This is a genomic window from Gordonia sp. WA4-43 (genome assembly GCF_020520305.1).
Classification (GTDB): domain Bacteria; phylum Actinomycetota; class Actinomycetes; order Mycobacteriales; family Mycobacteriaceae; genus Gordonia; species Gordonia hongkongensis.
The window spans coordinates 1,666,360-1,778,415 of the sequence record NZ_CP084736.1 but is presented as its reverse complement, the minus strand read 5'-3'; the positions used below and the strand labels follow the sequence as shown (position 1 = coordinate 1,778,415).

Genomic DNA, 112,056 nt, shown 5'->3' with positions numbered 1-112,056 from the left:
GCTTCTGGATCAGCATCATGTAGCCGATCAGCCAACCGCACGCGACGCCGAGCGCGTAGATGGCCGGTGACTCGAGACCGCCGACGGCGCCGAACCACACGATGACGGCGAAGCAGGCCGCCGTCACGATCAGTCCGCCGAGAAGGGGATACATCGCGGCGGCGATCGCCGCCACCAGGACGAGTTGGAGTGGGGCGGCGTCGGTGGGCGTCGGGACCATGAGGAAGCAGACCGTACTGATGATCACCGCAGAGCACGGGTACGAGGTCGGCGGCAGGGTCAGGTCGAGCACCAGCGAGAGCACGGCGAGGACGAGAGCCGCGATCACCCACCCGATCTGATCGAACGGGAAACGTTGTGCCGTCGACACCAGCGTGACCACGACGCTCGACGACAGGATCACCGCGGGGTACAGCGGTGGGTAGTCGCCGCCCGCCCGTTCGATCCGCCGGCGCAGCCCCGCGCCCATCTCCACTGTGAAGCCCGTCACCGTTCCAGGATAGTTCCGCAGAACTGCCGAACGTCCGCCTCACGGTGGATTCCGCCGTCCACCCTGGGGTGGAGAACCGGTCAACCCGCGGGATGGCGACTCGGGACGATGGCCTCCATAACGTTGTGAGCAGCGAAATCGCCGACCGAGGAGGACATCATGAGCACGCTGCGGACGCGACCCCGGCGCTGGGAGCGCCTCGAGACCCGACCAATGCCGACAGATCCCGGCCTGGCCCCGCCGATCGACGCGCGCGGCGTACCGGTGAAGAGCCACGCGGGGTTCGGCCGTCCGGTCGTCGTCGGAGTCGACGGGAGTGACGCCTCGCTGCGTGCGGTGAAGGTCGCCGTTCGACTGCTCGGCGATTCCGGCGACCTGATCCTGATCTGCGCCACGCGACGTCGTCGGAAAGAAGCGAGCACCACGCTCCACGACGTCCTCAAGGACGAGTCCTACCTGCTCTCCGGTCAGGCGGGAGTCGACGAGACCCTGCGGACCGCCGCCGAACTCGCGAGGTGGCATGGTGCACGGACGGTGTCGACCATGAGCGAGGTCGGCGACCCGACGACGGTCCTGCACCGGGCGGCCGGACGGGTGGGGGCCGGTGCCGTCGTCATCGGTACCGGTGGGACACGACCGGGCTGGACCGCCCGACGTCTCGCCGGACGACTCGACGCCGACGTCACTCTGATTGTCACCGACGGGTCGGTCCATCTGCGCCGACGGGCGGCGCGGCTCGACGATGTCCGCGACACCACCTGGACCTTCCCCTGGCCGGCGCCCGCACCGCGACCCGCGTAGCAACGGCCGCGTGACACGATGTGCAGATGCACATCACCGACGAGTCGAGGCTGCGGGAGATCGTCGGCCATCCGATGGAGATCATCCGCGACAAGGCGCGGAACTCACTCGCCGACGTCGACCGGGAATGGCTCGCGGAGTCGCCGATGGTGTTCCTGGCGACCGCCGACGAACTCGGACGGATCGACGTGTCGCCCAAGGGCGACCCGGCCGGCAAGGTCGTCCACGTCATCGACGACCGGCACATCGCGATACCCGAGCGGCCGGGCAACCGTCGTGTCGACGGCTACGTGAACATACTCCGGAACCCCAACGCGGGCACCATCTTCGTCGTACCCGGTCGCGGGGACACGCTGCGGATCAACGGCCGCGCCCGCATCGTCGACGACGCCGACTACTTCGACGACCTCACGGTCAGCGGTAAGCGACCGATCCTCGCGGTGGAGATCACCGTCGACGAGGTGTTCTACCACTGTCCCAAGGCGTTCCTCCGGTCCGATCTGTGGAAGCCGGACTCATGGCGACCCGACGCGCTGCCCTCGGTCGCGGAGATCACCCGACGCGTGATGCCCGAAGCGGGCAATGAACGGTTCACCGAGGACAGCTTCCGTCCCTACCTCTACTGACCCGCCGACGGTGCGGGCGCGGGATCGAACACGGTGTCCCGGTCACCCCGATACCCTCGAAGGGCGATGCGGCACCGACGACACCGGTGCCCTCACCGACGACGGCGAAGGGATGGCCATGGGCCGGTACATCGAAGCGTTCACACGAGCAGCCGACGATCGGGAGGCGTTCTGGCTCGACGCCGCCACCGGCGTCGAATGGATCACCCCACCCACCTCCGCACTCGACGACTCGGCCGCCCCGCTCTACCGCTGGTTCCCGGACGCGACGCTGAACACCTGCGCCAACGCCCTTGATCGCCATGTGTCGGCGGGACACGGCGACCGGACCGCGCTGATCTGGGACTCGGCGATGGTGGGCGAGGTCCGTCGGTACTCCTACGCCGAACTGCTCGACGAGGTCTCACGATTCGCCGGTGTCCTCACCGAGCAGGGGATCGGTTACGGCGATCGCGTGGTGATCTACATGCCGATGATCCCCGAGGCGGCCGTCGCGATGCTGGCGTGCGCGCGGATCGGCGCGGTGCACTCGGTGGTCTTCGGCGGTTTCGCCGCTCGTGAGCTCGCGACCCGTATCGACGACGCCGAGCCCGTCGCCGTCCTCACCGCCTCAGGCGGTCTGGAACCGGGCCGGGTCGTCGAGTATCTGCCGATGGTGGCCAAGGCCATCGAGTTGTCGGCGACGCCCCCGCGCGTCGTCATCGTCAAGGACCGTCCCGAGATCGGCGGTGCTGCAGCGGATCACGAGGGTTGGCTCGACTGGGACGACGTGCTCGCCGGGGCCGATCCGGTCGAGCCGGTTCCGGTGAAGGCCACCGATCCGCTGTACATCCTCTACACCTCGGGGACCACCGGGAAGCCCAAGGGCGTCGTCCGCGACAACGGCGGGCATGCGGTGGCCCTGACATGGTCGATGGCGAACATCTACGACATCTCCGCCGGCGACGTGTGGTGGACCGCCTCCGATGTCGGGTGGGTCGTCGGACACTCCTACATCGTGTACGGGCCCCTGCTCGTCGGAGCGACGTCGGTGATGTACGAGGGCAAGCCGGTCGGTACCCCGGACGCGGGCGCGTTCTGGCGTGTCATCGGCGAACACGGGGTGAAGGCGTTGTTCACCGCACCCACCGCGATCCGCGCCATCCGCAAGGCCGACCCGGACGCGGCCGAATTGCGCACACACGATGTGTCCTCGCTCGAGACGTTGTTCGCCGCGGGCGAGCGACTCGACCCGGACACGTTCACGTGGGCCTCGGAGGTGCTCGGTGTCCCGGTCGTGGACCACTGGTGGCAGACCGAGACCGGTTGGGCGATCGCGGCGAATCTCCGTGGGCTGGAACCGATGCCGATCAAGGCGGGCTCGCCGACGGTCCCCGTTCCCGGCTACCGCGTGGGCGTCGTCGACGCCGAGGGCAATTCGCTGCGCCCGGGCGAGGAGGGCAACATAGTCATCGGTCTGCCGCTGCCGCCCGGAACCCTCGCCGGGTTGTGGCGTGACGAGGAGCGGTACCGCAAGTCGTATCTGTCGGCGTTCGACGGCTTCTACCTGACCGGCGACTCCGGTTACGTCGACGCCGACGGTTACGTGTTCGTTCTCGGCCGGTCCGACGACGTGATCAACGTTGCCGGACACCGTCTCTCGACGGGCAGTATCGAGGCGGTGGTGGCGTCGCACCCGGCGGTGGCCGAGTGCGCGGTCATCGGCATCCACGACGAACTGAAGGGCCAGCGTCCCAGCGGGTACGTGGTGCTCAAGTCCGGCGTCGACATCGACGCCGAGACTCTGCGCACCGAACTCGTGGCCATGGTGCGCGACGAGATCGGGGCCGTCGCGACGTTCCGCGACGTGACGGTGGTGCCGGCGCTGCCGAAGACACGGTCGGGCAAGATCCTCCGGAAGACCATGCGACAGATCGCCGACCACGAGGAGTACACCGTGCCCTCCACCATCGAGGACCCCGACGTCCTGACCGCGCTGGCCGCACAACTCGAGGGCTGAGTCGATGCTCGATGGTGTGCTTCGCACCGCGATCCGGCTGGTGCCGTTCGTCGGGCTGGTCGGCACGATCATCACCACGATCGTCGACGCGTCGACCCCGGGTGGTGACCTGGGCCGGGATCTGCTCGAGAACTCCGTGCTGTGGATGATCGGTGTCCAGGGATGGATGACCGGGTGCGGCCACATGTTCTTCGGCGAGCCGATCGCCGAGTCGATCGGGTGGCCCCCGAAGACGCCGTGGCAATGGGAGGTCGGGCTCGCCAGCCTGGCGACGGGTGTCTTGGGCGTGATCGCATCGGGTTTCGGTGACGAGTTCACTCTCGCCACCATCATCGCGTTCTCGGTGTTCTACCTGGGCGCCGCGGTCGGGCACGCACGGGAGATGGTGACCCGGCGGAACTTCAAGGCGGGCAACGCCGGTCCCATCTTCTTCTTCGACGTGCTGGTACCGATCTACCTGATCGTGTTGTACGTGTCGGTCACGTAGCGGAGACTTGGCGCGTGCACCGAGACGAGCACCGCGAACTCCCGGTCGATCCGGACGAACGCCCTGTGCACCTGCGTGTGCAGGCCGTCGCCTGGGTGTTCGCCGGCGGGATTCTCGGCACCGGGCTCCGGCTGTGGGCCGAGAACTCGTTCCCGGTCGTCGAAGGGCAGTGGCCCTGGGCGACGTTCGGGGTGAACGTCGCCGGCGCGTTCGTGCTGGGAGCGTTGCTCGAGTTGCTAGTGCGTTCGGGACCCGACGACGGATGGCGCCAGCGCATCCGTCTCTTCGGCGGCACCGGCATCTGTGGGGCGCTGACCACCTACAGCACCTTCGCGCTGGAGATCACCGAACTGACACGGGCTTCGGCGGTCGTGACCGCAACCATGTATGCGGTGCTGAGCGTGGTGCTGGGGGTTCTCGCGGCGGGTTGCGGGATCGGAGTCGCATCGACGATCGCCGGGCGGAGGGAACGATCGTGATCGCGTTCGCCGTGATGGTGGCGGGAGCGCTCGGAGCCGTCACCCGGTTCGTCGTCGACGGAGCGATTCGACACCGATGGCCGTCGACGACGCCCTGGGGCACCCTCGCGATCAACGTCAGCGGGTCGGCACTGTTGGGTGTGCTCGCCGGTCTCGTCGTCTTCCACGGGGCGCCGCACGACTGGCAGCTGGTCCTCGGGACCGGATTCTGCGGTGGCTACACGACTTTCAGCACGGCTGCGTTCGAGACGGTGCGGCTGGGGCAGCAGGAGGACAGGTGGCGGTCCGCCGCGTACGCCGTCGGAACGCTGGTCGCGTCGGTGTTCGCGTGCGCGGCCGCCGTGTGGGTGGTGCGGCTCGTCTGATCGCCGGCCCACGAACGACTCGGCCCCGCGACGGAAGCTCCGTCGCGGGGCCGAGAGGCGTTGTGTCAGATGATCACTTGAGTTCGGCGCTGCTCTTGTTCAGCACCCGCCGGGCGATGATCAGATTCTGGATCTGCTGGGTGCCCTCGAAGATGTCGAGGATCTTGGAGTCGCGTGCCCATTTCTCCACCAGCAACCGCTCCGAGTAGCCGAGGGTGCCGGTGAGTTCGACGACCTTGTTGGTGACGTCGGTGGCGGTGCGGCCCGCCTTCGCCTTCGACATCGACGCCTCGGTCGAGTTCGGCTGCTTGTTGTCGGCCATCCAGGCGGCCCGCATGGTGTGCAGGTACGCGGCCTCGAAATCCGCCTCCATGCGCAGGAACTCGGCAGCGGCGGCGTGCTGGTCGGCGGCAGGCCGATCGTAGTCGACCTCGATGCCGGCCTCGTCGAGGATCGCGCGCAGTTCCTCGAGCGCGGCACGGGTCACGCCGACGGCCATGCCGGCCACCAGCGGACGGGTGTTGTCGAAGGTCTGCATGACCCCGCCGAAGCCCTTCTTGGTGTCGACCTCGGGTGAGCCGAGCAGGTTCTCCTTCGGGATCCGGCAGTTCTCGAAGCGGATCGCCGCGGTGTCGGAAACCTTGATACCGAGCTTGTGCTCGAGGCGTTCGACGGTGACACCCGGATGGGTACGCGGCACCACGAAGCTCTTGATGGCGGCGCGGCCGGCGCTCTTGTCGACGGTCGCCCAGACGACGATGTGGGTGGCGCGGGATCCCGCTGTCACGTAGATCTTCTCGCCGTTGATGACGTATTCGTCGCCGTCGAGGGTGGCGGTGGTCGAGACGGCGGCCGAGTCGGAGCCGAAGCCGGGCTCGGTGATGGCCATGGCGGCCCACACCTTGCCGAAGCGCTCGAGCTGCTCGTCGGTCGCGACGGCGGCGATCGCCGAGTTCCCCAGTCCCTGATAGGGAATCGAGAGCATGAGGCCGACATCGCCCCAGGAGGTCTCCATCACGTTGACGACGGACTGCATGTTGCCGCCGTTGACCACGGCGCCCTCGGCCTTGGGCTTGTCCTTCTTCTGTTGGCTACGTCCGCCGTCGGCGCCCGCACCGGCCTGTCCGGTCTCGGACAGACCGTCGTAAAGACTTGCCAGCGTGTCGAGTTCGACGGGGTAGTCGTGCTCGCGCAGGTCGTACTTGCGCGAGATGGGCCGGAAGATCTCCGCGGCCGCCTGATGGGCCTGGTCGACGGTGACGCGCAGCTTCTTCGGGAGTTCGAGATTGATGCTCATGAAAGGTTCTTTCGCTACGTTCGCAAAACGCGGTCAGAGGACGACGATGCCTTCGCCGATGCCGGCACCGCGGAGATCGCGGTACCACCGCTCGACGGGGTGTTCCTTGGTGAAGCCGTGGCCGCCGAGTAGCTGGACGCCGTCGAGGCCGATCTGCAGCCCCTTGTCGATGGTCAGCTTGCGCGCCAGTGCGGCTTCGCGGGCGAAGGACAGACCCTGCTCGGCGCGCGCGGCACCGCGCAGCGTGACGAGGCGGATCGAGTCGACCTCGGTCGCCATCGTGGCGACCATGAAGGCCACCGCCTGACGGTTGGAGATCGGCTCGCCGAACGCCTCGCGCTCGTTCACGTAGGGGATGACGTAGTCGAGGACGGCGCGCGCGGTGCCCGCGGCCAGCGCCGACCAGCCCAGCCGGGACAGGCGAACGACGTCGCGGTACGCCGACGTCGCGGCGTCGGCCTCGCCGCCGATGATGGCGGTCGCCGGTACGGCGACGTCCTGCAGCAGCAGACGACCCATGCCCGCGGCGCGCACACCCATGCCCGGGTCGGCCTCGACGATCAGACCCTTCGTGTCGGATTCGACGATGAAGAGGGCCGGCTTGCCGTCGAGCTGGGCGCCGACGATGAACAGTTCCGACGAGCCGGCAGCCGGGACGAAGGACTTGACACCGTTGAGACGGAACCCGCTCGGCACGCGAGTTGCCTTGGTGCTCAACGAGAAGGCGTCGAACAGCGGACGCGGCTCGGCGATGACGACCGCGGACTGGGGCACGTTCTCCCCGGCGAAGTCGGGCAGGTAGGTGCGCTGCTGCTCGTCGGTACCGAAGTTGGTCAGGGTGGTGGCCACGCCACTCGGCGCGAGGAGCGGAAGCGCCAGGCCCATGTCGCCGTAGGCCATCGCCTCGGCGACGAGCGCGTTGGTCACGACCCCGCGCTCGGAGGCGGCGCCCTCGAACTCCTCGGGGACGTTGATCATGGTGATGCCGAGCTCGGCAGACCGCTTGACCAGGTCTTCGGGGGCCGCCGCGGCGGCGTCGGCATCGTGTGCCGCCGGACGCAGGAGCTCGGTGGCGAACTCCTTCACCGTCTCGGCGATCATCTGCTGTTCGTCGTCGGGGGTGAGGTTGAAGTAGTCCTTGGGCGTGCTGGTGAGACGCTTGGCCAGGCCCGAGCCGCCGCCCTGAGCGGCCTTGAACGCTCGGTTCGCCGCCCCGAGGGTCTGGAATCCGGTCTTGGTGCCCTGGTAGGCGATGCGGTTGATCGGTTCGCGGATCTTGTACTTCTCGGCGAACTCGGAGCCCGTCACCGTGGTCAGGACGCGCATCGCGGTGCCGATGAAGTTGCGCGGGTGCGGGTTGCGGCCGACTGCGGAGGTGTCGCGCGGTTCGGTGTGGGTTGTCATGATCACCAGCCGTTTCTTTCCAGTCGCCCCGGTGGGGGTCTGTGCGTGGATCCACGTGTGGGTGGAGGGTCGATGCGACCTATCTTACCCGGTAGTAAGTCCATACCTTACTTCGGAGTAAGAAGTTTGTCACGCACTTGCCCGACACCACCGTTCCGCACACCCGCTACGCTGGCCGCATGACCCTCGATCACCGCCGCGAACAGGGCTTATCAGGCACTCAGGTGGTGGGCGCGACGACCGTCGCGGTGGTCGGTGCCGCCGCGCTCGGCGCCGCGTGTGTGTTCAGTCCGAGTGGTGTGGAGAGCGGACCGCCGCTGTGTCCGTTCGCGGTGATGACCGGCCTTCCGTGTCCCGGCTGCGGACTCACCCGGAGCTGGGTTGCCTTCATGCACGGCGACGTCGGGTCCGCGTTCACCTTCAATGCCTTCGGTCCGGTGTTCCTGGTGCTGACCGCGGTGACCGTCGTCGCGGCGACGGTCACCCTGGTGCGCCGTCGCGGGGCGCCGCTCGCCGGTTGGCGCGACCGCGTGCTCGGACCCGTCGGTGCCGTCCTGCTGGGGGTGTGGCTGACCTACGGTTTCGTGCGGATCCTCGACGCCGCGTTCGGGTGGGGGTTCTTCCCGGTCGTCGTGTGAACGGGCAGAGTGGAGTCATGCAGATCACCCACTTCGGCCATTCCTGTCTGCTCGTCGAGATCGACGGGACCAAGGTGCTGTTCGACCCGGGAAACTTCTCCCACGGGTTCGACGACATCGACGATCTCGACGCGATCCTGATCACCCACCAGCATCCCGACCACTGCGACGTCGCGAAGCTGCCCGACCTCGTCGCCGCGAACCCCGACGCGATCCTCTACGCCGATCCCCAGACGACCAAGCAGCTCAACGACGACGACGTGGCCGGCGCGTGGACGGCCGCCCGCAGCGGCGACCAGATCGAGATCGGTTCACTCACCGCGCGTTTCACCGGCGGCCGGCATGCCGTCATCCATCCCGAGATCCCGGTCATCGACAACGTCGCCTATGTCCTCGGGACCGCCGACCAGCCGGGCCAATTCATGCATCCGGGGGACTCGTTCTACATTCCGTTCGAGCATGTCGATGTTCTCGCGCTGCCGTCGGCCGCGCCGTGGATGAAACTCAGCGAATCGGTCGACTACCTCCGGGCGATGGCGCCGCGCGTCGCCGTCCCCATCCATCAGGCGGTCCTGTCCGACGCCGGCAGCGGCATCCACTACGGGCGACTCGCGGACATGAAGGACGACGCGACCGAGTTCACGGTGCTGGAGAAGGAGAGCGCCACGCAGGTGTGAGGGGCCGGGAGGTGGCTTCGACTCGGTTCGTCGCTGCGCTCCTCACCGGCTCAACCAGCGAGGGGGGCCTGCGAGCGGGCTCCCTCCGGTCCCTGAGGAGCGAGCTTGCGAGCGTCACGAAGGGTCGACGCGCAGCGCTCCCAGCACCTCGTCGTGCAGCAGTCCGTTGCTGGCGATCGCACTGCCGCCGGCGGGTCCGGGCGTGCCGTCGAGGGCGGTGAAGCGTCCGCCTGCCTCGCGTACCAGGATGTCGAGCGGCGCCAGGTCCCACAGCGAGACCTCGGGTTCGGCGGTCACGTCGACCGCGCCCTCGGCGACGAGGCAGTAGTTGAAGAAGTCGCCGTAGCCGCGCACGCGCCACACCCGGTCGGTGAGGTCGATGAACTTCCCGCGGATGCCGCGATCGGCCCAGCCCGACAGGCTCGAGAACGCGAGGCTCGCCGACCCTAGATCGGCCACCCCGGACACCGACAGGCGTCGGACATCCTCGTCGAAACGCACGTGCGCACCGAGACCTGTTGCCGCCCACCAGCGTCGGCGAAGTGCCGGTGCCGAGACAACCCCGACCGTGGGTACGCCGTCGATGAGGAGCGCGATCAGCGTGGCCCATACCGGGACGCCGCGGACGAAGTTTTTGGTCCCGTCGATGGGATCGACGACCCACTGCCGCCCGGAGAACACGGCGTCGCCGCCGAACTCCTCACCGAGCACGGTGTCGGCGGGACGACGGGCCGAAAGGCGTTCGCGGATCAGGGTTTCGCACGCCAGGTCGGCATCGGACACCGGTGTGAGATCCGGCTTGTCGTCCACCTTCAGGTCCACGGCGCCGAAGCGGTCCATGGTGAGCGCGTCGGCGGAGTCGGCGAGGGAGAGCGCGAGCTCGAGGTCATCGCTGAACGTCGTCGGACCGGGAGGGACGGACATGCCCGGTAGGGTAGCTGTCATGTTGCTGACCGTGACGTTCACCCTGTTGATCGCGGCTCTCGTGGTGGTGCTGGTGGTGCAGTGGCAGCGCGGCCGCAACCCGCAGCCGATGTCGGCGGCCAAGGCCTCTCAGTTCGTGCAGGGCACGTTCACGGTCGTCGGGGTCTCCGACCGCGACGACGAGCCGACCAAGAGCGCGGCCGACAAGGACGGAAACCGGTTCTGCACCATCTCCGGGACGATCGTCGGTCCCGAGACCAGTCCCACCGAAGTGTACGGAACGCTCGTGCTCGGCGCGGGCGACCCCTGGCCCCAGATCGGTGACGATCTCCCGGTCCTGTACAAACCGCAGAAGGCGGCGACGTCGTGGCGGTTCGGGGTCATGCCCGAACCCGGCCCCGACCCAGTCTGATCCTCCCGGGCGCTCGCGTGCCCGTCTGTCGGTACTCTGGATCACCGTGCATCCCGACGTGACCGCAGACCTCGAATCCCTCGACGCCACCTTGACCACCGTGGAGAAGGTGCTCGACCTCGAGGAGCTCCGTCGTCGCATCGACGAGCTGGAGATGCAGGCCTCGGATCCCGACCTGTGGAACGACCAGGACCACGCCCAGAAGGTGACCAGCGAGCTCTCGCACGCGCAGTCCGAGTTCCGGAAGGTCTCGGAGTTGCGGCAGCGCCTCGAGGATCTACCCGTGCTCTACGAGCTCGCCGAGGCCGAAGAGGGTGACGACAAGACGGCTGCGCTGGCCGACGCCGATGCCGAACGTGAGAGCCTGCGGACCGACATCGAGGCGATGGAGGTCAAGACAATGCTCGCCGGCGAGTACGACTCGCGCGACGCGGTCGTCAACATCCGCTCCGGTGCGGGCGGCGTCGACGCGGCGGACTGGGCGCAGATGCTCATGCGCATGTACATCCGGTGGGCCGAGCAGAAGGGGTACGGGGTCGAGGTCTACGACACCTCCTACGCCGAAGAAGCGGGCCTCAAGAGCGCGACGTTCGCGGTGAAGGCCCCGTACATGTACGGCACGCTCTCGGTCGAGCAGGGTACGCACCGACTCGTGCGGATCAGCCCGTTCGACAACCAGAGCCGACGACAGACGTCCTTCGCCGAGGTCGAGGTGTTGCCGGTGGTCGAGACCACCGACCACATCGACGTCGACGAGAACGACATCAAGGTCGACGTCTACCGGTCCTCGGGTCCTGGCGGGCAGTCGGTCAACACGACCGATTCCGCGGTTCGCCTCACCCACATTCCCACCGGCATCGTCGTGACCTGTCAGAACGAGAAGAGCCAGTTGCAGAACAAGGCGTCGGCGATGCGCGTCCTGCAGGCCAAACTGCTCGACCGCAAACGGCAGGAGGAACGCGCCGAACTCGACGCGCTGAAGGGTGACGGCGGTTCGAGCTGGGGCAACCAGATGCGGTCGTACGTGCTGCACCCGTACCAGATGGTGAAGGACCTGCGGACCGGCGTCGAGGACAACAACCCGACGTCGGTGCTCGACGGCGAGCTGGACAAGTTCATCGAAGCCGGGATTCGCTGGCGGATGGCGACCGCCGAAGCGTGATGCCCGACCCCGCAGTCCTGCTGCTCGCCGCGCCGCCGAGCCCGACCGAGGTCCTGATCGGTCGGGTCTACGTGTGGATGGCCACCAACGGCTTGGAGATCCTCATCTGGATCCTGGGCGCGGTGCTACTCGCCCGATTGATCCGGTGGGGCGCCGACAAGTACGCCTCCCGGGTGGACTCGCGGTTCTCCACCAGCGACCTCATCGTGCAGACCGAGGACGCCAAACACCGTCGCGCACTGGTCGACGTGGTGGCGTGGACGCTGATCGTGGTGATCGGGATCATCGTCATCGTGCACACCCTGTCGGTGTTCGGCATTCCGCTGAGCGGGTTGACCGGACCCACCGCGGTGATCGGTGCCGCCCTCGGCTTCGGTGCGCAGCGCATCGTGCAGGACATCCTCGCCGGTTTCTTCGTCGTCGCGGAGAAGCAGTACGGCTACGGCGACGTCGTCAACCTGACGGTGACGGGCAACGCGCCGGCCGAGGGAACCGTCGAGGACGTGACGCTGCGGGTGACCAAACTGCGCACCGCCGAGGGCGAGGTCATCACCGTCCCCAACGGCCAGATCGTCAAGGCCACCAACCTGTCCAAGGACTGGGCACGCGCCGTCGTCGATGTCCCGGTCCCGTCCGAAGCCGACATCGGGCTCGTCAACGACACGCTCGACCGGGTCGGCCGCGAGTTCTATGCCCTGCCCCGGTGGCACGACCTCCTTCTCGACGCACCGTCGTCCCTCGGTGTCATCAGCCTCGAGCTCGACGCCATCACGGTGCGCATGGTCACCCGTACGCTTCCGGGCAAGCAGTTCGAGGTCGGGCGCGCGCTGCGCGTCCACATCATCCGAGCGCTCGCGCGTGAGGGCATCAATGTGCCCGCCCGCGATGTCCGATCCGCGGGTGGGCCGCCGGCGACACACGCCGATCAGGGCATTCGGGACGGGGGAGACTGATGGCTGAGACACCGAATTCCCCGCGCCGGAACGGGCCGGCTGGGGACAGGGCTGACGAGAGCCTGCCCCACGACGAGCAGCCCGGCGAGGGTGGGCCTGGTAGAGACATCCCCGCCGACGACGCCCCGACACAGATCATCCCGACGCAGGGCATCCCCCCCGAGGCCCGACCGCCGCAGCAGTCGCCGGACGAGTCCGACGGCAAGCGAGGGCACGACTGGCGGCACATCGCCCGCACCCGGATGCGGACCAGCACCGCGATCTTGGTTACGGTCTTCCTCGCCTGTTGCGTGCTGTACGGATACACCTCGCAGCGCTACGGTGTGGTGTACTCACCGGCACGGCCCGCGCCGACGACATCGCAGACGGTCGAACCGACGTACGAGCCGCCACCGTCGACGTCGTCATCCACGACCACCACCTCGACGGAACCGTCGACGACCGACTCGACCAGTGGCGTCGAGGGTACGGACGGCTCGTCGACGGACGGGGCCCCGGCGCCCGCGCCCGGTACGAGCCGCGAGACCATCCCGGGTCTGCCCAACATCCCGCTCCCGAATTTCGGCGGACAGACGCCGACCACCACGGTCCCGACACGCTGAACCGGCGGGGAATTCGCTGGTCAGGCGGGTGGCTGAGCTGGGGCGTCGTGCCTGAACGCGCTCTCAGGAGTCGTCGTTACACTGGCACATCGTGATCAAGCTGGAGAACGTCACGATGCAGTACAAGGCGTCCAGTCGACCCGCTCTGCGAGATCTGAGCTTCGAGGTCGACAAGGGGGAGTTCGCGTTCCTGATCGGTCCGTCGGGATCAGGTAAGTCGACGTTCTTCCGTCTGCTCCTCAAGGAGGACCGCCCGACGAGCGGCGAGGTGTACCTCGGGGAGTTCCACGTCAACCGACTGAAGGCGCGCAGCGTGCCGAAGCTGCGGCAGTCGATCGGGTGTGTGTTCCAGGACTTCCGTCTGCTCCAGAAGAAGACGGTGGCCGAGAACGTCGCGTTCGCGCTCGAGGTGATCGGTCGGCCTCGCTCCACCATCCAGCGGGTGGTGCCGGAGGTGCTCGAGTACGTCGGCCTGGAAGGGAAGCACGATCGCATGCCGAACGAGTTGTCGGGCGGCGAGATGCAGCGCGTGGCCATCGCCCGCGCCATCGTGAACCGTCCGCTGGTGCTCCTGGCCGACGAGCCCACCGGCAACCTCGATCCCGAGACCAGCGAGGAGATCGTCGACGTCCTCGACCGGGTCAACCGCCGCGGCACCACGGTGGTGATGGCCACCCACGACCGGCACATCGTCGACGCGATGCGACGACGGGTTCTCGAGTTCGACAGCGGCCAACTCGTCCGCAACGACCCGCAGGGCGTGTACGGAATCGGCTGACGCGCAGTCGACCCGACACACTTCCCCGAGACCCAAGGACTGTCTGAGCAGACATGCGAGCGAATTTCATCATCAGCGAGGTTCTCCACGGACTCCGCCGCAACGCGACCATGACCATCGCGATGATCATCACCACCGCGATCACGCTGGGAATGTTCGGCGGTGGGCTCCTGGTGATCCAGATGGCGGACAAGAGTCAGCAGATCTTCCTCGACCGGGTGGAGATGGAGTTCTATCTCAATCCCGAGGTGACCGAACGCGATCCGCAGTGCGAGTCCGACCCGTGCGCCCAGCTTCGCCGCGGGCTCGAGAACGAACCCGGCGTCACCTCGGTGACCTACCTCGACAAGGACGAGGCCTTCAAACGCGCGAAGGAGATCTTCGCGAACAACCCCGATCTCGCCGAGAACATCGTCGAGGGCACGCTACCGGCCTCGCTGCGCGTGCGGGTGTCCGATCCCGGCCAGTTCGACGCGGTGCTCACCAAGTACGCGACGCGGAAAGACCTGGGGGTGGACGCCTTCAAGGACGACCGCAAGCTCGTGCAGCGGATCTTCAGCGTCCTCGACGGCGTCCGCAACGCGACCTTCGCCATCGCCTCGGTCCTGGCGATCGCCGCCATCCTGTTGATCATCAACACGGTTCAGGTCGCGGCGTTCACCAGACGGACCGAGGTGTCGATCATGCGCCTCGTCGGCGCGACCCGCTGGTACACACAGTTGCCGTTCCTACTCGAGGCGGTGGTGTCGGCCTTTGTCGGCTCGATGCTGGCCATCGGCGGTCTGCTGTTGGCCAAGAAGTTCTTCTTCGACAATGCGTTACGCGAGCTGTACGGGGTCAGCTTCTTCGCCCGGATCGAGCTGACCGACGTACTGTTCGTCGCACCGTGGCTGGTGCTCGGCGGAATTGTGTTGGCGGGTGCGACCGCGTATGTCACGCTTCGTGTCTATGTCCGGGAATGATCGGTCCGTCCGGGCGGTTCGGATTGTCGGCGATCAGCAACCGGTCGGTCACCAACAGGGCGATCGACCACACTACGAGGAGGTGAGTGTATGCCGCAGGAAAAAGGACGCAATGTGATCGCGTCCAACCGCAAGGCGCGGCACAACTACGCCATCCTCGACGTCTACGAGGCCGGCGTCGTCCTGGTCGGCACCGAGGTGAAAAGCCTGCGGGCGGGCAAGGCCTCGCTGGTCGACGCGTTCGCGACGATCGACGACGGCGAGGTGTGGCTTCATGCCCTGCACATCGCCGAGTACGGCAACGGCTCCTGGACCAACCACTCGGTCCGCCGCAAGCGCAAACTGCTGATGCACCGACGCGAGATCGACAACCTCGTCGGCAAGATCCGCGACGGCAACCTCACGCTGGTGCCGCTGTCGATGTATTTCAACGACGGCAAGGTGAAGGTCGAGCTCGCGCTGGCCCGTGGCAAGCAGGCGCACGACAAGCGCCAGGACATCGCCAAGCGGACCGCTCAACGCGAGGTCGAACGTGAGGTCGGCCGCCGCGTGAAGGGCATGGGCTGACTCAGGCGCCGGTGTCGGCCTGGCCCGGTTGCTCTGTCGGCGTTCCCGGCGGTGTGTTCGGTCCGTTCTGGTCGTCGGATTCGGAGCCGCTCTCACCCTCCTGGTTCTGTCGGCCCGGCAGGCCGCCCATCCCGGGGCCACGCATCTGCGGTTCACCCATCTGTGGTCCACCCATCTGGGGACCGCCGCCCATTCCGGGCCCGTTGCCGCCCTGCTGCCAGACGGCGGCCGGCGACGGCCGCTCGGGCGTCGTGTTGTCCCCGGTGATGTAGCCGGCGCCGAAGCCGAGTGCGCCCGCGACGATGGCCAGCCCGGCTGCGCCAGCGAGCAGGGCCGACCGGGCCGGTGCGGTCTTCGGTGCCACCGGGCTCGGTTCGATGACCGGGCCGCGTGAATCGGGTGAGTCGCCTGCGCCGATGGACTCGTGGGAGTTCGCTCCCGGGGTCGGCGCCGGGCTTGTCGGCGTGGTCGCGGCGTCGTCAGATGTCGCGGGTGCCGGCGGGGCCGGGGAGCTGCTGTCGGGGTCGTGTCCGCCAGAGGTCGGGGAGGTCATGCGATCTCGCTCTCGTCGGTCGGCCGAGTCCGTCCTCGGCTCACGAGGTCTCCACAATCCCGGCGGTGTCTTGGTCGACGCTGTCGGTCAGCTGTGAAAGCGCTGGTGATCGCGGCGAGCGGTAGGCGACCGGTAATGGGAATGAACTCTGAGTGACGAGTTGTTAGACTGAAGTGCCCGCTGACTCCGGTCGGCGGGTCCTACTCGGGGCTGATCGGTTTCGACTTCGTGCGTCGAGATAGGGGAAGCGTGTCGGTGCAGGCTGGAGACCACCGTGAGCGTCGCAGCAACCAATTAAGCGCCGATTCCAATCAGCGCGACTACGCCCTCGCTGCCTGAGTAGCGCCGGCTAGTCTGTCGGCCCGGGTTATGCTCCCAGACCCGGTTGCCGGCATCATCCATGGGAGCTCACCGTCCTCGCCGGTCGCGGGTGAGGTCGGAACATCAAACAGCGACTGGGATCGTCATCTCGGCTTGTTCGCGTGACCGAGAGATCCGAGTAGAGACATAGCGGACTGCACACGGAGAAGCCCTAACAACACGACGGAGGACCCGGGTTCAATTCCCGGCAGCTCCACGAGAAGGCGCCCCACCGGATTCGGTGGGGCGCCTTTCGTTTCGCGCCGGCCGGTTCGCTAACCGGTACTCAGCGCATCGAGCGTCGCGCTCTCGCGATGCTTGCGTCGTTTGGTGACGACGCCGTGGGTCGGGCTGAACAGGTAGACACCGAAGAACGCGATGCCCTGGACGAGGACGACCATCCCGCCGGGGGAGGTGTCCTGGTAGTAGGAGACGTAGAGGCCGATGACCCCGCAGATCGCCGAGATCGCGGGCGCGATGACGAGCATCCGGCCGAAGCGATCGGTGAGCAGTCGGGCCGTCGCGCCGGGGATGATGAGCATCGCGACCACGAGCACGATGCCGACCACCTGCAGCGCGGTCACCGCGGTGAGGGCGAGCAGCGCGAGAAGGGCCGCGCCGAGGAGTTTCGGGCTGAGTCCGATCGCGAAGGCGTGCGTGCGGTCGAAGGCGTAGAGGGTGAAGTCGCGTCTCTTGAGCAGCAGCAAGGTCGCCACGATCGCACCCAGGATCGCGATCTGCACGAGATCCGACGTCGAGACGCCCAGGAGGTTGCCGAAGATGATGTGGTTCAGGTCGGTCTGGCTCGGCGTCACCGAGATCAGCACCAGGCCGAAGGCGAAGAGGGTGGTGAAGACGATGCCGATGGCGGCGTCCTCCTTGACCCGGCCGCCGTCGCGGACAGCGCCGATCAGTGCCACCGCCAGGAAGCCGAAGATCACCGCGCCGATGGCGAACGGCACGCCGACGATGTAGGCGAGGACCACGCCCGGCAGCACCGCGTGCGAGACCGCGTCACCCATCAGCGACCAGCCGATCAGCACGAGCCAGCACGACAACAGCGCACACACGACCGAGGCGATCAGCGTCGCCCACAGGGCACGCGTCATGAACGCGTAGGCGAACGGGTCGAGAAGGATGTCGACGATGTTCACGAGACCTCCTCGTGGCGATCGGTGGCGAGGCGCCCGGACTCGAGGCGTTCGGACTCGAGGCGTTCGAACGTCGGTCGGGCGAGCGGATCGAGCCCGAACGCGCGGACGAGGTTGTCGGTGGTGATCACCTCGGCCGGCGCGCCCTGCGCGATCACGCGGCGCATCAGCAGGATCGCCTCGTCGGCCAGCTCGGGCAGGACCTGCAGATCGTGCGTGGACACCAGGATCGTCGTCCCGGCATCGGCGAGTTCGCGTAGCAGTGCGGTGATGGTCCCCTCGGTGCGTTTGTCGACGCCGGCGAACGGTTCGTCGAGCAGCAGGATCTCGGCTTCCTGTGCGATGCCGCGGGCCACGAAGGCCCGCTTGCGCTGCCCGCCGGACAACTGGCCGATCTGGCGGTCGGCGAAGTCGGTGAGCTCGACGCGTGCGAGGGCTTCGTCGACGGCGTCGTGGTCGGCCCGCTTGGGGCGGCGCGTGAATCCGAGATGGCCGTAGCGACCCGTCATCACGACGTCACGGACCGAGACCGGGAAGCTCCAGTCGATGTCCTCGGACTGCGGCACGTAACCGAGCGCGCCGGCCCGACGCGCCGCGGCGGGGGTCCGGCCGCCGAGCCGGACCGTGCCGGTCGTCGGGGTCACCGACCCCACGATCGTCTTGAACAGCGTCGACTTGCCCGATCCGTTCATCCCGACGAGGCCGCACACCTGGCCGGACGGTACTCGTACCGACGCGTGGTCGAGCGCGAGGATGTCGCCGTACCGTACGGTCACGTCCGTCACCTCGATGGCGGAACCGCTTGTCGCTGAGACGTTCACGTGTTGCTCCCGGTCAGGCCCGACACGATGGTCGCGACGTCGTGGCGGATGAGGTCGAGATAGGTGGGTACGGGGCCGTCGGCCTCGGAGAGCGAGTCGACGTACAGGGTGCCGCCGAACCGGGCGTCGGTCGCGTTCACGACTTGTCGCATCGGGGCGTCGGAGACCGTGGACTCGCAGAACACGCCGGGGACACGGTTCGCCCGGACGAAGTCGATCGTCTCGGCGACCTGTTGCGGCGTCGCCTGCTGTTCGGCGTTGACCGGCCAGATGTAGCGCTCGACGAGTCCGGCGTCGCGGGCGAGATACGAGAACGCGCCCTCGCAGGTGACGAGGGCCCGCTCGTTGGCGGGTAGTCCGGCGAGTGCGGAGGTGAGATCGGTCTGTACCTGCTGGAGCTGCCGCTTGTACGCGGTCGCGTTCGATTCGAAGGTGGCGGCGCCGTCGGGGTCGAGCTCGGTGAACGCGCGCACCATGTTGTCGACATAGATCTGCACATTCACCGGACTCATCCACGCATGCGGATTCGGCTTGCCCGCATAGGCATCCGACGCGATGTCGATCGGTTCGACACCCTCGCTGACGACGACGTGCCGGACGTCGAGGCCGTCGACGAACTGGGCGAACCAGGCTTCGAGGTTGAGACCGTTGTCGAGGACGAGCGACGCGGTCGCGGCCCGGCGGATGTCGCCGGGAGTCGGCTCGTAGCCGTGGATCTCGGCTCCCGGCTTGGTGATCGACTCCACCTGCAGACGGTCGCCGGCGACCTCCGAGGCGATGTCGGCGAGCACGGTGAACGTGGTGAGCACGACCTTCTCGTCGGGCAGCCGACTCGACAGCGTGCATCCTGCGAGGATCGTGCACACGGCAGCAAGCAGTGCCCCGACGGTGACGAACCGGCGACGCACGAGCTTGGGCATGCCGACACTATAGTTTCGGTTCGCCGAACTTTCTAGTTCGGGGGCTACGTGCCCGGGAGCAGCGTCATCGGCGTATCGCGAGGAGATGGAACTCGGCGAAGCGGTGGGTGTCGTCGGCACGCTTCACCGTGCGCCACTCCTCGTCGAAACCAGCGTCGGCCAGGGCCGCCGCCATCCGATCCGGGTGCCAACGCCAGGCGGGCGCCACCCGATGATCGAATTCGACGATCTCGTCGGTGTCGATCGTCTGCCCGGCGACCAGCACGCCGCCGCCGGTGGGCATCCGACCGGCCCAGCCGTCGAGAATGCCGGGAACGGACGCGGGTGGCACATGGATCAGGCTGAAGCGCGCCACGATTGCGGCGACGTCGATGTCGTCGAGCTCCGTCGAGGTCAAATGCGCGTCGTCGAGAACGAAGCGTAGGTCGGCATGCGACGATCTCGCGATCCGCAGCATCTCGGCGCTCGGATCGACGCCGATCACATCGAGACCGGCGGAAGCCAATTCCGCCGTCACACCGCCCGGTCCGCAACCCACGTCCAGCACGGTCCCGGGGATCCCGCTCCCGCGAACGTGGTCGACGAAGGACTCGATCACACGGCGCTGCAGCGCGTTCGAGAACGGCGAGGGGAATGTCTCGGCGTACAGGTCGGCGAGGGCGTCGTAACCGGGCTGATACCCGGCAGAGTCGTCGCCGGCACTCATGCGATCCGGACTCCGCGCGGCAGCTTGCCCGCAGGGATCCGCAGACGACGTGCCGCGGCACCGTATCCGAGTCCGCCGAGCGCCAGATAGATCCCCAGGCCGACGTACCACGAGTGGCCCATCTCGGACGTCTCATGTGCTGCTTCACGGGCGCGATGGCCGGTGGGGTCGCTCCCGTCGCTGTAACCGTAGGAGATGTCGGCACATGTCCGCGGGCCGATGTACGGACCCGCCCGGACTGCCGACAGAGTCCGTGCGATCTCCTGGGCTGCCGTGCTGTCGGAGGTCCTCATCGGGTTCTGCGGCGGCGAGGAGACGGCGTCGGCCACGATGAAGAACGGGTTCGGGGCGAGGAGCCACCAGATGCGTTCGTGGTGGTGGAATTCCTCTCCTCGGGTGACCTCGCGACACGTCCAGGTGGGCGTCGGGCTCGATGGATCGGTCACCGTCGTGTCGGTGCGGACCACCGAATGCGTCTGCGCGACTGTCGGATACAGCAGGCCGAACACCACCGGCAGGCCGAGCAGGAGGAAGAAGACGGCGGCTTGCGTCAGCACCGCGGACCCTGCCGGTCGCGCCGTCACCGCGGAGAACCCGAGTCCGATCCCCGCGTAGCAAGCGAAGACGAGCGCGAGGACGACCGCGCCGACCACCCCGCGCCAGATCGGTTGCGGCGCTTCGACCAAGCCCCAGATCACATACGGTGCGGCGACGGCGACCAAGGCCATCCCCGCCACCCAACTGCCGATGAGCTTGCCGAGTGCGAGTTGCCAATTGCTGATCGCGGTGTCCTGCACCACGGCCAGGGTCGCGTCCTTGCGGTCACCGTTGATCGTGGTCGCCGCCAGGGTTGGGGCCACGATGATCCCGAGTAGCACCAGGAATCCGATCAGGAGCCCGTACAGATTCGACGCCCACCCGGCGTAGGTGCCGCCGAATGCCCCGACGGCCAGGTACATCGATCCGAAGACGGCGAGGGAGGTCACGACGAAGGCGACGACGAGCGTGGCCTTCCATCTCGTCGTCCGTAGCCGTTGGCGGAGTTCGAGTTCGACGATGACCCCGACCATCCGCCACCACGACGAGAATCGGGCCCGCGGCGAGACATCTGCTTCGTGCGTCTCGGTGGTCATCGGCGCTCCGGGTCGAGTGCGAGGTAGGCATCTTCGATGCCGGAGGACACAGGAGCGAATTCGCTGACCGCCGCACCGGACGACACCACCTGCGCGAGGTGCCGCGCGGCAGCGGACTCGTCGTCGAAGCGAACTTCCCGCGCCTGCCCGGGCGGCTGCCCGACGAGCCGGATCCGCCACACCCCGCCGGCCGCACCGTGCGGTGTGCGGGTTCGGCCCCCGGTCATCAGCACGACGTCGTCGACCATCTCCTCCAGCTCGGAGAGGATGTGCGAGGACACCAGGATGGCGCACCCGTCGTCGGCGAGGCGGCGCAAGTGGCCGCGCAGCTCCATCCGTGACCGCGGGTCCATTCCGGATGCCGGCTCGTCGAGCAGCAGAATCCGGGGCCGGTGCACCAGGGCTCGGGCGAAGCCGAGGCGCTGTTTCTGGCCGCGCGACAGCTCGTGCGCCGGCCGTGTCGCGAAATCGGTGAGATGGACCGACTCGAGCAGTTCGGCGGCGCGTTGCCGCGCCTGGGTGGTGGGCATTCCGTACAGCTTGGCGAAGGTCGTCAGGATCTCGTGCGTCGTGAGGCTTTCCCAGGTGCCGAAGATGTCCGGCATCCACCCCGTCAGTCGACGCATGTCCGCCGGCTTCGCCGGCGCGTCGTCGACCACGATCGCACCGGTGTCGGGGGCGAGCAGGCCGGCGAGAAGCAGGAGCAGGGTGGTCTTGCCCGCCCCGTTGGGCCCCACGAGCCCGGTGATCCTGCCGGATCCGAGTTCGAGGCTCGCATCGGCGACGGCCGTGTGCCGGCCGAAGGTGCGCGAGAGCCCGGTCGCGACCAGTGACATGGCTCGACCGTAGCCGAGTGTCAGATGACCCCGGCCGTCCGCAACGCCGCGATCTCGTCTTCGGGCAGCCCGAGCAATCCGCCGTAGACGGCCTCGTTGTCGCAACCGGGGGCGGGGGGACCGGCGTTGCGGATGCCACCGGGGGTGTCGCTGAACTGTGGCACGACGCCGGGACCGAGGACGGTGCGGTGCGCACGCTCGTCGTAGTGTTCGGCGATCATCCCCCGTGCCTGTAGATGCGGGTCGGCGACCACCTCGGCGACGGAGTTCACCGGTCCGACAACGACTCCCGCGGCACCGAGTACTTCGGTCAGCTTCTCCGGTGTGTACTGCCGCGACCATTCGCCGATCAAATCGTCGAGCTCGTCCTGGTTGCGTCCGCGCGCGGCGTGATCGACGAAGCGGTCGTCGGTCGCGAGCTCGGGTTGTCCCATCGCCGCGCACAGCCGGGCGAACACCGAATCCTGGTTGGCGGCGATGATGACGTGCGTGCCCGCGCTGGTCGGGTAGAGGTTCGACGGTGCGATGCCGTCGAGCCGGGTGCCCGACGGGCCGCGGACGACGCCACCTGCGTCGTAGTCCGCGATGGCCGATTCCTGCACGGCGACACACGATTCGATGAGGGAGGTGTCGACGACCTGCCCCTCGCCGGTCACCGAACGCCGGTACAGTGCCGCGAGGGCGCCCTGCGCGGCGAACATACCGGCCAGGGTGTCGCCGAGTGACAGCGCCAGCCGGGGCGGGAGCTGTCCGGGGTAGCCGTTGAGATACCGCAGACCGCTGGCGGCCTCGGCGACGGAGGCGTACCCGGCTCGTGTCGAATCCGGGCCGGTCTGGCCGTAGCCCGAGACCCGCACCACGACGATGCCCGGGTTGCGAGCGGACAGTACATCCGGGCCGATGCCGAGCCGCTCGAGCGTCCCGGGACGGAAATTCTCGACGATGATGTCGGCCCGTTCGACGAGATCGAGGAACAGCTCGCGCCCTCGGTCCGCCCGCAGATCGAGGGTCACCGCCTTCTTGTTGCGGCCGTGCACCGTCCAATAGAAGCGGTGACCGTCGACCTCCGCCTGTCCCCAGGTGCGGATCGGATCGGGCTTGCCGGGCGGTTCGATCTTGATGACGTCCGCGCCCATGTCACCCAACAGCCGTGCCGCGTGTGGTCCGGCGATGAGCGTGCCCAGTTCGAGGACGGTGACGCCGTCGAGCGGGCCGGCGGGACGGTCGCTCATCGGTCTCGGCGAGGTGTCGGTCATCCAGACAGTGTGGCCGGTCACCCGGCGTGCGCCAAGGGTCGGCCCGGGTGGCCGGCCGATCGCGGTGCGGTCTCGCCTGCTGGCTCGACACACTCGGAACGTTTGAAACAAATCAACCCCGATGTGTCAATGAGTACGAGCCGACGCTAGGGTGTGTGTCGTCGAACACACCGAAGGGGCGGGCAGAACATGGTTGATCAGGCGCCGGGCACGGGACTGCTGCCGGACATCCGGCTGGCCGACATGGTGTCGGGAGTCGCGTCGTTGCGTCGTGACGCCGGCACGATTCTGCGGACCCTACCGGCGATGCTGCCCACACCGCCGACCACGAAGGTGTCCATCGGCAAGCGGTTCCAGCAGAGTGCGCAGAAGTACCCCGACCGGGACTTCCTCCGGTTCGAGGGTGCGTCGATCACGTACCGCGAGGCCAATGCTCGGGCCAACCGGCTCGCGGATCTCCTCACTCGCGAGGGTGTCGGGCGCGGTGACGTGGTCGCGGTGCTTTCGCGTAATCACCCCGATGTCGTCATCGCGATGTTCGCGATCGTCAAGATCGGGGCGATCTGCGGAATGCTCAACTTCAATCAGCGCGGCGCGGTGCTGGAACACAGTCTCGGACTCATCGAGCCGAAAGTGGTTCTCTATCAGCACGATCTGCTGGAGGCGCTGGAATCGGTGCCGGCCGGATGCCGGCCGGAGAAGGAGTTCACCTTCGCCGAACTCGCCACACTGACCGCGCGCTGCTCCCCGCTCAACCGGCCGGTCACCGACACGATCGAGGTCGGGTCGACCGCGATCTACATCTTCACCTCGGGCACAACGGGTTACCCGAAGGCCAGCAAGATGAGTCATTACCGCTGGCTGGTGGCGATGAACGGCATCGGCGGGCTGGGAATCCGTCTGCGCGGCGACGACGTCATGTACACGGCGTTGCCCTTCTACCACAACAACGCTCTCACGATCTCGGTCTCGTCGGTCCTCGCGTCGGGCGCCTGCCTGGCCATCGGCAAGCAGTTCTCGGCGTCGAAGTTCATCGACGAGATCATCGAGAACAACGCCACCGCGTTCGCCTACATCGGTGAGCTGTGCCGCTATCTCCTCGCGCAGCCGCCGAAGCCGACCGATCGCGCGCACCGCCTCCGGCTGGCCGTCGGCAACGGTCTGCGCCCGGACATCTGGGATGCCTTCACCGAGCGGTTCGGTATCGACCGCGTCGTCGAGTTGTATGCGGCGAGCGAGGCGAACATCGGTTTCATCAACGTCTTCGGCTTGTCCAAGACGGCCGGGTTCTCGCCGTTGCCGTACACGATCGTCGAATACGACGAGGAGACCGGCGAGCCGCTGCGCGGTCCAGACGGGCGGGTGCGGCCGGTCGGGAAGGGTGGCACCGGATTGCTTCTCGCGCAGATCAATTCACGGGTGCCGTTCGACGGTTACACCGACCCGGCCGCGACCGAGCGCAAGATCGTCCGCGACGCGAAGCGCAAGGGCGACAAGTGGTTCAACAGCGGCGACGTCGTCCGCGATCAGGGCTTCTCGCACATCGGCTTCGTCGACCGCATCGGCGACACCTTCCGCTGGAAGGGCGAGAACGTGGCCACCACCGAGGTCGAGGCGGTGCTCGACGCGCACCCCGCCGTCGAGGAGGCGGTCGTGTTCGGTGTGCCCGTTCCGGGGGTCGACGGCAAGGCCGGCATGGCGGCGGTGAGCCTGCGCGACGGCGAGACCTTCGACGCCGACGGTCTCGCCCGGCACGTTCGCGACGGTCTGCCCGCGTACGCCGTGCCGTTGTTCGTCCGGCTCGTCGAGGCGCTGGAACACACCTCGACGTTCAAGAACATGCGCACCGAACTCCGCAAACAGGCCTACGGGCAGACCGGCGACGATCCGCTCTACGTGCTCGTCGGGGAGAAATACGTCGAGTTCTATCCGGAGTTCGTCGAGGAGTTGGCCGGCCGGCCGACGCGCTGAGGTCAGGCGCCGCGCAGCGCGGACAGGCGCTCGCCGACGAAGTCGAGCGCGCTGCGCTGCCAGAGCCCGATGTGATCGAGCATGGCGTGACCGCCGCCGGGGACCGGGATGAACTCGGCGTCGACGCCCAGCGCCGAGAGCTCGGCGATGCCCTTGCGGGTCCGCTTCGCGAGCGTGCGGGTGTCGGCGTCGCCGTGCACCGCGACGACCCGCGCGCCGGGCTGAATGTGTCGCCAGTCGGCGAACTGCCACCACGGCGCCAGGCCGAGGACGCCGATGACCCGGCGGTCGGCGGCGAGATGGGCGGCCACGCGTCCGCCCATCGAGTGTCCGATCGCGACCACCGGCACGCCCGGGTGCCGTCGGCAGATCTCGTCGAGTGCCGCACGGGCGGGGAGCAGAGGCGAGTTGTCGTCGCCGTTCCAGCCGTACACGCGGTAGCCGACCTGGTGGACGCGCACCGACCGGCCGAATCGCAGTCGCAGCGACCAGGTGAACGGGTACATGCGCAGGGCGGACGGCTGCCAGGGACTGAACGGTTTGTGGCTGTTGTCCGTGCCGCCCGGCAGGACGAGCACGAGCAGGCCGGGGGATCGGCGTCCGGGGGACAGCAGTCCCGACAATCCGGCGATCAGCATGTGTGCAGGCCCCTTCGATGCGACGTCGACGATCGTCCCACCGTAGCGATTCGGTATCCGGGTCCGGACGGATCGGTTCGTCGACCGGGCGAACGGCGTGTGGAGTGGCACAATCGCGGTCATGGCACATCCTCGCGCTGGTACCTTGGCCCTGCCCGAAGACCTCGTCGACGTGGACGCCCTGGTGCGTGCCTATTACGACAACACACCCGACCCGTCGGACCCGTTGCAGCAGGTCGTGTTCGGGACGTCGGGGCATCGCGGATCGAGCTTCGACAACGCGTTCAACGAGGCCCACATCCTCGCGACGACGCAGGCGATCGTCGACTACCGCCGCTCCGCCGGGATCTCTGGTCCGCTGTTCATCGGGTTCGACACCCACGCTCTCTCGGTCCCCGCCTGGCGCACCGCACTCGAAGTGCTCGCGGCCAACGAGATCACCGTCTACACCGCCGAGAGCGACTCGTTCACACCCACGCCGGCGGTCAGCCGCGCCATCCTCATGTTCAACCATGACAACCCGGGGGTGCTGTCCGACGGCATCGTCGTGACGCCGTCACACAATCCGCCGCGGGACGGCGGATTCAAGTACAACCCGCCGACCGGCGGTCCTGCGGACACCTCGATCACCTCGGTCGTCGCGGCGCGGGCGAACGAACTGCTCGAGCAGAAGCTCGACGGTGTCGCGCGCATCCCGTTCGAGCGCGCGCGCGGCAGCGAGTTCGTGCAGGACTACTCGTTCCTCCTCAACTACATCGACGGACTCGGCGATGTGGTCGACATGCGAGCGATCCGCGACGCCGGCATCCACATCGGCGCCGACCCGCTCGGCGGCGCGTCCGTCGGCTATTGGGCGCTGCTGGGCCTCCGATACAACCTCGAGCACCTGACGGTCGTGAATCCGACGGTGGACCCGACGTTCTCGTTCATGACGCTCGACACCGACGGCAAGATCCGGATGGACTGTTCGTCGGCCAACGCGATGGCCTCACTCATCTCCTCCCGTGATTCCTACGACATCGCGACCGGCAACGACGCCGACTCGGACCGGCACGGCATCGTCACGCCCGACGCCGGTCTGATGAACCCCAACCACTACCTGGCCGTCGCGATCGACTACCTGTTCACGCACCGGCCGCAGTGGTCCGAGTCGGCGGCCGTCGGCAAGACGCTCGTGTCGTCGTCGCTGATCGACCGGGTGGTCGCCGGGATCGGACGACCGCTGCTCGAGGTTCCCGTCGGCTTCAAGTGGTTCGTCGACGGCCTGCTGAACGGGCGCGTCGCCTTCGGTGGCGAGGAGAGCGCCGGGGCGTCGTTCCTGACCTTCGACGGCAGCCCGTGGTCGACCGACAAGGACGGCATCATCATGGCGCTGCTGGCGTCGGAGATCCTCGCGGTGACGGGCAAGTCGCCGTCGCAGCGCTACGCCGAACTCGCCGAGGAGTACGGGACGACGGCGTACGCGCGGATCGACGCGCCGGCCAGCCGGGAGCAGAAGGCGGTGCTGTCGAAGCTGTCGCCGGAGCAGGTGACGGCGACGGAACTGGCGGGCGAACCCATCTCGGCGATCATGACGACCGCACCGGGCAACGGCGCCCCGATCGGCGGCCTGAAGGTCACGACGGAGAACGCCTGGTTCGCGGCTCGTCCCTCGGGGACCGAAGACGTCTACAAGATCTACGCCGAATCCTTCAAGGGCGCAGACCATCTCGCGCAGGTGCAGAGCGAGGCGCAGCACGTCGTCGACGCGGCGCTGGGGGCGTGAGCGAGTAGCGGGACGGCGGTGGTGGTCACCGCCCCGGTCCGGCCGGACGTTCCCTCAGACAATTTTCAGCGCGGCGCCGTTATTGTCGGAATGTGAGCAAGAAGCGCAAGCCGGGAGCATCGGTGCCCCGCACCACCAACTCGAAGTATCAGCCGAGCGCGCCGTCGAACACGATGACCTACGTGCTCGGCGGCATCGCGGTCCTGGTGATCGCGGGCCTCGTGATCGGCGGGATCTGGTGGAGCGGACGCGATCAGGGTGACACCGATCAAGCCGCGCTGGCGTCGAGTTCGACGATGATCGTCGGTCCCGAGACCGCTCCGCTCATCGACGTCTTCGAAGACCCGATGTGTCCGGTGTGCAAGGTGTTCGAGCAGCAGTCCGGACCGGCCATCACCAAGGCCGTCACCGAGGGCAAACTCCGCGTGCGCTACCACACGCTGCACTTCTTGAACTCGCGGTCGGCGACCGGTGACTACAGCTCGCGGGCTGCCGGTGCGCTGACCTGCGTGGCCGACGAGCAGAACACCGATCTGTTCCTGCGATTCCACAGCGCGCTGTTCGCCGCCCAGCCGCCCGAGGACGGCACCGGCAACATCACCAGCCCCGAGCTCGCGCGTCTCGCCACCGAGCAGGGCGCGACGCCGGCCACCGCCACGTGCATCACCGACAATGCGAAGGTCGCCCAGGCCGAGGAGAACGCGCAGAAGTCGACCGACGAACTGTCGAAGGCGACCGGCGGCCAGGTCGGCACCCCGACCGTGCTGCACGACGGCGAGCCCGTCAACGGCGTCCTCGAGGGCACCGGTTGGCTCGACAGCATCCTGGGTGGTGGCAACTCCTGAGTCGCGGGACGCCGACTCGACACCGATCGGGTCGGCGTCCTGGCGATTTGGCTGGTATCGCCGAGATGGTGTAACTTCGCCAGTGCCCTTGAACAGGGCGGAACAACAAAATACGGGGCTATGGCGCAGCTGGTAGCGCACCACACTGGCAGTGTGGGGGTCAGGGGTTCGAGTCCCCTTAGCTCCACCGAACGAAGCCCGTTCCGACATCTGTCGGGACGGGCTTTTCTTATGAATCCACGACGCCAGACCGGTTGTCGACCGTGCCTCCCCCGATCCTTGCTCATCCGCTCTCGGTATTTGTACCGATGACAGCTGTCACCGCTCCGCCGATGCTGTGTCCACCGACACACGGGTTCGGACGGAAGGAACAATCGTGGCAACGACCACCGGATACATCTGGAACACGCTCTACGGCTGGGCAGACACAGGCAGCGGCGGCATCTTCCCGCCCAGCGTCGACGCACTGACGCAGCCGATCGCCCATCATGTCGCACACCCCGACACCAAGCGACGGCTTCACGAGCTGATCAGTGCCTCCGGATTGATCGACTCGCTGCGGCAACTCGAGCCGGGGCCCGCGACCCGCGAGGACATCCTCCGCGTCCACGACGCCGCTCACTATGAGCGCATCGTGAGCGAGAGCGCCCTCCCCAAGGGCGGCGACGCCGGCGACGGGGTGTCGCCGTTCGGCAACGGTGGCCATCACATCGCGCTGCTCGCCGCCGGAGGTGCGATCGAAGCTGTTCGTGCGGTCGTCGACGGCACGGTGCGAAACGCGTACGCACTCATCAATCCGCCGGGACACCACGCCGAGCGCGCCACCGGCCGCGGGTTCTGCATCTTCAACAACGGCGCGATCGCGGCGGCCCATGCGCTGGAGACGCTCGGGCTGCAACGGGTGGCGATCGTGGACTGGGATGTCCACCACGGGAACGGCGCCCAGGACATCTTCCGGGAGTCCTCGAAGGTGCTGAACATCTCGGTACACCAGGATCGCTGCTTTCCGTCCGACTCGGGATTCCGGGACGAGCGGGGTTCCGGCGACGGGTTCGGTTACACGCTCAACGTTCCGCTGCCGCCCGGTGGCGGCAGCGGCGCATACGAGTACGCCTTCGACGCCGTGGTGCTGCCCGCGTTGCGCGCATACCGGCCCGAACTGATCATCGTGGCGAGCGGATTCGACGCATCGATGATGGACCCGCTGGCGCGGATGATGCTGCGCGCCGACGGGTTCCGCTCGCTGGCCCGTAAGATCATCGACGTGGCCGATGAGGTGGCCGACGGGAAGCTCGTCTGTCTCCAGGAGGGCGGTTACAGCCCGTACTACGTTCCCTTCTGCGGGCTGGCGGTGGTCGAGGAGCTCGCCGGCGTCTCGACCGGTACAGCCGATGCGTTCGCGCCCATCCTGGGTCCCATGGGCGGCGATGACCTGCTCGCCCACGAGCGCGAGGCGGTCGACGCGGCGAAAAAGCTGCTCGCGGATATCACCTAGGGGAACGAGTCCCGGTAGATCCGCGCCAGTTCGGCGACGGGGGCTGTCGCGGGACCGGGGATGACCGTGGCGGTCGCCGTCGCCCTGGCGGCCGCCTCGGTTCGTCGGTCCACCCCGAGCTTGCGTCGGATGTTCACCATGTGCGTGTGCACCGTCCGCGGACTGAGATCCAGGCCTGCGGCGATCGCGGCGTCGGTGCGTCCCACCACAAGTCCGCTGAGCACTCGCACCTCCTGTCGACTCAGATGCCACACCTGCTCGGCGTTCACCGGCCGGGCGGTCACCCTGAGGTCGCCGAAGTCGCCCAGGCGCGAGAGCGTCACCCGGTACCGAGTTCCCTGATGCCACCACAGGTGTCGGAGTTCATCGACCCCGCTGGCGGCGAAGCCGTCCACGACATGTTCGAAAGCGGCTTCGGCGATGAACGGAACGTCCACCGGACCCGCCGACCGGGTCCGAGCGCCCGGGCGCAGGTAGACGGTGGACGGGGCCGGTGCGTCCGAGTCCGTCGGATCGGCCGATGGTGCTCGCTGAATGTTCTCCGCCCCCTGGTCCGGTCGCAGGACCAGCGCGAGCAAGCCCGACAGGTCGCGGGCCAGCGCGCGCTGCGGCGCCGCGAATGCGTCGGGGCGTCGGGCGGAGAAATGTGCGAGACCCACGTAGTTGCCACCGTCGAACAACTCGACCGTCATCCCGTCGGCGAAACCCTCGGCCCGCAGGTACTGCTCGAACAGCACGGTACGGGTGAACTCTTCGCGTACCCTCCCGCCGACGTCGCTGATCGAGAGAGGCAGGCCGTCTGCGGGATTGAGCCGGCTGGTGAAGCCGACCTCGTAGTCACGAGGGAACAGGTGCTGCAAAGCCCAGGCCGAGCCCGCGGAGTAGCCCACCCGGGACACGATCCGAGACCGTGCGCCCTCCGGCTGGTGGATGAGCAGCGCGGCGTCGAAGTGCACATGGCCCTGGAGCAGCCGCACTGCCCGCGTCAACTCACCCCGCGTCAGATCGGTTGCCGGATTGCTCATTTCGTCAGTGTATGGACGCGACGCAGGTGCCGCCGGAAGTCGGTGACATCAGGTCCGCGGGGTTCCCGGCAACGTACCGAGGGGCTGGTCGACAGTGCTGTTGCGACGGCTTCTCCGGTCAGTCGCGCCCGATGCCCACGGGCATGGGGAGGATCTCGACGCGGGCGAGGCCCGAGGTGACGGCCGGGTCGGCGGCGCTGATGGCCCGGACATCGTCCTCGGAGTCGGCGCGCACCACGCCCAGGCCCCAGTTGCCGGTCGGGTCGACGACGGGACCGAAGATCACCGCGGTGCCGTCGGCGAGGAGCCCCGACCAGTACGCGCCGTGGCGGCCCATGATGGCGGCCTCGTCGTCGGACATGTCGCCGGGACCGAAGGTGGACGCGGCGGCACGAGTTTGTACACGAAGTGGGTCATGTTCTGACGCTCTCTCTTCAGGGGTGGGTCGATTCGATGACGTCGACGCAGGCCGCCAGGGCTGCGGCCCAGCCGCCGGAGTACGCGCCGGAGCTGTAACCGCCCGGCGCGGCGCAGTCTTCGCGAAGCTGTTCCTCGCTCAGATGCTCCCAGCCGCGGTGTTCCACGGACACCCGCGTCAGAGCCGGACCGAGCGAGGTGAACGACAGCTCGACCTCGGTCGGCTCGGGAGTGTTCAGCCACGACATGACGAACCGACTCGGGGGTTCCCACACCGCCAATCGACCCCATTCGGCGGTCGTGCCGTCGTCCCAGGTCTCATAGACCCGGCCGCCGGTGAACTCGTCGATGGTCACCGTCCGTGCCCGGTCCCCGCCGATCGACATCGGCTGCAGCGGCCACCAGACCCCGATGGTCCGGACAAAAGTGGTGAAGACGTGGTCGAGATCGCTACGGACGGTAGTGGATTGACGTATCGGCGGCCGTCGGAGCGGGAGAACGGCACCGCCATCGCGACTTCCGGCGCCGTCGACCTCGCGTTCACCCGGCACGGTTCACCTCGTCGGCGTCGGTCAGTCCGCGTTCGGCCTCGACCAGTTGCCGCGCGACGTCGAGAGATGACGCCCACATGTCGTCGAGCAGGTCGCGTAGTCGGTCGATGCCCTCGGGTCGGGCGCGGTAGATGCGTCGGGTCCCCTCGCGGCGTTCGGCCAGCAACCCGGCGTCTTTCAACACCGTGATGTGTTGAGAGATCGCCGTGCGGCTGACGTCGAACCGGGCGGCGATGTCGCCCGCGGACAGCTCCTCGCCGGAGACGAGTTCGAGGATGGCGCGGCGGCGGGGCTCCGCCATCGCGCGCAGGGCCTCGTCGACGCCCGGGGACTTGTCGGTCACGCCCAGAGTCCGATCGAGTTGCCGTCGGGGTCGGCGAACATCGCGAATCTGCCGTACCCATCCGGGAGGTCTGTGGGCGGTACGAGTGCCTTGCCGCCGAGTGCCTCGGCCCGGTCGAGGGACGCCTGCAGATCGTCGACGCGCATGTAGACACTCACCCCGCTGGTCCCGCCGGGTTCGGACACGGCGCCGATGCCGCCGGAGACGGCGCCGTCACCTGCGCCGGTGTCGACGAGCGAGTATTCCGGGCCGGAACTGTCGTCGATGGTCCAGCCGAACAGATCGCGATAGAACGCGGTGAGACGGGTGGGGTCATGCGAGGTGATCTCGAAGAATGCGACTGGTGCTCCCATGAGGACTCCTTGTGCCGGTATATGTCGGTAATTGCTAACGTTAGCTATCGCTGACGGAACACGCAAGGGTGTGGAGAGCCATGACCGGTCTCGGCCTGTGCCCTAGAGTCCAGCCATGGGTGTCGCACTGTCGTCGGAGGTCGTATGAGCGATTCGGTGAGCCACGACCGGCCGTGGCGGCGCCCGGGTGCTCTCCGCTACGGCCTGCGGCGGGTGCGGAACGCCGTACGTCCGCCGGTGACCATCTACCCGGCACCCGACGACATGATCAAGGACGCCGACGTCCCGGTGGTGATGCGCGACGGGGTCACCCTGCGGGTCAACGTGTATCGGCCGGCGGGGGATGGTCCGTTTCCGGTCCTGCTCTCGGCGCACCCCTACGGCAAGGACGCGCTGCCGGTCCGGACGCGGTTCGGGTGGAAGATCAACTTCCAGTACCGGATCATGAATCAACCTGCGCCGTATCGCGTTTCGAGTGAGACGGGCTGGGAGGCGCCCGACCCCGCGGTCTGGACCTCGCGCGGCTACGTCGTCATCAATGCCGACCTGCGCGGCGCGGGGACCTCGGAGGGAACCGGATCGCTGCTCTCCGACGCCGAGGCCCTCGATGTCCACGACCTGATCGAGTGGGCCGGCCGGCAATCCTGGTCGACCGGCGCGGTCGGCATGCTGGGCGTGTCGTATCTCGCACTCTCGCAGTACAAGGCGGCAGCACTCCACCCGCCCCACCTCGCGGCGATCTGTCCGTGGGAGGGGTTCACCGACCTCTACCGCGACTTCATGAAGCCCGGTGGAGTCGACGAGAGAGGGTTCTCCCGCATCTGGGCTCTCGTCACCCGGAAGGCCGCCCGGTTGTCGGAGGACATCGATGCCGAACGTCGCCGCCACCCCCTGCGAGATGACTGGTGGCAGAGCAAGACACCGGATCTTGCGGCCATCGAGGTGCCGATGCTGGTGTGCGTCAGTTTCTCCGACAGCAATCTGCACAGCGCGGGTTCGATGCGTGCGTTCGAGCGGGCCGGGTCGGCTCACAAGTACCTGTACACCCACCGCGGACCGAAATGGGCGACGTTCTACAGCGACGACGCGGTGGCGACCCAGCACGCGTTCTTCGACCGACACCTGCGCGGGGACACGACCAGGACCCTGCCACGGGTCCGCCTCGAAGTCCGGGGGTCGCGGACCGAGGTCACCGATGTACGCGAGGAACATGAGTGGCCGCCGGCGGCGACCACGTGGACCGAACTGCTACTCGCCGACGGTGATCGTCTGACCCGGGTCACCGGGGGAGGCGTGGCGAGTGGTTCGTCGGTTCTCGACCTGCGCGGAGCCGGGCTGGCCTACGACCTTGCCATCGATTCTCATCTCGAACTCTCCGGACCGATGAGTGCTCGACTATGGGTCAGCCTGCCGCGCGGTGGGGATGCGACGTTGTTCGTGGCAGTGGAGAAATGGGCCGGAACGCGGTGGGTCCCGTTCGAGGGTTCGTACGGATACGGCCGGGACCGCATCGTGACGGGTAGGCAGAAGCTCTCCCTGCGAGCACTGGACCGCGATGCATCGTCGGTGGCCCGGCCGGTGCACAGCTTCGACCGCGTTCAGTTGCTGGAGCCCGGTCAGATCGCGGAGATCGAGGTCGGACTCGGATCGTCGGCAACATCTTTCACGCCTGGCGATCGCCTGCGGCTGGTGCTCGCGGGACGGAACATCGACCGGGGCAACCCGTTGACCGGACATTTCCCCGCCCGCTATCAGACCGGTCCCCGCGGAACGTGTCGGATTCATCGGGGCGGAGATCATCCCTCAATGCTGACGGTGCCGCTGATCGAGGCGACGAATCCGGCGGCCGGTCTGAATCCGTGACGACAGCTGAGGAGAGTACGTGGTGACGACCGAACCCCCGACCTGGCTGCTACTGCCGGGAACCCCGCTGTCGCCGGCGGTGTGGGACGGCGTGCGTGCCGAGCTGGCCGAGTACGGACACGTGATCACGCCTGCGATCAGCCCGCCGCCGGGTTATGCGGATGACGATCTACCCGCGCGGCTCGCCGCCGGGGTCGCGGAATCGGTTGCGTCCGAGGCGCCCTGGCATGTGGTGGGACATTCCTTCGGCGGACAGGTGGCCCTGGAACTCGCGATCCGGCGCCCCGAGCTCGTCTCCCGCCTGACGCTGCTGTGCACCCGAGACACGCCCTTCCCGGCATTCGACGCTGCGGCAGCCGCCGTCGAGGCCGGCACCGTCGATGTCGACGGCACACTCGGCCGCTGGTTCAGCGCAGACGAGTTGCGCAACGATGGACTGGTCGTCCGCTACGCTCGCGAAGCCGTGGCCGCCGCGGACCACGCGTCCTGGGCGTCGGCGCTGCGCGCGATCGCCCAATTCGACTGTTCGCAACGCACCGCGTCGATCTCGTGCCCGGTGACCGTGGTCGCGGCCGAACACGACACGGTGTCCGACGTCGCCTCCATGACAGCCATGCATCAGCGGATACCGGGATCGGACTTCATCGTCCGCGCCGGGGCCTGGCATATGAGCATCTTCGACGACCCGGCCGCGGTGGCGCGAATTCTCCTTTGACGACCGGCGAATCTCGACCGTCGGGCTTCAGGTCGCGTCGGCGATGATCTGCCGCTGGGCCGTGAACATCTCGGCCAGATTGTTGCTGACCGTGGTGTCCATCGCGGGCGGTGCGTCGTCAACCGTGTTGTGCGTGACCGTGAACGATACGCCCCGCTCCTCGCCGACCACGATGATCCCGGCGAGGTGAACCTCGATCGCACCGACCTCGTACTCGCCGGTCATCCGGACCGCTTTGTAGTCACCGTCGATCGGCAGCTCGACCTTCTCGAGCGCGAGAGTGACCGGGACGTCCCCGTCCTCGAGGGTCAGCGTGAAAGACGAACAGGCGGAGACGATCTCGTCGAACTCGTCGTAACCGTTGTCGGCCGGCTTGGTCACGTCGGCACTGTAGTTGTCGAGACCGAAGAGTATCTCGCTGGAGGACGAGGTCTCGGTGAGCTCGCGCTCCGCGCGTTCGTTGCCGGTCTGCTGAGACTGGACCAGCGTCGCACACTTCTCGTTGTCCACGGTGCTGCCGTCGTCGTCGTCGGTACTGCCCGTCTCCGTGCTGAATTCGCCCGTGATGTCCGGGAACTGGTCTTCGGGCAGCACCAGTTGGAGGGCCGAGGCGGTCGGGATCGACGGTTCGTCGTCGCCACCACCGCGCAGGGTCAGCGCCAGCACCACCGCCACCACGACGATCAGTACGAGGACCAGTCCGCCGCCGCCGATGAACCACCACTTCTTGCTCCCGCTCTTGGCCGGCGGGGGCGGTTGCTGACCGAACGGCTGGCCATACGGTTGTTGGCCGAACGGCTGCTGGCCGTAGGGCTGCCCGCCATAGGGCTGTTGGCCGTACGGCTGCCCACCGTACGGACCCGGGTTCGGCGGCTGGCCGGGAGCCGGCTGCGGCCCGCCGGGTTGGTGACCGCCAGATGGCGGCCAGCCGGGTTGCTGCGGCCCCTGCGGACCCATGGCGGTCGGCTGGTTGGGGTCGTAGGGACTGCCCACGGTCGGCTCCTCCTGGTCGGTGACCTCGGGAGATTACCGCGCTTCGATGGGGGCATCGCCGGGTTTCATGCGACTGAATGAGCGACGTCCGGCGGACGGGTCCGGACGTTCACAGGAGCGCGGGCGGTGGGTATTTCGGTTCGTACAGCGTGATCTCCCCGGCGCCGGGGACCTTGACCCGGACAGTCACGCCCCAACCCTCATCGGTCGGTGTGCCGGCGAACTCGGCGCCCCGGCCGGCGAGTTCGCGCATGGTGGAGTCGAGATCGTCGCACATGAACGACACGTCGAACTTCTGATCGGTGCGCCCGGCGCTTCCCTCGTGCTCCCAGGCATTCGGGTGCGCTCCGAGTTCGCTGGGACCGGTCTGGAAGATCAGCCAACCGCCGCCCGTGTCGACGTGCGGGAAGCGCAACACGTCGCGGAAGAATGCGCGGGCGGCGTCCGGGTCGTCGCAGTAGATCAGTGTGTGCACCGCGGTGATCATGGCGCCCAGGGTAGTCGGGCCGCGGAGCCGAACCAGTGTTGTTCGCAGAAGCCGGAACCGGCCCCCAGTGCAGAATATCCGTCCCCGTGAGCCGGTGCGAAGGGCAATATGCCCTTCAAACCTGTTCTGGGGGACGCAAATTCGTGGTAAAGAGACGATCCCTCGCCGGTTACTGGCCCTTCGTGGCTCGTCGCTTGCGCTCCTCGCACCTCAGGGAGCAGGGCTGGGACCTGCGGTTTTACAGTTCTTTCGGATTAGGGAGCAAGGGGAAGGTCAGCTCACCGCCTTCGCGACCAGCGTCGCAATGGTCTTCTCGGCCTCGGTGTCCAGAGTGCTGACCGCGAACGACGTCGGCCAGAATCCGCCGTCGTCGAGGCTGGCGTTCTGGGTGAACCCTAAGGTGGAGTACCGCTCCTTGTCGTCGTGCCCGCTGCGGAAGAAGCACACGACCTTGCCCTTCAGCGCGTAGGCCGGTTGCCCGTACCAGAGCTTCGGCGCGAGGTCCGGTGCGGCCGTGGTGACGATCGCGTGGATGCGTTCGGCCAGCGCGCGATCGGCCGGGTCCATGCTCTCGAGCTTCGCGAGCAGATCGAGTTCCTCGGCCGCCTTCTTGTTCCCGCGCCCGCGGGACTTCTCCTTCTCGAGCTCCGCGGCGCGCTCCTTCATCGCGGCGCGTTCCTGATCGGAGAATCCTCCAGAGCTGCCCATTCGCGTTCCCTTCGCGGTCGACGGCCTCGGGGCCGAGGCAGCTCTCACGGTAGTGCGGCGGGTCTAGGGGCTTCTCGATTCCGAACCGGTCACAGGTCTCGACGCGGACTCACACCCGCCCTCGCAGGATCGCGTTCCAGTACAGGCGCGGGAGGGCATATCGGTCGAAGGCCCACGCACTCCGGCGCGGTTTGAGCGGGTCGATGACCGACGGCAACGACGACGTGATGGTCCCGTCGCGGTCGAACTCGGCGGCGATGAGATGATGTGCGTCCGTCGCGATCGGAGCGACGGTGTACCCGTCGTAGGCGGTGAGTTCCTCGCCGGCCCGCGCGGCCGCGATGTTGTCGGCGAGCACCGAGATCTGCCGTCGCAACCCGCCGCCCGACGGGTCGGTCGCGATCGCGGCGCCGTCACCGGCTCCCCAGATGGACGGATGGGTGCGGTGACGCAGCGTGTGGGGATCGATGTCGACGAGCCCCCGGCCGCGGGCGCCGGCCAAGCCCGAGTCGGTCACCAGGTCGGCGCCTCGGAAGGGCGGGACGAGGTGCAGCATGTCGTAGTGCACGTCCTGGGTGGCCGAGCCGGTGACCACGGTGACCCGGCGATCGACCGGATGTAGTCGTACCGAACTGTCGAGCAGCACGCGGACGCCGAGTTCGTCGAGGCACTCCAAGAGGCGGGCGTCGAGGGCATCGACGCCGAGCAGATGGGGCCGGTCTACGGTCAAGGTGATGTCGAGCGACTCGAGGATTCCTCGACGCCGCCAGTGGGCGGCGGCCAGGAACAGTGGTTTGAGTGTGGTCCCGGTGCAGCTGACCGGCGGACGCGGGACGGTGAACACCGCTCGCCCACCCCGTGGCATCGAGGTGACGAGATCCCAGGTCTGTTCGGCCCGGTCGAGATAATTGCTGGCCACCGCCGGGTCGGCGATCGCGAGTTCGATCCCCGGCATCGCGTCGTGATCCGGTACTAGTCCGACGGCCAGGACGAGGTCCCGGTAGCCGATGTCGGCGCCCGAGGCGCAGCGGATTGTCCGCTTTCCCGCGTCGACGACGACGGCGGTGTCGCGCAGCCACGTCACCCCGTCCGGCGTCACCGATCGCTGCGTGCGCTCGGCGTCCTGCAGTGTCGCCTGACCTCCGCCGACGTAGGAGAGCAGTGGGCGGTAGGTGTGGACGGCCTGCGGTTCGATCACCGCGACATCGGTGACGCCCAGACGCAGCAGTCGCGCCGCCGCGCTGAGGCCGGCGTTTCCGCCGCCGACGATGACGACGTCGAAGTGTCGGGTCTCGCGAGATGAGGTCATGCGGGTCAATACCCGGCCGGGCGGTCGGGAAAACCGGGGGAGCCGGCTGTGCCGGGTGCCGGGGCCGCCTCGGCCGGGTCCTCGTGGTCCGGGCGCTTGGTGCGACCATGGACCGATGACCGCCACGCTCGTCGCCAAGGACGTCGCCGGGGGATATGCCCACCGCGTCCTCTTCGACCACCTCGATCTCACGGTGGCACCCGGCGACGTGATCGGCGTGGTCGGTGCCAACGGTGCCGGGAAGACGACGCTGCTGCGGGTACTCGCCGGTGATCTCGCGCCCCTGGAGGGGACGGTGACCCGTGCACCGTCCGACGCTTTCGTCGGATGGTTGCCGCAGGAGCACGAACGGGTTCCCGGTGAGGTGGTGCGCGCGTACGTCGCCCGCCGGACGGGGTGCGCGGCGGCGACGGCGGCGATGGACGCGGCGGCGGACGCGTTGGCCGACCCCGACGCCGCGGCGCCGGGAGATCCGGCCGAGACGTATGCGGCCGCGCTCGACCACTGGTTGGCCACCGGGGCGGCCGATCTCGACGAGCGGTTGCCCGCGGTCCTCGCCGACCTCGGGCTCGGCGACGGCGTCATCGACCCGGACGCCACCCTGATGGCGGATCTGTCCGGCGGCCAGGCCGCCCGGGTCGGGCTCGCCGCGCTGCTGTGCTCGCGGTTCGACATCGTGCTCCTCGACGAACCGACCAACGACCTCGATCTCGACGGTCTCGCGCGCCTGGAGGAGGTCGTGGCCGGCATGCGGGGCGGCGTCGTCCTGGTCAGTCACGATCGAGAGTTCCTCGCGCGCAGCGTCACCCGGGTGCTCGAACTCGACCTCGCGCAGCACACCAACACCGTGTACGGCGGCGGCTACGAGAGCTACCTCGAGGAGCGTGCCGTCGCCCGCCGTCACCGTCGCGAGGAGTACGAGGAGTTCGCGGCCAAGAAGGCCGACCTCGTCGCACGCGCTCGGACCCAGCGTGAGTGGTCGAGTCAGGGTGTCCGCAATGCCATCCGGAAAGCGCCGGACAACGACAAGATTCGACGTCGCGCCGCCACCGAGTCCAGTGAGAAGCAGGCGCAGAAGGTCCGGCAGATGGAGAGCCGGATCGCTCGGCTCGACGAGGTCGCCGAACCGCGCAAGGAATGGGTTCTCGAGTTCACCATCGGGTCCGCGCCGCGCTCCAGCTCGGTGGTCGCCACCCTCAATGAAGCGGTTGTGCGACAGGGGGATTTCGTGCTGGGCCCGGTGTCGTTACAGGTGAACGCCGGCGAACGCATCGGCATCACGGGCCACAACGGTGCCGGCAAGACGACGCTGCTGCGGCTACTACTCGGTCGCGTCGTACCCGACGAGGGGACCGCGCGACTCGGTGCCAACGTCGCGATCGGCGAGATCGACCAGGCGCGTGGCCTGTTCACCGGTCCCCGGCCGCTGGCCGAACGGTTCGAAGCGCTGGTCCCCGAATACTCCACCGCGGACGTGCGAACGTTGCTCGCCAAGTTCGGGCTGCGGGCCGATCACGTGGACCGGCCGGTCGGAGAGCTGTCACCCGGCGAACGCACGCGGGCCGGACTCGCCCTGCTGCAGGCGCGGGGCACCAATGTCCTCGTCCTCGACGAGCCGACCAACCACCTCGACCTGCCGGCCATCGAGCAACTCGAGTCCGCCCTCGATTTCTACGTCGGCGCAGTGCTTCTCGTGACCCACGATCGGCGCATGCTGCAGAACGTGCGCGTCGACCGGCACTGGGACGTCGACGGCGGCCGGGTCGGCGAGCGCTGAGGTCTCTCAGCCCGCGAGCCGGACGCTGACCCCGCGCACGTCCGCGGGCAGATCCTCCTCGGCGCTCCCGAGTCCGAGGTGCTCGCGCAGGGTCGTGCCCTCGTACTCCGTACGGAACAGGCCGCGGCGCTGCAACTCCGGCACCACGTAGTCCACGAAATCGTTGAAGGTGCCCGGGGTCTGCGCACTCGACACGATGAACCCGTCGGCCTCACCGCCGGTGAAGGACTCCTCGATATGGTCCGCGACATCGGCGGCCGTGCCGACGAACTGCGGCAGCAGGACTCCCTGGGCGTAGAGCTTGCCGATGTCGCGGAGGGTGAGACTGTCCCGCTCGGAGAGGCGTCGGGCGACGTCGAACAGCCCCTGTGTGCCGCTCACCTGGACGTCTTCGACGGGAGCGTCGAGATCGTAGGCGGAGAAGTCGTGGTCGGTGTGAACCGACAGCGTGATCAGGCCGGAGATCGGATCGGCGAGTTCGTTGTGGAACGCCTGCTTCTCCCGGGCGATCGACTGGGTCTCGCCGATGAACGGTATGAACGCCGGGAAGATGTTGACGTGGTCGGGATTTCGGCCGAAGTTCACCGCCCGCGACTTCACGTCGTCGTAGTAGGCCCGGCGTCCCTCCGGGGTCGGGTCGATCTCGAAGATCGCCTCCGCCCACCGCGCGGCGAAGTCCTTGCCGGTGTTCGACGACCCCGCCTGGATGAGTACCGGGCGATGCTGTGGTGAGCGGGGCTGGTTCAGCGGACCCCGCGTGCGGTAGTGCGTGCCCTCGTGGTCGACGGTGTGGATCTTCGACGGATCCGCCCAGACGCCGGACTCCTTGTCGGCGGTGACGGCGTCGGCATCCCAGCTCGACCACAGCTTGATCGCCGTGCTGACGAACTCCTCGGCACGCACGTACCGCTCGTCGTGTCCGACGTGGTCGTCGAAGCCGAAGTTCTGCGCCTCGGCCTGCGACAGCGACGTCACGATGTTCCACGCGATCCGTCCGCGGGTGAGGTGATCGAGGGAACCGAAGACGCGCGCGAGTTCGTAGGGGTGAAAGTAGGTGGTGGACTTGGTGACCGCGATACCGAGTCGCGTGGTGACGGCGGCGATGCTCGCCGCGACCAGGCTCGAATCGATCGTCGCGGCGGCCTGAGTGCCGCGCCGGAAGGGTTCGGACTGGTTGCCGCCGAACCGGACCGGTGCGGCGAGCAAGTCGGCGAAGAAGGCGAAGTCGAACTTGCCGCGTTCGAGGATGCGGCCGACCCGGTGGTAGTGGTCTGGCCCGAAGTAGTCGGTCTCCGACCCGGGATGACGCCATGCGGCGTGCGAGTGGGTGACGGGGGAGGCGATCAAGAAACCACCGAGGTGGAGCTGACGGGTCACGAGTGGGGTCCTTCGGGGTTCGGCATCGCGGAGTCGGTCCGATGGCGGCGACGCGCGACGGATGCGGCGAGACGGTCGGGACAAGTCAAGGCGCAGGGTCCACCGGCGGCCAGGGTTGAGCCCGCCGTGATCGCAACAGACCCTTGACATACAACCAATTGGTTGTATGTTTGAGGCGTGGCCGAGAACGCAGGCGAACCGACAGACGAGGACCGGGCCGACGCCCTGTTCCACGCGCTGTCGGACCGCACCCGTCGTGACATCCTGCGACGAGTGCTCGCCGGCGAACACTCGGTCTCGGTGCTCGCCGCGAAATACGACATGAGCTTCGCGGCGGTACAGAAGCACGTCGCCGTCCTGGAGAAGGCCGGTCTGCTCACCAAGCGTCGTTCCGGACGCGAGCAGCTGGCCAGCGGCGATGTCGCGGCAGTGCGTTCGGTGGCCTCGATGCTCACCGAGCTCGAAGCGGTGTGGCGTGGTCGTATCGCCCGCATCGACGATCTACTCACGCTCGAATCACCCTCACCCACAATCACACCGGAGGAATGAACAATGCCTGTCATCGATGTGACACCCGACCTGGACGCCCGGACGATCACCATCAACGCCGAGTTCGCGGCCCCGATCGAACGGGTGTGGCAGATCTACGCCGATCCGCGTCAGCTCGAGAAGATCTGGGGCCCGCCCACCTATCCGGCGACCGTCGTCGACCACGACCTGCGCCCGGGCGGCAAGGTCACGTACTACATGACCAGTCCCGAGGGCGAGAAGTTCGGCGGCTACTGGAAAGTCGAATCGGTGGACGAGCCCACCGGCTTCACCTTCCTGGACGGCTTTGCCGACGGGGACCTCAACCCGATCACCGACATGCCCGAATCCCGCAATTCCTACGCATTCACCGAGACGGACGGTAAGACCGTCGCCACCTTCATCAGCACCTACGACTCGGCCGAGGCGTTGCAGAAGGTGCTCGACATGGGAGTCGTCGAAGGTGCGTCGTCGGCGATCAACCAGATCGACGAGTTCCTCGCGGCCTGAGGGTCACAGGTTCGAGTTGAGTGTCGGAAACCCCTCGGGCAGTTCGGCAGCCGGGCCACCGGCGCCGGACCCCGTGGGCTCGACCTCCAGCCCGTGCGTGTAGGCGGCCATCGAGATCGACCCGGCGGCATGGCCGTCCACGAGCAGATCCAGCGGGGCGTCCCCGGCGAGTCCGGCGATGTACAGCATCGGCAGATAGTGGTCCGGGGTCGGTACGGACTTGTCGAAGTCGGGATGTCCGTCCAGACTCAGCACACTCGACGGCTTGTCCAGCAACACCTCTCGGGCCGCATCGTCGAACCGGTGGGCCCAGTCGAATCCGCTGTCGGGCTTCGCGAAGTCGACCGCGCGCAGGTTGTGCACGATGTTGCCGCTGCCGATGATCAGCACACCCTTGTCACGGAGCGGGGCGAGCCGGCGGCCCAGTTCGTAGTGGTGCTCATAGTCCTTGAAAGCGTTCAGCGACAACTGGAGTACGGGTACGGACGCATCCGGGAACGTGTGCACCAGCACCGACCACGTCCCGTGGTCGATACCCCAGCTGTCGATGTCGTGACCGCACCACGTGGGTTTGACGACATCGGAGACCATGTCGGCGACATCCGGGTCGCCCGGGGCGGGGTACTCCACGTCGAAGAGGTCCTGCGGGAAACCGTAGAAGTCGTGGATGGTCCGTGGCCGTGGCATCGCCGTCACGGCGGTGGCGTTGGTGTACCAGTGCGCCGAGATCACCAGGATCGCTCGCGGTTTCGGCACCGATGCACCCAGAGCGGCCCAGGCCTCGGTGTACTTGTTGCGCTCCAGGGCGTTCATCGGGTTGCCGTGACCGATGAACGCGACCGGCATCGTCCCCGAGCTCGTCGCGTCTACCGCTGACATCGTCGCCTCCTCCGGCCGATTGCGGACGGAGTCGACGCTACTCCGGAATCGACGAAGTCGCCGACAGGGGTTCGGCGCCCGTGAAAATTCGACAATGCACAGGCGCTGGTCAATGCTGATTGCCGCGGTCCTCGCGATCGTTCTGGCGGCGTGCGGCACCGGGGGCGGTGCCGAACCCGCGTCCTCGTCGGCGTCGTCGTCCAACCCGCAGCAGGCGGCGCAGATCGAGTAGATCGTCGAAGGACTGATGGAGTCCCAACACCTCAAGTCGGTGATCGTGCGTGTCACCGACGACGGCCAGGAGGTGACCACCAAGGCGTTCGGCGAGTCGCAGACCGGTGTACCCGCCACCGCGGACATGCACTTCCGCAACGGGTCGGTCGCCATCGCCTACGTCGCGGCGGTGCTGTTGCAACTCGTCGACGAGAAGGCGGTCGCCCTCGACGACATCATCGCGACATGGGTGCCCCAGATCCCCAACAGCGACCGGGTCACCCTCCGGCAACTGGCGACGATGACGTCGGGGTATCAGGACTATGTGCTCGGCAACGACGCGTTCGAGATCGAGGAGCTGACGAACCCGTTCAAGGCGTGGACGACCGACGAGATGTTGTCCTACGCGGTGAACGAGCCGCTGCTCTACGCGCCGGGGACGAACTGGAACTATGCGCTCGGCCGAGGGCTATGACACCAACCAGATCTTCGCGCAGATCGGCGCCCTGATGGCCCCCGACTCCGCGCCACCGATCCCGCGGAACTGACGCCGCCGCGAGCCCCGGCCGTCGTGCTGCGAAAACCCACCCAGCGCGGGTGCCATAAGGTGGCAGGTATGGTCGACCGCCTCCCCGACGACGATCTACGGGTCGGAAACCCGGAACGCGAGCGGGCCGTGACTCTCCTCAATGATGCCTTCTCGTCCGGATATCTGGAGATCGCGGAGTTCGAGGAGCGGTCCGGTCTGGTGTACGCCGCCAAGACCCGCGCGGACCTGCGAGCCGTCCTGGAACACCTGCCGAACGCCGGTCGCCTGTTCAACGAGCCGGGCCAGGCCGTAGCCGCGACCCCGGCCGTCGCCGTCCCTTCGACCGGGCCCGTGCACCTCGCGGCCGAGTGGGAGACGGTTCGACGCAAGGGCACGTGGCATGTTCCGCCGTCGACGCTGGTCACCGGCAGCATGGGCACCGTCGACATGGACTTCACCCATGCGACGTTCCCCGGCCCGTCGACGATCCTGCAGCTGCAGGTCTCCATCACCACGGTGAAGCTCCGGATCGGCCCCGATCAGGAGATAAGGTACGGCGACCTGCAACTCTCCGGATGGTCGAAGGTGAAGGACAAGGCCGGCGCACCGACGCGTCCGGGCGGACCGGTGATCGAGCTGACGGGTTCGGCGTCGGGAATGACCGGCATCGTCATCAAACGGAGCTGACGCACCGAACCGTATCGACCGGGGCTGACCGCTCGCCGTTACGCGAACGCTGGGCGGGTGGCCTACTTGTGCTCACGCTGAACTCAACGGTGTCGCGAGTGTTTCCCGATTCGTAACGTTGCCGCACGTGGCCGACCGAACACTCAGTATCAGCGCGCCCGGCGATCCGCGGGCGGTGGACCCGGGGTCGTCCGACTCCCCATCGGCCAAGGCGGACCGGTCGTCCCGGCTGCACACCATCCTGCGCGCGCTGTCACCCATCGCCGTTCTCGTGCTCTGGCAGGTGGGCAGCGCACTGGGGATCATCCCGCAGGACAAGCTGCCCGCACCGTCGCTGATCGCCGAGGCCGGGTGGGAGGTCCTGAACAACGGACAACTCCTCGACGCCATCGCGGCGTCGGCGCAGCGGGTCGCGATCGGACTGACGATCGGCGTCGCGGTCGGGATCGGTCTGGGCTTGCTGGTCGGCCTGAGCAAGTTCGCCGACTCGGCCATCGACCCGAACATGCAGGCTATACGCGCACTTCCGCTCTTCGGTCTGATCCCGTTGTTCATCCTGTGGTTCGGCATCGGCGAGATGCCCAAGGTGCTGCTCGTGTCCCTCGGCGCGCTGTTCCCCCTCTACCTGAACACCTCCGCCGCGATTCGCCAGATCGACGGCCGCCTGGTGGAAAGCGCTCGCGTGCTGGGCTTCTCGCGGCTCACCACCATCCGCGATCTCATCATCCCGGGTGCCATGCCGCAGATCCTGGTCGGTCTGCGCCAGGCCCTGGCGATCGCATGGCTCAGCCTCATCGTCGCCGAGCAGATCGCGGCCACGTCCGGGCTGGGATACCTGATCAACAACGCGCGCGACTTCCTGCGCACCGACATCATCTTCTTCGGCCTGATCGTCTACGCCGCAATGGGTTTGATCACCGACGCCATCGTGCGCGCGCTGGAGCGCTACACGACCCGATACCAGAACCGGTGACGCCCCCAACCCGCACATCCCGAGTCCAGGAGGCCCGACCATGACCGCCATCGCCACCCGAGATCTCGAGGTCCCGTCCCCCGACGACCTGGTCGACCCCGCCGGATACGCCGCGGAAGTCGAGAACGCAAGCCTGAGCTACGGGGACAATCTCGTGTTGCGGGACGTGACCCTACGGGTCGGGGCGCACGAGATCGTCGCGCTCATCGGACGCAGCGGCAGTGGCAAGTCGACGCTGCTTCGCCTGCTGGCGGGCCTGTCGCAGACCGAGTCGGGCAGCGTCCGGACCGCCGGTCACCCGGCGGTGTCCTTCCAGGAGCCGCGACTCTTCCCCTGGCGCACCGTCTTACAGAACGTCGCCTTCGGCCTCGTGCGCGAGAAGGTCGGCAAGTCGCAGGCCCGCGAACGCGCGCGCCGCACCCTCGACGAGGTCGGCCTGAGCGACAAGACGGGCGCGTGGCCCGCGCAACTCTCGGGTGGTCAGGCGCAACGGGTCTCGCTCGCCCGTGCGCTCGTGGCCCGTCCGCAACTGCTGCTGCTCGACGAGCCGTTCGGCGCACTCGACGCCCTCACCCGGCGCACGATGCACGAACTGCTCATCTCGCTGTGGCGCGACAACGGGTTCGGTGCACTCCTCGTCACCCACGACGTCGACGAGGCGTTGCGGCTGGCCGACCGCGTCGTCGTCCTGGCCGGTGGCGAGATCGTCGAAGACCTCACCGTGCCCCGTCCACGTCAGACCGGCGACGCCGATGACCCCGACTCCGAGATCCCGCGCCTGCGAGCCGAATTGCTGACCGCACTCGGCGTCGCCGATCCGGCGCGCTGACCCTCCCGTTCCCTGACCGAAAGCCGATCTCGATGACACACCACCATCTTTCCGTGCGCGCATCCCGGCCCCGACGGCGCCGCGTGCTCGCCGCCGTGCTGGCCACCGCCGCCCTGACCCTGGGCCTCGCGGGCTGTGTGCAGCGGGAGGACACCGCCGAATCGATCGCGAACGAGACGGTCGACGTCGCCTCACTGCAGGACCTGACCCTCCGAGTCGGAGACCAGAAGGGCGGCACCGAAGCCCTACTGCGCGCTTCGGGCGAACTCGAGAAGCTCCCGTTCACCATCGAATTCTCCACCTTCACCTCCGGCCCGCCGCAGATCGAGGCCGCCACCGCAGGCAAGATCGACTTCGCGGTCACCGGGAACACGCCGCCCATCTTCGGCGCCGCGGCGAACGCGAAGGTCAAGATCGTCACCGGGTACGCGAACAACGCCAGCGGCGACGCGATCCTGATCCCGGGAACGTCGACACTGGCCTCGGTCGCCGACCTCAAGGGCAAGAAGGTCGCCGTGGCGAAGGGCAGCTCGGCACACGGGCATCTGCTGCTGCAACTGAACAAGGTGAATCTGACCCTGGGGCCCGGCAAGGACGTCGAACCGGTCTTCCTGCAGCCCGCGGATGCGTTGTCCGCGTTCACCTCCGGCAACGTCGACGCATGGGCGGTCTGGGACCCGTACACCGCGATCGTCCAGCTCGAGAACAACCCGAAGACGCTCGTCACGGCCGAAGACGTCTCGAACGGTTACGGTTTCGGGATCGCGGGCGACGAGGCGCTGGCCGACCCGCGTCGCAACACCGCGGTACGGGAACTGGCGCTCGGGATCGCGCGGGCCGCCAACTGGGCCACGGCCAACCCGGAAGAGTGGGCCGAGCAGTACTCCGCCGAGGTCGGGATCGACCCGCGGGCCGGCGCGATCGCCCAGGGCCGCAGCCTCCGACCCGCGATCGCACTCGACGACAGCGTCGTGGCGTCGGAGCAGGAGCTCGCCGACGCCTTCGCCGACTCCGGGCAACTCCAGGGGCAGGTCGACTTCGCGACGTTCGTCGACAACCGCTACGACGAGGCCCTGGCACCGTTGTTCGGCACGCCCCAATCCTAGTGGTGCGTCTCGGGAATAAGTGACTGGTCTCCGGCGCTCGATCGGCGCCTGGCTGCGTTGTCGTCGGTCGAGATAGCTCCGCTATCCCTCCCTCCTCCGCCTTGCCAGACCACCGATCGCTCCACCGGATACCGGCCACCTATTTCCGAGACACACCACTAGTGGTGCGAGAAGGGAACACGCCCATGAGCCATTTCCACTGGTTTCTGCCGACCGCCGGTGACAGCCGCGGGATCGTCGGAGCCTCACATGCATCGGCGACGAAACGACACCCTCCGGGTTACCGTGCGCCAGACCTGCCGTACCTGATCGATGTCGCACGCACCGCCGATCGGCTCGGCTACGAGAGTGTCCTGACCCCGACCGGAACCTGGTGCGAGGACGCGTGGATGACCACGGCCGCCGCGATCACCCACACCGAGCAGTTGACCTTCCTCGTCGCATTCCGCCCCGGGCTGATCTCGCCGACCCTGGCCGCACAGCAGGCGGCGACGCTCCAGCGATTCTCGGGTGGACGGATCGCGGTCAACATCGTGACCGGCGGTGACGAGGTCGAGCAACGCCGGTTCGGTGACTGGGTCGACCACGACCGCCGTTACGCGCGCACCGACGAGTTCGTGCAGATCGTCGACCGGCTCTGGTCCGGAGAGACCGTCGACTTCGACGGCGAGTTCTACCAGATCGCCGGGGCGTTCCTCGCGGATCCGCCGACCGATCCACCGCGGATCTACTTCGGCGGGTCGTCGGACCCGGCACTGACCGTTGCGGCCTCGCGTGCCCAGGTCTACCTCACGTGGGGCGAGCCGCCGGCGGTGGCCGGAGAGAAGATCGCGGAGGTGGCGCGACGCGCCGAGAGGGTCGGCCGGTCTCTCGAATACGGTGTGCGGCTGCATGTCATCGCCCGCGAGACCTCCGAGGAGGCGTGGCGGGTCGCCGACACACTGCTGCAGGGGATCTCCGACGACGAGATCGAGACCGCGTTCGCCCTGCACTCGGTCTCGGAGTCGACCGGTCAGCGTCGGATGGCCGAACTCCGCGGCGGACGTCGCGATGCGCTCGAGATCCATCCCGGCTTGTGGGCGGGGGTCGGGCTCATCCGTGGGGGAGCCGGCACCGCGCTCGTCGGCAGCTACGACGAGGTCGCGGCGCTGATCGGCGAGTACGAATCCGAGGGCTTCTCCCACTTCATCCTGTCGGGCTATCCGCACATCGAGGAAGCGCACTGGTTCGCCGAAGGTGTGCTGCCGGTGATCCGGGCCCGGGTCGAGGCCCTGAGCTGACAGCACGTTCTGGGCCGCTCGGGCCCAGCGGGACAGGTCAGCGGGCGAGCCACTCCGACAACCGGTCCGACGACCATGTCGTGACGATCCGGTCGGGGGCGATGCCGTGGTCGACGGCCCGCCGCGCGCCGAGGATCTTGAAGTCGAGTTGCCCGGGTGCGTGGGCGTCGGAGTCGATCGCGAACAGGCAGCCCGCGTCGTCGGCGATCTCGATCAGTTCGTCGGGCGGGTCGACCCGCTCCGGACGGGAGTTGATCTCCACGATGGTGTCGTGGGCCGCGCAGGCGGCGAACACGGCCTCGGCGTCGAAGGTCGAGGGTGGGCGGTGGCCCCGGCCGCTCAGCACTCGCCGGCCTGTGCAGTGGCCGAGGACGTGCACCCGTGGGTCGGAGACCGCGGCGATGAGCCGGTCGGTCATGGCGTCGTGCGCCATGCGCAGATTTGAGTGCACGGATGCGGTCACGACGTCGAGTCGGGCGATCATCTCGTCGGTCTGATCGAGCGTGCCGTCGTCGAGGATGTCGATCTCGATTCCACGGAAGAGACGAAAGTGGCTGCTGTGACCGGTGTTCCAGTTGTCGATCGCCTCGATCTGGGCGGCGAGCCGTTCCGGGCTCAGTCCGTTCGCGACCGTGAGGCGCGGCGAGTGGTCGGTGATCGCGAGCCAGTCGTGGCCGGAGGCCTCCGCAGCCGCGGCCATCTCGTCGATGGGCGCCCCGCCGTCGCTCCAGTCGGTGTGGGCGTGCAGGTCGCCGACAACGGCCTCGACGAGGCCCTCGGCGCCGTCGGGGGCGAGGGGTGGATCTTCGGCCTGCAAACGTGCGAGGTACCCCGGTAGCTCACCGTCGGCGGCCTCGGCGATGACCGCCGCAGTGGTCTTGCCGATTCCCTTGATCGCGGTGAGAGTGCCGGCGACAGCCCGTGCGTGTAGCTCGGACGGGTCGAGTCCGGCGGCCGCCTGCCCGGCGCGGCGGAAGGCCTCCACGCGGTACGTGCTCTCCCGACGACGCTCGAGCAGCCACGAGATGCGCTCGAGTGCGCGAATCGGGTCCACCGGAGCCGACAGCGGGGTCAGGGGCCTCATCGGCGAACAGCCCTTTCAACGCCTGTTGCCCGGCCCGCCAAAGGCGGCCGGGCAACAGATCTCATGTGTGATGACGGTCAGGACTGACCGATCAGTGTGCGGCTTCGAAGGCCTCGATGATGCTCTGCGGGATGCGACCGCGATCACTCAGTTCGTAACCTTCGCGGATGGCCCACTCACGAATCGCCTTGGTGGTCTCCTTGTTGCGTCCGCCCCCGGTCGCAGTCGACGCCGTTGCGGTGCGCTTGGTCACGCGACCGGTCTGGCGGGAGATGTCGAGGTACTTCGACAGCGAATCGCGGAATTGCTGCGCGTGCTTCGACGAAGTGTCGAACTCGTAGTTCTTTCCATCGAGTGACCACCGGACGGTTTCGTACTGATCCAGCACCTTACCGTCGAGATCGTCGATGACCTGAACGATTTCCTTTTTCGCCATGAATTGCTTGTCCCCTCGAATTGTGTCATCCGACCAAGACGGACGTGCAAGGCCCGAAAACCTGCGTCCCCCCGTTTTGATCTATTCCAACAGTGCACAGCTTAGACTCAAACCATGAGTACTTGCTGAGAACCCCCGCCTAGACCATAAATCATTGAATAGCGTTAGGGAAGTCGAGACACGTCCGTTTGTTGACAAGTCGGATCCATGCTGGTCTCGACGGCGGGTTACGCGCAGTGGCGGACCGGTTCGAAGTAGGTGTGGTCTAGCTCGTGGGCACAGCCCCGGTCGTCCGCCGGGACGATTCGTCCGATTCCTCGGGCGACACGCTCACCAACGCTTCGGGCGCCCGATCTGCTGCATAGATGGTTTGGTAACCGTTCGGGGTGATTGCGAATCCTGATTGAGAACGCGATTCGAGACAGAACATACCGACGGTCTCAACGAGACAAGAAAATCGTGATATCGAAATTGTGCGACCGAAGTCGACAATCGAACTGCGATACAGAACGGGATATCGATTGGCGCACGCACCGCGCTGCGGTCCATCCGGTCCCAGGACGGCGTAATCGCGGGCCCAGTCGCAGGCGCCCGAGTCGGACGACGGGCGTTCCGCCGAGGAATCGTCGTCCGCATCCTCATCGATCCGACAGGCGAGGGCCGACGAACCGTTGGTACCGGTCGAGCAATTCACCGCCCGATCCGGCGTCGAGAAATGGAAACCGGACGAGTCCTGCAGCGGCGAATCCTCCGTCACCGAGCCCTGGTGGAAACGCGAGTTGTCGACGCGTGGTGCCACTGCGACGACTCGCCCGATTGTCCAGTCGGGCAGATTCCGCGCCGAGTCCTCGCCGGTGGTCGATGTCGTCGACGAGGACTCGATTTCGGTCACCGTCGACAACTCGTCGGTGGGCGGAATGACGATTCGGGACGGGCCGGAGTCCGACGGCAGGGAGCATCCGGCGAGTGCGACCGAAACGGTCAGAGTCCCGATTGCCGCGGTTGCGCAGATCACGCGCAGGAATCGGCGGTCGCGGGACCGTGATGTGGATTCGGGGCGGGGTCGCCGATTTCCGTACCCTTGCACTGTGCCGACCCCCAAGATCGTCCTGTTCTACGTCTTCGTTCCGCTGCCCGATCCCGAGGCCATCCGGTTGTGGCAGCTGGCGGTGTGCGAGTCGCTCGGGGTCCGGGGCAGGATCATCGTGTCACGCCACGGGATCAACAGCACCGTCGGTGGCGACATCGCCGCGGTCAAACGCTACGTCAGGACGACCCGCGCGTACCCCGGGTTCGCGGGGGCGGACATCAAATGGTCCGACGGCACGGGCCGGGACTTCCCGCGGTTGAGCGTGCGCGTCCGGCCCGAGATCGTGACCTTCGGGGTTCCGGACGAGATCGAGGTCGACGAGAACGGGGTCGTCGGCACCGGAACCCGGCTGAGTCCGGAGCAGGTGCACGAGCTCGTGGACGCCCGCGGCGACGACGTGGTCTTCTTCGACGGGCGCAACGAGATCGAGGCCGAGGTCGGGCGATTCGCCGGCGCGGTCACGACCAAGGCGCGCACCACCCGGGACTTCGTGCCGTTGATCGAGAGCGGCGCGTTCGATCACCTCAAGGACCGGCCGATCGTCACGTACTGCACGGGCGGCGTGCGCTGCGAGGTCCTCAGCACGGTGATGCGGAACCGCGGGTTCGCCGAGGTCTACCAGCTCGACGGTGGCATCGTGCGTTACGGCGAGCGGTACGGCGACGACGGGCTCTGGCAGGGTTCGCTCTACGTCTTCGACGACCGCATGGGCGTGGAGTTCTCCGACCACGCGGAGGTGCTCGGCCGCTGCGTCGAATGCCGTCGTCCGACGAGCAATGTCGCCAATCACCCCGATCGAGACGGCCGCGACCTCGCCGTGATCTGTGCGGACTGTCTGGAACCCGACCGCCGGTGATGAGCGCTGCGAAGACCCCCGATCGCCGCGGTCCGGTTCCGGTCGTCGTGGTGGCCGGGTATCTGGGTTCGGGAAAGACGACACTGCTCAATCATCTGTTGCGGTCTGCCGGGCGCACCGGCACCCGGCTGGGCGTGCTGGTCAACGACTTCGGCAAGGTGAACATCGATGCGCTGCTCGTCTCGGCGCAGGCGGACGGCACGGTGAGCCTCGGGAACGGGTGCATGTGCTGCACCGTCGACGCCGACGGCCTCGCGGACGCGCTCACCTCGCTGGTTCGTCCGAGCGCGGGGATCGACGCCATCGTGATCGAGGCGAGCGGGATCGCCGAACCCAAAGCGCTCATCCGGATGGTGACGTCGGTGGCGGACGCACGACTCCGCTACGGCGGACTGGTCTACGTGGTCGACGCCGCGCATGTCGAGGAGGTGCGCGGTACGCATCCGGAGCTGGACTCGCACGTCGCGATCGCCGACCTCGTGCTCGTCAACAAGGTCGACCTGATCCCGGATGAGTCCCGGCGCGTCGTCGAAGAGCTTGTCGCACAACTCAATGCGACCGCACCGCGGGTGGCGACCCGGAATGCCGCGATCGATCCGGCGCTGCTGTTCGATGTCGTTCAGCGCGACGTCGCGCAGGCTCGGTCCGGCCAGATGGCTTTCGACGAGTTGCTGCTCGACGACGCGGGTCACGCTGACCACGAGCATCTGCACGCTGAATACGAGTCGGTGTCGTTCTCCAGTGACCGGCCGATGGATCCGCGGCGCCTGGCGCGATTTCTCGAACGTCCGCCCAATGGGTGTTTCCGGATCAAGGGAATCGTCCATTTCGTCGTACCGAGGCATCGGCAGCGGTTCGTCGTGCACGGAGTCGGCGGCTTCGTGCGCGTGATGCGCGAATCCTGGGAAGGGCGGCGTCCGGCCACCGAACTCGTCGCGATCGGGCGCGGTCTCGACGAGGCGGCCGTGCGCGCCGAGCTGGAGGCCGCCGTCGCCCGACCGGAGGACGCTGCGGACGAGAACGGCATCCTCGGAATCCTGCGGCACCTGACGGACTGACCCGCGACACGCTCGACACGCCGATCGGAGAGGTCACAGCTCCCTAACGAAATGCCGTTCTCCCAGGACGACCATTTCGGAATCCCGCATTCGTTTGTTTCACTGTTATGTCTGTGACCAGTGTGACCAGTGGTACTCAACGGGAGGGAGTGAGGCAAGTGACCAGCGCCTCGGCGCGTCGCGGCCTCGACAGCGCAATGTTCCGAAAGACGACAGCCCAACGCCTTGCCACGATCGGCTTCGCCATGGTGGCCGCCACGTCGATGGCGGTCGCCTCGAACGTGGTCGCGGCACCCGCCGAAGCGGCCCCCGCCCGCGGGACGGCACTGGCGGGGAAGACGATCTTCCTCGACCCCGGTCACCAGGCCTCGGCCGCCGGTCACGACCTCAGGGCACAGGTGCCGGACGGGCGCGGTGGCAAGAAGGACTGCCAGACCAGCGGTGCGTCCGGTGTGAACGGCGCCAAGGAGCACACGGTCAACTGGCAGATCGGGCAACTCGTGAAGGCCGGCCTCGAGAGCCAGGGGGCTCGTGTGGTCCTGAGCAGGCCGGACGACACCGGGTGGGGCGGTTGTGTGGACGAACGCGCCGCCGCGGCCAGTCGCTCCGGAGCCGCGGTCGCGGTCAGCCTGCATGCCGACTCGACGGCGCGGGGAGCCGACGAGTCCAAGAAGGGCTTCCACATGATCGTGCCGTCGCTGCCGGTCCCGGATGCCACCGTCGACCGCGTGCAGTCCGGCGAGGGACGCAAGGCCTCGACCACGATGCGCGACGCCTTCGTCAAGGCCGGGTTCCCCTCGGCGAACTACGCCGGCGTCCGCGACGGGATCCAGACCCGTCCCGACATCGCCGCGGTGAACCTGACCAAGGTCCCGGCGGTGTTCATCGAGATGGGCAACCTCGCCAACCCCGGTGAGGCCAAGGCGCTTGCCGGCCGGGACGGTCAGGTCAAGTACGCCATGGCGATCACCGACGGAATCCTGAACTACGTCAACGGGAACGCCGCGACCGGAGCGGGCCCGGCGCCGTCGGTGCCGACGGACGACGCCAGCGGACTGTCCTCGGTCATCCCCTTCGTCGAGCAGCTCCTCGCCACCGAGGACCCCGAAGCCGTGGCGCGGCTGCTGATGACCCAGGGCCAGGACGTGTCCGCACAAGTGCTCAAGGCGATGCTGACCATCGTCTACGCGCTCTTCGACGGGAAACTGCCGATCGGCTGACGTCGCCGGCGCGCGGCCCGATCCGGCGTGGGCGATCCGTCGATTGGCTGAGGTCCGCCGCGGCGGACGGCTAACCTCGCGTCATGGGTCTCAAAGAGCTGCTGTTCATGGACACCCCGGTGCCGTCGCTGCGTGGCCGCAAGGTCCTCATCACCGGCGCGGCGAGCGGAATCGGCAGGGCCACCGCCCAGGCCGCCGCCGCCCGGGGCGCCGAACTGGTGCTCACCGACCTGCACGCGGATCAGCTCGACGAGGTCGTCGCGGCCATCACCGCGGCCGACGGAACGGTCCTCTACCACGTGGCCGGGGACGTCTCGGACTTCGACTGGGTGGCCGGGTTCGCCCGCCAGGTCGACGCCGAGGTCGGCGTCATGGACGTGGTGATGAACATCGCCGGGATCTCGGCGTGGGGAACGGTGGAGAATCTCGAACACCGGCACTGGCGGAAGCTGGTCGACGTCAACCTGATGGGGCCGATCCACATCATCGAAAGCTTTGTGCCGCAGATGATCCGACGGGGGCGCGGTGGACACATCGTGAACGTCTCCTCGGCCGCCGGACTGCTGGCGCTGCCCTGGCACGCCGCATACAGCGCCAGCAAGTTCGGGCTGCGGGGCGTGTCGGAGGTTCTTCGATTCGATCTGCGGCGTCACGGGATCGGGGTGTCCCTGGTATGCCCCGGCGGGGTGGACACGCCACTGGTCGACTCCGTGGAGATCGTCGGCATCGACCGCGAGAACCCGCGGGTCAAGGCCGCCATCAACGGATTTCACAAGGTCGCGGTGTCGCCCGACGTGGCGGCGGCGGCGATCCTGACCGGGATTCGCAAGAACCGCTTCATGGTCTACACCTCGTTCGACATCCGGTTCGGGTACTGGTGGGCGCGAAAGTTCGCACTGCCGTATGAGATCGCGATGCGAGTCGCCAACGATCGTTTCGACCGGCTCGCGCGAGTGAGTGCGAAGAGTCTCGAGGCGACGGCGACCGACGAGCATTCCTCCCGGTGAGTCCCGCCTTCACCAAGACGCTGCGCCAGAGCGGCCCGCGGGGCGGTCATCCTGACTTCTTCGCGGCCGAAGCCGCCGGGTTGCGCTGGCTGTCGGCGTCGGGAGCGCCTGTCGTACAGGTGATCTCGGTGAGCGAAGACGCCATCGAACTCGAACGTCTCGAACGCGGTCGGCCATCGCCCGGAGCGGCACGGGAGTTCGGGGTCGCGCTCGCTCGGATGCACGACGGGGGCGCCCCGCAGTTCGGTTCCCCGCCTGCTGACGCGGACGGAACACCGTTCTCCGGTCAGCTGTTCATCGGTCGCCGAGAGTTGAGCTCGGTCGAATACCGGTCGTGGGGTGAGTTCTATGTCCGGGAACGGGTGGAACCGTATCTGGCCCCGGCACGCGCGGCCGGGAACCTCACGACCGAGGACGAGGACGCGGTCCGCGACGCATGTGCCCTGATCGCGGACGGCGTGTTCGACGACGACGAGGGGCCGGCACGCATCCACGGCGACCTCTGGAACGGGAATGTGATGTGGACTCCGCGGGGCGTGGTGATGATCGACCCGGCTGCGCACGGCGGTCATCGGGAGACCGATCTGGCGATGCTCGCATTGTTCGGGTGCCCGCACCTCGATGCGGTCCTCGACGGCTATCGAGACGCGCACCCGCTCGTCCCCGGCTGGCAGGAGCGCGTCGACGTCCACCAACTGCATCCGCTCGCCGTGCACGCGGCCGGCCACGGACCCGGATACGGCTCGTCGCTGGGCCGCGCGGCGCGGGCGTCCGCCGCGCTCGCCCGCGGCTGACACACGCCATAATCGTCGGCGTGACTCACAACGCGCTGCCCCGACCCGGTGTCCTCGTCGTCTCGGCGACGCGGGCCGAGGCCAGACATGTGCCGCCCGGGATGCGGGTGCTCGTGACGGGCATCGGCAAGGTGCGCGCGACGATGGCGCTGAGCCGGGAACTCGCCGGCGGGGCGCCGGTCTCCGAGGTCATCAACATCGGTACCGCGGGGGCCCTGCGCGACGGTGTGAGCGGCGACGCCGAGTTGGGTCTGTTCCTCCCGTCGGCCGTGCTCGAGCACGACATCAGCAGCACCGAACTACGGGCGATGGGTTACGAGATGACCGACCGCTGGGAGCTACCCGGCGGCGACGGAACGGTGTTGGCGTCCGGGGACACCTTCGTCGCGGATCCGGTTCGTCGGCGCGAACTCGCCCAGCATGCCCACCTCGTCGACATGGAGGGATGCGCGGTCGCCCACGTGAGTGCTGAGTTCGGCGTGCCCTGCCGCCTGATCAAGGCGGTCACCGACAACGCGGACGAGGGTGCGATGGAGTGGCCCGCGCTCGTGGACGCCGCAGCGCGTCGGCTGGGGCGTTGGCTGGAACGCAACGTCGCGAGCTGAGGCTCAGGACCGCGTGTCGGCGACTCCGGCCGGGGGGATGTCGGTTGCCGACTCGTACGTCGGGATGTCCGGGCGTCGCGGCGCGGGCGTGGCGTCCGACGGCGTGAGGTCGGGGGCCGCGAGGTCGGCGACCGTCGGTCGCCGTGCGCCCGTTGCGGTACGAGAACCCTTCGTCGCCGAGCGGGACGTCGCGGACGGCCGGTCCGGAGCGCCGGTCGAACGCGGTTTCGCCCGCGATCCCGGCGCGGCCTTGGTCGAGGAGGACTGCGCTGCCGATCGGTTCTTCTCGGGAGACGCCGACGGGGGCTCGGTGGCGGTTCCGGACGAACCGGCTCCCTTGGCGCGACGATGCGTTGCCGCGCGGCCCGAGGGCCGGTCGGCGTCGCCGCTCCCGGCCGCGGACCTGCTCGGGGGCGTCCGGCCCGCCTTGTCGCGACTCGGGGCCCGGCGTTTCGCCGGCTCGGCGGCCTCGCGGGTCAGGAACCATCGGGCGAGCACGATCCCCAGGGTCACGAGGAACGTCGTCAACATCCAGGGGAAGTCCGCCGCGATGGGGAGCAGGACATTGAAGACGAGGCTCTTCAGCCCCGACGACGCCTGCTCGGAATTGAGGCCGTACAGCGTGACGATGCTGACGAAGAAGGCGATGAGCGGGGGCTGCGCGGCGGCGGTGAACAGGGCACGACGACGCACCGCCAGCGCGGCGATCACACATCCGACGAGGTAGCAGAACTTGTAGATCGACCCCAGCGAATCGTTGCTGCCGGCGTCGATGGCCGCACCGAGGCCCGTGATCCCGGTGGCCAGGAGAACGGCGCCCCACCACGGCACACCGCGGACCGCGGGCAGTACCGACTGCTGGTCCAGTGGTACCGCGGTTTGGAGACGTTGCGGGGAAGGCACATGGTCACGGTACCGGGTCCTCGACAGAAATCGTTTCACCCCCGGACCGGGGCGTCGATGCCGCCTCCGGCGCCGTCCCAGGCCGGGCGGTCGGCCCCGCCGGGCGGCAGGTGTCGTGGATCACCGGTGGTCGTGGGGCGTCCGGGACATCGCCCAGCGCGTCGAGCTCGGCCAGCCGGCGTGCGGTGACGCCGAGGCGACTGTCCACCGAACCGATCGTCGAGTTGTAGGCGTCGACCGTGCGCTGCAGCGACGTGCCGAGGGTGCCGAGGTGAGTGAGCACCCCGGTGAGCCGCTGATGGAGCTGCAGACCGAGATCATGGATGACCGCGGCGTCGCGAGCCATCGCATCGTGACGCCATCCCAGTGCGACGGTCCGTAGCAATGCGATGAGGGTGGTCGGGGTGGCGATGACGACGTTGCGTGCGAAGCCGAACTCGAGGAGATCGGGGTCGGTGCGGGCGGCGGCTTCCAGGACGACGTCGCCGGGCACGAACAGCACCACCATCTCCGGTGTGTTGTCGAAGGCGGACCAGTAGGACTTCGCAGACAGTCGTGCGATGTGCGCGCGCAGGGCGCGAGCATGTTCGCGGATGAGTTTGTCGCGAACGGACGTGTCGGTGGCCTCGGCCGCCCGCAGGTAGGCGTCGAGGGGCACCTTGGCGTCCACGACGATGTCGCGGCCGCCGGCGAGGTGGACGACGAGGTCCGGCCGCAGCGTCGTGGCACCCCGGCCGTTTCCCGAACCGTTCGGATCGGAGGGGTCGGTGACCGACACCTGGGTGCTGAAGTCGCAGTGCTTGGTCATGCCGGCGAGCTCGACCACGCGCTCGAGCTGGACCTCACCCCATCGGCCGCGGGCGTGGGGGCTGTGCAACGCGTTGGCGAGCTGGCGGGTCTGGTCGTTGAGCGCGATCGACGCCGAGTGGATCCCGCGCACCTGCTCGGTCAGTCCGGCGTACGCGCCGATCCGGTTGTTCTCGACCCGGCGCAGTTCGTCGGCGAGCTGGGCGAGGTTGGCGCGCAACGGCTCGACGATGTGCGCAACCGAACTGCCGATCGCCGACGACTGCCGGCGTGCCGCGTCCTCGGTGGCCCACGACAACGAGGACGCGACGTCGTCGCGGGCGGCGCGCAGCATCTCCACCTCGGCGCGAGCCGCCGCCACGGTCGCGGCACTGCGAGCGGCGTGCGCCCACCAGCCCAGGGCGATCCCCAGGGCGAGGCCGACGACGAACGAGAGGGCGGCAGCAGTCATGTCGTCGATGGTGTCGGACACCCCCGACAAGTTCGGCCGGACCGCGGGCGACGGGCACTATCGGTCGTCGGAACCGCTCCGCTCGTCCGGGCCGCTCCGCGCGCCGGCCTCGAAGTCGAGCAGCCACTGCTTGGTGGGCAGGCCGTAGCGGAAACCGCCGAGGCTTCCGTCGCTGCGCTTCACCCGGTGGCAGGGCACGAACAGGGCAGCCGCGTTGCGCGCGCAGGCGGCTGCCGCGGCCCGGACCGCCGCCGGCTGACCGGCCAGTTCGGCGAAGCGGGTGTAGGTGACGGGGTTCCCGGCCTCGACCAGGCGCAGGGCGTCCCAGGCCGGACCGAGGAAGGTCCCGCCGGAACGTTGGACGACCGGAATCCGCGACGGCGCGGCGAGATCGCCGTCGTAGTACGCCGACACGGCGTCGGTGATGGTGCCGAGCGCGGCGGACGGCTGGATCGATTCCGGTCGTAGCGCGCGGTGGACGAGCGCCGTCAGGTAGGCGGGATCGTCGGTCCACCCCGACGCCAGGACCCGGTGGTCGGGATCGGCGACGACGGTGAACGCCCCGTTGGGAGTGGTGACGGTGGCGTAGCCGCCGACTGTCGTTGTGTGGCCGATGGATTGGGCACTCCCCGGTTCAGGGGTGTCGGGCCCGGAGGTGGCGGGGGTGGTGGCCGGTGCGGACATTGTCGCTCCTTGCGGATCGCTGGGATGTGATCGGAGAAGGGATCGCTACGAGATGCCGGTCATCGGAGTCTGCTCACCGCTCGTCACACGGCCTGTCCGGCGGCGTCGAGTCGGTGTCGCCACAGGTGCATGGTCGCGTACGAGCGCCACGGCGCCCAGTGCCGCGTGTCCCGCAGATCGATCCCGAGGTCGGCGGCAGCCCGGACGACCACGAGGTCGTTCGTGAGCAGGACGTCGGGATCGCCGGTGACTCGCATCGTGACGATGTCGGCGGTCCAGGGGCCGATGCCGGGCAACTCGAGAAGCTGGGCACGAAGATCAGACGCATCGACCCCCACATGCGGTTCCACCCGACCTTCGGCGAGTGCCGCCGCGACGTCGATCACGGCATCGATCCGCCGCCGCGGGCCGCGGAGGACCTCGTGTCCACGGGCGGCGATGACACCCGGCGTCGGGAAGGACTTCGACGCCGGACCGTCGACTGTCGTCGCCGTCTCGGACGGGGTGGCGAAGGCGTCGCCGACCGGTTCGCCGAGGGCCTCGACGAGCCGGTTCACCTGGTTGCGCGCGGCGGCGAGACTCACCTGCTGACCGAGCATGGTCCGGATGATCGTCTCGGCCGGGTCGAGGCTGCCGGGCGCACGGAGGCCCGGCGCCTGGCGCAGCAGCCGCTGCATCGTGGCGTCGGCGGCCAGTGCGTCCTCGGCCGCGGTGATGTCGGCGTCGAGGTCGAGCAGACGCCGGATCCGGTTGACCGCGACCCCCACGTCACGCATGTCCAGTCCGTGAAGGGCGACGACGGCGTGGTCGTCCTGCGGCTCCACCTCCGCCGACGCCGTTCGGTGGGGTAGGGCGAGGACCCGGCGGTAACGCCAGCCGTGCGGACTGTCCGGGGCGTCGACGACGGATTCGACCCCGGCCACGGCGTGCGCGTCCAGGAACCAGCGCATCCATGGCCAGCGATAGGGCGCGCGGAACGGCAGGCGCAGGGTGACGCTTCCCGGGGCGGAATCGGTGCCGATCGCATCCTTCCTGCGGCTGTGCAGGCGTCGAAGCTCGGTGGGGGTGAGTCCGAAAACGGCGCGGACGGTGTCGTTGAACTGGCGCACGCTGGCGAATCCGGCGGCGAACGCGACGTCGGTCATCGGCATCGTCGTGCACTGGATGAGCACGCGGGCGTTGGTGGCGCGAATTGCTCGGGCGAGCGCGAGCGGCCCGGCTCCGAGATGCCGGGTCAGCACGCGGGTGAGGTGCCGGGGTGAATACCTCAGACGCGCCGCGAGTCCGTCGACCCCTTCGCGCTCGACGACGCCGTCGGCGATGAGCCGCATCGCGCGAGCCGCCATGTCGGCGTTGATGTTCCACAGCGGGGACCCCGGAACGGCGTCGGGTGCGCAGCGTCGGCAAGCACGGAAACCCTGCTGCTGGGCGGCCGCCGCGGTGAGGACGAACGCCACGTTGGCGGGCCGGGGGGTCTGTGCCGGACACGACGGACGGCAGTAGATGCCGGTGGTGCGGACCGTCACGAAGAACTGACCGTCGAAGCGGGCGTCGCGGGCCTGCACTGCGCGATAACACCGGTCGAAGTCCGGCGCGAAACCCCCGGTGTCGGGTTCTGTTGCGGTGCCTGTGCTCACCCGTCCACTGTGTCATCCGTCGACGTCCCGGTCTGGCGGGAATCGGACATCGCGACGGCATCCCACTGAGCGGACGAAAAGTGTGATCTGGGTTACATGTCTGTGGCAGCATGGCGCCATGACCACCCGGTTCGATGGCCGCCGCAGAAGTCGGCACGACGACCAGTCCCTGTCCGGACTCCCCGCGTGGGGGCTGGAGATGATGATGGGCCTCTACGGCCCGGAGACGATCAGGCGTGCCTGCGCCGAGGAAACCGAGCTCGGCATCACGGCGCGGACCGAGCGGGTCGCCCCGGCCGCCGGATGCGCTCCGTCGTCGGCCGAGCCCCCGCCGCGATCGGACGCCGGGCCAGCCGGGCGCGACGACACCCCGGTCGTCTTCAACCAGGTCGACGCTGAACTCGAGGCCATCAACTCGCTGGTTCGCTACCTCGGACGGAAATTCCGCCGCCGCTGATCATGTCGTCGGACGGACCACATGTTCGTACGACCGTCGCCGCGTCGATGTCGCATTGTCATGCCGATGTGTGAGGATCCTCGGGTGACCGACAGCTCGGACGATCAGCGCGCGGACGACTCGTCCGCCGACGCAAGACCAGACACCACCAAGGTCGGTGCCGACGCCGTCCTCGGCGGCGATGCGGTGCTCGGCGGCGGTGAGAAGACGTATCCGACCCGGCTCCAGGTGATGATGACCGGCCTGCGGTCGTGCGCGACGGTCGGCGCGCAGATCGTGTTGGTGGCCGCCGCGCTGTGGGTGCTGTTCTGGTTGCTCGGCAAGTTCTGGGTGATCCTGTTGCCGGTCCTCCTGGCCATCATCGCGTGCACGATCCTGTGGCCGCCGGTGCGGTGGATGCGCAACAAGGGCGTGCCGGCCGCCGCGGCGTCGTTCCTGATGATGCTCATCGGACTGGGTGTGTTCGCCGGTGTGATCGGGCTGATCGTCCCGTCGGTCGTCGACCAGGCGCCCGAACTGGCGAGCCGTGCGACCGATGGTGTGGAGCGTCTGCAGGACTGGGTGCAGGGTCCGCCGCTGAACGTCGACGACCAGCAGCTCGACAACATGGTCAGCACCATCACCGACCGACTGCAGTCGAGCGCGTCGACCATCGCGGCCGGTGTGTTCAGCGGCGTCGGAACGGCGACGTCGCTGCTGATCACGATGTTCACCTCGCTCGTGCTCGTGTTCTTCTTCCTCAAGGACGGTCCGAAGTTCGTGCCGTGGCTCGACCGCACCGTCGGCAAGCCCTCGGGCAACCACCTCGGTGAGGTGCTGACCCGCATGTGGAACAGCCTCGGCGGCTTCATCCGCACACAGGCGATCGTGAGTTTCGTCGACGCCGCGCTGATCGGTCTCGGTCTGTTCATCCTGGGCGTCCCGTTGGCGTCTGTGCTGGTGGTCATCACCTTCCTCGGCGGATTCATCCCGATCGTGGGTGCCTTCGTCGCCGGCGCGCTCGCGGTGTTGATCGCACTCGTGTCCAACGGTCTGACCACGGCCCTGATCGTGCTGGGCATCATCCTCGCGGTGCAGCAACTCGAGGGGAACGTGCTCCAGCCGTGGTTGCAGTCGAAGTCGATGGATCTGCACGCGGTGATCGTGCTGCTGTCGGTGACCTTGGGCGGCACGTTGTTCGGCATCACCGGCGCGTTCCTCGCGGTTCCCGCCGTGGCCTCGCTCGCCGTGGTGCTCCGCTACCTGAACGAGCAGATCGCCGAGCGGGCCGGCGAGTCGTTGCCACCCGCGAACACACCGGTGACGACCCAGGTCGGTGTTCCGAACGATGACCCGCCGAAGGATCCCCCGAACCCGGTGAAGGGGTTGCTCGACCGGGACTGACTCCTCGGACCGACGCCCCGCCGGGCGTCGCGCTGCCTGCCGATAGACTGGGCGCCCGTGAGTCTCACCCTGGGAATCGTCGGTCTGCCCAACGTCGGTAAGTCGACCCTGTTCAATGCCCTGACCCGTAACGACGTCCTCGCGGCGAACTACCCGTTCGCGACGATCGAGCCGAACGTCGGCGTGGTCGAACTGCCGGACAGCCGCCTGGGCCGCCTCGCAGAGATCTTCGGCAGCGAGCGGATCCTGCCCGCCACCGTGTCCTTCGTCGACATCGCCGGCATCGTGAAGGGTGCGTCGGAAGGTGAGGGCATGGGCAACCAGTTCCTCGCCAACATCCGCGAAGCCGACGCCATCTGCCAGGTGGTCCGGGTCTTCGACGACGGTGACGTCGTCCACGTCGACGGTCGCGTCGATCCCTTCGCCGACATCGAGGTCATCGAGACTGAGCTGATCCTGGCCGACATGCAGACGCTCGAGAAGGCCATCCCGCGTCTGGAGAAAGACGCGCGCAAGAACAAGGACCTGGCCGAGACCCTCGCTGCCGCCAAAAAGGCGCAGGAGATCCTCGACACCGGCAAAACACTGTTCTCGCAGAAGGATTCGTTCGACCTGGCGTCGGTGCGCGAGCTGCACCTGATGACCGCGAAGCCGTTCCTCTATGTCTTCAACTCCGACGAGGGTGTGCTCACCGACGACGCCCGTAAGGCGGAGCTGCGCGCCGCCGTCGCACCCGCCGACGCTGTGTTCCTCGACGCCAAGGTCGAGAGCGAACTCCTCGAACTCGACGAGGAGGACGCCCAGGAGCTGCTCGACTCGATCGGGCAGGACGAGCCGGGCCTGACCTCGTTGGCGCGCGCCGGTTTTCACACCTTGGGCCTGCAGACCTACCTCACGGCCGGCCCCAAGGAATCCCGTGCCTGGACCATCCACCAGGGCGACACCGCGCCCAAGGCGGCCGGTGTCATCCACACCGACTTCGAAAAGGGCTTCATCAAGGCCGAGATCGTCTCGTTCGACGACCTCGACGCCGCCGGCTCGATGGCCGCGGCCAAGTCCGCCGGCAAGGTGCGCATGGAGGGCAAGGACTACGTCATGAAAGACGGTGACGTCGTCGAGTTCCGGTTCAACGTCTAGACAAGCGATGACGTCCGTGCCGCCGAACGAGGAGCTCTACCTCGCGGGCGGTTGCCTGTGGGGTGTGCAGGCATTCGTCGCGACGCTGCCGGGTGTGACCTTCACCGAGGCCGGCCGGGCCAACGGCACGAGCCATACCCTCGACGGTGAGTACGACGGCTACGCCGAATGCGTGCGGACCCGGTTCGATCCGGCTGTCGTGAGCGTCGACCAGTTGGTCTCGCACCTCTTCGAGATCATCGATCCGTACAGCGTGAACCGACAGGGGCCCGACGTCGGCGAGAAGTACCGCACCGGTGTGTATTCCGACCGGCCGGAGCACCTCGACCAGGCTCGAGCGTTCATCGGTGCTCGGGACGACGCGGATCGCATCGCCGTCGAGGTGCTCCCGCTGTTGAACTATGTGCGCAGCGCCGACGAGCACCAGGATCGGCTCGCACGGTATCCAGAGAGCGCGTGCCACCTTCCGCAGGAGCTGCTGACCAAGTACCGCGGCTGACGTTCAGCAATGGGTATCGCTCAGCGATGCCAATTGCTGAACCCTCCGCGCCGAGTGCCCGACGATCCCCGGCCGGCCGTGCACGGTCTCGCGACACGCTCATGGCCGTCGCCCATCGTTGCTAGCGTGACCTCCATGCCCATCACACTCGAGAACGTCGCCATCGCCGTGCGTGACCTCGACGCCGCGATCGCCTTCTTCACCGACCTCGGTCTCGACGTCATCGGCCGGGACACGGTCCGCGGGGAGTGGGCCGACACGGCGGTCGGGCTCGACGGCAACCACGTGGAGATGGCGATGCTGCAGACCCCCGACGGTCACGGGCGGCTCGAACTCTTCGAGTACATCCATCCCGAGGCCATCGAGACGCCACCCACGCAGCCCAACGACATCGGGATGCACCGGGTGGCGTTCTCGGTCGACGACATCGACGAGGCCCTCCAGGTGGCGGCACGGCACGGGTGCCATCCCGTGCGCGGCGTCGCCACCTACGAGGACGTGTACAAACTGACCTACGTGCGCGGGCCCAGCGATATCCTCGTCATGCTCGCCCAACGACTCTCGCCAGGCTGATCCGACGCAGCTCGGGTCACGGGTTCTGGCCGAAGGGGTTGCCGCCGAACGGCAACGGGGAACCGCCCGATCCGCTGCCGGACTCCGGCACCGTCGTCTCCTGCTCGTCGACGGCACTGCCCAGCTTCACCTGGACCGTCCGGGCACCCGAACCGGAACCGATGGTCACCGGCACGGTCTCACCCGGCTCGTGGGTGAGGATCTGCGCCATGAGGTCGGCGTAGTCGGAGACGGTGGTGTCACCGACCTTGGTGATGACGTCGCCCTGCCGGATACCGGCGTCTGCCGCGGGCCCGCCACGCTGCACCGACGAAACGGTCGCGCCCTCGGTCCGGTCGCCGGCCGACAGTGAACCCGACACTCCCATCACGGGTTTGGTGGCCTGACCGTCCTGCAACAGTTGATTGGCGATGCGCTTGGCGGTGTTGATCGGGATCGCGAAACCCAACCCGAAGGACTGCGGTCCACCGGACGCGGCCTGGCCGGTGTCCACCGCCGAATTGACCGCGATCACCTGCCCCTGCAGATTCACCAGTGGCCCACCGGAATTGCCGGGGTTGATGGGGGTGTCGGTCTGCAGACCGTTGTACACGGTGAGCGACGAACCACTGGTGTCGCCGGCGGTCACCGTCCGCGACAGCGCGCTGACGATGCCGGACGTCACCGTGTTGGTCAGGCTGTCCGGGCTGCCGACGGCGACCACCTGCTGGCCGACCTTCAGCGCATCCGAATCACCGAGTGCCGCCGGGGTCAATCCCGACGCACCCTCGAGCTTGATGACCGCGAGATCGTACGACGGGGCGTTCCCGGTGACGGTGGCGTTGTGCTGATGCCCGTCGCCGGTGGTGACGACGATCGTGCTGCCGGAGCCGGCCCCGGCGACGACGTGGTGGTTCGTCAGGACGTAACCGTCGGGGGAGAGGACGATACCGCTGCCCACCGCCGTGCCGTTCGCGGTCTGGACCTTGATGTCGGCCGTCGACTTCGACGCCACGCTCGCGGCATACGTCACCGAACCGGGTTGCGCGTCGGCGGCGTTGGCCGCGGCGGCCGGTTGCGAGTTGAGGATCGGTACCGACGCGGCGTCGTGCCCGAGCAGCGAACTGCCTCCCATGCCGACGGCGCCGCCGAGCAGTCCCGCGAGGAGCGCGGTGACGATGATCGGCTTCGTCACGCCGGCCCGCTGCCGCGCGACCGGAGGAGGCGGCGGGGGTGAGACGAATGGCGGCGGGGTGGCCTGCGGGTTCATCGCCCAGGGCCCGGGCGGCGGCACCGGTCCGCGCGGCGGCGCAAAGGGTTCGGTGATCGGGTCGTGGTCGTCGTCGGGCATGGGGGTCTGGGGCGTGTTCACGGCACCACGATGCCTGCGCCTCATGTGAACAGGGCTACGGAAATCCTGCGGATTTGCTGACAAGCTCGACGCGGACTCTCAGGTGTCTCTGACCTGTCCACTGCGGATTTCCCGCGCCACGAGATATCAGTGTCGACCGAATGTGGTTCCGCGGTAATGTGACCCGCCGACCACCCGCATCCGACTCAACCCTCGAGGACAGTGACATTTCCATCGACCACGCGATCATCGCGGATCTCGACGATGCCGCCGGCACTCTCGCCGCCGCTTTCGACGCCTATCCCTGGACTCGATGGTCCATTCCCGAGGACGGCTATCGGGAACGGTTGCACCGACTACAACGGATGTATCTGGGATACGCCTTCGACCACGGTGTCGTGCTGGTCACCACGGACCGGTGCGGCGTGATCGCCCTGCTGCCCCCGGATGTGCCGGAGCCGGATGGACAGTTTCAGGCCGAAGCGGCCGCCCTGCACGGCGATCGGCTGGCCGCGGTCGCCCGGGCCGAGACCCCTGCGCACCCGGCAGGCGCATGGAACCTGGCGACACTCGGAGTCCACCCGGACCGCCAGGGCAAGGGGCTGGGAAGCGCGCTGGTCCGCGCCGGACTCGCCGCGGTCGACGACAGGACTCCTCCTCCGGAGGCGTGCGTCGCGCTCGAGACCTCCGACGATCGCAATGTGATGATCTACGGACGTCGCGGGTTCGTCGTCACCGCAACGACTCCGGTCGACACGGGCCTCGTCGTCCATTCGATGCTCCGCGATCCGGATGGCGGCGGGTTGTCGGCGACCGTGTGAGGACACTGCTAGCGTTTCGGCCGATGGCAGACTTCGAGTTGACCGATGACGACTTGCGGGTCGTCGTGCGTTGTGCGACCGAGTGGGCCGAAGAAGTGCTGCCGGTCTTCGAGCGAACGCGGCCCGACGACCCGCGTCCCCGCGCGGCCATCGAGGCGGCCCGGGAATTCGCCGCCGGCGCACGCAGATCGACGCGACAGCGGACGGCGGCCTTCGCAGCGCATCGGGCCGCGAAGGACGCGCAGTCGGAGACCGCTCGACTGGCCGCCCAAGCCGCGGGCGACGCAGCGGCGGCGGCATATCTGCATCCGATCGCGAAAGCGCACCAGGTCGGTCACATCCTGCGGGCCGCGGTGAACCGGGTATACATCGCCGAACTCGACAGCGGCGGAGACCCGACGGTGGGGAACGAGATGATCGCGGCCGTGTGCAACCGGACACCACCCGAGCTCATCGATGTGCTGTGTCGGTACCCGGAACCGGGGGTCGGCGCATCGCGGGCGGCCCGCCTGATGGCCGAACTCGACAGCCGGTTGCGGGCGTCGGGCAGACGGACGACTGGGACGCCCGACTGAGACGAATGGCCGCTCGGTCACGTCAAATCCCCTGTGCAGGAACGGTTTTGTTGATCATTCGCCTGACAAACGACATGTCGCATGACATTGTGTTGCCTGGCCGATGCGCGCAGTCGGGCTCAACGGCCATCCAGTTGGCACATGTCGAAAGGTCTCCAGTGTCCTCGTCTGAACTCGGTCTCACCATGTTGTTCGCCTTCATCGGTCCGCTCCTGGCGCTCTACGCCAACGGCAGCTAGGGGTACGACCTTCCGGGTGAAAGTGCACATCGTGCGCCGTTCGTCGTCGATACTGCATCGGTGACTCCTTCCAGACGAACCGTGCTCGCCGCGGCCATCGTGGTCCTGCTCGCGGTGGCCGGGCTTCTCGTCCCGACGCCGGCGAGCAGTGCCGCCGCGCCCTCGGGTTGGCGGTACACGATGGTCGCGTTCAGCAATGCGAGTGCGCGCGACATGGACGTGTACGAGTCCTCAGACGGCCTCGAGTACACCCTGGTGCGCAGGTCCGCGTACCGGCCGCCGACGGGGTACGTCCGCGATGCGAGCATCTTCCGGCACACCGACGGCTGGTATTACGTGACGTACACGACCGCCGACGGGGCGAGTATCGGGTTCGCCCGCAGCCGCGACCGCGTGAACTGGAACTTCCTGTACAACTGGCCGGTGCCGCTGTGCTGTGCGTTCCTGCCGGGGACCGGTGACGGCAAGGGATTCGGCTCGAGCGGATCAGGTTCGTCCGGCTCGTCCGGGTCGGCGGGTTCGAGTGACGGTCCGTCGTTGTCGCCGTTCACGACCAAGGCCTGGGCGCCCGAATGGTTCGTGGAGGGTGGCCGGGTCAACGTGATCCTGTCGATGTAGACCGGTGGTGGTTTCGTCCCGTACGTGATGACGGCGCTCGATCCCGGGCTGCGGATGTGGAGTCCGCCCGTGCCGCTGTTGAGCATCGGCGCCGACCACATCGACACCACGGTCATCAAGGTCGGGCCGACCTATCATGCATTCACCAAGAACGAGACGCGAAAGTTCATCGAGCACGCGGTCTCGGGCTCGCTGTTCGGGCCCTACCGGTTCGTGCCGCCGGGCAACTGGGGTCGTCTCGTCGAGGGTCCCGCCGTCGTCCAGCTACCGAACGGCGCCTGGCGGATGTACCTCGACGCCTACCGGAACGGCCGATACCTCGACTCCGACAGCACCGATGGGATGCGCACCTGGTCGCCGGTGAAACAGATCCCGGGCATCTCCGGGACGGTCCGCCACGTGGGCGTGATGCGCGAGCGCGCCTGACGGCGACGGGTCCGCACGCACCGCTTTGCAGGCGGGGTATGGCGCTAAGCGCGATTCGCGTCCCGCTCAACAGGATCGAAGGGAATATTGCCCTTCGATCCTGCTCACGGGGATGGAATTTTCCCCCGGCCGGCCGCCGGCTGAGGTGCGAGCGAAGCGAGCAGGGGGTTATGCGTTTCATTCGAATTAGTGGAGGGCCAGGTCTCAGCCGACGGTGATGGCGTCGAGGCGCTGTCGGATGAAGTCCCCGGACACCACCGGTTCGAGTCCGGCGCGGCGGCCCACGGGTGGGGCGACGGGGGAGACGAGGGCGTCGTGATCGAGTTCGTAGAAGAAGATCAGCGAGACGAGATCCTCGGCGGGTGCGTCGGGTTGCGGTGGCAGGACGCGGTGCCGGCCCGCGGGCCAGCGCCCGGCCGACCAGTACTCGAGGATGTCCCCGATGTTGACGGTCAGGGCGTCGGGGTTCCACGGTGCGTCGGCCCACCCCGATTGCTCGCTGTAGACCTGTAATCCGCCGGCGCCGGGTTCGCGGTCGAGGATGGTGACGGTGCCGAAGTCGGTGTGCGGTCCGATGCGGAACTGGCCGGGTTCGGGGGTTCCGACGTCGTGCAGCGGCGGGTAGTGGTTGATGTTGGACGACCACGTCGGCTTCGACGCGAGGTCGCGGAACGGATTGTCCGAGCCGACGAGGCCGAGTGCGGCGGCCATCAGCGCCAGCAGGTCGTCGGACAGCCGCCGCATCTGAGACGTCCACGCGGTGAACAGTTCTCGGAGTTCGGGCGTTTCCGTCGGCCACACGTCGGGGGCGAACCAGTACCCGTCGATCTCGGGTATGCCCACCGGCGTCTGCGCACCGGAGGTGAACGATTCCTTCAGGTCCGGCGGGGTCTCGGTGCCCTCGGCGAAACCGTTGGCCTCCTTGCCGGGACCGATCCAACCGCGGCCGCCGACACCGGCGGAGTACCGGCTCTTGACGTCGGCCGGGAGCGCGAAGAACCGACGGGCCGCCGCGCGAAGGGAGCTCGGCAACTCGGGATCGAGTCCGTGCCCCGTGACGAGCAGGAACCCGGCCTGCTGCAGGGATTCATCGACAGCGGCGCAGACCCGTTGCGCGGCAGCACCTCCGGACTGCCACTCCCGAAAGTCGACGGTGAGTACCGGGCTGTCGGTCATGACATCTCCACGTTCTCGTCGGCCGGGGCGACCCCGATGTCCTCGTTCCACACCGCGGGATTGGCCGCGATGTACGACGACATCATCTCTGCGCACCGCTCGTCGTCGAGCACGATGACCTCGACGCCGTGCTCACGCAACCAGTCCTCTCCGCCGTGGAACGAGGTGTGTTCGCCGATGACGACCGTGCCGATGCCGAACTGGCGGATGAGGCCGGAGCAGTACCAGCACGGCGACAGGGTCGTCACCATGATCGTCGGCCCGTAATCCCGTTGCCGCCCCGCGGCGCGGAATGCATCGGTCTCGCCGTGCGCCGACGGATCGTCGGCCTGCACGCGCCGATTGTGGCCCGCGCCGAGCAGCGTGCCGTCGGCCGCGAAGAGGGCCGCGCCGATCGGGATGCCGCCCTCGTCGAGGCTCGTCCATGCCTCCCGGTAGGCGACGTCGAGCATCCCGGACACGTCGAGACCGGCATGGCCGGGCAGCGAGATCGTCATGCTTCGAGAGTGCCGGGTGGCTCCGACGGTGACAACTGACAGATCGTCGTACTGCGGCCGAGGCCGCCGGTGCATATTGTCTTCGTCCATGACGCTCGATCGACCCCCGACGGATACCGCCACCCCGACGCTTCGGGAGATCCTCGACGACCACCTGGCGGTCGCCGAGCCGCGGGTTCTGAGCGGCCACGAACGTCTCGACGCACCCGTGCGGTGGGTGCATTCGAGCGAGATCTACGAGATCGGGCCGCTGCTCACCGGCGGCGAGTTGCTGCTCACGACGGGGCTCGGTCTGCGCGGACTCGATGCCGGCACCCGCAAGCACTATGTGCAGGACCTGTCGCAGCGCGGGGTCGCGGCGGTCGCGATCGAAGTGGGTCGGACGTTCGAGGCGGTACCCGAGGAGATGGTGCGGGCGGGATCGGCGGTCCGGCTGCCGATCATCGAACTCCGGGCGGTGGTCCCCTTCATTGACGTGTGCCGAGCGGTCAACACCGCGATCGCCGCCCGCGAGGTCGACGAGTTACGAGTCCGCTCGACTCTCGTGGAGTCACTCCACGACGACCTGGCGGCCGGTGCCGGGGTCGCGCCCATGCTCGGCCATGTGGCCGAAACCCTGCATGCGCCTGTCGTTCTCGTGTCCACATCCGGGGCGCTGCTGTCCGCGCACGGCGTCGACGACGACTCGGCGGCGTGGCGGGTCGTCGACCGGGCCGTATCGGACGCCACGGTCCACAGCAAGGGACGTCCGATCGCCCGGCTGATCGTGGGCGAGCGCACCGACGACGGCCCGGTCCCGTTCGCGCAGAGTCTGTTGCGTGCGGCCGCCGGTCCGGTGGCGGTCGGCCTGACCCGGACCGGGGTCCGGGGTTCGGCCCTGGCCGCGCGGCTCGTCGAAGACCTGGTCGACGCCGGACCGATGCGACCCGCGGATCTGCGGGCACGCCTGGCCGCCGCGGGGGTGTCCGTGGGGGCGCCCACCGTGGTGGTGCCCCTTGCGGCGGAGGCCCCCGACCCGCGGATGGCCGATGCCGCGGTCGCCGGCGCCGAGCTGGATTCGGTGGCACGCAGCATCGTCGACGCCACGGTCTACGCACTGGCCGCGGTGCCGGCCGGGGGAGGAGAGGGCGCCACCGACCCGGTCGACCGGGTGGCGTCCTCGTTGACACGGCAGGGCAACCGAATCGGACGCACCACGGTCGTCGTCGGAAACCCCTGTGTCATCGACGATGTCGGGCCCGGCGCCGATGTGGCGTCCGCCCTCTCCGCCTCACTGCGTCGATGCGGGCGACAACTTGGGCTCGCGGCGTCCACCGCCGCGGGTCTCGAGGCGGGACGACGGGTGTTCACCTCGCGCGAACTCCTCGTCGACGAGGCGATCGGTGCGCTGGATCCCGCTCTTCGGACGGAGCTGCGGTCCCTGGTGGAACCACTCGTCGCGGCCGATGGACGCTCCTCGTCGGACCTCGTCCGGACCCTGGCGGTGCTCCTGGCGCACGGCTGCAGCGCGACGCGGTCGGCTGCGGCGCTCCACATCGGCAGGCAGAGCCTCTATCAGCGGCTCGAACGGATCCGGACTGTGCTCGGTTTCGACCCCACCGACCCGGCCGTCTACGCGTCGACGATGCTGGCCCTGCGTTCGGTGACCCGCGAGGTTCACCAGGTGGCTCACCAGTTGTAGTCGAGGAACTTCCCGTCGAAGGTCACGACCACGCGGTCGCCGTTCGGGTCGGGCCGGCGTCGGATGTCGATGTTGAAGTTGATGGCGCTCATGATGCCGTCGCCGAACTCCTCGTGGATGAGTGCCTTCAGCGCGGGCCCGTAGACGTCGAGCGCCTCGTAGAAGCGGTAGATGGTGGGGTCGCTCGTCGCCGCCTCGTCGGGTGTACGCGTCGGCTGTTGCCGCAGACTCTCGGCGACGCCCTCGCCGAGGCCGAGCAGTTCCACCACGGCGGTGGCCTTCGTGGCCGGGACCGGATGTTTGCCCAGCAGCGCAGCGACGGTCCAGACCAACGGGGCGTCGATCTTCTCGGCAATTGTCGCCCACGTCAGTCCCTGGCGAATCCGCGCGGCGTTGATCAGCTCTGCGGCATCGGTTTTCGGCATGATCGGGGTGGTCATCGTCATCTCCATCGATAGTGTTGGACCACACCCACATTGCCCATCGGCGGGCACGATGCCAAGTCGAGTCAGCGACTTTCGGCAGTGTTCACACGATCGACACGCCCACCGCAGACCGCGGCGACACCAGAACTTCACACCGCGACCTGGACCGAGTGAGGGCGGTGTAACAGGGAGACTCGTCGATGACACCGAACGGACATGTGGCCTCGGTTCCATGGGCGCATCAACTGAGGAGTTCGAGGAGAACCACATGTCCTATGTGAAACCGTCCGAATTCGCGGTGAAGATGGTCGACGCCGGCGAGTCCAAGGCGTTCATGTCCACCCGCGACACCCTGATCAGGGCGTTCATGGCCGGCGCGATCCTGGCTCTGGCCGCGGCCTTCGCGGTGACCGTCACCGTGCAGACCGGCCAGCCGCTGCTGGGGGCGCTGTTGTTCCCGGTCGGCTTCATCCTGCTCTACCTGATGGGATTCGACCTGCTCACCGGTGTGTTCACGCTGGTGCCACTCGCACTGCTCGACAAGCGACGAGGAGTCACGGTCCGGTCGATGCTGCGCAACTGGGGTCTGGTGTTCCTCGGGAACTTCCTCGGCGCCATCCTGGTCGCGGTGATGATGGCGGTCATCCTGACCTATGGATTCAGCGTCGCACCCGACGAGGTGGGACAGCGGCTCGGCGAGATCGGCCACAGCCGTACCGTCGGTTACGCCGAGCACGGGGCGGCCGGCATGCTGACGCTGTTCATCCGCGGCGTGCTGTGCAACTGGATGGTGTCCACCGGTGTCGTCGCCGCGATGATGTCGACATCCCTGCCCGGCAAGGTGATCGGGATGTGGATGCCGATCATGCTGTTCTTCTACATGGGCTTCGAGCACTCGATCGTCAACATGTTCCTCTTCCCCTCGGGTCTCATGCTCGGCGGTGACTTCTCGATCGCCGACTACCTCGTCTGGAACGAGATCCCCACGGTGATCGGCAATCTCGTCGGCGGACTCACCTTCGTCGGTCTGACGCTGTACTTCACCCATGTACGGACCGCTCCGGATCGTCGACCCCCCGCCCACGACGCGACGACCGAGGTCGACGTGGCCGCGCCGGTCCGTACGACGACCGCTTAGTCCCGACGCCGACCCGTATGACGTCGTGCCCGCATTCCGGGCACGACGTCATATGGGTCGGCAGGGTCATACGGCTGTCGCCGAAGACGGCTCGGCCGGGTCGTCCTGGAGGGCGCGGGCGTACCAGGCGCCCAGGCCGAGCAGGATGAGTCCGGTCACGATGAACACGATCACGCGGAAGATCCCGTCGAGGGTGGCCAGGTCGAAGAGGAACAGTTTCGCCATCGCGGCCGCGACGAGGACTAGACCCCCGGTGACCGCGGCGGTACGTGCGGCACCGGTGCGACGCCGGGCATAGGCCAGGGCCGTCCCCGCGAGGACCATCCAGCAGGTGGTCGCCAGCACGTGACCGGCGAGGAAGCCGTCCGACCCGGCGACCAGGACGCCTGCGGTCACACTGATCGCGGTGAGTGCGTAGACGACGACCACTCCGGCGGCGATATGGGCTGCGCGCGAGACCTTCTCGTCGGTGAGGCGGGCCCACCCGGCGGCCAGGACCAGGGCGCCGGCGGCCGCGAGTACACTCGCCACGACGATCCCCAGAGACGCGTCCCGTCGCATCAGGTCCGCATCGGCGAGCACATACGGCGGCGCCGCGTCGAGTAGCGCCGCGAAACCGATGGCCCACAGGACCGAGCCACCGGCGAGAAGTACCCGCGAGGTCGTCGACCATGTCCGGGCGACAAGCGCGGTCACCGTTGCCAGGCCGAGCAGGACGGTGATCGCCACCGTGCCGTCGAAGGCCACCAGAACGGCGACGAACAGCAGCAGAAGGGCGGTCGCGGACCAGATCTGCGCAACGACGTCGGGCACGCGCGGGGTGGAGCCGGTACGCGAGTCGGGAAGCCCCGATCCGATCAACACGGTTCCGATCAGCGCGCCGGCGATGCAGGTCTGCAGGATCACCGCGCCCGGCATGTTCATCACCGCTCCGGCGAACAACGCGGGGATGGTCGTCGCACTCGCCAGACCGGCCAGCGTCTCCCGGAACTGCGTGGTGGGCATCGCGATCAGGGCGCCGGCGACCCCCAGCACGACGACCACGACGACCGCGGCCGCGAAGACGGTGTCGGCGGCACCGGCCGACGTCCAGCCGGCCAGCGCGAGGACACCGACCAGGGTCAACGGAATCGTGGGCGCGGCGAGCCGCACGGCATGCAGCCAGATCCAGTCGCGACCGAGCTGGACCCACGCCGATGCCGCGGCGAGGACCACCATGAACGCGATGAGGGTGGTGTCCAGTCCGCCGGTGAGCACCGGTGCCAGAGCGATCAACGGCACGACGACGAGCAGCCCCAGGTGTTCGCTGCGCCACCGATGGGCAAGCGCGAGCCCAGCCGCGGCGACGAGTCCCGCGACTCCGAGGCCCACGACGATGGGCAACCAGTCGTAGATCTTGGTCGCGGCCAGGACGTCGAGGTAACCCGCCGCGATCCCGGTGGCCGTCAGCGCGATGGCACCGATCCGGCCGTCGGGCCGGCCGCGCGACCAGATCCCGCCGGCGACGAGCGCCGCGGCGAGGACCGCGCCACCCGCGACGCGGAATTCCGGGCGGAGCAATCCGGCCTGTGCGGCCAGGACGAGGAGCAGTGCGACACCGATGAGGGTCACGCCCACGCCGGCGGTGGCGAGGATCTTGCCGATCAATCCGCGTTCGGCGGCCGCGCCGATCCGTTCGGACATCGACGGCCCGGCCGGCCGCGGAGGCGACGCGACCGGCGGATACGGTCGCGCACTCGCCGGGCGGGGCATCGGCGGAGGACCTTGCGGGCCCGGCGGAGCGATCGGGGGTCGTTGGTGGCCGACCGGTGGCGGCGCCGTCGGCAACCAGGGCCGGGACGGGGGTGTGGGCCGAGGTCCCGCGGCCTGCGCAGGAGCTGCCGCCACCGTCGGTGGGGTGAGGCCGGCGGCGGGTGGCTGCACGGCGGATTGCGGTGCGGGGGCGACGTCGCGAGCAGGCTCGTCGGGCTCGGCGACGATACGTCGCAGCTCGGCGAATTCGGCTGACACGGTGGACATCTGGCGTGCTATCGCGTCGAACTCGGTCGAGATCCGCGCCAGGGTGGCAGTACTCGGATCGCCGCCGAATGTGCTGCTGGGAGAGTTCATGTGTCGACGATGACCGGTCGCGCCCCGGCATGGATGAGTAGTCCTACCCACCAGGGGTGGGGGATTCGTGTGACGGGGTGCGCGGCGACGTGATTGCCGGACGGCCCGGCAGGGTATCGCTGGACCATGACTGATCCGCACAATGCTGCCGACCGTGGACGCGCCGACGTCGAGAAGCGCTGGCAGGACACCGGAAGCTACCGGTCCGCGGCCCTGTATGTCGTGGCCGTCGTCGCGCTCGGCGCGGTGGCCTGCGCGGTCTTCCTCGCCGTCGACCCCGCCAACATCGCCCTCGCGTCGCTCGTCCCCGGTGTGTTCCTTCTCGGCGGGATCGGTGCACTGGTCAACGCCTACCGCACCTATCGCCGGGGCGGCACCTGGCCGATGTGGCAGGGCGCGGCGTGGTTCCTGTTCGCCCTCATGCTCGTGGCGCTGGCGTTTCCCGCGATGGCGGGCTGATGCCTGTTTCCCACTGTGACGGGCTGATGTCTACTGTGGGGCCATGCCTGCGCAACGGGTGCGAATCGACAAGACCACGCCGCAGGTCTACCGAAAGCTGATCGCGGTATCGGCGGAGGTCGCCGCGGCCGCCGAATCGATCGGGCTGAGTCGGTCCCTCGTGGAATTGGTGAACCTGCGGTGTTCGCAGCTCAACGGTTGCGCCTTCTGCATGGATCTCCATGCGCAACTGGGCCGCACCGCGGGTCTGACGACGCAGCAGATCGACGTCATGGCCGGGTGGCGGGATGCGCCGGACCTCTACGACGACGTCGAGCAAGCGGCCCTGGAGATCGCCGAGCTCGTCACCGAACTGCCGGCGCACGACGCGGCCGACCTCGCCTACGACCGGGCGACGGACATCCTCGACACCGACCAGACCGCGGTGCTGATCTGGGCGGCGGTGACCATCAACGCGTTCAACCGGATGTCCATCGTGAGCGGGTACCGCCCCCGGCCCGGCGCCTCGCCGCAGAAGGCGGCAACACCGTTCACCGGTGGCGCGACAGGCTAGTCGGCCGTCCTCGCCTCACCGCCCTTTGCGCGCGAACACCCAGCCGGCCGCCGCGAGTGACACCAGCGCAATCGCCGCGCACCAGGCCAGGCCCGTCACCGCTGTCGACGTCAGATCGTGCACCGGTGACCCGCCGGTGCCCATGCCGACCAGCAGGGCTCGAATGGACTCGATCACCGGTGTGACCGGTTGTGCCTCGGCGAAGCCGCGCAGCCAGGCCGGCATCGTCTCGGGTGGCACGAACGCACTCGAGACATACGGCAGGAAGAGCATGACGAAGCCGAAACCGCCTGCCGCGGCGGGCGTTCGCACCGTCACGCCGATGAACGCGGCGAGGCAGGTGATGGCCAGGATGTAGGCGAGGACCATCCCGGCGGCACCGAACCATTCGAACAGCGACGCCGACGGCCGGAAACCGATGGCGACCGCGACGATCAGGACGACCGCGGTGGACACGGAGTTCTTCACCAGGCTGGCCGCGACATGGCCGAACACCATGGTCGCGCCCACGATGGGCATCGACCGAAAGCGGTCGATGACGCCGCCGCTCATGTCATTCGCCACCGCCAGTGCGGTATTGGACGCGCCGTAACCCGCGCACAGCAGGATGACTCCCGGAGTCGCGTAGGTGATGTAGTCGGTACCCACCGACATCGCGCCGCCGAAGACGTAGACGAACATCAGCATGATGGCGATCGGCAGGACGAGCGCGAGGATCAACTCGTCCGGATCGCGGCTCATCATCCGCAGCGATCGCCCGAACATCGTGGTCGCGTCGATCTGCAGGTGCCGGAGTCGCTTCGACGACGAGCCCTCGGCGAGGACAGTGGTGAGACTCATGCCGCGACCTCGTTCCCGGTGGCCGGTTCGGCGGGTTGTCCGGTCGCCGCGAGAAACACGTCGTCCAATGTGGGAGAACGCAATTCCCAGGCATCGACGGTGGCGACGGTTCGATCGACGAGATCGAGGACCGCGCGTGTGTGGGCCACCGACCGGTCGGTGGGCACGCGGACGGTGGTCGACTGGACCGACGGCCCGAAAGCCGCCAGGTCGGAGGCGAGGGCGGCGGCGTCGGCCGCAGTCGGCACGACGAACTCGAGCGCGGCCTCGCCGACGCGGCGTTTCAGGTCGGCCGGTGTACCGGCGGTCCCGATCCGGCCGCCACTGATGAGGGCCACGCGGTCGGCGAGGCGGTCCGCCTCCTCCAGATACTGCGTGGTCAAAAGGACTGCCGTCCCCTGCGCGACCACGTCGTCGATCACCTGCCAGAGCATCTGACGGCTGCGCGGGTCGAGGCCGGTCGTCGGCTCGTCGAGGAAGAGGACCACCGGCCGGTCGAGGAGTCCCGCGGCGAGATCGAGACGCCGGCGCATACCGCCGGAGTACGTCGCGACCAGTCGGTCGGCGGCGTCGGTGAGATCGAAGGCGAGCAGGAGTTCGTCGACGCGGTGATCGACGGTGCGGCGAGGATGGTGCGCGAGCCGACCCATCATCCTCAGGTTCTCGCGACCGGTGAGCTTGTCGTCGACGGCCGCGTATTGCCCGGTCAGACTGATGATCTCGCGGACCCGGCGGCGATCGGCGACGACGTCGAAGCCGCCGACGCGGGCGGTCCCTCCGTCGGGGCGGGTGAGGGTGGACAGGATGCGCACCGTGGTCGTCTTACCCGCGCCGTTGGGGCCGAGCAGGGCGACGACCTCCCCGGCGCCGACGTCGAGGTCCAGCCCGCGCAGGACGGGCACCCGGGAGTCCCCGCGGCCCAGCGATTTCGTGAGGCCGACGGCCTCGACCGGCATGGGTGACGAACGGTCCGGGACGGTCATGTCGGACTCCGATCTGTTTATGTCCGAAACTGTTTATCTCGGTAACTGCGTACAGTAGACGCAGTTGTGCGCGACGGCAAGGGTCGCCGACCGAGAGGACCGCGAGTGGCAGAGGGTGGGGACGGGACGCTGCAACGGCTGTGGACTGGTGGCAGGGCGGGCAGCCGTGGTCCCAAACCGGCCCTCGATCTCGACCGCATCGTCGACGCCGCGATCGCGATCGCCGACACCGACGGCCTCGACGCGGTTTCCATGGCGCGCGTGGGTGAGGCGCTCGGCTGTTCGGCCATGGCCCTGTATCGCCACGTGTCCGGCAAGGCTCAGCTGCTGAGCCTCATGGTGGACGCGGTGGCGGGTCAGCTCCCGTTGCCGCCGCGCCGAGGGGAGTGGCGCGAGGATCTGGCGGCGTGGACGCGGGCGCAGATCGACGGCATGGTCGAACGCCCCTGGTTCCTCGAACTGCCGCTGACGGTCGCGGTCCCGGGTCCGCGTCGAATGCGTTGGATGGAGGCGGGTTTCGAGATCCTGAAGGACTTCGACCTGCCCGGTGACGACAAACTCGAGATCCTCGGCCTGCTCGCCCAGTATGTGCTGTCGGCAACCCGGCTGGAGATCGAGATGCGGCGTGCGACGGGTACCGATGTGGAGTCGGACTTCGAGCAGGTGCTGACCGGTCTCGCCGATCCCGCGCAGTATCCGTACCTGTTCGCGGCGATGCAGAGCGCGGGCGGGGAGTCCGACGACCGTGAATTCGGGCTGCAGCTCATTCTCGACGGCATCGCATCGCGCGCCACCGGCTCGCCCTGACGCGTCACCGGGCACGCTGACCGGCCGGCCACCGCCGCACTCGCATCCGTGCGGCATGATGTCACCCATGTCGACTGTGCGCTCGGGCCGGCTCGCGGTCGGCACGCTGTCGCTGCTCACCGTTCTCTACTTCGCGCAGGGCCTGCCCTACGGCTTCTTCAGCCAAGCGGTGCCGGTCATCCTCCGCGAGGAGGGTTACTCACTGACCCAGATCAGCGTGTACGGACTGCTGTTCGCGCCCTGGGGTCTGAAATTCCTGTGGGCGCCCTATGTCGACGCCTACGGCACCCGGCGCAGATGGCTGGTGTCCCTGCAGTTGTCGTCGGCGGTCGTCGCACTCGTCTTGGCGACGCTCGATCTGTCCGGGTCCCTGGTCTGGCTCCTGATCGGCATCGCGGTCATCAACCTGCTGTCGGCGACGCAGGACATCGCGACCGACGGGCTGGCGGTGTCGATGCTGGAGCCGCGTCAGCGCGGTCTGGGCAACGGAATCCAGGTGGGCGCGTACCGAATCGGCATGATCGCCGGCGGCGGCGGGCTCCTCTGGCTGTTCTCGTTCGCCGGCTGGCGCACCTTGTTCGTCGTGATGGCGGTGCTCCTGTTCGCGGTCACCGTCGGCGTGTGGTTTCTCGCCCGTGAGCCAAGCCGACCGACCGGCGATGCGCCGCCGACACCGTCGAAGCGGGTGTCGCCCGGGTTGTTGCTGACGGGCTGGTCGTTGCGCCTCCGACGTCCGGGCGTGATCACGTTCATCCTCGTCGTCGGCGCGTTCAAGTTCGGGAACTCGATGGCGTCGGCGCTCGTGGGCCCGTTCATGTCCGACATCGGACTCACACTGGGCCAGATCGCGCTCGTCGAAGGTGCGTTGTCGTCGGCCGGAGCGCTCGGCGGCGCCGCGCTCGGCGGGTGGCTCGCGTACACCTACGGTCGGCGGCACGCACTGCTCGTCGGCGGTGTCACCCAGACACTCAGTCTCGGACTGTATCTGGTCGCGTCGATCGGCGTCGGCGGCTTCTGGTTGGTGGTCACGGCCAGCCTCGCCGAGCACATCCTGGGTGGCGCGGCGACCGTCGCGGTGTTCACCCTGATGATGGATGCGTGCCAGCAGGGCTACGAGGGCAGCGACTACACCTTGTTCGCGTGCGCCGTGGTCGGCGTGCAGGGCGCGGCCGGGTTCGCCGCCGGGATCGTCGGCGACCTGTTCGGGTTCCCGGCGATCTTCGCGACCGGCCTGATCCTGTCCGGCCTCGGCTGCCTGGTCATGATCCGGGCCCTCGATCGCGGTCTCATCAAACGGCTCGGGTAGGCAGGAGGGTCGCCATCGCCTCGTCGACGACGCGGTCGAGGTCGTCACCCAGGCTGCCGGCCAAGAACTGTTGCACCAGTTCGGCCATCGCGCCGGTGAAGATCGCGGCCCGCACGCGGCTCGTCAGGCGGTCGGTGTCGCGGGCGTCGGCCTCGGCGAACGCGAGGTCGCGGAGCATGCCCTGGGTGGTGGCCCGCCGTTCGGCGAGAACGGGATTGGTCACCTCGGCGGTGAACAACACGCGGCCGCGCCGCGGATCCGACGACGCGTGGCCGAGGACCGCACGGATACCCGCGCGGGTGCGTGACCGGACCGAGGGGCCCGCCTCGCGCATCGCGGCCTCGACCACCGCACCGAGTTCCGCCGTCGCGGTGTCGTAGACCGCGCCGAGCAGATCGTCGGTGTCGGAGAAGCTCTCGTAGAAGTACCGGGTGTTGTAGCCGCAATACCGGCACACCGAGCGAACCGACAGCTCGGCTTCCGCGCCGACGCCTCCGAAGATGTCGAAGGCGGCCGCGATCAGGGCCGCTCTACGCTCCGCGCGCCGGTCCGCGAGCGGTACGCCCGCCCAGCGGGTCGGTGAGGACATCTGCTCACCTTAGTCGGCCGCGAACGTGCCCCGCACAGATCTGGTCACGCCTGTACCCAAAGAGTTACTCTGGGTACGACCGTGACCAATGGTCGACCCGAGCGGAAGGTCTGTAGATGACTGTGTCCATGGCTCCTCTCCGACTGCCGTCGACCGACTGGATTCCGGTTCCCCTCCCGCACGAGTTCGTCGGGTCGTGGCTGAACGGCAAGTTCGACGCCCACGTCCGCGCGAAGTTCTTCCGCGGGATGGACTTCGAGAAGCCGGCCGGCGATCCGGGTTGGTTCGGCCCGGGCAGCGCGACCTGGTACGTCCATTCGCACACGCCGGCGCTCATCTTCGGTCTGCAGTGTGCGTCGTACCTGGAGCGTCTCGACCCGAGCATCTTCTGGATGGGTGTGCAGCACTCACGGCTGGTCCGGCGCCGCGAGGACGGAACCCCGACCCTGTCCATCGATCCCGACGGCGCGATGACCAGACTCGGGCACTCGCTGGCCTTCTTCATGGGGACCGCGTACGGCTCGACCGAGTCCGCCGAGCGACTGGCGCGGATGGTACGCGCGATGCACCACACCATCAAAGGTGTCCGGCCCGACGGTGCGGCCTACGACGCCGACGATCCGGCCTGGCTTCGCTGGAACTATGCCACCGTCGTCTGGGGTATCGCCACCGCGCACGAGATCTACCACCCGCAGCCGCTGCGGGGCGCCGAACTCGACGGCTATTACCGGGAATTCGTGCGTGTCGGTCACGCGCTGGGTGGGACCGACCTGCCCACGACCAAAGCCGACACCCTCACCTGCTTGGCCGAGTACCTTCCGAAACTCGCACTGACACATGGCAATGCGATGGCCACCGGGTTGAACGTACGCAACCCGGCCCAGGGCGCCGTGGACTGGGCGATCCGTGACACGATGCCCCGCTGGGCCCAGCAGCTCATCATGTACCGCCCGCCCAATCCGGTCGAACGGCGTGCGCGCCGGAGTGCGGTGTGGGGTCTGATCAACTCCGCCCATCTGACGATGGGGGAGGCGCCGGAGTTCGCGGCCGCTCGTCGTCGCGTGGCGCACACGACGGTGCCGCACACGCTTCCGCGCTATGAACTCGGATCTGACCCCGAGCGTACCCGTGCCGAAATCGAGGCCTCGTTCGCCCGTTAGCCGCTGTGGGCGCTCGTGTCAAACCGGGTCGCTCCGAAACATCAATGAAGGCAACGGAATTCGCCGGCATCAGATCGTGACGGCGGGTCCGGAAGCGGAAACATCGATTTCATCTCACGTCACGCCGGTGTAACAAAGTCAATTTACGTTTACCTCCCATACGCCAGATCGCAAGGCTTGCGACGCGTATCTCATCGGGGGTCACGCGGTGACAGGCCGCGTGTTCGTCGTGCCCCCATCTGAGTGGACCTGAGACGTAATGAGAAAGGCTTCGCCGATGCCGTCTGTTCCGTTGCCGCCCGGCCCCCCGCCGGCGGACATCCCGCCGTCCGCCCCGACCCGGTCACGCCGTCGGCGGTACGGCATCCTGGTCCCCGCGGCGCTGTCCGCGGTGGCGCTGGTCCTGAGCGCCTGTGGCAGTTCGGCCAGCGAGGAATCGGCATCGAGCGCCGAATCGTGTGTCGACACCTCCGGGAGCACCATCAAGGTCGGCTCGCTGAACTCGCTGTCGGGCACCATGGCGATCTCCGAGGTCACCGTGCGTGACTCGATAAAGCTCGCCGTCGATCAGATCAACGACAACGGCGGAGTGCTGGGCAAACAGATTCAGCTCATCGGTGAGGACGGGGCCTCCGAGCCGACGATCTTCGCGGAGAAGGCCGAGAAGCTGATCTCGAGTGACTGCGTCGCAGCGGTGTTCGGCGGCTGGACGTCGTCGAGCCGCAAGGCCATGCTGCCGGTCTTCGAGGACAACAACTCGCTGCTGTACTACCCGGTGCAGTACGAGGGCCTGGAGTCGTCGCCGAACATCTTCTACACCGGCGCCACGACGAACCAGCAGATCGTGCCGGCCCTGGAGTACCTGAAAGAGGAGGGCGTGAAGTCGCTCTACCTCGTTGGTAGCGACTATGTCTTCCCGCAGACGGCCAACCGTGTCATCAAGGCGTACGCGGAGGCCAACGGCATCGAGATCAAGGGCGAGGACTACACCCCGCTCGGTTCGACGGACTTCTCGACGATCGTCAACAAGGTCCGTACCGCCGACGCCGACGCCGTGTTCAACACTCTCAACGGCGATTCCAACGTCGCGTTCTTCCGCGAGTACAAGAACGTCGGCCTGACCCCGCAGGCCATGCCGGTCGTCTCGGTGTCCATCGCGGAGGAAGAGGTCGGCGGTATCGGTGTGGACAACATCGAGGGCCAGCTGGTCGCGTGGGACTACTACCAGACAGTCGACAACCCGGTGAACGCCTCGTTCGTCCGTGACTACAAGGCCGCATACGGCGCCAACAAGCCGACCTCCGACCCGATGGAGGCCGCCTACGTCTCGGTCTACCTGTGGAAGAACACCGTCGAGAAGGCCCAGTCGTTCGCCGTCGCCGACGTCCAGAAGGCTGCCGGCGGAGTCACTTTCGACGCTCCGGAGGGGCTCGTCACGATCGACGGCGAGAACAACCACATCACCAAGACCGCGCGCATCGGTGAGATCCGTGGCGACGGACTGATCTACACGGTGTGGGATTCGGGTCAGCCGATCGAGCCGGACCCCTACCTGAAGTCGTACCCGTGGGCCGAGGGCCTGAGCAACTGACACCGTCGACGACCCGTCCCGCGTCCTCCAGCGACGCGGGACGGGTCGCGCACGGTCCCTCCCGGCGAACGCGGCACTCGCCGACGACGAACGGATAGACACGTGGAAACCGTTATCGGACAGCTCTTCACCGGGCTCAGTCTCGGTTCGATCCTGCTTCTCGCAGCTCTCGGCCTGTCCCTGACCTTCGGTCAGATGGGCGTGATCAACATGGCCCACGGGTCGTTCATCATGGCCGGGTCCTACACCGCGTACACGGTGCAGGAATACCTGATCTCCAATGCCGGGGTGTCCCTGCTGGTCTCGCTCGTCATCGGGTTCCTCGTCGGCGGCCTGATGGGCGTTCTCCTCGAGGTCACCCTGATCAAGCGGATGTACGACCGCCCACTGGACACACTCCTGGTGACGTTCGGTGTCGGATTGATCCTCCAGCAGCTCGCCCGCGACATCTTCGGCGCGCCGGCGGTCGACGTCGTCGCACCGTCGTGGTTGTCCGGCGGCGTCGACATCCTCGGCGCCGTCGTCCCGAAGACGCGCCTGTTCATCATGCTGCTGGCCATCGTCGCGGTCACCGCGATCGCGGTGACCATGAAGTACACGCCGATGGGTCGTCGCATCCGCGCCGTCGTCCAGCACCGGGATCTCGCCGAGACGAGCGGGATCTCAAGCCGCCGAACCGACATCACGACGTTCTTCATCGGTTCGGGACTCGCCGGCATCGCCGGGGTCGCACTGACGTTGATCGGATCCACCAGCTCGAACACCGGAATGACCTATCTGATCGACGCATTCCTGGTCGTCGTCATCGGCGGGCTGGGCCAGATCAAGGGCGCGGTCATCGCGGCCATCGCGCTCGGCGTCCTGAACTCGTTCATCGAATACAACACGACGGCGTCGGTGGCGAAGGTCGCCGTGTTCGTCATCATCGTGATCTTCCTGCAGATCCGGCCGCAGGGGCTGTTCACGGTCCAGTCGAGGAGTCTTGTGTGAAGGACTATTTCAGCAGTTCCTGGAAGGTCTGGGCGGGCTTCGGCGTCGCCGCCATCCTGTTGTTCGCGGTCGCTCCCGCCGTCCTCTCGGACTTCCGTCTCAACCTGCTCGGCAAGTTCCTCTGCTTCGGCATCGTCGCGGTGGGCATCGGCCTGGCCTGGGGTCGTGGTGGCATGCTCACCCTCGGCCAGGGTGTGTACTTCGGGCTGGGTGCTTACATCATGGCCATGCACCTGAAGATCTCCGACGCGGAATTGCGCGGCGACGACGTGCCCGACTTCATGCAGATCGCCGGGATCAGCGAACTGCCCGGGTACTGGAAGCCCTTCGCCTCACCGGTGGTGACGATCCTGGGCATCCTGCTGGTACCGACGTTGCTGGCGATCCTGCTGGGTCTCGGCGTGTTCAAACGGCGCGTCAAGGGTGCCTACTTCGCCATCCTGTCCCAGGCGCTGGCCGCCGCCTTCGCGATCCTGCTCATCGGTCAGCAGACCACCGGTGGCAGCAACGGCCTCAACCGTTTTCGCAGCTTCTTCGGGCTCGCCCTGAACGACCCGGTGAACCGGCAGCTGCTGTTCTTCATCACCGCGGCCATCCTGCTCGCCGTCGTGGCGATCACCCGTCAGCTGATGTACAGCCGGTACGGCGAACTGCTGGTCGCCGTCCGCGACCAGGAGGAGCGGGTCCGGTTCCTCGGCTACGACCCGGCCAACACCAAGGTCGTCGCCTACGCCATCGCGGCGTTGTTCGCGAGCATCGCGGGGGCCATGTTCGTTCCCATCGTCGGCATCATCTCGCCCGCCGACGTCGGGATCGTGCCGTCGATCGCCTTCCTGATCGGCGTCGCCATCGGCGGGCGCACAACGCTTCTCGGCCCGGTCCTCGGCGCCATCGCGGTGGCCTGGGCGCAGACCAGTCTGTCGGAGAGCTTCCCGTCCGGCTGGACTTATGCGCAGGGAATCCTGTTCATCGTGGTCGTCGGGTTCTTCCCGGCCGGGCTGGCCGGCCTGGGAGCACTGGTCAGGTGGCGCCGGAAGAGGGCGCCGGATTCGTCCCCGACCGGCGACATCGACGAACACACCAGCAGCAAGGTAGGAGCGTCGTCATGACCGAAGCAGAATCGACCGTCGTCGGGCACCCGCCGGTCGCCGGCGGCAACGCCGGGATGGACAGCGACTACCTCCAGGTGCGCGGTCTCAGCGTGGAGTTCGACGGTTTCAAGGCCGTCTCCGACGTGGATCTCACACTGCTGCAGGGTGATCTGCGGTTCCTGATCGGTCCCAACGGTGCCGGCAAGACCACCATCATCGACGCCATCACCGGCCTGGTGAAGTCGACCGGTTCGATCCAGAAGTCCGGTGTCGAACTGGTCGGCAAGAAGGTGCACCAGATCGCGCGGCTCGGGGTGGGCCGGACCTTCCAGACCGCGAGCGTCTTCGAGGAACTGAGTGTGCTGCAGAACCTCGACATCGCCGCGGGCGCCGGGCGTTCGGTGTGGACGATGCTGCGGCGTCGACCGACACAGATCCCCGACTCGATCGCCGAGGCGCTCGAAACCATCGGCCTGCAGGACCTGGCCGACACACCCGCGGGCGTACTGGCCCATGGTCAGAAGCAATGGCTCGAGATCGGGATGCTGCTGGTGCAGAACGCCTCGGTGCTGCTGCTGGACGAGCCGGTCGCCGGGATGAGCCACGAAGAGCGTGAGGAGACCGGGAACCTGTTGCGCCGCATCGGCGGTGAGCGCACCGTCGTGGTCGTCGAGCACGACATGGACTTCATGAGGTCCTTCGCGACATCGGTCACCGTGCTCGCGCGGGGGCGGGTGCTCGCCGAGGGCACGGTCGCCGAGGTCCAGGCGAACCCGAAGGTCCAGGAGGTGTACCTCGGGACCGCGGCCGGCGGTGAGGAACTCGAGGAGATCGCCGCCGACACCGACACGACTGCGACTGCGGTGAGCGCGGCTGCAACGCAACCGATCACGGAGAAGGGCTGAACCATGCTGAAGATCTCCGGAGTCCATGCGGGCTACGGTCGGACCGAGGTGATCCACGGGGTCGACATCGAGGTACCGGCCGACGGCGTCGTCGCGGTGATGGGACACAACGGGGCCGGGAAGACGACCCTGCTGCGCGCGGCCGTCGGGTTGGTGAAGACCACCAAGGGCACCATCACGTTCGACGGCGTCGACATCACCCGGGCGCGTCCGAGCGTACGGGTCGGGCACGGCATCGCCTACGTGCCCCAGGGGCAGCAGAGTTTCGGCCACCTCACCACCGCCGAGAACCTGCAGGTGGTGGCCGACGGCCGCAAACGCGGCAAGGAGCTGGTCGCCGAGATGCTGGACATGTTCCCGGCACTCAAGGAGCTGCTGGGACGACGCGCCGGCCTGTTGTCCGGCGGCCAGCGTCAGCAGCTGGCGATCGCGCGGGCGCTCATCACCGAGCCGCGGATGCTCATCCTCGACGAACCGACCGAGGGCATCCAGCCGTCGGTCGTCGCCGAGATCGAGCAGACCATCACCACGCTCACCCAGCGCGGGGGGCTGGGCGTACTCCTCGTCGAACAGCACATCGGGTTCGCCCTCGAGGCGGCGCAGCGGTACTACGTGCTGGAGAGCGGCCGCGTGACGTCGTCGGGTGAGGGCGGCACGACCGCCGAAAGTGCTGTGCGCGAGGCGATGACGATCTAGTACGACGCGCGGGCCACCTCAGCCGGGCGCCTGCCGGCTGAGGTGTTCCCACTTGTGGTAGTCCCGGTCACGTGCGCGGTCCATCTCGAGCACGTGGTCGAACGACTGGCTGCCGACGATCAGGCGCCGAGGCGGGTCGGGGAGCGCCACGAGTTCCAGGATGACCGGCGCGGCCGTGGTCGGCGGAGGTCCGGCGTCGTCACCCCACGACGATTCCATCTCGGCTCGCAGGTTCCGATACTCCGGCATCGGTTCGGTGTTCGTCGTACCGGCAGTGAACAACCCGGTGTCGTAACCGCCCATCTGCAGGATGGTGACCTTGACGCCGAATTGCTCGGCCTCCATCGCCAGCGCCTCACTGACCGAGTCGAGCGCGGCCTTGCCCGCTCCGTAGAAGCCGACGGTGGCCATTCTTCCGCCGCTGCCCATCGACGTCACCTGCAGCAGGCGTCCGCCGCCGCCGGCGCGCAGGTGGGGCAGCACGGCTTGCGCGACCCAGACGGCACCGAAGAAGTTCAGGTCGAGGTGCGCCCTGATCTGGGCCTCGGTGGCTTCCTCGACCATCCCGTAGAGCATTCCGCCGGCGTTGTTGACGACGATGTCGAGTCGGCCGAACGCGGTGACCGCTGCATCGACGCCGTCGAACACGGCCTGCCGGTCCGTGACGTCGAGCGACAGGGGATGGAGTTGATCGGGATGTCGCGTGGCCAGCGACGCCAGCGGTTCGATGTTGCGGGCGACGGCCATGACCTCGTCGCCGGCGGCAAGTGCCGCTTCGGTGAACGCGCGTCCGAGTCCGCGGGATGCGCCGGTGATGAACCAGACCCGTGCGTCGATCATCGAATTTCCTCCTAAGTAAACGGAACGGTCCGTCTCAGAATGGCTATGGCCAAGTCCGCCTCGCTTGTCAAACGCAACGTCTCGTTTCATGAACTAGGCTCGACCCATGACGACAGCTGCAGGTCCCGATCACTCACGCCGCAGAGAGCGGTCTCGCCAGGCGATCCTCGAAGCGACCCGAGCCCTGGTCGTGGAGCAGTCGTACGACAAGGTCACGGTGGAGGCGATCGCGGCCCGGGCCGGTGTCGGCAAACAGACGATCTATCGACGGTGGCCGTCGAAGAGCGCGGTCGTCTTCGCAGCGGTGCTCGCACTGAGCGAGGGGGCCGACGGGCAGTCGGTCGAACTGCCGGATACCGGAGATCTCGAGGCGGACCTGAAACAGGTCATGCGGGAGACGGTGGCAGAGTTCGCCGATCCGTCCTTCGATCGCCTGATCCGGGCGGTGAACACGGAGATCGCGAATGACGCCGACCTTGCGGCGGAGTACCGGGAGAAGCTGTCGCGACCGCTGGACGACGCCAAGAAGGCTCGGCTTCGCACGGCCGAGCGGGCGGGCCAGCTGCCCCCCGACACCGACCTCGACCTGTTTCTGGAGATGCTCTACGCCCCGTTGTTCCAGCGGTGGTTGCACCGCAGCGGCCCGCTGACCGACATCTACGCCGACGCACTCGTCGAGGCGACGCTCCGGGCCTTCGGAGGGAGATGACGGTCGGCCCGGTCCGCGCCGTCGTCAGTCCAGCCGGACTCCGATCTCGGGGGTGAGTTCGTGCGGCGCGTGGAGGGGGAGATCGTCGCCGCTCCAGAATCGCCCGGGGTCGAACCAGTTGGAGTCCTTGGACGCGTCGAGGATGCCCATCTCCCGATAGGTGATGGCCACCACCTCGGCGCAGTAGGCGGCTTCTAATCCGACGCCCTCGGTGTTCTGGCTTTTCCGTTGCTGCCGTTCGTCGCGTCGTTGACGGACCTTGCGGTCGAGGTAGGGGATGCCCCGGACGAGGTCGGTCGAGTTGGGCACCCGGCCGCGAAACCACCGGCCGGCCAGGCGCGCGGTGGTCGGGAACGGCGTCCCGTCGAGTTCGGCGATCACCTTGAGGAGAGCATTCTCCTGATCCGGGGAGACCTCCGGCGTGAGCTGTCGGAACCAGCACGCCTGCTTGTAGCGGATCATCCACTGCTCCGCGGCTTCTCGAGCGTCGTGTAGCTGCACGCCGCGATGATTCGATCCGGTCCACACGTCGGTCAGCCGATCGCCGAGCTCTGCGTGCCACAGCAGCGGTGGCAGATCGTCGATGCAGACCGCCATCGCGACATGGTTCACGGGAGCGTTGGTCAGGGTGCGGATGGCCCGGTCCGGTCCGGAATGGCCGCGGAAGAGCCAGATGTCGCCGGTGCGGGTGGCGTCGAGTGCGTCGGTCAACGAGATGCCGGCGTCGGCGCGGTCTCGGCCGAGGAGAATTCTGCTGGTGGGCACGAGAGCAGGCTAATGCGTCCGGAGCACGCACGACGCCCGCGCGACCTATCCTGCCCGCATGAGGAACCTGTGGAAATGGCTGGGATTGGCGGGCGCGGTCGGGGTGGCCACCGGCGGGGTGATGGTCGCGCGTGACCAGCGGCAGCGGAAGTCCTATTCGGCCGACGATGTCCGGGCACGCCTCCATCAGCGGCTCGACGAGACGGAGACTGCGGGTGGCGGAACCGCTGATTCCTGAGGACCGGAGTGGCGGAGCCACTGATTCCTGAGGACCGGAGTGGCGGAGCCACTGATTCCTGAGGACCGGAGTGGCGGAGCCACTGATTCCTGAGGACCGGAGTGGCGGAGCCACTGATTCCTGAGGACCGGAGTGGCGGAGCCACTGATTCCTGAGGACACTGGACAGCGTTGACCGGCGGCTCGTCAGGGTGGCCGGAGGAAGGAACATCATGACCGACAACAGCGGCTCCGGCGGACCGTTCAATTTCGGCCCCGAGGACTTCGACCGATTTGCGCGCGAGGCCGGTGACGGACTGCGTGACGTGTTCGGCAAGCTCTTCGAGGGGCAGGCCGGACCGGCAGCCTTCTCGATGTTCTTCGACGAGGCCGCCCGCGGCCGCACTCGCACCAAGCCCCGTGAGGAGACCACCGGTGAGGCCGGCTCGGGTGTCTGGGCGGTGTTCGTCGTCGACGACGACGGCGGTGCCCGCGTCGAGCAGGTCTACGCCACCGAACTCGAGGCCCTACGCGCCAACAAGACCAACACCGATCCGCGACGCAACGTGCGGTTCCTGCCGTACGGCATCGCGGTGAGTGCGTTGGACACGACGATCGGGGACAGCGGCGACGACGCCGCGCCCACGCCGTAGACAGCGGCAGACGCAACAAGGCCGGCGAGTCCTGGAAAGGACTCGCCGGCCTCGTCGTGTCGACGACTGCACGGCCTCACGGCACGTGCTGCGCCGGTGCCTGCGTCAGAGGTTGGCGCCGCACACCGGCCAGGCGCCGGGGCCCTGGGTGGCGAGCACGTTCTCCGCGACGCGGATCTGCTCCTCGCGGGAGGCGTCCGCCGGATTGCCGGTTCCGCCGTTGGCCTGCCAGGTGCTCATCGAGAACTGAAGGCCACCGTAGTAGCCGTTGCCGGTGTTGATGGCCCAGTTGCCGCCGCTCTCGCATTGAGCGACCGCGTCCCAGTTGCCGCCTGCTGCGTGCGCGGTGGACGCCAGCATCCCGAAGGGGGCGGCAGTCAGTGCGCCGACGATGGCGGCGCGGGCGACGAGCTTGGTCATGTGGGTCTTGGTCATTCGCATGGTCTTCGTTCCTCCTCACCACCCCGGGGTTGGCAGGGCGGTTGATCTCGGACCGTGGGCGACCATACGGGTTGGGTAACGGCTTGGTCACGTCGAGTCCGTGACCTGGGCGATTCGGATAACGCCGAGATAACGCTGTTAGCTTTACGGCGAATTCGCAGCGCATACCGCAATTCGGCGGGGGCTCGCCGTCGCCGATGTTCGGCCGCGTTCGATGACGAAGGTCACAGCGTGGATGTGGGGCTCGTCACGTCGGCCCCCGGGCGTCGAGCTGGGGTCAGCGCGGAACGACAGCGATACGACCACCGCGGGACGGGGCATACGCCACCCCGCGCGAGAACCAGCGTTCGGACTTGGCGCTGGTCGGCAGCAGTTCGAAGTCCGCCAGCAGTGTCCGCAGGGTCACGTCCATCTCCATGGTCGCGAATGCCGCCCCGATGCACCGCCGTGTGCCGCCGCCGAACGGCAGCCAGGCCGACGGAGGCTTGGTGCCCAGGAAACGGGTCGGGTCGAAGACCTCGGGCCGGGCGAACTCGCTGGTGTCGTCGTGGAGGAGTGCGATCGAGACGAGGACGTTGTATCCCTTCGGGATCCGCCACTCGCCGAGGTCGAGATGGTCGGCGACGACATGCCGGCCGGCGAAGTCGATGACGGGTCGGCTGCGCTGGACCTCCAGGATGGTGGCGTGGCGGTAGTCGGAGCCACCGGCGTCCACCTCGGCCACCAGTTCGCGCACCACCTCGGGGTGCCGGCGCAGCCGCTCGAGCGCCCACGCAAGGGTCGTCGCCGTGGTCTCGTGTCCGGCGGCGAGCATCGTGGCCAGTTCCTCGGCGATCTCGTCGTCGGTCATCGGACTGCCGTCGTCGTAGGTGCTGCGCAGCATGATCGCAAGGATGTCGGTGCGCTCATCCAGGCGAGAATCGTTGCGCGCCTTCGTGATCAGCCCGCCGACGTAATCTCGGTAGTCGGCATTGCGTCGCGCGTACCGGTGATTGGGGTCGATCGGCCGGAGAAGGCGTGGGAGTGGGGGTACCGTCGCGGCGCGCGAACCGACGGTCACCATCGGTGGGATCATGTCGCGGAGTCGGTCCAGCTCGCTGCCCTCGGCGCCGAAAACCGCGCGGAGGATGACGTTCAGGGTGATGCGCATCATCGGTTCGATGGAGGCGAATTCGATCCCGGTGGGCCAGGACGCTGATTCGGCGCGAACCTCGTCGACCACCATCTGTTCGTACGACCGAATCGGCTTGCCGTGCAACGGCGGGGTGAGCAGTTTGCGCCGGGCGCGGTGTCTGGCGCCCTCCAGCGCGAACATCGATCCGGTGCCGAGTATGCGGCCGAGGTTGGGCTGGACGTTCTCGACCTGGTCACCGGCGGTGAACAGCTCGCGCGCCATCGCGGCATCGGAGATGACGACGGAAGGGCCGAAGACGGGCAGGTTCACGGTGAAGGCCGAGCCGTGCCGGTCGTGGAGATATCGAAAGAAGTGTCGCCGCGACACGACCGCTCCGAGCCCCTGGATGGTGGACGGGATCGACGTGGTGGGCGGCAGAACCGCCTCACCGCTCAGGGTCGGGGTGTTCACGAGTGAGGTCCTCTCGCCGCAGCGGTGGTACGTGCACGTACCACCCGACGGTACGCTCACGTACCGGTCGAGACAAGGGCCTATGCTCGAAGGCGTGACTGGATCGGGCCCGCTCGCTTCGCTCCCGGCGCCCTGGCTGACCTCGTCGGCGGGCGCGTCGGGCCGGGACCGGCTGCTCGCGGCGATGCTCGAGTGCATCGTCGGAGCGGGTTACCGCGACACCACGGTCGCCGACATAGTGCGGGTCGCGCGGACCTCGAGGCGGTCGTTCTACCAAGAGTTCGCCGACAAGCAGTCATGCTTCTTCGCGCTGCTGACGGTGACCAATGAGTTCATGATCGCGGAGATCGCGCGGCGCGTCGATGGGAAGGCGTCCATCGAAGAGCAGGTGCGACAAGCGGTGTCGTCATATGTTGCAGCGAGTGAGCGGTATCCGGGTCTCACGCTGAGCTGGATCCGCGAGTTGCCCGCGCTCGGCAGCGCCGCCCAGGCGGTCAAGGACGAGGCCCTGGAAGCGTGGATCGAACTCTTCGTCGGCCTCACGTCGACCCCGACGATGGCCGCGGCGGGGGTGGTGCCGATGGACCGTCAGCGCGCGATCTTCCTGTGGGGTGGCTTCCGGGAGCTGACCGCCGGTGCCGTCGAATCCGGCGCCCCGCTCGCATCGATCATCGAGCCGGCGACCGCGGCGTCCCTCGCGCTGGTGACGCCGCGGCCGGTGTGAGGCAGACCCTTCGTGACGGCCCTCCGCAAGCTCCGGGCCTCCTCAGGGAGCGGGGACCGGGCTCAGTGCCACGAACCGCGTTGGTACTGCGGCGGATACGGCGCCTCGCGCTTGTCGATGCCCAGCTCGTGTGCGGCGCGCAGCGGCCACGACGGCTCCCGCAGCGCGACGCGTCCGAAGAAGACGGCGGTGATGTCGTCGTCGCCGGCGACCTTCTCGGCCTGATCGGGTTCGGTGATGAGGCCGACGGCGGCGGTGGGCACACCCGACTGGCGGTGGATCGACCGGGCGAGGTCGACCTGGTAGCCGGGTCCGACGGAGATGTCGGCGAGGACGTTGCCACCCGAGGAGACGTCCACGAGGTCGACACCGCGGCCGGCGAGGAGGACGGCGAGACGGGCGGAGTCGTCCACATCCCACCCACCCTCGGTCCATTCGGTGCCGGACACCCGGATGAACAGCGGCTTCGACGACGGCCACACCGCGCGGACCGCGTCCACGACCTCGAGGGTCAGCCGGGTACGTCCCTCGAAGTCGCCACCGTAGGCGTCGGTGCGCCGGTTCGAGAACGGGGAGAGGAACTGATGCAGCAGGTAGCCGTGCGCCGCGTGGATCTCGACGACGTCGAACCCGGCGTCGTCGGCGCGACGGGCGGCCTGTGCGAACGCGTCCACGACCTCGGCGATCTGCTCGGTCGTCATGGCGGTGGGGGCGGGCAGTCCCTCGAAGGCGACGTCGGACGGGCCGAATGTCGTCCAGCCGCCGTCGTCGAGCGGAATGGCGCCGGAGCGGTCGTCGAACGGTGCGTAGGTGGAGGCCTTGCGGCCGGCGTGGGCGAGCTGGGTGCCGATGACCGAGCCCTGCGAGTGGACGAAGTCGACGATGCGTCCCCAGGCCGCGGCCTGGTCGTCGTTCCACAGACCGGCGTCGTGTGCGCTGATCCGACCTTCGGGCACCACGGCCGCCGCCTCGGTGAGGATCAGTCCGAAGCCGCCGGCAGCTCGGGAACCGAGATGCGTCAGGTGCCAGTCGGTGGGCACCCCGTCGCCGGCGAAGCAGCTGTACTGGCACATCGGGGCGAGCCAGATCCGGTTGGGGATCGCGACATCGCGGAGGGTGATCGGTTCGAAGAGCGCGGTACTGGTCACGAGGAGACACAACGATCGATCCGACGTCGTATTCCCGCGGCACTGCATAGTGTCGGGGCATGACCGAACAAATCCTGCACGAGGCGGTGTCGACGGAGATCGCCGAACCACTCGGGGTGATCACGCTGGGGGACGCGCGGCGTCGTAACCCGTTGTCCACGAGCACGATGCGCGCCATCACCGCCGCGCTTCGGGACTTCGACGACGATCCCCGCGTGCGGGTCATCGTGATCCGGGCGCTCGGACCCGCGTTCTCCGCCGGGCACGACCTCGGTGAACTCGTCGACCGGACCCTCGACGACGAGCGGGCCGTCTTCGCGACGTGCACGGAACTGATGCGGACGGTCCGCGAGGTGCGACAGCCCGTCATCGCCGAAGTCGCCGGCATGGCCTTCGCGGCGGGCTGCCAACTGGTCGCGACGTGTGACTTGGCGGTCGCGGGACGCAGCGCGCGGTTCAGCACGCCGGGTGTGCGGATCGGGCTGTTCTGCTCGACTCCGATGGTCGCGCTGTCCCGCGCGATCGGACGCAAACGCGCCATGCACATGCTGCTCACCGGCGAACCCATCGGCGCCGAGACCGCCGCGGACTGGGGGCTGCTCAGCGGTGTCGTCGACGACGACGAGCTCTCGAACTCCGTGCGGGAGCTGGCTCTCCACATCGCCGGGTCGAGTGCGCGGACCGTCTCCATCGGCAAGCAGGCGTTCTACCGGCAGGTCGAGCTCGACGAGTCGGCGGCGTATGACGAGATGGGTGAGACGATGGCGACCAATGCGATGACCTGCGATGCGCAGGAGGGTATGTCGGCGTTCCTGCAGAAGCGGAAGCCGGTCTGGACCGACAGCTGAGTCAGGCCCGAACGCCGAATCGCCACCTCCGGAACCGGAAGGTGGCGATTCGGCGATGCGGTCAGGCGTCGATCTGCGCGGTGGCGGTCGCGAAACGGGCGAGATGGGCGTCCGCGGTGCCGAATTCGTACTCGATGGCGGTGAGACGCTTGAAGTAGTGGCCGATGGCCAGCTCTTCGGTCATCCCCATCCCGCCGTGCAACTGCACCGCGTTCTGTCCGATGAACCGGGCGGCGCGACTGACGGTGGCCTTGGCGGCCGAGACCGCCGCCGCCCGTTCCGCCGGGGAGCCCTCGAGGGACAGGACCGCGAAATACTGTGCGGCGACCGACTGTTCGAGCTCGAGATGCATGTCGACCATCCGGTGCTGCAGCACCTGGAAGCTGCCGATCGGGACCCCGAACTGCTCGCGCTGCTTGGAGTACTCGACGGTGTCGGTGAACACCTTGCGCATCAGGCCGACGGCCTCGGAGACGACCGCGGCGGTCGCGGTGTCCCACGCCTTCTCGAGGATCTCGATGGCGTTCTCGTCGGCGATGAGCGCGTCGCCGGGCAGGCGCACGTCGGTGAACGTGATGTCGGCGGCCTGGCGGTCGTCGATGGTGCGCAGCTTGTGCAGCTCGAGACCCGTCGGCCCGCCGTCGGCGAGATCGATCAGGAACAACGAGACCCCGGCGGGATCGTGGGGTTCGCCTGCGGTGCGGGCACTGACGATCAGGTAGTCGGCGAGCGGCGCCGTGGTGACGACGGCCTTGGTGCCGTTGAGCACCCACTCGTCGCCGTCCCGGTCGGCGGAGGTCTCGATGCGGGAGAGGACCCCGCCCGAGCCGTCCTCGAGCGCGGCGAGTGCACTGAGCGCCTCGCCCTCGGCGATGCGACCGGCGGCCTCGAGGGCGACCGGGTTGCCGGTCGCGTGCAGCAGGCCCGCACCGAGCACGACCGTGTCGACGAACGGCTCGACCACGAGGGCGTGCCCGAGCGCTTCGGTGACGACCATCAGTTCTTCGGGGCCGCCGCCGAATCCGCCGATGTCCTCCGGCAGACAGGCGCCGACGACCCCGAGGTCCTCGACGAAGGCCTTCCAGATCTTCGGCTGCCAGCCCTCGCCGACCTTCGCGGCGTCGCGGCTGACCTGCAGGTCGTACCGCGCGTCGAGGAACTTGTCGAGACCGTCGGACAGCAGTTGCTGTTCGGGTGTGAGTGTGAAGTCCATTGGTTATCTCCTGTGACCCGTCAGAGACCCAGAGCCGCTTTGGCGAGGATGTTTCGTTGAATTTCGTTGCTGCCGGCGTAGATCGAGCCCGCGCGGTCGTTGAAGTAGTGCAGCGGCGCGACGGCCTGCCACGGTTCGCCGCTGACGTAGCCGTCGGTGGGCGGGGTGTACTGGAAGATGGGTCCGCCCGGCTTGGTGGCGTGCGGCTGGAAGACCCGTCCGTGCGGTCCCGCGGCCTCCAGGCTGAGGGTCGTGATCTCCTGGCTCAGTTCGGTGCCGAGGATCTTCAGCATCGACGCGATGGAGCCGGGGTCCTTGCCCGAACTCATCGCGGCGAGCGCGCGGTACTCGAGGACCTCGAGGATCTTCGCGCGTACCTGCAGGTCGGTGAGCTTGGCCGCGAAGGCCGGATCCTCCGACAGCGGGCCGCCGTTCGGCGCCGTCACCGACGCCGCGTCCCGGCCGAGCTGCTCGGCCATGACCTGCAGCGCCGGGGCGGCCGCGCCGCCACCACGCTCGAAGACGAGCAGGTACTTCGCGACGGTCCACCCCTCGTCGATCTTGCCGAGGACGTTCTTCTTGGGCACGCGCACGCCGTCGAAGAAGACCTGCGCCTGCACCTGCTCGCCGGACGCGAACACGAGGTTCTGCACCTCGATGCCCGGCGAGTTCATGTCGATGAGCACGAACGTGATGCCCTGCTGCTTGCGTTCCTGGCGCGAGGTCCGCACGAGGCAGAAGATCCAGTTCGCCTCGGAGGCGTGGGTGGTCCAGATCTTGGAACCGGTGACGACGAGGTCGTCGCCGTCGTCGACCGCGGCCATCGACAGCGACGCGAGGTCCGAGCCGGACTCCGGCTCGGAGTAGCCCTGGCAGAAGAAGACGCTGCCGTCGAGGATGCCCGGCAGGAAGAAGTTCTTCTGCTCGTCGGTGCCGAACGCCATGATCGCGTGCGACACCATGCGGATGCCCATCGGCGACAGCGACGGCGCGCCGGCGAGGATCGACTCACGGCTGAAGATGTAGTGCTGGGATTGCGACCAGTCGCATCCGCCGTACTGCACCGGCCACGCGGGAGCGGCCCAGCCACGCTCGTGCAGGATCGCCTGCCACTCCATCGAGGCCTCGTGGTCGGAGTAGACGCTGGTGCGCAGCGTGCCCGCCGCGCGTAGTTCGGGGGTCAGTTTCTCGTCGAGGAACGCGCGGACCTCGTCGCGAAACGCAGCGTCGTCCGGAGACCAGTTCATGTCCATGAGCGGTGCGCAACCTATCTGTAAACGGTTGTGGTCAGATTGGGGTCGAAAGGGAATCTACCCAATGATCGGCGCGGTGCGTAGCCCGCCTCACGTTTCCGGTTCCAGTGTGACGCCCGGGGCCGATCCGGGTGGCGGATCCTCACCCTTCGTGCCCGGGGTCTTCGCGGGTTCTCTCGTGTCGTCGTCGGAGGTTCCCACCTCGGCCGGGTCCGGGCTCTTCGGCTGCCCGCCCGACGACAGCAGCACGTCTGCCCAGCGGGTGGCGGGGTCGATGTCGATGAGCAAGGCCTTGGCGAGCAGGGTCAGCGGCACCGCGAGGATCGCGCCAAGCGGCCCGATCGCCCAGGCCCAGAAGAGCAGGGACAGGAAGGTCAGGGTGGTCGACAACCCGACCGCGTCGCCGACGAATTTCGGTTGGATGACCGACTGGATGATGACGTTGATCGCGCTGTAGACGACGATGACGACGATCATCTTCGTGGGCCCCCCGACGAGGAGCCCGAGCAGCGCGGGTGGGACCAGACCGATGATGAAGCCGACGTTCGGGATGTAGTTGGTGATGAACGACAGCAGGCCCCAGAGGATGGGGAGCGGGATGGACAGCAACGCGAGGGCCACGCTGTCGAGCACGGCGACGATCAGGCCGAAGACCGTCGACACCCACAGATAGCTGCGTGTCCCCTGCGAGAACGAACGGAAGGCCGATGCGATGTCGGGGCGCATCCGGTCCAGGATGTTCATCCGGTCGTCGAAGCCGACCGAGTCCGCGGCCATGAACAGCAGCAGGGCGAGGACGAGCACGAGCGCCGAGGCCACGCTGAACGTGCTGCTCAGCACGTCGGTCACGGCACCCACGACCTTGCTGGTGTCGACATGGGAGATCATGTCCTGCACCTTGTCGTGGCTGACGCCGTGGCTGGTGAGGAAGTTCTGGAAGCCGGTGACGAGGTCGTCGAACTTGTCGTCGTACTGCGGCAGGATCGATGCCAGGCGCGCGACGGAGAACACCAGCGCCGCGAACAGCCCGATGAGGATTCCGTAGACGAGGAGCACCGTCGTCACGAAGGCGGCCCACCGCGGGAAGCCCTTCTTGCGCAACCAGTTCGGGACCGGCTGGACGGCGACGGTGAGCATCAGCGCGAGAAAGACCGGCCCGACCAGCGACGCCACCGACTTGATGCCGCCGATGGCGACGACGAGGCCGGCGATCGTGAGGAGCACGATCGTGCCCCGCGGCAGTGTCCAGTCGGGGGGATCGACCCGGTACGACGGTGGTGGGGGTGTGCGTTTGGAGGACTTGGTTCCGCGTGCCTCACTGCTACCGGACATGGTGTGCCGCCTTTCTGGACACGACTGTTACGTCGAAACAGCGGCCACCCACAGGCGGGAGCGCGCGGAGTGGCCGCCGTCAAGTGTTCAGCATCCGACGACCGTGCGCGCGTTTTCCGTGCGCTTTCATCTTCGATGAGTCTCTAGTGGCCTTTCCAGTTCGGCGTCCGCTTCATCACGAACGCCATGATCCCTTCGAGGGTGTCGCCGCTGATCACGAGCGAGTCGAGCACCGAAGTGCTGGCGTGGACGGCGTCGACGGTGTCGGTGATGGCGTCGGACTGCTCCATGGTGGCGATCGACGCCCGTACCGACGTCGGAGAGGCGGCCAGGATCTCCTCGGCCACGCCGCGTGCGGTCTCGAGAACCTTTCCGGCCGGGGCGATCCGGCTCACCAGTCCGGCGGCGGCGGCCTCGGCGGCGGAGATCCGACGCCCGGTCAGGATCATGTCGCGTGCGAGCGCGGGCGGGATCATCCGCGGCAGGCGGACCAGACCACCCGCGGCGGCCGCCAAACCCACCTTCACCTCGGGCAGTCCGAACGACGCGTCCTCGTCGGCCACGACGATGTGACAGGCCATCGCGATCTCGCAGCCGCCGCCGAGCGCGAAGCCGTTGACCGCCGCGATCACCGGTTTGGGCAGGCTGCGCCGCGAGGTGAGTCCCGCGAACCCGTTCTTCGGCACCGACAGGGCGGCGGGCCCCGCGGTCGCCGCGAGATCGTTGCCCGCCGAGAAGGCCTTGTCGCCCTTGCCCGTCAGGATCGCCACCCACAGGTCGGGATCGGCGAAGTAGGCCTCGAAGATCGAATCGAGTTCGGCGTTCGCGGCGGGGTTCAACGCGTTGCGCGCATCGGGCCGGTTGATGGCCACCTCGAGCAGCCGGCCGTCGCGACGGATCTCGACGTGCTCGTAAGAGTCGCGGAACGCGGGCGCGACGACCGGATGCCGGGAGTTCATGGCCGCGGCGGTCAGGGCCACCCGGTTGCCCTTGTCGAAGGACCGTACGACGATCGGCGTGCCGACGGGGTCGTCGGCGGTGAGGAGGAGGTCGAAGAGTTCGTCGTCGTCGGAGTCGAGATTGGCGACGAACCGGGCGCCGAGCCCGTCCGGCGAGGTCGGATCGACCAGCCGGCCGATCACCACACCGGTGCGGCGGCCGTTCTTCTGCGGGATGACCGTGTAGGTCTCGACGACCGCGGCGCCGTCGGCGTCGGCGATCGTGGGAACGGTCGGTACCGCGTCGAGCTCGGCCTGGACCGGACCGCTGGTGTCCGGGCGCCACGGTGCCGGCGTCGTCGAATAGACACCCGCGGCATGCTTGCTCAGCACACCACCGTTGGCGACGACGAGACCGTAGTCACCCGGCGATCGCCGGACGCGGGTGACGACTTCGGCGATCGCGTGGAGCGAGTAGTTGTTGCCCGGCCCGCCGAAGAACGGCAGGCCACCCGTCAGGGTCAGTCCGCGCGGATCGTCGGGCGACATGCCGATCCCGTCGAGGACGTTGAACACCGCGATCGGGAAGCAGCTGTAGATGTCGACCACGGAGATGTCGTCGAGCCCGATCCCGGCGACCTGTAGCGCATGCCGGACCGCCGCGGGAGCCGCAGGAGCGGAGGACAATTCGGGGCGAGCCAGGACCGGGCGTTCCACCGTCGACGAATGACCGTGCAGGAACACCCATTTCGCGGGGTCGATGCCGGCGGCCTGCGCGGCCCGCACCGACATCACGACCACGGCTGCGGCCTGGTTGACCTGATCGCGCGCCACGATGTACCGGGTGAACGGATCGGACACGATCCGGTTCTCGGGGGTGACGGTGACGAGTTCGTCGGCGGAGCGCGCCGTCGGGGCGGCCGAGTGCGGGTTGGCGGCGGCGACCTCGGTGAACGGTGCGAACAACTCACCCATCGTGGCGATGTAGGCATCGCGGCCCAGGCCGGAGGCGTGCCGGCGGGCGTTCTCCAGCAGGGCGTACTGCGGCAACACCGACGCGAGGCCGTGCCGCATCTCGGCGACCGAGATGATGCCCTTGAGCCCGAAACCGCGGTCCTCGAGTTGTCCGCCGACCTCCTCGGCGAAGTTCGGGCGCTGATCCTCCGGCTGTGACATGAGGTGGCGGACCGTCGACATCACCTCGGCGCCGAACACCACGGCCCCCTCGGAGTCGCCGGCGGCGATGGCCGCCGCGAGTTCGGTGAGCATCGTCTGCGGGGTCTGGCCGCCGGTCACGGCCTGCACGGCGCGGCGTGGGTCCACCCCGATCCGGTTGCCGACCGCGCGCGGCATGTTGTCCGGTCGGCCCAGCGGTGACGACGACAACGGGCTCGAGATCTCGAACGAGCGGATCGCGGCGATCGTGTCGATCGACCCGGCGACGTCGCCTCCGGAGTCGGCGAATGCGGCGGTCACCGCCCGGGCGGCGAGGTCGGCCTCGCCGAGCGCCTCGTATCCGGGATCGGTCAGGCGTTCCGATGCCTGGCCCACGCCGACGACGACGGGGGTGGTCGGATCGATATCAACGAGCGTTGTTGGCATACCAAACATTGACACATGGCGTGACCGGGGTCTCATCGGAGGTGGCCGACGAGCGTCGGAGCGCCAGTGTGCGGTGCACGCGCCCAGAACGTCAGCGTTGCGGTCAGCGCGGTTGCAACCGTGGTCGGCCGGTGCCGAGCCGACCAGACTGTCGCCGACCAGTCTGCGATCGAAAGGACCCCCGATGACGTCCACTGTGCCGTCCACCGAGCAAACCAACCGGCCCGCCACCGGAACGACGGACGAGCGTCTCGATGAGGTGTTCGCACCGATCTTCGCCCGGATCGCCGAAGGCGCCGTGCAGCGCGAGGACGACCGCAGGCTTGCATACGACGAGGTCGCGTGGCTACGGAAGGCGAAGTTCGGCGCGTTGCGCGTGCCGGTGGAATTCGGCGGTTATGGCGCGTCGATCCGTCAGCTGTTCCGGTTGCTCATCGATCTGGCCGCCGCGGAGTCCAATCTCCCGCAGGCCCTGCGGGTGCACTGGTCGTTCGTCGAGGACCAGCTCGCCGCCCTCCCGGACGAGGCTGCGCAGCAGTGGTTGCGCAAGGTCGGCGAGGGGACGCTGGTCGGCAACGCGATCACCGAACCCGGCGTCGGCGCCATCGACCGATACCAGACGCGCCTCACCCCGGATCCGGCGAGTACCGACGGCAGCGGGTTCCGGCTCGACGGCACCAAGTACTACAGCACCGGCAGCCTCTACTCCGACCACATCCTCGTCGCCGCCGACCAAGACGGTGAGCGGGTCTCGGTACTCGTCGACGCCGACGCCGACGGCGTCACCCAGCACGACGACTGGGACGGCTTCGGCCAGCGCCTGACCGCCAGTGGCACCACCGAATTCGCCGACGTCGAGGTGCCGGCCGATCGGGTGCTCGGCCCGGGTTACGGCGGGGAGGGGCGCACCTACGCGACGTCGTACCTGCAGCTCGTGCAGCTCTCGGTGCTCGCGGGTATCGCGGCACGCGCCACCGACGACGTCGTGGAGTGGGTGCGCAACCGCACGCGCGCCTTCACGCACTCGACCGCCGACCTGCCGCGCCATGATCCGTTGGTGCAGCAGGTGATCGGCCGGTTGTCGGCGGCTGCCTACACCGCGCGCACGCTGGTCCTCGACATCGCCGACGAGCTCGATGAGCTCGCGCTCGCCGGCTGGGAGGACGCCGAACTCCTCGACCGCGTCGAGTTCGACGTCGCCCGTGCCCAGGCCGCCGCCATCCCCGCAGTACTGGACGCGACCACTCAACTGTTCGAGGTCGGCGGCGCGTCGATCACCTCCGAGCGTCTGCGCCTGGATCGCCACTGGCGCAACGCCCGGGTGATCTCGGTGCACAACCCGCTGATCTTCAAGCTGCAGGCGGTCGGCGACCACGTGCTCAACGGCACCGACCTGCCGTACGCCTGGAGCGCCGGGCAGAAATAGCACGCCGCGCCGCTACGCTGGCGGCCATGCACCGGATGGCCGCGGCGGACGCGGTGTCGTACTGGATGTCGCAGCGCATCCCGAACGACGAGTTCCTGGTGTATTGCTTTGCCGTCCCGCGCAGTTCGATCGAGGACTGCGCGGCACGACTCCGGCTGCAGGCGGCGCATATTGAGGATCTGTGCCTCCGGATACGAGATGTACCGGGCACGGCCGACCGCCCGTACTGGGAATCCGTCCGGCCCGCCGACGACCGGGTCCGAGTGGACGTGTCGAGCCGCACGTGGTCGTCGTGTCTGACGGAGGTCGCCGGGCTCATCGCCCAGCCGCTCGATCCGACGCGGAAGGCGTGGCGGGCGCACCTCTTCGGTCCGGTCGTCGACGCGCCGGCAGCGACAGGTCCGGTTGTCGTCGTCGTGCTCCAGGTCTGTCATGCCCTGGGTGACGGGCGTCGGATGTCGCGGATCGCGCGCGACTGGTTCACGGCTCCCGCCACTCCACGACGACCGGTGTCCGAGGTGCGTTCGCCCAACCACGAGATGCTGCTCGACGCCGGTACGGTGCTCGGCGGAGTGCTCCGATTTCCCGGCGAGTTCGTCGCGACAGCGTGGCGTGGGGTTCGCGCGGCGCGTCTCGCCTCGGCATCCGTGCCGGGAACCGCGGGATATGCGCCGACTCGGTTGAACGTCCCTCCCGGACCGCGACGGACCCTGCGTGTGCTGGTCGTCGAGCGTGACCAACTCAGCGGACCCGGAGTGCCGGTCACGGTCGCGGTTCTCACCGCGATCTCGGTGGCGCTCCCGGAATACCTGGGTGACCGGGATCGACGATACGGCGCGGAGCTGACGGTCGGGCGCGGCGGAGAACGTCGAGCGCGCAATCACTTTCGCAACGCGGGGATTGACTTGCACATCGACATCGACGATCTGGGCGAGCGCGCACGACTCATCGGCGCCGAGATCGCCGCCGCACGCGCGGCCGAGGCCGACCCGCTGCGGGCCGCGCAGCGTCGGGCGTCGGAGTCGACACCGGCGATCCTGACCCGATGGGGGATCCGATCCTTCGATCTCGACACCCCGCCGGCGGCGGTCACCGGCGTCACGGTGGTCTCGTCGGTGAACCGCGGGGCCGCCGATCTCGACCTGGATGGAGGCGAGATCCTCTTCACCACAGGGTTTCCCGCGCTGTCGCCGGCTCAGGGATTGACTCACGGCGTACACGGGATCGGCGACCGGGTCGCGATCTCGGTGACCACGAGCCCGGATGTCGTGAACGATGTGGACCGGTACGTGGAACTGCTCGCGCGAGCGCTGGGTGGCTGACTGCGCGCCGCGGCGGCCCCTCCGCTCTACACCGAAAGAACCCCAGACCCAGTTGCGGAGGGCGCGTCTACTCCTGCTCCCTGAGGAGCGCCCGGAGCTTGCGGAGGGCGCGTCACGAAGGGTCTTCGCAACCCGACTCACCATGACCCTTCGTGACGCTCGCAAGCTCGCTCCTCAGAGAACAGTAGAAGGGCTCGCTCTGCGCACAACGGTTCTTTCGTGATCCACGACGGCGGCCGGGCCGCGTCACGAAGGGTCTGGCGACGAAATGCCATCGGTCTCATCAAATTCGACGTGACTGCGCCGCCGACCATAGCCAGATGTCGAGGACTGCTCGTCGGGCGCGATTTCTTGTCGGTGGTCGGGTCTATCTTGGATGTATCAGTTGGACCGGTCAACCAGGCCGGGTGGCAACGACTTCGGGGGGAGTCACTGTGGGGGCATGGACGGATCTGCCGGGCGAGTTCCTCGCCGGGGTCGATCCTGCTTGTCCGGCCGATGCCGACACCGCCACCCATATGCAGCGTCTGGGGTCGATCCGCGCGGGCGAGTCGTATCTGGCGTGGTGCCGCTACCAGACGATCCTGGTGTTGTGTGATCGGCTGTTGACCACCGTCGGCAACAGTTACGTCTCCGACGGTTTCGGTGACATCGTCGCCCGGGTCTCGCGGGAGGCCGGGATCACCCGCTACCGGGCGGGGATGCTGGTCGACGAGGCGTTGTGTCTTCGTGACCGGTTGCCGCGGGTGTTGGAGACGTTGCGCGACGGCATCATCGGGCCGCACCAGATCCGGGAGATCATCGGACGCACGCACTTGGTGTCCGATGATCACCTTCTCGACCCCGACGACACCGCCAGCCGCCGGATCATCGAGGTGCTCGACGAATCGATCGCCGACCTGCTGCGCTCCCGGTCCGGGTCGTGGTCGACGTCAGGTTTGCGCGACATGATCGACCGCCTGGTCTTCGGCCACGACGCCGACGCCGTCCGCGAACGGCGCCGCGAAGCGCTCGACAAACGCGGGGTGTGGACCGAGAACCACGGTGACGGGACCGGTGAGATCACCGCGGTCATGGCCGCCGAGAACATCCGGGCTTCCAACGCCTCGGTACGGGAGTTGGCCGCATCCGTGTGCGACCGGGATGGCCGCACCCTCGGGGAACGCAAGTCCGACGCCATGTGCGCGTTGCTCACCCGAACAGCGTTCACGTGTGCGTGCGGTCAGTCCGACTGCACCGCAACACCTGTCGATCCTGCCGGCGCCACCGCGGGTACCGAGATCGTGATCCACGTCGTCACCGACGCCGACACCCTAGCCGGCGGGTCCGGACCCGGCTGGGTCGACGGGCACGGAGTGATCTCCGACGAGCATGTGCGTGACCTCGCCGCCCGGCCCGACGCGACGATCAGACCGGTCACCCCGGTCCGCACACCACCGTCGCAGGTCGTCGCCGGCGGCCCAGCCGCGACCGGCGAGGGCGGATACGACGACGACACCACGCGTACGGCGAACATCGCCGCGCCACAGCAGGCTACAGATGACGCCGACACCAACACCAACACCGACGCCGGCGGCGCGGGTGACGCGTCGACGCCCCCGACTTCGGCCTCATCGTCGGCGGAGCCGGTGTCGTCGGAGGTCGTGGTGGTCTACCCGGCTGCCCTGCCTGGTGACCCGTATCGTCCGACAAGTGCGTGCGCGGAGTTCGTGCGGGTGCGCGACGGCTACTGCACCGAGCCGGGTTGCACGCGTTCGGCATTCACCGCCGATGTCGATCACGTCGCCGAGTACGACCACGCCCGGCCGGCACGCGGGGGTGCGACCTCGAGTGAGAACCTCAACGCCAAATGCCGTCCCGGTCATCTCCACAAGACCCACGGTGACTGGACCGATGTGCAGTACCGCGACGACGAGGGCCGCCTGGTCACCGAATACGTCACGCCCGAGGGCTTTGTGATCCCCGGCGAGGCCGAAACCCTCGAAGACCTCTTCCCCAACCTGCGTCGCATCCGGTTCGAACAAGCCGCGAAAGCCCCACCGACACCGCGGATCATCGTGCCCGAACGGCAAGGCAGACAACAACAAGGCCGACAACCGCGCACGATCACCGAACGCACCGCCGCCAAACACGCGAAGCGGCGAGAAGAACGCGCCCGCAACAAGGCACAACGCGAAGCGAACCGGCGCGCCCGGACCGAGGCAGCCCACCATCAAGCGACAACCCACGACGACGAGCCCCCGCCATTCTGACCCGGCGCTCGGCGTGGCCTGTGGCGGCTAACCCCGCGGGTACCCGTTCGTGTCCGCCGGAGCGTCTCCGTGTCCATTGCCGCCCGACCCCTTCGGCGGACGGGTGAGGCGTTTGGGAAGTCGTTCGGCGAGACCGCCGAGCGGTGCGACCGTCTGGTTCAGCAGGTCGACGGTCTCGGCGAGCTCGTGGACCGTTTCCTGCATGGCGAGCAGGTTGGGCCCGAGCTGCCCGATGACCTCGGTGAGCTCGGAGATCCGGTCCAGCGGCCCGCCCGGTGCGATCGCACGCTCGACCGCGCCGTTCTCGCCCAACAGCTGATCGAGCAGGCCGTCGTCCTCGGCGAGCCGGTCCAGGATGCCTCCCGCGGCGGTCACCTTCTCCAGCACGCCGTCGGGCGCGGTCAACTTGTCGACGATCCCGCCCTCGGAGGTGAGGCGCTCGAGGATGCCCTCGTTCTCGGTGAACTGGTCGACCACACCACCCGGCCGGGTCAGCCGGTCCAGCGGTCCACCCTTCGCGGTGAGGCGCACCAGGATGCCTCGTTCCTCGGCGACCTGGTCGAGGAGTCCGCCCTCGGCGGTGAGCTTGTCGAGCGGACCGTTCGGGGCGGTGAGCCGGTCGACGACACCCCCGGGATCGAGCAGTCGCTCCAGCGGACCGCCGTTGGCCAGGATCCTGCCGAACGGCCGCTCGGGGCCGAGTAGTTCGGACAGCTGGTTGAGGAGAGCGAGCGGCGTCCGGAGTGATCCGAGCTCGTCGGCGTCGACGCCCACTGCCAGTGCGATCTCGTTCTGCACGCTCCCAGCCGTGATGCGGGCGATGGCGACTGCGGACTCGGCTGCGCTGAGCACCACCCCGGTGACCGCGAAACCGAGTCGGAACGGCATCTCGACGAGCGCACGGCCTGCGTCCGCCGTGGCCACCGGTCTACGGTCGGCGCGGCGACGGTCGGGTGGCGGCCGATCCGGAAGGGACTCCATGCTTTCCGACCCTAGGCCAGCCGACCGGCGTTCGGGGCGAGGGTTCGGTGATTCCGCGGGGCGGTGTCGCTACTGCGCCCCGGTCGCCGGTGCCTCTGCCGCCTTGGCGGCCTTCGCCGCCTTCTTGAAGTCGCGGACCTTCTGCAGCGACTCCGGGCCGGTCACGTCGGCCACCGACCGGAACCCCTTCTTGCTGTAGTCGCCGGCGACCTTGGTCCAGCCCGACGGCTTGACGTCGAGTTGCTTGGCGACGAGCGCGACGAAGATCTTGGCCTTCTGGTCGCCGAACCCGGGCAGGGCGCGCAATCGCTTCATCAGGTCCGCGCCGTCGGCGGCCTCGGTCCAGATGCGCGCGGCGTCGCCGCCGTACTCCTCGGCGACGACTTTCGCGAGCGCTTGGACCCGGCCGGCCATCGACCGACCGTAGCGGTGGATGGCTGGGGGAGTGGCACACAGGTCGGCGAACGCCTCGGGGTCGGCGTCGGCGATCTCGACCGGATCCATCGTGCCGAACCGGTCACGGATCTTGGCCGGCCCGGCGAAGGCCCGTTCCATCGGGAACTGCTGGTCGAGGAGCATTCCCGTGAGGAGGGCGAACGAATCGTTCGACAGGAGTTCGTCGGCCGCGGGTTCCTGCGCGATCTGGATCTTCGGCATGGGGTCGATTCTGGCAGACGGCACCCGCGTGCGGCTCTAGACTGCCCCCATGATGAGCGGGGAGAACACGGTCGGCTTCGAGAACGGCAGACGTCGGCGGGGGCGCGTCGGAGTGGGAACGGTCGCGACGGTGGCCGGCGCCGTGCTGGCGCTGGCCGTGTCGCTGTTCGGTACCGGCGCCGCCGGGGCCGCACCGGCAGACGACGGGGCGAACTACGTCACCACCCTGCGGTGCGACAGCGTCAACCCGTGGCCGGCAGGCACGGTCAAGGTCCGCGTGGACGTGTTCAACCAGATCCGGCACCCCGCGGACGGACTACCCGGACCCGTCATCGCGCTCATCGGCACCGACCGTGCCCGAGCAGTGGCCCTCGAATACACCTACGAGGTGTCGGTGTCGTGGCGGAACCTGCGGACCGGACGTACCGGCGTCACCACTGTTCCGGGCCGCGGGTACACCATCAAATGGCAGGTCGACATCCATCCGGGCAGCGGTCCCGTCGCCTTCACGATCCGTCAGAAGATCGGTGCGCTGGCCTTCTTCCCGATGACCAATCCGAAGTACTCGACCTGCTCGGGCCGCGCGGTCGCCTGACTCACCGTTCGGCGAGTCCGCCGATCAGCAGGTATTGCGCGGTGAAATAGCTCGCGAGTACCCAGGCCTCGCCGGCCCTCCGGAGTCGAGGGTCGGTGACCAGGTGTCGCCGGTTGATGATCGCGAGGTCGGAGAGCAGGAAGAACCACCCGCCTGCCTGCATCCGCGGCTGCGGCGTCGGCACGGCCGCCGCCAGCGCCGACATCGTCGCGAGCGTGTTGCCGTACGTCCCCAGAACCGGCAGCAGGGCAGGGCGGTGTCGGCTCAGCACCGTCGCCGACTCGGCGAGAACGCCCATCCGCGGCGCGACGGAGCGAACCGACGGTCGTGCGCCGGCACGCCACATCGCGACCGCGTAGCTCAGCTGTGCGCCCGCGAAAGAGGTTGCACCCCTGCGGAGAAAACGATCCTTCGCCGCCGGGTCGTCGTGTTCGAACTCTTCCTGCAACATGAACCGGTCCCCAACAGCCGACAACCCCAGAACGGCCGCCAGCGCGACGGTGTCGGCGACCGGGCGGCGTCGCGCTCCGGCGGCCACCCGCGCCGCGAGAAGCGCGATCGGCAGCGGTTTGGTGATCGCGGCGCTGCGTCGATCACCGACCGAACCGGCGATCGTCGCTGCCGCGGCAGTGGCCGCATAGGCGATCCGGAACGTTCGGTTCACCGCAGGACGCGGGCGACGAACGCGCGGATGTCGGTGTCGGAGAACCGCTTCGACTGGGCACCGTCGAGCGTCAGATAGGTACGCGCCGACACCTTGCTGTCGCCGACCCGGGCGTCGTTGAGGTACTTGAGGGTGAGCGGTACGACGACGGAGGTGTCCTGCAGGGTCTGCGTCATCAGGACCGGACGCTCGAAGCCGCGAGTGGGCAGCTCGGTCGCCTTGGTCAGCAGGGCGGTGAGTTCGGTGTTCCCTGACAGCGGTTTGGTGAACAGCGAGCCGATGGCGAGACCGTCCACCTCACGCGCGAACTCGGTGACACACGACGCGGCGGCCTTGGTCAGCCATTTCTTGCCGGTGTCGGTGAGGTAGGCGTCGAGATCGAGGTCGGACTGCGCGTTGCGGATCGCGCTCAGCGTGTACAGCGCGTCGGCGGCCAGCCCGGACGGCATCGCCGCGGACGACGGCCCGAGATTGGCCACGAGCGAACCGAACTGGGCGGGAATCGAACTCGCCGCGGCACCCTTGAAGTCGAGCTTGCCGCCCTGGATGGTCGGGGCCAGTCGGGCCAGCGTGATCGCGGCCGCGGCTCCCTGGCCCTCGCCGACCACTGCCCACGAGCGCGACAGGTTGTCGGCGATGTCCCGAGAGGCGCGCACCGCGTCGACGATGTTGCGGGCAGTG

At 68.1% G+C, this 112,056-nt stretch carries 116 protein-coding genes, 1 tRNA gene, 1 other RNA gene and 1 pseudogene (2 of these 119 cut by a window edge); 67 read left to right on the top strand and 52 right to left on the bottom strand.

All coding sequences use genetic code 11. The annotated features are described in order from the left end of the window. Positions 1-490 carry the 5' portion of a sensor histidine kinase gene (locus tag LEL84_RS08160; RefSeq protein ID WP_226513762.1) on the bottom strand. 683 nt of this gene lie to the left of the window's left edge, so the window shows 490 of its 1,173 coding nt (coding positions 1-490); its start codon is at positions 488-490; its stop codon lies beyond the left edge, outside the window. A gap of 159 nt (positions 491-649) precedes the next feature. On the opposite strand from LEL84_RS08160, the gene LEL84_RS08155 reads away from it, so the two are divergent. The 6 genes from LEL84_RS08155 (at position 650) to crcB (ending at position 5,247) form a co-directional block, all read left to right on the top strand. After that, positions 650-1,291 (top strand): universal stress protein, encoded by a 642-nt coding sequence (locus LEL84_RS08155; protein ID WP_226513761.1) that lies wholly within the window; start codon positions 650-652, stop codon positions 1,289-1,291. 26 nt (positions 1,292-1,317) lie between these two features. Next, complete coding sequence (locus LEL84_RS08150; protein ID WP_211539436.1) at positions 1,318-1,917, top strand: MSMEG_1061 family FMN-dependent PPOX-type flavoprotein; 600 nt, start codon at positions 1,318-1,320, stop codon at positions 1,915-1,917. Positions 1,918-2,035: 118 nt separating this feature from the next. Continuing rightward, positions 2,036-3,916, top strand: a complete 1,881-nt coding sequence (locus LEL84_RS08145) for a propionyl-CoA synthetase (RefSeq protein WP_226513760.1) — start codon at positions 2,036-2,038, stop codon at positions 3,914-3,916. 4 nt (positions 3,917-3,920) lie between these two features. Next, entirely contained in the window at positions 3,921-4,403 is a 483-nt protein-coding gene (locus LEL84_RS08140) for a DUF6790 family protein (RefSeq protein WP_065631566.1), read from the top strand. A 14-nt stretch (positions 4,404-4,417) separates the two neighbouring features. Beyond that, entirely contained in the window at positions 4,418-4,882 is a 465-nt protein-coding gene (locus tag LEL84_RS08135) for a fluoride efflux transporter FluC (protein WP_068971865.1), read from the top strand. Next, on the top strand, positions 4,879-5,247 hold the full coding sequence (crcB, locus tag LEL84_RS08130) for a fluoride efflux transporter CrcB (RefSeq protein ID WP_175401157.1): 369 nt from the start codon (positions 4,879-4,881) through the stop codon (positions 5,245-5,247). The genes LEL84_RS08135 and crcB overlap by 4 nt, the downstream gene beginning before the upstream one ends. A gap of 73 nt (positions 5,248-5,320) precedes the next feature. Here the strand turns inward: crcB and LEL84_RS08125 are convergent, their stop codons facing one another. Both LEL84_RS08125 and LEL84_RS08120 read right to left on the bottom strand, forming a co-directional pair. After that, positions 5,321-6,544 (bottom strand): acyl-CoA dehydrogenase family protein, encoded by a 1,224-nt coding sequence (locus tag LEL84_RS08125; RefSeq protein WP_068971866.1) that lies wholly within the window; start codon positions 6,542-6,544, stop codon positions 5,321-5,323. A gap of 33 nt (positions 6,545-6,577) precedes the next feature. Further along, a complete protein-coding gene (locus tag LEL84_RS08120) occupies positions 6,578-7,948 on the bottom strand; it encodes an acyl-CoA dehydrogenase family protein (RefSeq protein ID WP_065631579.1) in 1,371 nt (456 codons plus the stop codon). Positions 7,949-8,127: 179 nt separating this feature from the next. Here LEL84_RS08120 and LEL84_RS08115 point away from each other — a divergent pair, with 179 nt between their 5' ends. Next, on the top strand, positions 8,128-8,586 hold the full coding sequence (locus tag LEL84_RS08115; protein ID WP_058253673.1) for a DUF2752 domain-containing protein: 459 nt from the start codon (positions 8,128-8,130) through the stop codon (positions 8,584-8,586). A 17-nt stretch (positions 8,587-8,603) separates the two neighbouring features. Next, positions 8,604-9,263 (top strand): MBL fold metallo-hydrolase, encoded by a 660-nt coding sequence (locus LEL84_RS08110; protein ID WP_065631562.1) that lies wholly within the window; start codon positions 8,604-8,606, stop codon positions 9,261-9,263. Positions 9,264-9,377: 114 nt separating this feature from the next. On the opposite strand, the gene hisN is transcribed toward LEL84_RS08110, so the two are convergent. After that, on the bottom strand, positions 9,378-10,187 hold the full coding sequence (hisN, locus tag LEL84_RS08105) for a histidinol-phosphatase (protein ID WP_068971867.1): 810 nt from the start codon (positions 10,185-10,187) through the stop codon (positions 9,378-9,380). Between the two features lie 19 nt (positions 10,188-10,206). Here hisN and LEL84_RS08100 point away from each other — a divergent pair, with 19 nt between their 5' ends. The 7 genes from LEL84_RS08100 (at position 10,207) to smpB (ending at position 15,623) form a co-directional block, all read left to right on the top strand. Next, positions 10,207-10,599: a hypothetical protein gene (locus LEL84_RS08100; RefSeq protein ID WP_226513759.1), complete on the top strand. Its 393-nt coding sequence runs from the start codon at positions 10,207-10,209 to the stop codon at positions 10,597-10,599. A 46-nt stretch (positions 10,600-10,645) separates the two neighbouring features. Continuing rightward, on the top strand, positions 10,646-11,761 hold the full coding sequence (gene prfB / locus LEL84_RS08095) for a peptide chain release factor 2 (RefSeq protein ID WP_137810754.1): 1,116 nt from the start codon (positions 10,646-10,648) through the stop codon (positions 11,759-11,761). Further along, positions 11,761-12,714 (top strand): mechanosensitive ion channel family protein, encoded by a 954-nt coding sequence (locus LEL84_RS08090; RefSeq protein WP_226513758.1) that lies wholly within the window; start codon positions 11,761-11,763, stop codon positions 12,712-12,714. Before prfB ends, LEL84_RS08090 begins: the two co-directional genes overlap by 1 nt. Beyond that, positions 12,714-13,316 carry a hypothetical protein gene (locus LEL84_RS08085; protein WP_226513757.1) on the top strand — a complete coding sequence of 201 codons (603 nt, stop codon included), beginning with the start codon at positions 12,714-12,716 and terminating at the stop codon, positions 13,314-13,316. The genes LEL84_RS08090 and LEL84_RS08085 overlap by 1 nt, the downstream gene beginning before the upstream one ends. Before the next feature lie 91 nt (positions 13,317-13,407). Further along, a complete protein-coding gene (ftsE, locus tag LEL84_RS08080) occupies positions 13,408-14,094 on the top strand; it encodes a cell division ATP-binding protein FtsE (RefSeq protein ID WP_058253667.1) in 687 nt (228 codons plus the stop codon). A gap of 53 nt (positions 14,095-14,147) precedes the next feature. Next, positions 14,148-15,056: a permease-like cell division protein FtsX gene (gene ftsX / locus LEL84_RS08075; RefSeq protein ID WP_058253666.1), complete on the top strand. Its 909-nt coding sequence runs from the start codon at positions 14,148-14,150 to the stop codon at positions 15,054-15,056. Between the two features lie 90 nt (positions 15,057-15,146). Continuing rightward, positions 15,147-15,623: an SsrA-binding protein SmpB gene (gene smpB / locus LEL84_RS08070; protein WP_068971869.1), complete on the top strand. Its 477-nt coding sequence runs from the start codon at positions 15,147-15,149 to the stop codon at positions 15,621-15,623. Between the two features lies 1 nt (position 15,624). On the opposite strand, the gene LEL84_RS08065 is transcribed toward smpB, so the two are convergent. After that, entirely contained in the window at positions 15,625-16,176 is a 552-nt protein-coding gene (locus tag LEL84_RS08065) for a hypothetical protein (RefSeq protein ID WP_226513756.1), read from the bottom strand. Between the two features lie 206 nt (positions 16,177-16,382). Here LEL84_RS08065 and ssrA point away from each other — a divergent pair. Beyond that, positions 16,383-16,756: a transfer-messenger RNA gene (gene ssrA / locus LEL84_RS08060) on the top strand. Positions 16,757-16,811: 55 nt separating this feature from the next. Here ssrA and LEL84_RS08055 read toward each other — a convergent pair. The 7 genes from LEL84_RS08055 to LEL84_RS08025 all read right to left on the bottom strand — a co-directional run bounded on the left by LEL84_RS08055 (position 16,812) and on the right by LEL84_RS08025 (position 23,359). After that, a complete protein-coding gene (locus LEL84_RS08055) occupies positions 16,812-17,690 on the bottom strand; it encodes a metal ABC transporter permease (RefSeq protein WP_058253663.1) in 879 nt (292 codons plus the stop codon). Continuing rightward, positions 17,687-18,508 carry a metal ABC transporter ATP-binding protein gene (locus LEL84_RS08050; RefSeq protein WP_065631559.1) on the bottom strand — a complete coding sequence of 274 codons (822 nt, stop codon included), beginning with the start codon at positions 18,506-18,508 and terminating at the stop codon, positions 17,687-17,689. The genes LEL84_RS08055 and LEL84_RS08050 overlap by 4 nt, the downstream gene beginning before the upstream one ends. Beyond that, a complete protein-coding gene (locus tag LEL84_RS08045; RefSeq protein ID WP_065631558.1) occupies positions 18,505-19,428 on the bottom strand; it encodes a metal ABC transporter substrate-binding protein in 924 nt (307 codons plus the stop codon). The genes LEL84_RS08050 and LEL84_RS08045 overlap by 4 nt, the downstream gene beginning before the upstream one ends. Positions 19,429-19,492: 64 nt before the next feature. Then, positions 19,493-20,134 carry a class I SAM-dependent DNA methyltransferase gene (locus tag LEL84_RS08040; RefSeq protein ID WP_068971871.1) on the bottom strand — a complete coding sequence of 214 codons (642 nt, stop codon included), beginning with the start codon at positions 20,132-20,134 and terminating at the stop codon, positions 19,493-19,495. Continuing rightward, entirely contained in the window at positions 20,131-21,267 is a 1,137-nt protein-coding gene (locus LEL84_RS08035) for an ABC transporter permease (protein WP_068971872.1), read from the bottom strand. Before LEL84_RS08035 ends, LEL84_RS08040 begins: the two co-directional genes overlap by 4 nt. After that, on the bottom strand, positions 21,264-22,103 hold the full coding sequence (locus LEL84_RS08030; RefSeq protein WP_065631555.1) for an ABC transporter ATP-binding protein: 840 nt from the start codon (positions 22,101-22,103) through the stop codon (positions 21,264-21,266). The genes LEL84_RS08035 and LEL84_RS08030 overlap by 4 nt, the downstream gene beginning before the upstream one ends. A 20-nt stretch (positions 22,104-22,123) precedes the next feature. Then, positions 22,124-23,359, bottom strand: coding sequence for a CaiB/BaiF CoA transferase family protein (locus LEL84_RS08025; protein ID WP_068971896.1), 1,236 nt, complete (start codon positions 23,357-23,359; stop codon positions 22,124-22,126). Between the two features lie 189 nt (positions 23,360-23,548). On the opposite strand from LEL84_RS08025, the gene LEL84_RS08020 reads away from it, so the two are divergent. Then, entirely contained in the window at positions 23,549-25,330 is a 1,782-nt protein-coding gene (locus LEL84_RS08020; protein ID WP_226513755.1) for a long-chain-acyl-CoA synthetase, read from the top strand. 2 nt (positions 25,331-25,332) lie between these two features. Here the strand turns inward: LEL84_RS08020 and LEL84_RS08015 are convergent, their stop codons facing one another. After that, the gene (locus LEL84_RS08015; protein ID WP_226513754.1) at positions 25,333-26,091 is read right to left on the bottom strand and encodes a serine aminopeptidase domain-containing protein; all 759 of its coding nucleotides are present in this window, start codon (positions 26,089-26,091) and stop codon (positions 25,333-25,335) included. Here LEL84_RS08015 and pgm point away from each other — a divergent pair. The 4 genes from pgm (at position 26,090) to LEL84_RS07995 (ending at position 30,073) form a co-directional block, all read left to right on the top strand. Then, complete coding sequence (pgm, locus tag LEL84_RS08010; RefSeq protein ID WP_226513753.1) at positions 26,090-27,733, top strand: phosphoglucomutase (alpha-D-glucose-1,6-bisphosphate-dependent); 1,644 nt, start codon at positions 26,090-26,092, stop codon at positions 27,731-27,733. The genes LEL84_RS08015 and pgm overlap by 2 nt on opposite strands. Before the next feature lie 92 nt (positions 27,734-27,825). Next, on the top strand, positions 27,826-28,578 hold the full coding sequence (locus LEL84_RS08005) for a DsbA family protein (RefSeq protein ID WP_065631552.1): 753 nt from the start codon (positions 27,826-27,828) through the stop codon (positions 28,576-28,578). A 114-nt stretch (positions 28,579-28,692) separates the two neighbouring features. After that, positions 28,693-28,765: transfer RNA gene (locus tag LEL84_RS08000), tRNA-Ala, on the top strand. A 189-nt stretch (positions 28,766-28,954) separates the two neighbouring features. After that, positions 28,955-30,073, top strand: a complete 1,119-nt coding sequence (locus tag LEL84_RS07995; protein WP_226513752.1) for a class II histone deacetylase — start codon at positions 28,955-28,957, stop codon at positions 30,071-30,073. Here the strand turns inward: LEL84_RS07995 and LEL84_RS07990 are convergent. From LEL84_RS07990 to LEL84_RS07970, 5 genes are all read right to left on the bottom strand, one after another. Then, on the bottom strand, positions 30,070-31,098 hold the full coding sequence (locus LEL84_RS07990; RefSeq protein ID WP_226513751.1) for a response regulator transcription factor: 1,029 nt from the start codon (positions 31,096-31,098) through the stop codon (positions 30,070-30,072). The genes LEL84_RS07995 and LEL84_RS07990 overlap by 4 nt on opposite strands. Before the next feature lie 118 nt (positions 31,099-31,216). Continuing rightward, complete coding sequence (locus tag LEL84_RS07985) at positions 31,217-31,459, bottom strand: YciI family protein (protein WP_226513750.1); 243 nt, start codon at positions 31,457-31,459, stop codon at positions 31,217-31,219. A 73-nt stretch (positions 31,460-31,532) separates the two neighbouring features. Continuing rightward, positions 31,533-32,066, bottom strand: a complete 534-nt coding sequence (locus LEL84_RS07980) for an SRPBCC domain-containing protein (protein ID WP_065631725.1) — start codon at positions 32,064-32,066, stop codon at positions 31,533-31,535. After that, on the bottom strand, positions 32,056-32,409 hold the full coding sequence (locus LEL84_RS07975; RefSeq protein ID WP_078113706.1) for an ArsR/SmtB family transcription factor: 354 nt from the start codon (positions 32,407-32,409) through the stop codon (positions 32,056-32,058). Before LEL84_RS07975 ends, LEL84_RS07980 begins: the two co-directional genes overlap by 11 nt. Next, positions 32,406-32,762 (bottom strand): VOC family protein, encoded by a 357-nt coding sequence (locus tag LEL84_RS07970; RefSeq protein WP_226513749.1) that lies wholly within the window; start codon positions 32,760-32,762, stop codon positions 32,406-32,408. Before LEL84_RS07970 ends, LEL84_RS07975 begins: the two co-directional genes overlap by 4 nt. A 144-nt stretch (positions 32,763-32,906) precedes the next feature. Between LEL84_RS07970 and LEL84_RS07965 the strand changes: the two genes are divergently transcribed. Then, the gene (locus LEL84_RS07965) at positions 32,907-34,625 is read left to right on the top strand and encodes a CocE/NonD family hydrolase (RefSeq protein ID WP_226513748.1); all 1,719 of its coding nucleotides are present in this window, start codon (positions 32,907-32,909) and stop codon (positions 34,623-34,625) included. 22 nt (positions 34,626-34,647) lie between these two features. After that, positions 34,648-35,340 carry an alpha/beta fold hydrolase gene (locus tag LEL84_RS07960; protein ID WP_226513747.1) on the top strand — a complete coding sequence of 231 codons (693 nt, stop codon included), beginning with the start codon at positions 34,648-34,650 and terminating at the stop codon, positions 35,338-35,340. Between the two features lie 27 nt (positions 35,341-35,367). Here LEL84_RS07960 and LEL84_RS07955 read toward each other — a convergent pair whose 3' ends face one another. From LEL84_RS07955 to LEL84_RS07940, 4 genes are all read right to left on the bottom strand, one after another. Next, positions 35,368-36,333: a hypothetical protein gene (locus LEL84_RS07955; protein WP_137811007.1), complete on the bottom strand. Its 966-nt coding sequence runs from the start codon at positions 36,331-36,333 to the stop codon at positions 35,368-35,370. Positions 36,334-36,442: 109 nt separating this feature from the next. Beyond that, entirely contained in the window at positions 36,443-36,820 is a 378-nt protein-coding gene (locus LEL84_RS07950) for a VOC family protein (protein ID WP_078113702.1), read from the bottom strand. Positions 36,821-37,093: 273 nt separating this feature from the next. Beyond that, positions 37,094-37,528, bottom strand: a complete 435-nt coding sequence (locus LEL84_RS07945; protein ID WP_137811008.1) for a DUF1801 domain-containing protein — start codon at positions 37,526-37,528, stop codon at positions 37,094-37,096. 109 nt (positions 37,529-37,637) lie between these two features. Then, entirely contained in the window at positions 37,638-38,837 is a 1,200-nt protein-coding gene (locus LEL84_RS07940; protein WP_137811009.1) for an NAD(P)/FAD-dependent oxidoreductase, read from the bottom strand. Between the two features lie 115 nt (positions 38,838-38,952). Here LEL84_RS07940 and LEL84_RS07935 point away from each other — a divergent pair, with 115 nt between their 5' ends. Continuing rightward, on the top strand, positions 38,953-40,614 hold the full coding sequence (locus tag LEL84_RS07935) for an ABC-F family ATP-binding cassette domain-containing protein (protein WP_226513746.1): 1,662 nt from the start codon (positions 38,953-38,955) through the stop codon (positions 40,612-40,614). Positions 40,615-40,620: 6 nt separating this feature from the next. Here LEL84_RS07935 and LEL84_RS07930 read toward each other — a convergent pair whose 3' ends face one another. Next, positions 40,621-41,991 (bottom strand): LLM class flavin-dependent oxidoreductase, encoded by a 1,371-nt coding sequence (locus LEL84_RS07930; protein WP_226513745.1) that lies wholly within the window; start codon positions 41,989-41,991, stop codon positions 40,621-40,623. A gap of 177 nt (positions 41,992-42,168) precedes the next feature. Here LEL84_RS07930 and LEL84_RS07925 point away from each other — a divergent pair, with 177 nt between their 5' ends. Continuing rightward, positions 42,169-42,540 (top strand): ArsR/SmtB family transcription factor, encoded by a 372-nt coding sequence (locus tag LEL84_RS07925; protein WP_058252459.1) that lies wholly within the window; start codon positions 42,169-42,171, stop codon positions 42,538-42,540. 3 nt (positions 42,541-42,543) lie between these two features. Continuing rightward, on the top strand, positions 42,544-43,029 hold the full coding sequence (locus tag LEL84_RS07920; protein WP_058252460.1) for an SRPBCC family protein: 486 nt from the start codon (positions 42,544-42,546) through the stop codon (positions 43,027-43,029). Positions 43,030-43,032: 3 nt separating this feature from the next. On the opposite strand, the gene ygiD is transcribed toward LEL84_RS07920, so the two are convergent. Then, on the bottom strand, positions 43,033-43,908 hold the full coding sequence (gene ygiD / locus LEL84_RS07915; RefSeq protein ID WP_226513744.1) for a 4,5-DOPA dioxygenase extradiol: 876 nt from the start codon (positions 43,906-43,908) through the stop codon (positions 43,033-43,035). A gap of 247 nt (positions 43,909-44,155) precedes the next feature. On the opposite strand from ygiD, the gene LEL84_RS07910 reads away from it, so the two are divergent. The 6 genes from LEL84_RS07910 to LEL84_RS07885 all read left to right on the top strand — a co-directional run bounded on the left by LEL84_RS07910 (position 44,156) and on the right by LEL84_RS07885 (position 49,525). Beyond that, the gene (locus LEL84_RS07910) at positions 44,156-44,596 is read left to right on the top strand and encodes a serine hydrolase domain-containing protein (RefSeq protein WP_226513743.1); all 441 of its coding nucleotides are present in this window, start codon (positions 44,156-44,158) and stop codon (positions 44,594-44,596) included. Between the two features lie 141 nt (positions 44,597-44,737). Continuing rightward, positions 44,738-45,337 (top strand): DUF1707 domain-containing protein, encoded by a 600-nt coding sequence (locus LEL84_RS07905; RefSeq protein ID WP_065631078.1) that lies wholly within the window; start codon positions 44,738-44,740, stop codon positions 45,335-45,337. Between the two features lie 127 nt (positions 45,338-45,464). After that, on the top strand, positions 45,465-46,310 hold the full coding sequence (locus LEL84_RS07900) for an ABC transporter permease (RefSeq protein ID WP_137810931.1): 846 nt from the start codon (positions 45,465-45,467) through the stop codon (positions 46,308-46,310). Between the two features lie 40 nt (positions 46,311-46,350). Beyond that, positions 46,351-47,139: an ABC transporter ATP-binding protein gene (locus tag LEL84_RS07895; protein WP_226513742.1), complete on the top strand. Its 789-nt coding sequence runs from the start codon at positions 46,351-46,353 to the stop codon at positions 47,137-47,139. A 32-nt stretch (positions 47,140-47,171) separates the two neighbouring features. Then, a complete protein-coding gene (locus LEL84_RS07890) occupies positions 47,172-48,245 on the top strand; it encodes an ABC transporter substrate-binding protein (protein WP_226513741.1) in 1,074 nt (357 codons plus the stop codon). A gap of 185 nt (positions 48,246-48,430) precedes the next feature. After that, positions 48,431-49,525 carry an LLM class flavin-dependent oxidoreductase gene (locus LEL84_RS07885; RefSeq protein WP_226513740.1) on the top strand — a complete coding sequence of 365 codons (1,095 nt, stop codon included), beginning with the start codon at positions 48,431-48,433 and terminating at the stop codon, positions 49,523-49,525. Positions 49,526-49,562: 37 nt separating this feature from the next. Here LEL84_RS07885 and LEL84_RS07880 read toward each other — a convergent pair whose 3' ends face one another. The 3 genes from LEL84_RS07880 to LEL84_RS07870 form a co-directional block, all read right to left on the bottom strand. Continuing rightward, a complete protein-coding gene (locus LEL84_RS07880; RefSeq protein ID WP_226513739.1) occupies positions 49,563-50,609 on the bottom strand; it encodes a PHP domain-containing protein in 1,047 nt (348 codons plus the stop codon). 91 nt (positions 50,610-50,700) lie between these two features. Continuing rightward, positions 50,701-51,045, bottom strand: a complete 345-nt coding sequence (locus LEL84_RS07875; RefSeq protein WP_058252466.1) for a histone-like nucleoid-structuring protein Lsr2 — start codon at positions 51,043-51,045, stop codon at positions 50,701-50,703. Positions 51,046-51,310: 265 nt separating this feature from the next. Further along, a complete protein-coding gene (locus tag LEL84_RS07870) occupies positions 51,311-52,132 on the bottom strand; it encodes a hypothetical protein (RefSeq protein ID WP_413466949.1) in 822 nt (273 codons plus the stop codon). A gap of 1 nt (position 52,133) precedes the next feature. Here LEL84_RS07870 and LEL84_RS07865 point away from each other — a divergent pair, with 1 nt between their 5' ends. The 6 genes from LEL84_RS07865 (at position 52,134) to LEL84_RS07840 (ending at position 57,675) form a co-directional block, all read left to right on the top strand. Beyond that, the gene (locus LEL84_RS07865; RefSeq protein ID WP_159371222.1) at positions 52,134-52,991 is read left to right on the top strand and encodes a rhodanese-related sulfurtransferase; all 858 of its coding nucleotides are present in this window, start codon (positions 52,134-52,136) and stop codon (positions 52,989-52,991) included. Further along, a complete protein-coding gene (locus tag LEL84_RS07860; protein WP_226513737.1) occupies positions 52,991-54,049 on the top strand; it encodes a CobW family GTP-binding protein in 1,059 nt (352 codons plus the stop codon). The genes LEL84_RS07865 and LEL84_RS07860 overlap by 1 nt, the downstream gene beginning before the upstream one ends. A gap of 197 nt (positions 54,050-54,246) precedes the next feature. Next, a complete protein-coding gene (locus tag LEL84_RS07855; protein WP_137810933.1) occupies positions 54,247-55,269 on the top strand; it encodes an N-acetylmuramoyl-L-alanine amidase in 1,023 nt (340 codons plus the stop codon). An 83-nt stretch (positions 55,270-55,352) separates the two neighbouring features. Beyond that, positions 55,353-56,276, top strand: coding sequence for an SDR family oxidoreductase (locus LEL84_RS07850; protein ID WP_065631070.1), 924 nt, complete (start codon positions 55,353-55,355; stop codon positions 56,274-56,276). Continuing rightward, the gene (locus LEL84_RS07845) at positions 56,273-57,070 is read left to right on the top strand and encodes a fructosamine kinase family protein (RefSeq protein ID WP_137810925.1); all 798 of its coding nucleotides are present in this window, start codon (positions 56,273-56,275) and stop codon (positions 57,068-57,070) included. The genes LEL84_RS07850 and LEL84_RS07845 overlap by 4 nt, the downstream gene beginning before the upstream one ends. A gap of 20 nt (positions 57,071-57,090) precedes the next feature. Then, positions 57,091-57,675 carry a nucleosidase gene (locus LEL84_RS07840; protein ID WP_137810924.1) on the top strand — a complete coding sequence of 195 codons (585 nt, stop codon included), beginning with the start codon at positions 57,091-57,093 and terminating at the stop codon, positions 57,673-57,675. 3 nt (positions 57,676-57,678) lie between these two features. Here the strand turns inward: LEL84_RS07840 and LEL84_RS07835 are convergent, their stop codons facing one another. The 4 genes from LEL84_RS07835 to LEL84_RS07820 form a co-directional block, all read right to left on the bottom strand. After that, on the bottom strand, positions 57,679-58,578 hold the full coding sequence (locus tag LEL84_RS07835) for a DUF6542 domain-containing protein (protein WP_137810923.1): 900 nt from the start codon (positions 58,576-58,578) through the stop codon (positions 57,679-57,681). 4 nt (positions 58,579-58,582) lie between these two features. Continuing rightward, positions 58,583-59,836 (bottom strand): DNA recombination protein RmuC, encoded by a 1,254-nt coding sequence (locus LEL84_RS07830; protein ID WP_065631090.1) that lies wholly within the window; start codon positions 59,834-59,836, stop codon positions 58,583-58,585. Between the two features lie 57 nt (positions 59,837-59,893). Then, positions 59,894-60,520 carry a methylated-DNA--[protein]-cysteine S-methyltransferase gene (locus LEL84_RS07825; protein ID WP_065631066.1) on the bottom strand — a complete coding sequence of 209 codons (627 nt, stop codon included), beginning with the start codon at positions 60,518-60,520 and terminating at the stop codon, positions 59,894-59,896. Positions 60,521-60,603: 83 nt separating this feature from the next. Beyond that, a complete protein-coding gene (locus LEL84_RS07820) occupies positions 60,604-62,157 on the bottom strand; it encodes a DNA-3-methyladenine glycosylase 2 family protein (protein WP_137810922.1) in 1,554 nt (517 codons plus the stop codon). Between the two features lie 118 nt (positions 62,158-62,275). On the opposite strand from LEL84_RS07820, the gene LEL84_RS07815 reads away from it, so the two are divergent. The 5 genes from LEL84_RS07815 (at position 62,276) to LEL84_RS07795 (ending at position 66,206) form a co-directional block, all read left to right on the top strand. Then, positions 62,276-62,614 (top strand): hypothetical protein, encoded by a 339-nt coding sequence (locus tag LEL84_RS07815; RefSeq protein WP_226513736.1) that lies wholly within the window; start codon positions 62,276-62,278, stop codon positions 62,612-62,614. Positions 62,615-62,698: 84 nt separating this feature from the next. Further along, entirely contained in the window at positions 62,699-63,997 is a 1,299-nt protein-coding gene (locus LEL84_RS07810) for an AI-2E family transporter (protein ID WP_065631088.1), read from the top strand. A 57-nt stretch (positions 63,998-64,054) separates the two neighbouring features. Then, positions 64,055-65,134 carry a redox-regulated ATPase YchF gene (gene ychF, locus LEL84_RS07805; RefSeq protein ID WP_065631064.1) on the top strand — a complete coding sequence of 360 codons (1,080 nt, stop codon included), beginning with the start codon at positions 64,055-64,057 and terminating at the stop codon, positions 65,132-65,134. Positions 65,135-65,141: 7 nt separating this feature from the next. After that, positions 65,142-65,633, top strand: coding sequence for a peptide-methionine (S)-S-oxide reductase (locus LEL84_RS07800; protein WP_226513735.1), 492 nt, complete (start codon positions 65,142-65,144; stop codon positions 65,631-65,633). Positions 65,634-65,768: 135 nt separating this feature from the next. Then, positions 65,769-66,206: a VOC family protein gene (locus LEL84_RS07795; protein ID WP_226513734.1), complete on the top strand. Its 438-nt coding sequence runs from the start codon at positions 65,769-65,771 to the stop codon at positions 66,204-66,206. A 16-nt stretch (positions 66,207-66,222) separates the two neighbouring features. Here LEL84_RS07795 and LEL84_RS07790 read toward each other — a convergent pair whose 3' ends face one another. Then, positions 66,223-67,581 (bottom strand): S1C family serine protease, encoded by a 1,359-nt coding sequence (locus tag LEL84_RS07790; protein WP_065631061.1) that lies wholly within the window; start codon positions 67,579-67,581, stop codon positions 66,223-66,225. 134 nt (positions 67,582-67,715) lie between these two features. Here LEL84_RS07790 and LEL84_RS07785 point away from each other — a divergent pair, with 134 nt between their 5' ends. From LEL84_RS07785 to LEL84_RS07775, 3 genes and pseudogenes are all read left to right on the top strand, one after another. Beyond that, a complete protein-coding gene (locus LEL84_RS07785; RefSeq protein WP_226513733.1) occupies positions 67,716-68,357 on the top strand; it encodes a GNAT family N-acetyltransferase in 642 nt (213 codons plus the stop codon). A 23-nt stretch (positions 68,358-68,380) separates the two neighbouring features. After that, entirely contained in the window at positions 68,381-68,932 is a 552-nt protein-coding gene (locus LEL84_RS07780; RefSeq protein ID WP_226513732.1) for a putative immunity protein, read from the top strand. A gap of 338 nt (positions 68,933-69,270) precedes the next feature. After that, positions 69,271-70,215: pseudogene (locus LEL84_RS07775) on the top strand (arabinofuranosidase). Between the two features lie 204 nt (positions 70,216-70,419). Here LEL84_RS07775 and LEL84_RS07770 read toward each other — a convergent pair. Both LEL84_RS07770 and LEL84_RS07765 read right to left on the bottom strand, forming a co-directional pair. Continuing rightward, entirely contained in the window at positions 70,420-71,391 is a 972-nt protein-coding gene (locus LEL84_RS07770; protein WP_226513731.1) for an isopenicillin N synthase family dioxygenase, read from the bottom strand. Beyond that, entirely contained in the window at positions 71,388-71,888 is a 501-nt protein-coding gene (locus LEL84_RS07765; RefSeq protein WP_226513730.1) for a nucleoside deaminase, read from the bottom strand. The genes LEL84_RS07770 and LEL84_RS07765 overlap by 4 nt, the downstream gene beginning before the upstream one ends. An 88-nt stretch (positions 71,889-71,976) precedes the next feature. On the opposite strand from LEL84_RS07765, the gene LEL84_RS07760 reads away from it, so the two are divergent. Beyond that, complete coding sequence (locus LEL84_RS07760) at positions 71,977-73,569, top strand: PucR family transcriptional regulator (protein ID WP_226513729.1); 1,593 nt, start codon at positions 71,977-71,979, stop codon at positions 73,567-73,569. On the opposite strand, the gene cynS is transcribed toward LEL84_RS07760, so the two are convergent. Then, on the bottom strand, positions 73,557-74,009 hold the full coding sequence (gene cynS, locus LEL84_RS07755) for a cyanase (RefSeq protein WP_058252560.1): 453 nt from the start codon (positions 74,007-74,009) through the stop codon (positions 73,557-73,559). The genes LEL84_RS07760 and cynS overlap by 13 nt on opposite strands. 253 nt (positions 74,010-74,262) lie before the next feature. Between cynS and LEL84_RS07750 the strand changes: the two genes are divergently transcribed. Beyond that, positions 74,263-75,132: a formate/nitrite transporter family protein gene (locus tag LEL84_RS07750; RefSeq protein WP_065631086.1), complete on the top strand. Its 870-nt coding sequence runs from the start codon at positions 74,263-74,265 to the stop codon at positions 75,130-75,132. 66 nt (positions 75,133-75,198) lie between these two features. On the opposite strand, the gene LEL84_RS07745 is transcribed toward LEL84_RS07750, so the two are convergent. After that, positions 75,199-77,241, bottom strand: a complete 2,043-nt coding sequence (locus LEL84_RS07745) for a DUF2339 domain-containing protein (protein WP_226513728.1) — start codon at positions 77,239-77,241, stop codon at positions 75,199-75,201. Between the two features lie 126 nt (positions 77,242-77,367). Here LEL84_RS07745 and LEL84_RS07740 point away from each other — a divergent pair, with 126 nt between their 5' ends. Next, positions 77,368-77,700: a hypothetical protein gene (locus LEL84_RS07740; protein ID WP_058252485.1), complete on the top strand. Its 333-nt coding sequence runs from the start codon at positions 77,368-77,370 to the stop codon at positions 77,698-77,700. A 43-nt stretch (positions 77,701-77,743) separates the two neighbouring features. Continuing rightward, complete coding sequence (locus LEL84_RS07735; RefSeq protein WP_226513727.1) at positions 77,744-78,253, top strand: carboxymuconolactone decarboxylase family protein; 510 nt, start codon at positions 77,744-77,746, stop codon at positions 78,251-78,253. Positions 78,254-78,268: 15 nt separating this feature from the next. On the opposite strand, the gene LEL84_RS07730 is transcribed toward LEL84_RS07735, so the two are convergent. Both LEL84_RS07730 and LEL84_RS07725 read right to left on the bottom strand, forming a co-directional pair. Then, complete coding sequence (locus LEL84_RS07730) at positions 78,269-79,093, bottom strand: ABC transporter permease (RefSeq protein ID WP_226513726.1); 825 nt, start codon at positions 79,091-79,093, stop codon at positions 78,269-78,271. Continuing rightward, positions 79,090-80,076, bottom strand: a complete 987-nt coding sequence (locus LEL84_RS07725) for an ATP-binding cassette domain-containing protein (RefSeq protein ID WP_226513725.1) — start codon at positions 80,074-80,076, stop codon at positions 79,090-79,092. The genes LEL84_RS07730 and LEL84_RS07725 overlap by 4 nt, the downstream gene beginning before the upstream one ends. A 105-nt stretch (positions 80,077-80,181) precedes the next feature. Here LEL84_RS07725 and LEL84_RS07720 point away from each other — a divergent pair, with 105 nt between their 5' ends. Beyond that, positions 80,182-80,883, top strand: coding sequence for a TetR/AcrR family transcriptional regulator (locus tag LEL84_RS07720; RefSeq protein WP_159371207.1), 702 nt, complete (start codon positions 80,182-80,184; stop codon positions 80,881-80,883). Between the two features lie 67 nt (positions 80,884-80,950). Continuing rightward, on the top strand, positions 80,951-82,189 hold the full coding sequence (locus LEL84_RS07715) for an MFS transporter (protein ID WP_226513724.1): 1,239 nt from the start codon (positions 80,951-80,953) through the stop codon (positions 82,187-82,189). Here the strand turns inward: LEL84_RS07715 and LEL84_RS07710 are convergent. Further along, positions 82,173-82,778, bottom strand: a complete 606-nt coding sequence (locus LEL84_RS07710) for a TetR/AcrR family transcriptional regulator (RefSeq protein WP_226513723.1) — start codon at positions 82,776-82,778, stop codon at positions 82,173-82,175. The two genes, LEL84_RS07715 and LEL84_RS07710, sit on opposite strands and share 17 nt — an antisense overlap. Positions 82,779-82,894: 116 nt before the next feature. On the opposite strand from LEL84_RS07710, the gene LEL84_RS07705 reads away from it, so the two are divergent. From LEL84_RS07705 to urtE, 6 genes are all read left to right on the top strand, one after another. Next, the gene (locus LEL84_RS07705) at positions 82,895-83,938 is read left to right on the top strand and encodes an oxygenase MpaB family protein (protein ID WP_226513722.1); all 1,044 of its coding nucleotides are present in this window, start codon (positions 82,895-82,897) and stop codon (positions 83,936-83,938) included. A gap of 277 nt (positions 83,939-84,215) precedes the next feature. After that, entirely contained in the window at positions 84,216-85,529 is a 1,314-nt protein-coding gene (urtA, locus tag LEL84_RS07700) for an urea ABC transporter substrate-binding protein (protein ID WP_091344393.1), read from the top strand. A 102-nt stretch (positions 85,530-85,631) separates the two neighbouring features. After that, positions 85,632-86,519, top strand: coding sequence for an urea ABC transporter permease subunit UrtB (gene urtB, locus LEL84_RS07695; RefSeq protein WP_058252491.1), 888 nt, complete (start codon positions 85,632-85,634; stop codon positions 86,517-86,519). Further along, positions 86,516-87,628 (top strand): urea ABC transporter permease subunit UrtC, encoded by a 1,113-nt coding sequence (gene urtC / locus LEL84_RS07690; RefSeq protein ID WP_226513721.1) that lies wholly within the window; start codon positions 86,516-86,518, stop codon positions 87,626-87,628. The genes urtB and urtC overlap by 4 nt, the downstream gene beginning before the upstream one ends. Then, positions 87,625-88,515, top strand: coding sequence for an urea ABC transporter ATP-binding protein UrtD (urtD, locus tag LEL84_RS07685; protein WP_226513720.1), 891 nt, complete (start codon positions 87,625-87,627; stop codon positions 88,513-88,515). The genes urtC and urtD overlap by 4 nt, the downstream gene beginning before the upstream one ends. 3 nt (positions 88,516-88,518) lie before the next feature. Further along, the gene (urtE, locus tag LEL84_RS07680) at positions 88,519-89,211 is read left to right on the top strand and encodes an urea ABC transporter ATP-binding subunit UrtE (RefSeq protein WP_065631048.1); all 693 of its coding nucleotides are present in this window, start codon (positions 88,519-88,521) and stop codon (positions 89,209-89,211) included. Positions 89,212-89,229: 18 nt separating this feature from the next. Here urtE and LEL84_RS07675 read toward each other — a convergent pair whose 3' ends face one another. Beyond that, positions 89,230-90,051, bottom strand: coding sequence for an SDR family NAD(P)-dependent oxidoreductase (locus LEL84_RS07675; RefSeq protein WP_226513719.1), 822 nt, complete (start codon positions 90,049-90,051; stop codon positions 89,230-89,232). 106 nt (positions 90,052-90,157) lie between these two features. Between LEL84_RS07675 and LEL84_RS07670 the strand changes: the two genes are divergently transcribed. Then, on the top strand, positions 90,158-90,760 hold the full coding sequence (locus LEL84_RS07670; RefSeq protein ID WP_065631046.1) for a TetR/AcrR family transcriptional regulator: 603 nt from the start codon (positions 90,158-90,160) through the stop codon (positions 90,758-90,760). A 24-nt stretch (positions 90,761-90,784) separates the two neighbouring features. Here the strand turns inward: LEL84_RS07670 and LEL84_RS07665 are convergent, their stop codons facing one another. Further along, positions 90,785-91,525 carry a guanylate cyclase gene (locus LEL84_RS07665; RefSeq protein ID WP_211539398.1) on the bottom strand — a complete coding sequence of 247 codons (741 nt, stop codon included), beginning with the start codon at positions 91,523-91,525 and terminating at the stop codon, positions 90,785-90,787. A 58-nt stretch (positions 91,526-91,583) separates the two neighbouring features. On the opposite strand from LEL84_RS07665, the gene LEL84_RS07660 reads away from it, so the two are divergent. Further along, on the top strand, positions 91,584-91,763 hold the full coding sequence (locus tag LEL84_RS07660; RefSeq protein WP_065631044.1) for a hypothetical protein: 180 nt from the start codon (positions 91,584-91,586) through the stop codon (positions 91,761-91,763). Between the two features lie 211 nt (positions 91,764-91,974). After that, positions 91,975-92,394 (top strand): hypothetical protein, encoded by a 420-nt coding sequence (locus tag LEL84_RS07655; RefSeq protein ID WP_058252499.1) that lies wholly within the window; start codon positions 91,975-91,977, stop codon positions 92,392-92,394. Positions 92,395-92,499: 105 nt separating this feature from the next. Here LEL84_RS07655 and LEL84_RS07650 read toward each other — a convergent pair whose 3' ends face one another. After that, positions 92,500-92,835, bottom strand: a complete 336-nt coding sequence (locus tag LEL84_RS07650; protein ID WP_058252500.1) for a transglycosylase family protein — start codon at positions 92,833-92,835, stop codon at positions 92,500-92,502. A gap of 277 nt (positions 92,836-93,112) precedes the next feature. After that, positions 93,113-94,420, bottom strand: coding sequence for a cytochrome P450 (locus LEL84_RS07645; protein ID WP_205333537.1), 1,308 nt, complete (start codon positions 94,418-94,420; stop codon positions 93,113-93,115). A gap of 82 nt (positions 94,421-94,502) precedes the next feature. Here LEL84_RS07645 and LEL84_RS07640 point away from each other — a divergent pair, with 82 nt between their 5' ends. Beyond that, positions 94,503-95,144, top strand: coding sequence for a TetR/AcrR family transcriptional regulator (locus LEL84_RS07640; RefSeq protein WP_207624943.1), 642 nt, complete (start codon positions 94,503-94,505; stop codon positions 95,142-95,144). A 62-nt stretch (positions 95,145-95,206) separates the two neighbouring features. On the opposite strand, the gene LEL84_RS07635 is transcribed toward LEL84_RS07640, so the two are convergent. Further along, a complete protein-coding gene (locus LEL84_RS07635) occupies positions 95,207-96,292 on the bottom strand; it encodes an NADH:flavin oxidoreductase/NADH oxidase (protein WP_226513718.1) in 1,086 nt (361 codons plus the stop codon). A gap of 59 nt (positions 96,293-96,351) precedes the next feature. Here LEL84_RS07635 and LEL84_RS07630 point away from each other — a divergent pair, with 59 nt between their 5' ends. After that, positions 96,352-97,140: an enoyl-CoA hydratase gene (locus tag LEL84_RS07630; protein ID WP_226513717.1), complete on the top strand. Its 789-nt coding sequence runs from the start codon at positions 96,352-96,354 to the stop codon at positions 97,138-97,140. Positions 97,141-97,201: 61 nt separating this feature from the next. On the opposite strand, the gene LEL84_RS07625 is transcribed toward LEL84_RS07630, so the two are convergent. From LEL84_RS07625 to LEL84_RS07610, 4 genes are all read right to left on the bottom strand, one after another. Further along, on the bottom strand, positions 97,202-98,353 hold the full coding sequence (locus tag LEL84_RS07625; RefSeq protein ID WP_226513716.1) for an acyl-CoA dehydrogenase family protein: 1,152 nt from the start codon (positions 98,351-98,353) through the stop codon (positions 97,202-97,204). 20 nt (positions 98,354-98,373) lie between these two features. Continuing rightward, the gene (locus LEL84_RS07620; RefSeq protein WP_159371200.1) at positions 98,374-99,606 is read right to left on the bottom strand and encodes an acyl-CoA dehydrogenase family protein; all 1,233 of its coding nucleotides are present in this window, start codon (positions 99,604-99,606) and stop codon (positions 98,374-98,376) included. A gap of 90 nt (positions 99,607-99,696) precedes the next feature. After that, the gene (locus LEL84_RS07615) at positions 99,697-100,938 is read right to left on the bottom strand and encodes an AI-2E family transporter (protein WP_226513715.1); all 1,242 of its coding nucleotides are present in this window, start codon (positions 100,936-100,938) and stop codon (positions 99,697-99,699) included. 143 nt (positions 100,939-101,081) lie between these two features. Continuing rightward, on the bottom strand, positions 101,082-103,487 hold the full coding sequence (locus LEL84_RS07610) for an acetyl-CoA acetyltransferase (protein ID WP_413466948.1): 2,406 nt from the start codon (positions 103,485-103,487) through the stop codon (positions 101,082-101,084). 175 nt (positions 103,488-103,662) lie between these two features. Here LEL84_RS07610 and LEL84_RS07605 point away from each other — a divergent pair, with 175 nt between their 5' ends. From LEL84_RS07605 to LEL84_RS07595, 3 genes are all read left to right on the top strand, one after another. Further along, positions 103,663-104,904 carry an acyl-CoA dehydrogenase family protein gene (locus LEL84_RS07605; RefSeq protein WP_226513713.1) on the top strand — a complete coding sequence of 414 codons (1,242 nt, stop codon included), beginning with the start codon at positions 103,663-103,665 and terminating at the stop codon, positions 104,902-104,904. A 26-nt stretch (positions 104,905-104,930) separates the two neighbouring features. After that, entirely contained in the window at positions 104,931-106,226 is a 1,296-nt protein-coding gene (locus LEL84_RS07600) for a WS/DGAT domain-containing protein (RefSeq protein WP_226513712.1), read from the top strand. Between the two features lie 434 nt (positions 106,227-106,660). After that, entirely contained in the window at positions 106,661-108,478 is a 1,818-nt protein-coding gene (locus tag LEL84_RS07595) for an HNH endonuclease signature motif containing protein (RefSeq protein WP_226513711.1), read from the top strand. 27 nt (positions 108,479-108,505) lie between these two features. Here LEL84_RS07595 and LEL84_RS07590 read toward each other — a convergent pair whose 3' ends face one another. Both LEL84_RS07590 and LEL84_RS07585 read right to left on the bottom strand, forming a co-directional pair. Continuing rightward, on the bottom strand, positions 108,506-109,459 hold the full coding sequence (locus LEL84_RS07590) for a hypothetical protein (protein WP_413466947.1): 954 nt from the start codon (positions 109,457-109,459) through the stop codon (positions 108,506-108,508). A 69-nt stretch (positions 109,460-109,528) separates the two neighbouring features. Continuing rightward, complete coding sequence (locus LEL84_RS07585) at positions 109,529-110,116, bottom strand: HhH-GPD-type base excision DNA repair protein (RefSeq protein ID WP_226513710.1); 588 nt, start codon at positions 110,114-110,116, stop codon at positions 109,529-109,531. A 49-nt stretch (positions 110,117-110,165) separates the two neighbouring features. Here LEL84_RS07585 and LEL84_RS07580 point away from each other — a divergent pair, with 49 nt between their 5' ends. Next, positions 110,166-110,711, top strand: a complete 546-nt coding sequence (locus tag LEL84_RS07580) for a hypothetical protein (RefSeq protein WP_159371193.1) — start codon at positions 110,166-110,168, stop codon at positions 110,709-110,711. Position 110,712: 1 nt separating this feature from the next. Here the strand turns inward: LEL84_RS07580 and LEL84_RS07575 are convergent, their stop codons facing one another. After that, complete coding sequence (locus LEL84_RS07575) at positions 110,713-111,375, bottom strand: lysoplasmalogenase family protein (RefSeq protein WP_226513709.1); 663 nt, start codon at positions 111,373-111,375, stop codon at positions 110,713-110,715. After that, positions 111,372-112,056, bottom strand: the 3' portion of a protein-coding gene (locus tag LEL84_RS07570) for an alpha/beta hydrolase family protein (protein ID WP_226513708.1). It continues 599 nt past the right edge of the window; only the last 685 of its 1,284 coding nucleotides appear in the window; its start codon lies off the right edge, out of view — the gene reads right to left on this strand; its stop codon occupies positions 111,372-111,374. The genes LEL84_RS07575 and LEL84_RS07570 overlap by 4 nt, the downstream gene beginning before the upstream one ends.

Coding starts and splice junctions, on each gene's coding strand:
- LEL84_RS08140 (WP_065631566.1), top strand. CDS start 3,921: ATGCTCGATGGTGTGCTTCGCACCGCGATCCGGCTGGTGCCGTTCGTC.
- LEL84_RS07670 (WP_065631046.1), top strand. CDS start 90,158: ATGACGACAGCTGCAGGTCCCGATCACTCACGCCGCAGAGAGCGGTCT.
- LEL84_RS08020 (WP_226513755.1), top strand. CDS start 23,549: ATGGTTGATCAGGCGCCGGGCACGGGACTGCTGCCGGACATCCGGCTG.
- LEL84_RS07965 (WP_226513748.1), top strand. CDS start 32,907: ATGAGCGATTCGGTGAGCCACGACCGGCCGTGGCGGCGCCCGGGTGCT.
- LEL84_RS07735 (WP_226513727.1), top strand. CDS start 77,744: ATGCCTGCGCAACGGGTGCGAATCGACAAGACCACGCCGCAGGTCTAC.
- LEL84_RS07850 (WP_065631070.1), top strand. CDS start 55,353: ATGGGTCTCAAAGAGCTGCTGTTCATGGACACCCCGGTGCCGTCGCTG.
- smpB (WP_068971869.1), top strand. CDS start 15,147: ATGCCGCAGGAAAAAGGACGCAATGTGATCGCGTCCAACCGCAAGGCG.
- LEL84_RS07875 (WP_058252466.1), bottom strand. CDS start 51,045: ATGGCGAAAAAGGAAATCGTTCAGGTCATCGACGATCTCGACGGTAAG.
- LEL84_RS07675 (WP_226513719.1), bottom strand. CDS start 90,051: ATGATCGACGCACGGGTCTGGTTCATCACCGGCGCATCCCGCGGACTC.
- LEL84_RS07765 (WP_226513730.1), bottom strand. CDS start 71,888: ATGACGATCTCGCTGCCCGGCCATGCCGGTCTCGACGTGTCCGGGATG.
- LEL84_RS07605 (WP_226513713.1), top strand. CDS start 103,663: ATGACGTCCACTGTGCCGTCCACCGAGCAAACCAACCGGCCCGCCACC.
- LEL84_RS07970 (WP_226513749.1), bottom strand. CDS start 32,762: ATGGGAGCACCAGTCGCATTCTTCGAGATCACCTCGCATGACCCCACC.
- LEL84_RS07760 (WP_226513729.1), top strand. CDS start 71,977: ATGACGCTCGATCGACCCCCGACGGATACCGCCACCCCGACGCTTCGG.
- pgm (WP_226513753.1), top strand. CDS start 26,090: ATGGCACATCCTCGCGCTGGTACCTTGGCCCTGCCCGAAGACCTCGTC.
- LEL84_RS07945 (WP_137811008.1), bottom strand. CDS start 37,528: ATGGGCAGCTCTGGAGGATTCTCCGATCAGGAACGCGCCGCGATGAAG.
- LEL84_RS07985 (WP_226513750.1), bottom strand. CDS start 31,459: ATGTCCGACGACGAGGCCGCCATCATGGGCCGCCACGGCGCGTACTGG.
- ygiD (WP_226513744.1), bottom strand. CDS start 43,908: ATGTCAGCGGTAGACGCGACGAGCTCGGGGACGATGCCGGTCGCGTTC.
- LEL84_RS08085 (WP_226513757.1), top strand. CDS start 12,714: ATGGCTGAGACACCGAATTCCCCGCGCCGGAACGGGCCGGCTGGGGAC.
- LEL84_RS07705 (WP_226513722.1), top strand. CDS start 82,895: ATGACTGTGTCCATGGCTCCTCTCCGACTGCCGTCGACCGACTGGATT.
- LEL84_RS08115 (WP_058253673.1), top strand. CDS start 8,128: ATGACCCTCGATCACCGCCGCGAACAGGGCTTATCAGGCACTCAGGTG.
- LEL84_RS08145 (WP_226513760.1), top strand. CDS start 2,036: ATGGGCCGGTACATCGAAGCGTTCACACGAGCAGCCGACGATCGGGAG.
- LEL84_RS07715 (WP_226513724.1), top strand. CDS start 80,951: ATGTCGACTGTGCGCTCGGGCCGGCTCGCGGTCGGCACGCTGTCGCTG.
- LEL84_RS07770 (WP_226513731.1), bottom strand. CDS start 71,391: ATGACCGACAGCCCGGTACTCACCGTCGACTTTCGGGAGTGGCAGTCC.
- LEL84_RS07795 (WP_226513734.1), top strand. CDS start 65,769: ATGCCCATCACACTCGAGAACGTCGCCATCGCCGTGCGTGACCTCGAC.
- LEL84_RS07855 (WP_137810933.1), top strand. CDS start 54,247: ATGTTCCGAAAGACGACAGCCCAACGCCTTGCCACGATCGGCTTCGCC.
- LEL84_RS07740 (WP_058252485.1), top strand. CDS start 77,368: ATGACTGATCCGCACAATGCTGCCGACCGTGGACGCGCCGACGTCGAG.
- LEL84_RS08090 (WP_226513758.1), top strand. CDS start 11,761: ATGCCCGACCCCGCAGTCCTGCTGCTCGCCGCGCCGCCGAGCCCGACC.
- LEL84_RS07815 (WP_226513736.1), top strand. CDS start 62,276: ATGACCACCCGGTTCGATGGCCGCCGCAGAAGTCGGCACGACGACCAG.
- LEL84_RS07655 (WP_058252499.1), top strand. CDS start 91,975: ATGACCGACAACAGCGGCTCCGGCGGACCGTTCAATTTCGGCCCCGAG.
- LEL84_RS08030 (WP_065631555.1), bottom strand. CDS start 22,103: ATGTCACTGGTCGCGACCGGGCTCTCGCGCACCTTCGGCCGGCACACG.
- LEL84_RS07630 (WP_226513717.1), top strand. CDS start 96,352: ATGACCGAACAAATCCTGCACGAGGCGGTGTCGACGGAGATCGCCGAA.
- LEL84_RS07890 (WP_226513741.1), top strand. CDS start 47,172: ATGACACACCACCATCTTTCCGTGCGCGCATCCCGGCCCCGACGGCGC.
- LEL84_RS08150 (WP_211539436.1), top strand. CDS start 1,318: ATGCACATCACCGACGAGTCGAGGCTGCGGGAGATCGTCGGCCATCCG.
- LEL84_RS07650 (WP_058252500.1), bottom strand. CDS start 92,835: ATGCGAATGACCAAGACCCACATGACCAAGCTCGTCGCCCGCGCCGCC.
- LEL84_RS08155 (WP_226513761.1), top strand. CDS start 650: ATGAGCACGCTGCGGACGCGACCCCGGCGCTGGGAGCGCCTCGAGACC.
- hisN (WP_068971867.1), bottom strand. CDS start 10,187: ATGTCCGTCCCTCCCGGTCCGACGACGTTCAGCGATGACCTCGAGCTC.
- LEL84_RS07625 (WP_226513716.1), bottom strand. CDS start 98,353: ATGGACTTCACACTCACACCCGAACAGCAACTGCTGTCCGACGGTCTC.
- LEL84_RS08065 (WP_226513756.1), bottom strand. CDS start 16,176: ATGACCTCCCCGACCTCTGGCGGACACGACCCCGACAGCAGCTCCCCG.
- LEL84_RS07585 (WP_226513710.1), bottom strand. CDS start 110,116: ATGCCGAAGATCCAGATCGCGCAGGAACCCGCGGCCGACGAACTCCTG.
- LEL84_RS08110 (WP_065631562.1), top strand. CDS start 8,604: ATGCAGATCACCCACTTCGGCCATTCCTGTCTGCTCGTCGAGATCGAC.
- LEL84_RS08025 (WP_068971896.1), bottom strand. CDS start 23,359: ATGACCGACACCTCGCCGAGACCGATGAGCGACCGTCCCGCCGGCCCG.
- LEL84_RS07610 (WP_413466948.1), bottom strand. CDS start 103,487: ATGTTTGGTATGCCAACAACGCTCGTTGATATCGATCCGACCACCCCC.
- LEL84_RS07780 (WP_226513732.1), top strand. CDS start 68,381: ATGGCAGACTTCGAGTTGACCGATGACGACTTGCGGGTCGTCGTGCGT.
- LEL84_RS07620 (WP_159371200.1), bottom strand. CDS start 99,606: ATGGACATGAACTGGTCTCCGGACGACGCTGCGTTTCGCGACGAGGTC.
- LEL84_RS07660 (WP_065631044.1), top strand. CDS start 91,584: ATGAGGAACCTGTGGAAATGGCTGGGATTGGCGGGCGCGGTCGGGGTG.
- cynS (WP_058252560.1), bottom strand. CDS start 74,009: ATGACCACCCCGATCATGCCGAAAACCGATGCCGCAGAGCTGATCAAC.
- urtE (WP_065631048.1), top strand. CDS start 88,519: ATGCTGAAGATCTCCGGAGTCCATGCGGGCTACGGTCGGACCGAGGTG.
- LEL84_RS07950 (WP_078113702.1), bottom strand. CDS start 36,820: ATGATCACCGCGGTGCACACACTGATCTACTGCGACGACCCGGACGCC.
- LEL84_RS08015 (WP_226513754.1), bottom strand. CDS start 26,091: ATGACCGCGATTGTGCCACTCCACACGCCGTTCGCCCGGTCGACGAAC.
- LEL84_RS07920 (WP_058252460.1), top strand. CDS start 42,544: ATGCCTGTCATCGATGTGACACCCGACCTGGACGCCCGGACGATCACC.
- LEL84_RS08045 (WP_065631558.1), bottom strand. CDS start 19,428: ATGCCCAAGCTCGTGCGTCGCCGGTTCGTCACCGTCGGGGCACTGCTT.
- urtD (WP_226513720.1), top strand. CDS start 87,625: ATGACCGAAGCAGAATCGACCGTCGTCGGGCACCCGCCGGTCGCCGGC.
- LEL84_RS07640 (WP_207624943.1), top strand. CDS start 94,503: ATGCTCGAAGGCGTGACTGGATCGGGCCCGCTCGCTTCGCTCCCGGCG.
- LEL84_RS07800 (WP_226513735.1), top strand. CDS start 65,142: ATGACGTCCGTGCCGCCGAACGAGGAGCTCTACCTCGCGGGCGGTTGC.
- LEL84_RS07600 (WP_226513712.1), top strand. CDS start 104,931: ATGCACCGGATGGCCGCGGCGGACGCGGTGTCGTACTGGATGTCGCAG.
- LEL84_RS07895 (WP_226513742.1), top strand. CDS start 46,351: ATGACCGCCATCGCCACCCGAGATCTCGAGGTCCCGTCCCCCGACGAC.
- LEL84_RS07910 (WP_226513743.1), top strand. CDS start 44,156: ATGGAGTCCCAACACCTCAAGTCGGTGATCGTGCGTGTCACCGACGAC.
- LEL84_RS07990 (WP_226513751.1), bottom strand. CDS start 31,098: ATGAGCAATCCGGCAACCGATCTGACGCGGGGTGAGTTGACGCGGGCA.
- LEL84_RS07730 (WP_226513726.1), bottom strand. CDS start 79,093: ATGAGTCTCACCACTGTCCTCGCCGAGGGCTCGTCGTCGAAGCGACTC.
- LEL84_RS07615 (WP_226513715.1), bottom strand. CDS start 100,938: ATGTCCGGTAGCAGTGAGGCACGCGGAACCAAGTCCTCCAAACGCACA.
- LEL84_RS07940 (WP_137811009.1), bottom strand. CDS start 38,837: ATGACCTCATCTCGCGAGACCCGACACTTCGACGTCGTCATCGTCGGC.
- LEL84_RS07860 (WP_226513737.1), top strand. CDS start 52,991: ATGAGCGCTGCGAAGACCCCCGATCGCCGCGGTCCGGTTCCGGTCGTC.
- LEL84_RS07790 (WP_065631061.1), bottom strand. CDS start 67,581: ATGAGGCGCAGGCATCGTGGTGCCGTGAACACGCCCCAGACCCCCATG.
- LEL84_RS07935 (WP_226513746.1), top strand. CDS start 38,953: ATGACCGCCACGCTCGTCGCCAAGGACGTCGCCGGGGGATATGCCCAC.
- LEL84_RS08035 (WP_068971872.1), bottom strand. CDS start 21,267: ATGACCACCGAGACGCACGAAGCAGATGTCTCGCCGCGGGCCCGATTC.
- LEL84_RS07830 (WP_065631090.1), bottom strand. CDS start 59,836: ATGACTGCTGCCGCCCTCTCGTTCGTCGTCGGCCTCGCCCTGGGGATC.
- ftsX (WP_058253666.1), top strand. CDS start 14,148: ATGCGAGCGAATTTCATCATCAGCGAGGTTCTCCACGGACTCCGCCGC.
- LEL84_RS07880 (WP_226513739.1), bottom strand. CDS start 50,609: ATGAGGCCCCTGACCCCGCTGTCGGCTCCGGTGGACCCGATTCGCGCA.
- LEL84_RS08120 (WP_065631579.1), bottom strand. CDS start 7,948: ATGACAACCCACACCGAACCGCGCGACACCTCCGCAGTCGGCCGCAAC.
- LEL84_RS07750 (WP_065631086.1), top strand. CDS start 74,263: ATGTCCTATGTGAAACCGTCCGAATTCGCGGTGAAGATGGTCGACGCC.
- LEL84_RS07825 (WP_065631066.1), bottom strand. CDS start 60,520: ATGTCCGCACCGGCCACCACCCCCGCCACCTCCGGGCCCGACACCCCT.
- LEL84_RS07590 (WP_413466947.1), bottom strand. CDS start 109,459: ATGGAGTCCCTTCCGGATCGGCCGCCACCCGACCGTCGCCGCGCCGAC.
- LEL84_RS08040 (WP_068971871.1), bottom strand. CDS start 20,134: ATGAGTGCCGGCGACGACTCTGCCGGGTATCAGCCCGGTTACGACGCC.
- LEL84_RS07580 (WP_159371193.1), top strand. CDS start 110,166: ATGATGAGCGGGGAGAACACGGTCGGCTTCGAGAACGGCAGACGTCGG.
- LEL84_RS07905 (WP_065631078.1), top strand. CDS start 44,738: ATGGTCGACCGCCTCCCCGACGACGATCTACGGGTCGGAAACCCGGAA.
- LEL84_RS07885 (WP_226513740.1), top strand. CDS start 48,431: ATGAGCCATTTCCACTGGTTTCTGCCGACCGCCGGTGACAGCCGCGGG.
- LEL84_RS08125 (WP_068971866.1), bottom strand. CDS start 6,544: ATGAGCATCAATCTCGAACTCCCGAAGAAGCTGCGCGTCACCGTCGAC.
- LEL84_RS08100 (WP_226513759.1), top strand. CDS start 10,207: ATGTTGCTGACCGTGACGTTCACCCTGTTGATCGCGGCTCTCGTGGTG.
- LEL84_RS07725 (WP_226513725.1), bottom strand. CDS start 80,076: ATGACCGTCCCGGACCGTTCGTCACCCATGCCGGTCGAGGCCGTCGGC.
- urtA (WP_091344393.1), top strand. CDS start 84,216: ATGCCGTCTGTTCCGTTGCCGCCCGGCCCCCCGCCGGCGGACATCCCG.
- LEL84_RS07710 (WP_226513723.1), bottom strand. CDS start 82,778: ATGTCCTCACCGACCCGCTGGGCGGGCGTACCGCTCGCGGACCGGCGC.
- LEL84_RS07745 (WP_226513728.1), bottom strand. CDS start 77,241: ATGAACTCTCCCAGCAGCACATTCGGCGGCGATCCGAGTACTGCCACC.